General features: G+C 70.7%; 103 protein-coding genes and 2 pseudogenes (1 of these 105 cut by a window edge). 60 read left to right on the top strand and 45 right to left on the bottom strand.

What is annotated here, in order from left to right:
• The 4 genes in view from ACZ5SK_RS13650 to ACZ5SK_RS13635 are tightly spaced (each overlapping or abutting the next) and all read left to right on the top strand, a layout consistent with a single transcriptional unit that may run on beyond the window.
• Positions 1 to 3,370 carry the 3' portion of a DEAD/DEAH box helicase gene (locus ACZ5SK_RS13650; protein ID WP_468576010.1) on the top strand. Its footprint begins 20 nt before the window's first position, so the window shows 3,370 of its 3,390 coding nt (coding positions 21–3,390); its start codon lies off the left edge, out of view; the stop codon is at positions 3,368 to 3,370.
• Positions 3,351 to 4,928, top strand: coding sequence for a hypothetical protein (locus tag ACZ5SK_RS13645; protein ID WP_468576008.1), 1,578 nt, complete (start codon positions 3,351 to 3,353; stop codon positions 4,926 to 4,928). Before ACZ5SK_RS13650 ends, ACZ5SK_RS13645 begins: the two co-directional genes overlap by 20 nt.
• On the top strand, positions 4,928 to 7,270 hold the full coding sequence (locus ACZ5SK_RS13640; protein WP_457495497.1) for an AAA family ATPase: 2,343 nt from the start codon (positions 4,928 to 4,930) through the stop codon (positions 7,268 to 7,270). Before ACZ5SK_RS13645 ends, ACZ5SK_RS13640 begins: the two co-directional genes overlap by 1 nt.
• On the top strand, positions 7,267 to 9,402 hold the full coding sequence (locus ACZ5SK_RS13635; RefSeq protein ID WP_457495496.1) for a hypothetical protein: 2,136 nt from the start codon (positions 7,267 to 7,269) through the stop codon (positions 9,400 to 9,402). The genes ACZ5SK_RS13640 and ACZ5SK_RS13635 overlap by 4 nt, the downstream gene beginning before the upstream one ends.
• 46 nt (positions 9,403 to 9,448) lie before the next feature.
• Here the strand turns inward: ACZ5SK_RS13635 and ACZ5SK_RS13630 are convergent, their stop codons facing one another.
• Positions 9,449 to 9,928, bottom strand: a complete 480-nt coding sequence (locus ACZ5SK_RS13630; protein WP_334578125.1) for an SRPBCC family protein — start codon at positions 9,926 to 9,928, stop codon at positions 9,449 to 9,451.
• A gap of 126 nt (positions 9,929 to 10,054) precedes the next feature.
• On the opposite strand from ACZ5SK_RS13630, the gene ACZ5SK_RS13625 reads away from it, so the two are divergent.
• The 3 genes from ACZ5SK_RS13625 to ACZ5SK_RS13615 all read left to right on the top strand — a co-directional run bounded on the left by ACZ5SK_RS13625 (position 10,055) and on the right by ACZ5SK_RS13615 (position 11,857).
• On the top strand, positions 10,055 to 10,762 hold the full coding sequence (locus ACZ5SK_RS13625) for a TetR/AcrR family transcriptional regulator (protein ID WP_334578124.1): 708 nt from the start codon (positions 10,055 to 10,057) through the stop codon (positions 10,760 to 10,762).
• Between the two features lie 328 nt (positions 10,763 to 11,090).
• Positions 11,091 to 11,321, top strand: a complete 231-nt coding sequence (locus tag ACZ5SK_RS13620) for a hypothetical protein (protein ID WP_334578123.1) — start codon at positions 11,091 to 11,093, stop codon at positions 11,319 to 11,321.
• Positions 11,322 to 11,416: 95 nt separating this feature from the next.
• On the top strand, positions 11,417 to 11,857 hold the full coding sequence (locus tag ACZ5SK_RS13615; protein WP_334578122.1) for a hypothetical protein: 441 nt from the start codon (positions 11,417 to 11,419) through the stop codon (positions 11,855 to 11,857).
• Positions 11,858 to 11,891: 34 nt separating this feature from the next.
• Here ACZ5SK_RS13615 and ACZ5SK_RS13610 read toward each other — a convergent pair whose 3' ends face one another.
• The 5 genes from ACZ5SK_RS13610 to ACZ5SK_RS13590 all read right to left on the bottom strand — a co-directional run bounded on the left by ACZ5SK_RS13610 (position 11,892) and on the right by ACZ5SK_RS13590 (position 14,673).
• The gene (locus tag ACZ5SK_RS13610; protein WP_468418827.1) at positions 11,892 to 12,659 is read right to left on the bottom strand and encodes a serine hydrolase domain-containing protein; all 768 of its coding nucleotides are present in this window, start codon (positions 12,657 to 12,659) and stop codon (positions 11,892 to 11,894) included.
• Positions 12,660 to 13,003: 344 nt separating this feature from the next.
• Positions 13,004 to 13,426 (bottom strand): hypothetical protein, encoded by a 423-nt coding sequence (locus ACZ5SK_RS13605; protein WP_457495492.1) that lies wholly within the window; start codon positions 13,424 to 13,426, stop codon positions 13,004 to 13,006.
• Complete coding sequence (locus tag ACZ5SK_RS13600; RefSeq protein WP_457495491.1) at positions 13,419 to 13,631, bottom strand: DUF397 domain-containing protein; 213 nt, start codon at positions 13,629 to 13,631, stop codon at positions 13,419 to 13,421. The genes ACZ5SK_RS13605 and ACZ5SK_RS13600 overlap by 8 nt, the downstream gene beginning before the upstream one ends.
• Positions 13,628 to 13,810 (bottom strand): DUF397 domain-containing protein, encoded by a 183-nt coding sequence (locus ACZ5SK_RS13595; RefSeq protein WP_361708596.1) that lies wholly within the window; start codon positions 13,808 to 13,810, stop codon positions 13,628 to 13,630. The genes ACZ5SK_RS13600 and ACZ5SK_RS13595 overlap by 4 nt, the downstream gene beginning before the upstream one ends.
• Before the next feature lie 8 nt (positions 13,811 to 13,818).
• The gene (locus ACZ5SK_RS13590) at positions 13,819 to 14,673 is read right to left on the bottom strand and encodes a helix-turn-helix domain-containing protein (protein ID WP_334578118.1); all 855 of its coding nucleotides are present in this window, start codon (positions 14,671 to 14,673) and stop codon (positions 13,819 to 13,821) included.
• A gap of 213 nt (positions 14,674 to 14,886) precedes the next feature.
• On the opposite strand from ACZ5SK_RS13590, the gene ACZ5SK_RS13585 reads away from it, so the two are divergent.
• Together ACZ5SK_RS13585 and ACZ5SK_RS13580 are read left to right on the top strand one after the other, a co-directional pair.
• On the top strand, positions 14,887 to 15,312 hold the full coding sequence (locus tag ACZ5SK_RS13585; RefSeq protein WP_334578117.1) for an ATP-binding protein: 426 nt from the start codon (positions 14,887 to 14,889) through the stop codon (positions 15,310 to 15,312).
• Positions 15,313 to 15,345: 33 nt separating this feature from the next.
• Positions 15,346 to 16,246 (top strand): annotated as a pseudogene (locus ACZ5SK_RS13580) (hypothetical protein).
• Between the two features lie 39 nt (positions 16,247 to 16,285).
• On the opposite strand, the gene ACZ5SK_RS13575 reads toward ACZ5SK_RS13580, so the two are convergent.
• Positions 16,286 to 17,251 (bottom strand): D-2-hydroxyacid dehydrogenase family protein, encoded by a 966-nt coding sequence (locus ACZ5SK_RS13575; RefSeq protein ID WP_361708592.1) that lies wholly within the window; start codon positions 17,249 to 17,251, stop codon positions 16,286 to 16,288.
• A 143-nt stretch (positions 17,252 to 17,394) separates the two neighbouring features.
• On the opposite strand from ACZ5SK_RS13575, the gene ACZ5SK_RS13570 reads away from it, so the two are divergent.
• Positions 17,395 to 18,306 (top strand): glycosyltransferase family 2 protein, encoded by a 912-nt coding sequence (locus ACZ5SK_RS13570; RefSeq protein ID WP_443041248.1) that lies wholly within the window; start codon positions 17,395 to 17,397, stop codon positions 18,304 to 18,306.
• Between the two features lie 406 nt (positions 18,307 to 18,712).
• Positions 18,713 to 21,910: an AfsR/SARP family transcriptional regulator gene (locus ACZ5SK_RS13565; RefSeq protein WP_468576003.1), complete on the top strand. Its 3,198-nt coding sequence runs from the start codon at positions 18,713 to 18,715 to the stop codon at positions 21,908 to 21,910.
• Here ACZ5SK_RS13565 and ACZ5SK_RS13560 read toward each other — a convergent pair whose 3' ends face one another.
• On the bottom strand, positions 21,911 to 23,623 hold the full coding sequence (locus ACZ5SK_RS13560) for a bifunctional 3'-5' exonuclease/DNA polymerase (RefSeq protein ID WP_334578113.1): 1,713 nt from the start codon (positions 23,621 to 23,623) through the stop codon (positions 21,911 to 21,913).
• 35 nt (positions 23,624 to 23,658) lie between these two features.
• The gene (locus ACZ5SK_RS13555; RefSeq protein ID WP_334578112.1) at positions 23,659 to 24,426 is read right to left on the bottom strand and encodes a Clp protease N-terminal domain-containing protein; all 768 of its coding nucleotides are present in this window, start codon (positions 24,424 to 24,426) and stop codon (positions 23,659 to 23,661) included.
• A 169-nt stretch (positions 24,427 to 24,595) separates the two neighbouring features.
• Here ACZ5SK_RS13555 and ACZ5SK_RS13550 point away from each other — a divergent pair, with 169 nt between their 5' ends.
• A complete protein-coding gene (locus ACZ5SK_RS13550) occupies positions 24,596 to 25,774 on the top strand; it encodes a DUF2786 domain-containing protein (RefSeq protein WP_334578111.1) in 1,179 nt (392 codons plus the stop codon).
• A 60-nt stretch (positions 25,775 to 25,834) separates the two neighbouring features.
• Here ACZ5SK_RS13550 and ACZ5SK_RS13545 read toward each other — a convergent pair whose 3' ends face one another.
• The 4 genes from ACZ5SK_RS13545 to rpmB all read right to left on the bottom strand — a co-directional run bounded on the left by ACZ5SK_RS13545 (position 25,835) and on the right by rpmB (position 27,907).
• The gene (locus ACZ5SK_RS13545; RefSeq protein WP_334578110.1) at positions 25,835 to 26,392 is read right to left on the bottom strand and encodes a DUF4232 domain-containing protein; all 558 of its coding nucleotides are present in this window, start codon (positions 26,390 to 26,392) and stop codon (positions 25,835 to 25,837) included.
• Between the two features lie 93 nt (positions 26,393 to 26,485).
• The gene (locus tag ACZ5SK_RS13540) at positions 26,486 to 27,010 is read right to left on the bottom strand and encodes a hypothetical protein (RefSeq protein ID WP_468576001.1); all 525 of its coding nucleotides are present in this window, start codon (positions 27,008 to 27,010) and stop codon (positions 26,486 to 26,488) included.
• 355 nt (positions 27,011 to 27,365) lie between these two features.
• Positions 27,366 to 27,671, bottom strand: a complete 306-nt coding sequence (rpsN, locus tag ACZ5SK_RS13535; protein WP_334578108.1) for a 30S ribosomal protein S14 — start codon at positions 27,669 to 27,671, stop codon at positions 27,366 to 27,368.
• Positions 27,671 to 27,907, bottom strand: coding sequence for a 50S ribosomal protein L28 (gene rpmB, locus ACZ5SK_RS13530; protein WP_334578107.1), 237 nt, complete (start codon positions 27,905 to 27,907; stop codon positions 27,671 to 27,673). Before rpmB ends, rpsN begins: the two co-directional genes overlap by 1 nt.
• Positions 27,908 to 27,981: 74 nt before the next feature.
• Here rpmB and rpmG point away from each other — a divergent pair, with 74 nt between their 5' ends.
• The 5 genes from rpmG to ACZ5SK_RS13505 all read left to right on the top strand — a co-directional run bounded on the left by rpmG (position 27,982) and on the right by ACZ5SK_RS13505 (position 30,982).
• On the top strand, positions 27,982 to 28,146 hold the full coding sequence (gene rpmG / locus ACZ5SK_RS13525; protein WP_334578106.1) for a 50S ribosomal protein L33: 165 nt from the start codon (positions 27,982 to 27,984) through the stop codon (positions 28,144 to 28,146).
• A gap of 9 nt (positions 28,147 to 28,155) precedes the next feature.
• The gene (locus tag ACZ5SK_RS13520; RefSeq protein WP_361708580.1) at positions 28,156 to 28,422 is read left to right on the top strand and encodes a type B 50S ribosomal protein L31; all 267 of its coding nucleotides are present in this window, start codon (positions 28,156 to 28,158) and stop codon (positions 28,420 to 28,422) included.
• Entirely contained in the window at positions 28,419 to 29,567 is a 1,149-nt protein-coding gene (locus tag ACZ5SK_RS13515) for a CobW family GTP-binding protein (RefSeq protein ID WP_457495487.1), read from the top strand. Before ACZ5SK_RS13520 ends, ACZ5SK_RS13515 begins: the two co-directional genes overlap by 4 nt.
• Before the next feature lie 4 nt (positions 29,568 to 29,571).
• Complete coding sequence (gene rpsR / locus ACZ5SK_RS13510) at positions 29,572 to 29,808, top strand: 30S ribosomal protein S18 (RefSeq protein WP_334578103.1); 237 nt, start codon at positions 29,572 to 29,574, stop codon at positions 29,806 to 29,808.
• Positions 29,809 to 30,721: 913 nt separating this feature from the next.
• Positions 30,722 to 30,982 (top strand): DUF397 domain-containing protein, encoded by a 261-nt coding sequence (locus ACZ5SK_RS13505; protein ID WP_079660715.1) that lies wholly within the window; start codon positions 30,722 to 30,724, stop codon positions 30,980 to 30,982.
• A gap of 122 nt (positions 30,983 to 31,104) precedes the next feature.
• Here the strand turns inward: ACZ5SK_RS13505 and ACZ5SK_RS13500 are convergent, their stop codons facing one another.
• Positions 31,105 to 31,587, bottom strand: coding sequence for an ATP-binding protein (locus tag ACZ5SK_RS13500; RefSeq protein WP_334578102.1), 483 nt, complete (start codon positions 31,585 to 31,587; stop codon positions 31,105 to 31,107).
• Between the two features lie 375 nt (positions 31,588 to 31,962).
• Here ACZ5SK_RS13500 and ACZ5SK_RS13495 point away from each other — a divergent pair, with 375 nt between their 5' ends.
• The 3 genes from ACZ5SK_RS13495 (at position 31,963) to ACZ5SK_RS13485 (ending at position 35,076) form a co-directional block, all read left to right on the top strand.
• The gene (locus ACZ5SK_RS13495; protein ID WP_361708632.1) at positions 31,963 to 32,787 is read left to right on the top strand and encodes a helix-turn-helix domain-containing protein; all 825 of its coding nucleotides are present in this window, start codon (positions 31,963 to 31,965) and stop codon (positions 32,785 to 32,787) included.
• Positions 32,788 to 32,911: 124 nt separating this feature from the next.
• The gene (locus ACZ5SK_RS13490) at positions 32,912 to 34,372 is read left to right on the top strand and encodes an aldehyde dehydrogenase family protein (protein WP_334578101.1); all 1,461 of its coding nucleotides are present in this window, start codon (positions 32,912 to 32,914) and stop codon (positions 34,370 to 34,372) included.
• 62 nt (positions 34,373 to 34,434) lie between these two features.
• Positions 34,435 to 35,076 carry a PadR family transcriptional regulator gene (locus ACZ5SK_RS13485; RefSeq protein WP_334578100.1) on the top strand — a complete coding sequence of 214 codons (642 nt, stop codon included), beginning with the start codon at positions 34,435 to 34,437 and terminating at the stop codon, positions 35,074 to 35,076.
• Between the two features lie 88 nt (positions 35,077 to 35,164).
• Here ACZ5SK_RS13485 and ACZ5SK_RS13480 read toward each other — a convergent pair whose 3' ends face one another.
• Together ACZ5SK_RS13480 and ACZ5SK_RS13475 are read right to left on the bottom strand one after the other, a co-directional pair.
• Positions 35,165 to 36,577 (bottom strand): glutamate decarboxylase, encoded by a 1,413-nt coding sequence (locus tag ACZ5SK_RS13480; protein WP_334578099.1) that lies wholly within the window; start codon positions 36,575 to 36,577, stop codon positions 35,165 to 35,167.
• Positions 36,578 to 36,663: 86 nt separating this feature from the next.
• Positions 36,664 to 37,224: pseudogene (locus ACZ5SK_RS13475) on the bottom strand (voltage-gated chloride channel family protein); the annotation flags it as partial.
• A 154-nt stretch (positions 37,225 to 37,378) separates the two neighbouring features.
• On the opposite strand from ACZ5SK_RS13475, the gene ACZ5SK_RS13470 reads away from it, so the two are divergent.
• Positions 37,379 to 38,140 carry a MerR family transcriptional regulator gene (locus ACZ5SK_RS13470; RefSeq protein WP_334578098.1) on the top strand — a complete coding sequence of 254 codons (762 nt, stop codon included), beginning with the start codon at positions 37,379 to 37,381 and terminating at the stop codon, positions 38,138 to 38,140.
• Between the two features lie 50 nt (positions 38,141 to 38,190).
• Here the strand turns inward: ACZ5SK_RS13470 and ACZ5SK_RS13465 are convergent, their stop codons facing one another.
• Positions 38,191 to 38,556, bottom strand: coding sequence for a YbjQ family protein (locus tag ACZ5SK_RS13465; protein WP_361708573.1), 366 nt, complete (start codon positions 38,554 to 38,556; stop codon positions 38,191 to 38,193).
• A gap of 139 nt (positions 38,557 to 38,695) precedes the next feature.
• Between ACZ5SK_RS13465 and ACZ5SK_RS13460 the strand changes: the two genes are divergently transcribed.
• A complete protein-coding gene (locus tag ACZ5SK_RS13460; protein WP_468575997.1) occupies positions 38,696 to 39,658 on the top strand; it encodes a DedA family protein in 963 nt (320 codons plus the stop codon).
• 68 nt (positions 39,659 to 39,726) lie between these two features.
• Here the strand turns inward: ACZ5SK_RS13460 and ACZ5SK_RS13455 are convergent, their stop codons facing one another.
• Complete coding sequence (locus tag ACZ5SK_RS13455; RefSeq protein ID WP_334578095.1) at positions 39,727 to 41,388, bottom strand: threonine/serine exporter family protein; 1,662 nt, start codon at positions 41,386 to 41,388, stop codon at positions 39,727 to 39,729.
• Between the two features lie 114 nt (positions 41,389 to 41,502).
• Positions 41,503 to 41,994: an inorganic diphosphatase gene (locus tag ACZ5SK_RS13450; protein WP_055637912.1), complete on the bottom strand. Its 492-nt coding sequence runs from the start codon at positions 41,992 to 41,994 to the stop codon at positions 41,503 to 41,505.
• Between the two features lie 79 nt (positions 41,995 to 42,073).
• On the opposite strand from ACZ5SK_RS13450, the gene dacB reads away from it, so the two are divergent.
• The 6 genes from dacB (at position 42,074) to folE (ending at position 49,821) form a co-directional block, all read left to right on the top strand.
• On the top strand, positions 42,074 to 43,744 hold the full coding sequence (gene dacB / locus ACZ5SK_RS13445) for a D-alanyl-D-alanine carboxypeptidase/D-alanyl-D-alanine endopeptidase (protein WP_361708566.1): 1,671 nt from the start codon (positions 42,074 to 42,076) through the stop codon (positions 43,742 to 43,744).
• 108 nt (positions 43,745 to 43,852) lie between these two features.
• Positions 43,853 to 44,986, top strand: coding sequence for a zinc-dependent metalloprotease (locus ACZ5SK_RS13440; RefSeq protein ID WP_334578093.1), 1,134 nt, complete (start codon positions 43,853 to 43,855; stop codon positions 44,984 to 44,986).
• A gap of 194 nt (positions 44,987 to 45,180) precedes the next feature.
• Positions 45,181 to 46,203: a tRNA lysidine(34) synthetase TilS gene (tilS, locus tag ACZ5SK_RS13435; RefSeq protein ID WP_334578092.1), complete on the top strand. Its 1,023-nt coding sequence runs from the start codon at positions 45,181 to 45,183 to the stop codon at positions 46,201 to 46,203.
• Between the two features lie 72 nt (positions 46,204 to 46,275).
• Positions 46,276 to 46,836, top strand: a complete 561-nt coding sequence (gene hpt / locus ACZ5SK_RS13430) for a hypoxanthine phosphoribosyltransferase (protein WP_334581228.1) — start codon at positions 46,276 to 46,278, stop codon at positions 46,834 to 46,836.
• Between the two features lie 186 nt (positions 46,837 to 47,022).
• Positions 47,023 to 49,062, top strand: a complete 2,040-nt coding sequence (gene ftsH / locus ACZ5SK_RS13425) for an ATP-dependent zinc metalloprotease FtsH (RefSeq protein ID WP_334578091.1) — start codon at positions 47,023 to 47,025, stop codon at positions 49,060 to 49,062.
• A gap of 153 nt (positions 49,063 to 49,215) precedes the next feature.
• Positions 49,216 to 49,821, top strand: a complete 606-nt coding sequence (folE, locus tag ACZ5SK_RS13420) for a GTP cyclohydrolase I FolE (protein ID WP_334578090.1) — start codon at positions 49,216 to 49,218, stop codon at positions 49,819 to 49,821.
• 45 nt (positions 49,822 to 49,866) lie between these two features.
• Here folE and ACZ5SK_RS13415 read toward each other — a convergent pair whose 3' ends face one another.
• The 6 genes from ACZ5SK_RS13415 to ACZ5SK_RS13390 form a co-directional block, all read right to left on the bottom strand.
• Positions 49,867 to 50,352, bottom strand: a complete 486-nt coding sequence (locus ACZ5SK_RS13415) for a DUF3180 domain-containing protein (RefSeq protein ID WP_334578089.1) — start codon at positions 50,350 to 50,352, stop codon at positions 49,867 to 49,869.
• A gap of 72 nt (positions 50,353 to 50,424) precedes the next feature.
• On the bottom strand, positions 50,425 to 51,036 hold the full coding sequence (gene folK, locus ACZ5SK_RS13410; RefSeq protein WP_334578088.1) for a 2-amino-4-hydroxy-6-hydroxymethyldihydropteridine diphosphokinase: 612 nt from the start codon (positions 51,034 to 51,036) through the stop codon (positions 50,425 to 50,427).
• Complete coding sequence (folB, locus tag ACZ5SK_RS13405; RefSeq protein WP_079660698.1) at positions 51,033 to 51,392, bottom strand: dihydroneopterin aldolase; 360 nt, start codon at positions 51,390 to 51,392, stop codon at positions 51,033 to 51,035. Before folB ends, folK begins: the two co-directional genes overlap by 4 nt.
• Positions 51,393 to 51,639: 247 nt before the next feature.
• The gene (locus ACZ5SK_RS13400) at positions 51,640 to 52,152 is read right to left on the bottom strand and encodes a nuclear transport factor 2 family protein (protein ID WP_334578087.1); all 513 of its coding nucleotides are present in this window, start codon (positions 52,150 to 52,152) and stop codon (positions 51,640 to 51,642) included.
• A complete protein-coding gene (gene folP, locus ACZ5SK_RS13395; protein WP_334578086.1) occupies positions 52,149 to 53,102 on the bottom strand; it encodes a dihydropteroate synthase in 954 nt (317 codons plus the stop codon). Before folP ends, ACZ5SK_RS13400 begins: the two co-directional genes overlap by 4 nt.
• Before the next feature lie 76 nt (positions 53,103 to 53,178).
• Complete coding sequence (locus tag ACZ5SK_RS13390) at positions 53,179 to 54,990, bottom strand: phosphatidylglycerol lysyltransferase domain-containing protein (RefSeq protein ID WP_334578085.1); 1,812 nt, start codon at positions 54,988 to 54,990, stop codon at positions 53,179 to 53,181.
• A gap of 233 nt (positions 54,991 to 55,223) precedes the next feature.
• Between ACZ5SK_RS13390 and ACZ5SK_RS13385 the strand changes: the two genes are divergently transcribed.
• Positions 55,224 to 56,351, top strand: coding sequence for an alpha/beta hydrolase (locus tag ACZ5SK_RS13385; RefSeq protein ID WP_334578084.1), 1,128 nt, complete (start codon positions 55,224 to 55,226; stop codon positions 56,349 to 56,351).
• A 154-nt stretch (positions 56,352 to 56,505) separates the two neighbouring features.
• Positions 56,506 to 58,089: a hypothetical protein gene (locus ACZ5SK_RS13380; RefSeq protein ID WP_468575992.1), complete on the top strand. Its 1,584-nt coding sequence runs from the start codon at positions 56,506 to 56,508 to the stop codon at positions 58,087 to 58,089.
• An 18-nt stretch (positions 58,090 to 58,107) separates the two neighbouring features.
• Here the strand turns inward: ACZ5SK_RS13380 and ACZ5SK_RS13375 are convergent, their stop codons facing one another.
• Complete coding sequence (locus ACZ5SK_RS13375) at positions 58,108 to 59,439, bottom strand: PH domain-containing protein (protein ID WP_468576112.1); 1,332 nt, start codon at positions 59,437 to 59,439, stop codon at positions 58,108 to 58,110.
• 59 nt (positions 59,440 to 59,498) lie between these two features.
• Positions 59,499 to 60,011 carry a PH domain-containing protein gene (locus tag ACZ5SK_RS13370; RefSeq protein WP_468158664.1) on the bottom strand — a complete coding sequence of 171 codons (513 nt, stop codon included), beginning with the start codon at positions 60,009 to 60,011 and terminating at the stop codon, positions 59,499 to 59,501.
• Between the two features lie 32 nt (positions 60,012 to 60,043).
• On the opposite strand from ACZ5SK_RS13370, the gene ACZ5SK_RS13365 reads away from it, so the two are divergent.
• Positions 60,044 to 61,195, top strand: coding sequence for an NADH-quinone oxidoreductase subunit D (locus ACZ5SK_RS13365; protein ID WP_079660690.1), 1,152 nt, complete (start codon positions 60,044 to 60,046; stop codon positions 61,193 to 61,195).
• 3 nt (positions 61,196 to 61,198) lie between these two features.
• On the opposite strand, the gene ACZ5SK_RS13360 is transcribed toward ACZ5SK_RS13365, so the two are convergent.
• Positions 61,199 to 62,233 carry an SAM-dependent methyltransferase gene (locus tag ACZ5SK_RS13360; protein ID WP_468418801.1) on the bottom strand — a complete coding sequence of 345 codons (1,035 nt, stop codon included), beginning with the start codon at positions 62,231 to 62,233 and terminating at the stop codon, positions 61,199 to 61,201.
• Between the two features lie 118 nt (positions 62,234 to 62,351).
• Here ACZ5SK_RS13360 and ACZ5SK_RS13355 point away from each other — a divergent pair, with 118 nt between their 5' ends.
• Both ACZ5SK_RS13355 and ACZ5SK_RS13350 read left to right on the top strand, forming a co-directional pair.
• Positions 62,352 to 63,554: a sensor histidine kinase gene (locus ACZ5SK_RS13355; protein WP_334578080.1), complete on the top strand. Its 1,203-nt coding sequence runs from the start codon at positions 62,352 to 62,354 to the stop codon at positions 63,552 to 63,554.
• A gap of 81 nt (positions 63,555 to 63,635) precedes the next feature.
• On the top strand, positions 63,636 to 64,304 hold the full coding sequence (locus ACZ5SK_RS13350) for a response regulator transcription factor (protein ID WP_334578079.1): 669 nt from the start codon (positions 63,636 to 63,638) through the stop codon (positions 64,302 to 64,304).
• Between the two features lie 76 nt (positions 64,305 to 64,380).
• Here the strand turns inward: ACZ5SK_RS13350 and ACZ5SK_RS13345 are convergent, their stop codons facing one another.
• Positions 64,381 to 65,487 carry a DUF5937 family protein gene (locus ACZ5SK_RS13345; RefSeq protein WP_361708551.1) on the bottom strand — a complete coding sequence of 369 codons (1,107 nt, stop codon included), beginning with the start codon at positions 65,485 to 65,487 and terminating at the stop codon, positions 64,381 to 64,383.
• A gap of 212 nt (positions 65,488 to 65,699) precedes the next feature.
• On the opposite strand from ACZ5SK_RS13345, the gene ACZ5SK_RS13340 reads away from it, so the two are divergent.
• Complete coding sequence (locus ACZ5SK_RS13340) at positions 65,700 to 65,909, top strand: hypothetical protein (protein WP_334578077.1); 210 nt, start codon at positions 65,700 to 65,702, stop codon at positions 65,907 to 65,909.
• Between the two features lie 28 nt (positions 65,910 to 65,937).
• Here the strand turns inward: ACZ5SK_RS13340 and ACZ5SK_RS13335 are convergent, their stop codons facing one another.
• A complete protein-coding gene (locus tag ACZ5SK_RS13335; protein ID WP_457495484.1) occupies positions 65,938 to 67,137 on the bottom strand; it encodes a threonine aldolase family protein in 1,200 nt (399 codons plus the stop codon).
• Between the two features lie 275 nt (positions 67,138 to 67,412).
• Between ACZ5SK_RS13335 and ACZ5SK_RS13330 the strand changes: the two genes are divergently transcribed.
• The 10 genes from ACZ5SK_RS13330 (at position 67,413) to ACZ5SK_RS13285 (ending at position 75,698) form a co-directional block, all read left to right on the top strand.
• Positions 67,413 to 68,378, top strand: coding sequence for a Rossmann-like and DUF2520 domain-containing protein (locus ACZ5SK_RS13330; RefSeq protein ID WP_334578075.1), 966 nt, complete (start codon positions 67,413 to 67,415; stop codon positions 68,376 to 68,378).
• Positions 68,375 to 69,367, top strand: coding sequence for a pantoate--beta-alanine ligase (panC, locus tag ACZ5SK_RS13325; protein WP_334578074.1), 993 nt, complete (start codon positions 68,375 to 68,377; stop codon positions 69,365 to 69,367). Before ACZ5SK_RS13330 ends, panC begins: the two co-directional genes overlap by 4 nt.
• Positions 69,364 to 71,094 (top strand): L-aspartate oxidase, encoded by a 1,731-nt coding sequence (locus tag ACZ5SK_RS13320; protein WP_334578073.1) that lies wholly within the window; start codon positions 69,364 to 69,366, stop codon positions 71,092 to 71,094. Before panC ends, ACZ5SK_RS13320 begins: the two co-directional genes overlap by 4 nt.
• A 5-nt stretch (positions 71,095 to 71,099) precedes the next feature.
• On the top strand, positions 71,100 to 72,086 hold the full coding sequence (gene nadC, locus ACZ5SK_RS13315; RefSeq protein WP_334578072.1) for a carboxylating nicotinate-nucleotide diphosphorylase: 987 nt from the start codon (positions 71,100 to 71,102) through the stop codon (positions 72,084 to 72,086).
• 15 nt (positions 72,087 to 72,101) lie between these two features.
• Positions 72,102 to 72,899: a type III pantothenate kinase gene (locus ACZ5SK_RS13310; RefSeq protein WP_079660679.1), complete on the top strand. Its 798-nt coding sequence runs from the start codon at positions 72,102 to 72,104 to the stop codon at positions 72,897 to 72,899.
• Between the two features lie 119 nt (positions 72,900 to 73,018).
• Positions 73,019 to 73,717, top strand: a complete 699-nt coding sequence (locus ACZ5SK_RS13305) for a hypothetical protein (protein ID WP_361708627.1) — start codon at positions 73,019 to 73,021, stop codon at positions 73,715 to 73,717.
• A gap of 64 nt (positions 73,718 to 73,781) precedes the next feature.
• Positions 73,782 to 73,961, top strand: a complete 180-nt coding sequence (locus tag ACZ5SK_RS13300) for a hypothetical protein (RefSeq protein ID WP_334578071.1) — start codon at positions 73,782 to 73,784, stop codon at positions 73,959 to 73,961.
• 173 nt (positions 73,962 to 74,134) lie between these two features.
• The gene (locus ACZ5SK_RS13295; RefSeq protein ID WP_443041247.1) at positions 74,135 to 74,578 is read left to right on the top strand and encodes a BlaI/MecI/CopY family transcriptional regulator; all 444 of its coding nucleotides are present in this window, start codon (positions 74,135 to 74,137) and stop codon (positions 74,576 to 74,578) included.
• Between the two features lie 10 nt (positions 74,579 to 74,588).
• Positions 74,589 to 75,137, top strand: a complete 549-nt coding sequence (locus ACZ5SK_RS13290; protein WP_334578069.1) for an amino-acid N-acetyltransferase — start codon at positions 74,589 to 74,591, stop codon at positions 75,135 to 75,137.
• Between the two features lie 225 nt (positions 75,138 to 75,362).
• On the top strand, positions 75,363 to 75,698 hold the full coding sequence (locus ACZ5SK_RS13285; RefSeq protein WP_079660675.1) for a histone-like nucleoid-structuring protein Lsr2: 336 nt from the start codon (positions 75,363 to 75,365) through the stop codon (positions 75,696 to 75,698).
• Here the strand turns inward: ACZ5SK_RS13285 and ACZ5SK_RS13280 are convergent.
• Positions 75,677 to 76,447 (bottom strand): SCO3374 family protein, encoded by a 771-nt coding sequence (locus ACZ5SK_RS13280; protein ID WP_361708539.1) that lies wholly within the window; start codon positions 76,445 to 76,447, stop codon positions 75,677 to 75,679. The genes ACZ5SK_RS13285 and ACZ5SK_RS13280 overlap by 22 nt on opposite strands.
• A 430-nt stretch (positions 76,448 to 76,877) precedes the next feature.
• Here ACZ5SK_RS13280 and ACZ5SK_RS13275 point away from each other — a divergent pair, with 430 nt between their 5' ends.
• Positions 76,878 to 79,403, top strand: a complete 2,526-nt coding sequence (locus tag ACZ5SK_RS13275; RefSeq protein ID WP_079660672.1) for an ATP-dependent Clp protease ATP-binding subunit — start codon at positions 76,878 to 76,880, stop codon at positions 79,401 to 79,403.
• A 98-nt stretch (positions 79,404 to 79,501) separates the two neighbouring features.
• Here ACZ5SK_RS13275 and ACZ5SK_RS13270 read toward each other — a convergent pair whose 3' ends face one another.
• Positions 79,502 to 80,143, bottom strand: a complete 642-nt coding sequence (locus ACZ5SK_RS13270) for an HAD family acid phosphatase (protein WP_334578067.1) — start codon at positions 80,141 to 80,143, stop codon at positions 79,502 to 79,504.
• Between the two features lie 537 nt (positions 80,144 to 80,680).
• Between ACZ5SK_RS13270 and ACZ5SK_RS13265 the strand changes: the two genes are divergently transcribed.
• Positions 80,681 to 81,271, top strand: coding sequence for a M23 family metallopeptidase (locus ACZ5SK_RS13265; protein WP_334578066.1), 591 nt, complete (start codon positions 80,681 to 80,683; stop codon positions 81,269 to 81,271).
• 11 nt (positions 81,272 to 81,282) lie between these two features.
• Here the strand turns inward: ACZ5SK_RS13265 and ACZ5SK_RS13260 are convergent, their stop codons facing one another.
• The gene (locus ACZ5SK_RS13260) at positions 81,283 to 81,870 is read right to left on the bottom strand and encodes a TetR/AcrR family transcriptional regulator (protein ID WP_468575987.1); all 588 of its coding nucleotides are present in this window, start codon (positions 81,868 to 81,870) and stop codon (positions 81,283 to 81,285) included.
• A gap of 167 nt (positions 81,871 to 82,037) precedes the next feature.
• On the opposite strand from ACZ5SK_RS13260, the gene ACZ5SK_RS13255 reads away from it, so the two are divergent.
• Positions 82,038 to 83,618, top strand: a complete 1,581-nt coding sequence (locus ACZ5SK_RS13255) for an MDR family MFS transporter (RefSeq protein WP_334578064.1) — start codon at positions 82,038 to 82,040, stop codon at positions 83,616 to 83,618.
• 325 nt (positions 83,619 to 83,943) lie between these two features.
• Here the strand turns inward: ACZ5SK_RS13255 and cseC are convergent, their stop codons facing one another.
• From cseC to ACZ5SK_RS13230, 5 genes are all read right to left on the bottom strand, one after another.
• A complete protein-coding gene (gene cseC / locus ACZ5SK_RS13250; RefSeq protein WP_468158671.1) occupies positions 83,944 to 85,278 on the bottom strand; it encodes a two-component system sensor histidine kinase CseC in 1,335 nt (444 codons plus the stop codon).
• Between the two features lie 28 nt (positions 85,279 to 85,306).
• Complete coding sequence (cseB, locus tag ACZ5SK_RS13245) at positions 85,307 to 86,008, bottom strand: two-component system response regulator CseB (protein WP_319347366.1); 702 nt, start codon at positions 86,006 to 86,008, stop codon at positions 85,307 to 85,309.
• A 277-nt stretch (positions 86,009 to 86,285) separates the two neighbouring features.
• Entirely contained in the window at positions 86,286 to 86,948 is a 663-nt protein-coding gene (locus tag ACZ5SK_RS13240) for a hypothetical protein (RefSeq protein WP_457495481.1), read from the bottom strand.
• The gene (locus ACZ5SK_RS13235) at positions 86,933 to 87,475 is read right to left on the bottom strand and encodes a SigE family RNA polymerase sigma factor (protein ID WP_334578062.1); all 543 of its coding nucleotides are present in this window, start codon (positions 87,473 to 87,475) and stop codon (positions 86,933 to 86,935) included. Before ACZ5SK_RS13235 ends, ACZ5SK_RS13240 begins: the two co-directional genes overlap by 16 nt.
• A gap of 326 nt (positions 87,476 to 87,801) precedes the next feature.
• On the bottom strand, positions 87,802 to 88,734 hold the full coding sequence (locus tag ACZ5SK_RS13230) for an HhH-GPD family protein (RefSeq protein WP_334578061.1): 933 nt from the start codon (positions 88,732 to 88,734) through the stop codon (positions 87,802 to 87,804).
• Between the two features lie 258 nt (positions 88,735 to 88,992).
• On the opposite strand from ACZ5SK_RS13230, the gene ACZ5SK_RS13225 reads away from it, so the two are divergent.
• Complete coding sequence (locus tag ACZ5SK_RS13225) at positions 88,993 to 89,838, top strand: hypothetical protein (RefSeq protein WP_334578060.1); 846 nt, start codon at positions 88,993 to 88,995, stop codon at positions 89,836 to 89,838.
• Between the two features lie 152 nt (positions 89,839 to 89,990).
• Here the strand turns inward: ACZ5SK_RS13225 and disA are convergent, their stop codons facing one another.
• Positions 89,991 to 91,115 carry a DNA integrity scanning diadenylate cyclase DisA gene (disA, locus tag ACZ5SK_RS13220; RefSeq protein ID WP_334578059.1) on the bottom strand — a complete coding sequence of 375 codons (1,125 nt, stop codon included), beginning with the start codon at positions 91,113 to 91,115 and terminating at the stop codon, positions 89,991 to 89,993.
• An 80-nt stretch (positions 91,116 to 91,195) separates the two neighbouring features.
• Entirely contained in the window at positions 91,196 to 92,605 is a 1,410-nt protein-coding gene (gene radA / locus ACZ5SK_RS13215; RefSeq protein ID WP_099936203.1) for a DNA repair protein RadA, read from the bottom strand.
• A 219-nt stretch (positions 92,606 to 92,824) separates the two neighbouring features.
• Here radA and ACZ5SK_RS13210 point away from each other — a divergent pair, with 219 nt between their 5' ends.
• Positions 92,825 to 94,600, top strand: a complete 1,776-nt coding sequence (locus ACZ5SK_RS13210; protein WP_334578058.1) for a hypothetical protein — start codon at positions 92,825 to 92,827, stop codon at positions 94,598 to 94,600.
• A 115-nt stretch (positions 94,601 to 94,715) separates the two neighbouring features.
• On the opposite strand, the gene ACZ5SK_RS13205 is transcribed toward ACZ5SK_RS13210, so the two are convergent.
• Positions 94,716 to 95,564, bottom strand: a complete 849-nt coding sequence (locus tag ACZ5SK_RS13205) for a DUF3109 family protein (RefSeq protein ID WP_443041245.1) — start codon at positions 95,562 to 95,564, stop codon at positions 94,716 to 94,718.
• Positions 95,565 to 95,635: 71 nt separating this feature from the next.
• On the opposite strand from ACZ5SK_RS13205, the gene ACZ5SK_RS13200 reads away from it, so the two are divergent.
• From ACZ5SK_RS13200 to ilvD, 4 genes are all read left to right on the top strand, one after another.
• Positions 95,636 to 96,568, top strand: a complete 933-nt coding sequence (locus ACZ5SK_RS13200) for a Ppx/GppA family phosphatase (RefSeq protein ID WP_334578057.1) — start codon at positions 95,636 to 95,638, stop codon at positions 96,566 to 96,568.
• 124 nt (positions 96,569 to 96,692) lie between these two features.
• Complete coding sequence (locus tag ACZ5SK_RS13195) at positions 96,693 to 97,526, top strand: sugar phosphate isomerase/epimerase family protein (RefSeq protein WP_079660656.1); 834 nt, start codon at positions 96,693 to 96,695, stop codon at positions 97,524 to 97,526.
• A complete protein-coding gene (locus ACZ5SK_RS13190) occupies positions 97,523 to 98,128 on the top strand; it encodes a TetR/AcrR family transcriptional regulator (RefSeq protein ID WP_334578055.1) in 606 nt (201 codons plus the stop codon). Before ACZ5SK_RS13195 ends, ACZ5SK_RS13190 begins: the two co-directional genes overlap by 4 nt.
• Positions 98,129 to 98,262: 134 nt before the next feature.
• Positions 98,263 to 100,116 carry a dihydroxy-acid dehydratase gene (ilvD, locus tag ACZ5SK_RS13185; protein WP_334578054.1) on the top strand — a complete coding sequence of 618 codons (1,854 nt, stop codon included), beginning with the start codon at positions 98,263 to 98,265 and terminating at the stop codon, positions 100,114 to 100,116.
• Positions 100,117 to 100,172: 56 nt separating this feature from the next.
• Here the strand turns inward: ilvD and ACZ5SK_RS13180 are convergent, their stop codons facing one another.
• Entirely contained in the window at positions 100,173 to 102,374 is a 2,202-nt protein-coding gene (locus tag ACZ5SK_RS13180; RefSeq protein ID WP_457495480.1) for a serine/threonine-protein kinase, read from the bottom strand.
• A 180-nt stretch (positions 102,375 to 102,554) separates the two neighbouring features.
• Here ACZ5SK_RS13180 and ACZ5SK_RS13175 point away from each other — a divergent pair, with 180 nt between their 5' ends.
• From ACZ5SK_RS13175 to ACZ5SK_RS13165, 3 genes are all read left to right on the top strand, one after another.
• Positions 102,555 to 102,878, top strand: a complete 324-nt coding sequence (locus ACZ5SK_RS13175; protein ID WP_334578052.1) for an SH3 domain-containing protein — start codon at positions 102,555 to 102,557, stop codon at positions 102,876 to 102,878.
• Between the two features lie 60 nt (positions 102,879 to 102,938).
• The gene (locus tag ACZ5SK_RS13170) at positions 102,939 to 103,496 is read left to right on the top strand and encodes an EamA/RhaT family transporter (protein WP_334578051.1); all 558 of its coding nucleotides are present in this window, start codon (positions 102,939 to 102,941) and stop codon (positions 103,494 to 103,496) included.
• Positions 103,497 to 103,825: 329 nt separating this feature from the next.
• Positions 103,826 to 104,620 (top strand): class I SAM-dependent methyltransferase, encoded by a 795-nt coding sequence (locus tag ACZ5SK_RS13165; protein WP_334578050.1) that lies wholly within the window; start codon positions 103,826 to 103,828, stop codon positions 104,618 to 104,620.
• On the opposite strand, the gene ACZ5SK_RS13160 is transcribed toward ACZ5SK_RS13165, so the two are convergent.
• Complete coding sequence (locus ACZ5SK_RS13160) at positions 104,584 to 106,017, bottom strand: SulP family inorganic anion transporter (RefSeq protein ID WP_361708520.1); 1,434 nt, start codon at positions 106,015 to 106,017, stop codon at positions 104,584 to 104,586. The two genes, ACZ5SK_RS13165 and ACZ5SK_RS13160, sit on opposite strands and share 37 nt — an antisense overlap.
• A 491-nt stretch (positions 106,018 to 106,508) precedes the next feature.
• Between ACZ5SK_RS13160 and ACZ5SK_RS13155 the strand changes: the two genes are divergently transcribed.
• From ACZ5SK_RS13155 to proC, 3 genes are all read left to right on the top strand, one after another.
• Positions 106,509 to 107,330 carry an ABC transporter ATP-binding protein gene (locus ACZ5SK_RS13155; protein ID WP_468575981.1) on the top strand — a complete coding sequence of 274 codons (822 nt, stop codon included), beginning with the start codon at positions 106,509 to 106,511 and terminating at the stop codon, positions 107,328 to 107,330.
• The gene (locus ACZ5SK_RS13150; protein ID WP_334578048.1) at positions 107,327 to 108,127 is read left to right on the top strand and encodes an ABC transporter permease; all 801 of its coding nucleotides are present in this window, start codon (positions 107,327 to 107,329) and stop codon (positions 108,125 to 108,127) included. Before ACZ5SK_RS13155 ends, ACZ5SK_RS13150 begins: the two co-directional genes overlap by 4 nt.
• Positions 108,128 to 108,255: 128 nt before the next feature.
• Entirely contained in the window at positions 108,256 to 109,068 is an 813-nt protein-coding gene (gene proC, locus ACZ5SK_RS13145) for a pyrroline-5-carboxylate reductase (RefSeq protein ID WP_334578047.1), read from the top strand.
• A 92-nt stretch (positions 109,069 to 109,160) separates the two neighbouring features.
• On the opposite strand, the gene ACZ5SK_RS13140 is transcribed toward proC, so the two are convergent.
• A complete protein-coding gene (locus ACZ5SK_RS13140) occupies positions 109,161 to 109,751 on the bottom strand; it encodes a cysteine hydrolase family protein (protein ID WP_334578046.1) in 591 nt (196 codons plus the stop codon).
• A 75-nt stretch (positions 109,752 to 109,826) separates the two neighbouring features.
• Here ACZ5SK_RS13140 and ACZ5SK_RS13135 point away from each other — a divergent pair, with 75 nt between their 5' ends.
• Positions 109,827 to 110,948, top strand: coding sequence for a GlxA family transcriptional regulator (locus ACZ5SK_RS13135; protein ID WP_334578045.1), 1,122 nt, complete (start codon positions 109,827 to 109,829; stop codon positions 110,946 to 110,948).
• On the opposite strand, the gene trpS is transcribed toward ACZ5SK_RS13135, so the two are convergent.
• Positions 110,858 to 111,913: a tryptophan--tRNA ligase gene (trpS, locus tag ACZ5SK_RS13130; protein WP_361708509.1), complete on the bottom strand. Its 1,056-nt coding sequence runs from the start codon at positions 111,911 to 111,913 to the stop codon at positions 110,858 to 110,860. The genes ACZ5SK_RS13135 and trpS overlap by 91 nt on opposite strands.
• Positions 111,914 to 112,489 lie beyond the last annotated feature (576 nt).

Below are 112,489 nucleotides of genomic sequence, written 5' to 3'. Positions count from 1 at the left end.
TCCAGGCGCGGCCACGCTGATCTCCCTGACCTGGCAACTGCGGGCGGCACCGCCGCAGATAACCACCGACGAGACAGAGGCAGTGCTGGGGCGCACCCCCGCCGGCGGCGTCATTGTGGAGATCGGCGGGGTACGAGCGCCCGCGGTCGGTTTCACGGCGGAGGACAGCCGGAGGCTGCAACGACTCCTTGGGGCGGGCCAGGCGAGGGTAGCCATCGTGCTGTACCTTGCTCCCGCCTCGGGGCAGGCGGCTTGGCCCCGTCTGGATCTCAACGTGTACACGTACGACAAGGGGCCGACCGGCACCCCCCTGGCCATCGGCGTGACCGACAAGGAGTTCCAGAGCATCTTCCGCGCCGCCGGCAGACCCCGCCACGACAAACCCGAATGGGCACTGCAGTGGCTGAACGAGCGACTCGTTCTGCCCCCTCTGGCCGGTTCCGCGGCCGGTGCCCCCGGCCGCATCGTGATCTCAGCCGGCCCGAGGGAGAACACCGAGGAACCGGTCGCTTTCCGTATCCACGGCCGAGGCGTGGCGGTCGATGTGAAGACCGTGGGCGACCGCGTGATGCTGAGCCGAGTCGTGCTGCGCGGCCACGACGCCCAGCAGGGACCGCTGAAGCTGATCAACCGCTCGGTCGCCTTCACCGACGAGTCCCAGGCCACTCGTCTGCGTGAGGAGATGAAGCGCCAGCTCGCCAAACTCGCCTCCGGCGAGGGCTTCCTGGCGATGTGGAATACGTACAACCGCAAGGAGAGCTGGTGGATCCATCGGCGGGTCCACGACGACAGATACCTCAAGTACCACCAGGTGGTGCCCCGGCACAACGGCGTCCTTCGCTTCCACGTCACGGAACCCACCGGTTCCGACGACGGCAGGCTGTCCCTGCTCGACCAGGCGCACCGCAGGAACGACGACGAGCCCATGGAACTCGAGGCGTCCATGACCCTGCCGTCCGTCCTGTTGCGCGAACCCGCCGCCGACGGAGAAGAGTGGGCTCTGCTCGACGACGAGCTTCCCCAGGACACGATCAGCGGCGAGGTGCTCAACGCCGACCCCGTCAGGGGAACGATTGACATCCGGCCACGGGCCGTCGAGGCACGGCCGGGCATGCCCATCCAACGGCGCGACCCCGCTCCGGAAGGATTCCTCTACCGATCCTTCCGGGGCAACCGCCGACGATTGATGCGGCGGCGGAAGGCCTTCGACCTCGTCCGAAAGGGCCGCACCACGATTCCCAACCTGCTCGCCCTTCTCGAGGGCGATCCGGCGCCTGCGCCGGTACTGGAGCGCTCCATCGACCCGAAGTCGGAGGCGACCTGGGCCTGCTTCAAGAACGGGCGTCCGACGCAGGCTCAGGAGAGAGCACTGCGCGTCGCTCTCAACACCCCCGACATCGCGATCATTCAAGGTCCTCCGGGCACCGGCAAGACACAGGTGATCGCTGCTTTGCAGACCAGGCTCGCCGAGGCCGGACGGGGGTATGCGCGACTGCGCGGGAGCATGCTCTTGACCAGTTACCAGCACGCCGCCGTCGATGAGCTGGTGGAACGATCGGTGATCTTCGGCCTGCCCGCGAACAAGATCGACCGGGCGGGTCGCGGCACCACCGTGCAGATCGACCGCTGGCAGAAGGAGACAACAGCCCGGCTGACCGAGCGGATCACCGGGAGCGACCAGGGGCCCGGCCTGGTCGCCCTGCGCCGGGCCGCCGCTCTCGCCGCCGGTTATCTGCTCGCGCCGACCGACGCGATGGGGACAGCCGCGATGCTCCGCGAATTGATGGACCTCACCGACGGACTCGTGTCCGGCCGGATCACCGACCGGCTGAGGACCCGTCTCGCAGCCGCGAACATGCCCCCTCCGCTCCTCATCGGATCGGACGAAGAGGAGTTGGCCGTACGGGCGGTGCGGGGCATCCGCGTCTCAGCCGAGTCGTTCGGTGACGACGGCCCGGCCGGCGCCGCGAAAGCGTTGAGAAGACTGCGCGCTCTCACCGACGTGGACCTCTCGGACAGCAGGCTCGACCTCCTGGAGCAGGCGGCGGCATGGAATGAGCCCGGCCCACCCGATTTCCTGGCCGAACTGGCTGCACTGCGTACGGCCCTCTTGGAGCAACTGGCCCGGCCGGTCGGCCCCGCACCGGACCCAGCGGTCGACCCGGAGATGCGCCGCCTGATCGAGGACACCGTGGATGCTCTGGCCGACCGCACGGCCCAGTCGTCGGACGATGGCGTCACGCTGGCGCTGCTGGAATACCGCGAAGCCCTCGACGGCGACCCCGACGCGGTGCACTGGACGCTCAGGGAGTACACCGCCTCGTACGCTGCTACTTGCCAGCAGGTCTCCTCGCCGGCGATGGCCGACGCCAAGGGCGAGTCGCGGGTCGATGATCTCGTCTTCGACACGGTGATTGTGGACGAGGCGGCCAGAGCCAATCCGCTCGACCTGATGATCCCGCTGATCCACGCGGGCCGGAGGATCGTGCTTGTCGGCGACCACAATCAGCTGCCGCAGATGCTGGAGCCGGACGTCGAGCGCGAATTCGAGCCGGTGACACGGGAACTGCTCTCGGAGAGTCTGTTCCAGCGGCTGTTCGAGGGCCTGGCGAAGCCCGGTGTTCCCGTACAGCGTGTGGTCACCCTCGACAGTCAGTTCCGCATGCACCGGGTGCTCGGCGAATTCGTCAGCCGCAATTTCTACCAGGGCGGAGTCAACTCCCCCAGGCCCGACGACCAATTCGTCCACGGCCTGGCCCGTTACGGCACGGCGGTCGCAGCCTGGGTGGACGTCCCGCCGGACGTGGGGCCCGAGTACGGGGACCGCAGCAAGTCACGGCCAGTGGAGGCCGCGGCGGTCGCCGATGAGGTCGCCCGCCTGGTCGACGAGGCACCGGACCTGACGATCGGGGTGATCGCGTTCTACTCCGCCCAGGTCGAGGAGATCTGCCGAAAGCTGGCGGACAAGGGTTTGCTGACCCGGGAGGGCAGGGACTACGAGGTGGCGGAGCGGCTGCGCTACGACAGCGGCGGCCACCGGCTGGACCGGCTGCTCGTAGGCACCGTCGATGCATTCCAGGGCAAAGAGTTCGACATCGTGTTGCTGTCGACCACACGCTGCGGTCCCCGCCAGGAAGTACCGCCCGCCACCACTGATCGTTCGTACAACAGATGGGTCGCGAGGCGATACGGGCATGTGACGCTGCAGAACCGCCTGTGCGTGGCGATGAGCCGCCAGAAGCGGCTCCTCATATCCGTGGGTGCTGCGTCGATGTTCGACGCCGGTTTCGCTCCCAAGGCGCTGGCTCCGCTGGCCGACTTCCTGGACATGTGCCAAAAGGGGGCGCCCTATGGCCACTTCCGCCGCTGACTGGTCCCGGGCCCGGGTACTGAGCTACGACCACCGGGATCCCGGCGACGGCCGACTCTGCGTACTGTGGCCCGCCTGGGCGTATCGCGTCACGGCGCCTGTTTTGCAGCAGCGCGGCCTGGATCTCTTCGAGCGCGTGGTACTCGGACTCTGCCAGGCAGGTGTTCGCCGGCCCGACCGGATGGGTGCCCTGATCGAGCTCGACGCCCGGCTGTGCGCACATATTCTCGACAGGGCCGTCGACGCCGGGCACCTCAACAAGAGACATGAGCTGACGGACCAGGGCCGCCGGGCGCTGCGTACCGGCTCGGCAGCCGACTCACCGGAATGGCAGGTCTGCTACGTCTTCGAGGACCCGTTCTCGGGAGAATTGTGGCCCCGGACGACCGACTCGCTCCGTGAGGCGTATGTGCTTCGCTCACGGCCTGAGGGCGTGGAGTTGCAGCTCGGCACGGCCGGCAAGTCGGACCGTGCGACGGCGCGGCGCGTTCAGCCGCCGGCCCGGCCCGCGCAGCGGCCCAATGCCGCGCGGGTAGTGGCTTCCGCGAGCGAGGATCGTGCCGCCCGTCGTGTCTTCAAGGTCCGCCAGTACGAACGCCGATCCGGACTCGAACCGCTCGCTGCACCCGACGGTCTGACTGGGCCTCGTGGGGCCGGCGGACTGGTCGAAGACATGCCGGAACTCAACCGTGTCGCGTTCCTCGAGGATCCTCAACCGGTGTACCTGCTGGGCTTCCTGGAGGTGTCGGGGAGCAGCGACACCGAGACAGCTGAGGCCTGGACCGCATACGACCCCTTCGGGCTGGGCCCCAGCGACTTTTTCCAGTCGCTGGTCTACCGCTTCGGCCGCGACGACGGCGTGCTCGACGAGGAGATACGAGTCCGGGCGGCCGCGGAGCTGGCCGCCGCCAGTGCCCGATTCCATCAGGCGGACCAGGGTCTACGCGACCTACTGGAGCAGCGTCTGGCTCACGACTTCGGCCCCGAGATCCGCGACGACCGTGACGCTTTCGATCTCATGCTGGAGCTCGATATGGCAGTCGAGTCCGCAGTGCGGGACGAATCGATGGAGCGGGTCGTACACACAGCACTGCGTCTCCATGAAGTGCTCTTCCGCCGGATGATGGTGGCGTATCCGGTGAGCCACGGCACTTTCCAGACCTTCAAGAACTCACCGACACTGCGCCGCGCGATGTTGGAGTCAGCGGCCCAGAGTGCCGGCTTTCACAGCGTGACACAGTTGTACTCCGGGGTCAGAGATGACGAGCTCACCAAGACCTACCGCGACCCGCAACGGGGTTTCGTCAAGGCAATGTTCGCGTTGTCGCTGCTTGCTGCCAAGGAGCAGGCCGGCCACCCGCTGCGCGCCATAGCTGTTCGGCAGCCCGACCTGCCGATCACGCTCACCGTGCTCAACGGCCTGCGCAACCGCGGTGCCCACGCAAGCCGCGACGCCACCAATCCCCACGACGCCCAGTGGTGCCGGGAGGCTGCGGCCAGCGCCGCCCGTGCCCTACTGCAACTGCCTGAACCTCGCACCGAGAGGACCTCCCTCTGATGTCCAGGAACCGCAGCAAGGCTGCCCGACGGACGACGCAGAAGCGTGTCAGCGCGCCCAAGGCGACCCCCGACCAGTCGCTGGCGGAGACGGTCTCGGCGGGCATGGCCTCTGCCGCGGCGGACTTGGGCGTCGAAGCCATCCCACCGGCGCAGCCGGCCGCCTCCCCGCCCAGCGCAGAGGAGCTGGCCGTCCTGTGGCAGCAGGCCACGCAGGTGAGGCAGGCCTACCAGGATGCGGTGAAGGGGCTGGAGCGGCGTGAAGGGGCTGTCACCGCGGGAGAAGAGGAATGCGCACGGCGTCGGGAGCAACTCGGCGAGGAGACGAAAGCACTCGAGACCCGGCGTCGTGAGCTGGCCGAAGCCGAGTCGGGTTTGGAGCAGGGGCAAGAGGCACTGGCGGAGCGCCGTGCTGCGCTCGACGACCGCGACCGCGCCCTGCTCGACCGTGAAGTGGCACTCGCCGCACGGGAAGAGCGGGAGAAGGAACTGATCATCGCCGAGGCCCGCGCGGAGCTGTCGGCAGCACGCGAGCGGTTCGACACCGCCCGCCGTGAATTCGATGAGGAGATCGAGATCCAGCGGTCCCGCCTGCGCGAGGAACTCTTAGCTGAGCGCGACGGGTTGGCGTCGGAGCGTGCGGAACTTACTGACGAGTGGCGGCGACTGCGTCACCAGAAGGTGGAGTTGCAGGCTCGGGAGGAGGATCTGCACGACACCAAGGAACTGTATGCCGAGCGCACCGCTCTCGCGGTGGCGTCCGCTACCGATCAGATCCGCGCCGAAGCCGAACATCAGCGACGGCTCTACGAAGCGGCACGGCAGGATGCTGACCTGCACAGCGAGCGGATCGCCGACTATGAGCGACTCGATCGGGCGTTCGGAAGCCAGAGCCCGGAGGACGTCCTCGCCGAGCTGGAACGGCTGCGCGAGGACAGCGTGGAGCTACGGCGACTCCGGCTCGCGGCGCCCGACGAGTCAGCCCTGCGGCTCGCGGCTCTGGAAGAAGAGACACGTCAGCTTCGCGATCGGTGCACCACATATGCCGCCCACAACGAACGGTTGCAGCGTCAGCTCTCGGCGCACGAGATCACGGCTGTGGAGGTTGAACGCCTGTCGGTGAGCAAGGAGGCGCTGGAGGCGGAGGTACGTGCATACCGTGAGCAAGTCGAGGAGCAGAAGCGCGACTGGCAGGGCCTGGTCGAACGGCGGGAGGGCGAAACCGCTTTCGCTGCGTGCAGCAAGATGGACGATGAGTACGACTCCGCGCCCGGTGACCTTGCCGGAAGCGCGCCTCCGCTGCATGAACTGGTACAGCGCGTGCGGGCGTTCATCAGGCAACAGCACGGCTTGTTCTACGAAATGGCCGACCTGCGTTCGTTCCTCGGCGGTCTCGCCGCTACACAACTGCACTTGCTCGAAGGCATCAGCGGCATCGGCAAAACACAGCTCCCCCAGCGGTTCGCCGAAGCCATCGGCGCGACCGCAAAGGTCGTGTCCGTCGGCGCGGACTGGCGTACACCGCAGGATCTCATGGGCTATTACAACGCTTTCGAGCGCCGCTTCTACGAGTCGGAGTTCACCAAGGCTCTCTACCAGGCGCAGTGTCCACAGTTCGCAGCGCAGCCGTTCTTCATCGTCCTGGACGAGATGAACCTTTCCCATCCCGAGCAGTACTTCAACGATGTGCTGTCCGCGCTGTCACGCGAAGTCTCCCGGGAGACCACGCCTGATCTCGTCCTGATGAGTTCCGCCGTGGATCCGTCTCCCCGGCTGCTGCGTGAGGGCCGACTGCTGCCTGTACCGAAGAGTGTCTTCTTCGTGGGGACTGCCAACCAGGACGAGACGACACTGCTGTTCGCGGACAAGACGTACGACAGGTCACATGTCATCGAGCTTCCCGCCAGGTACGAGCGCTTCACGGTCCCGCCGCAGGACCCCGTTGAGCCACTGAGCTGGAAGGCCCTTGAAACTGCCTTTGACGCCGCTCAGGCTACGCACGAGCGCGACGCCCAGAAGGCCGAGGCATTCCTTGGCACCGCACTCGCTGACCGGATGGCCGACGACTTCCAGATCTCCTGGGGCAGCCGGCTTCCCACGCAGCTCCACCGCTATGTACCCGTGGTCATGGCTTCCGGAGGATCACTGAGCGAAGCCACCGACCAACTCGTGGCCCGAAAGATCCTCCGTAAGTTGCACGGGCGCTACGAAGTCCGGGCGGACCACCTCAAGCAACTGCGGGAAGACCTGGTCTCCGACTGGCCGAAGCTCTCCGCCGACGGCGGCCCCGACCGATCGGTTTCCGTGCTCAACGGCATTCTCCGCAAACTGGGACACGAATGATGGACAGCCTCGATCTGCTGGACCGAGTCTCGGGCCGCCCGGCACCGGCCATGGTCGGACACGCGCTGGTGGGGCAGTACATCTTCCTGCCAGGTCGCCGTTCCGTCGAAGCAGGACACCGGCCTGCAAGGCCTGGCGAGTACTACGTCGCAAGGCGTGAGCATGCGAACGAGGCGGAATCCGATCAGGTGACGATGGAAGCCGTTCTGGCAATCGGCCGAACCGTTGAGAAGCTGACCGGGCGGCAATCCCACCTCGCCGATCTTGTCGATGTTTCCCCGCTGGTGGACGGTACTGCCGCGATGAGGACGCTCAGCCGCCAGCCGCTGGAAGAGGCCATTGAGGAGCATCTGCCCTTTCTGCGCGCGGTCTGCTTCCGTCCCGTGAGTCGACTGCACCCCGTCAATCGCCTGCTACCGGTCCCCAGGGCGCGGCGCATCACGCCGCAGACCGTGACTCGCCTGGCCGCACACAGCGAGGACTGGGCCGCGTTGCGGCCGGACGGCGTGCGTCCGGACCGGGTGCTCAGCCCCGAGCGCGAAGTCAATCTGGACCTGTACGAGAACCGGGTCGCCGCTCATCTCGTCGACCAGCTCTGGCGTTATCTCACCGTCCGCATGGCCCAAATCCGTGATATCAGCGGAATGTTCAGCGATATCGAGCGGTACATCGACGACGTGAACGGACGACCGTGGCAGCAGAGCAGTCTCCGACTCTGGAATCTGCTGGCTGAGCTCGTCGATCAGGAAGACTGGAACGCTCGGGCGATCCTGCGGTTGAAGGAACTCGAGCAACTGCGAAGCGCTGTGTCCGCGTTGCGTCGATCACCGGTATGGCATGGAGTGAACCGGCGTGCAGAGCTGGGCACCTCGCTGCGCACCACGAATCTGCTTGTCGGTGAAGACCGATTCCGCCACGTCGCCGAACTGTGGAATCAGTGGATGGTGACGCGAACGCGCTCCTCATCGGCAGATGATGAATTCCGCCGCAGTCAGGACTGGTGCCGCGGTTTCGAATCCTACGTCGCGGTGCTGCTCCTGCGGGCCTTGGACGAGGTCGGCGGTCAGGCGGTGGATGAGTCGGTGCTGGCCCGGGGCGGGGGGCCGGTGAACTACTCGCACGGCGGATCCGAGGTGCGACTGCGCTGGGGCGGGGACGGCGTGCTGGTCATCGAGCGCGACGAGACCGTCGTGCTGCGAGTGGTGCCGCTCCCACACCCCCTGACAGCGTCCCGCCGGAGGGAGACCACGCTGGCCGAGTTCGCGATGCTCAACGCTCAGTCGCCGACCGAGCCGACGCTCGTGCTCTACCCGAGTGGCAGCGAGGAGCGGCAGGAATTGCCACTGGCTGTACGCCTGCACGCCTTCGAAGCACCCGGCACCCCAGCACCTGACAAGGACGATGCTCCGCTGTGGAAGATCCCCGTGTCACCTCTGGAGATCGATAGCGTGACCCGGCTTGCCCGCGGGCTGCGCTTTGTCCTTGAACAACCTCGCCTGTCGGGTTACCCGTACCCCGTGTCAGTCGGTGGCGGCGTAGACACTGCTTTCGTGTCCGAGATCCCTTGGCTGTCGATGGGACCGACCGGGATCATCGTGACGCGACTGCCAACTGATCACGAGTTGGCCACCGCACGAGCAATGGTTCTGGCGCAGCGTCGGGACACCGCCCGGTTCCTCCAGCGCGGTACGAATGCCGCAGCGGTGGAACAGCTGTGGGAGGGGGTCGAGCGCGCCGTCGCACAGACGATCGCGCTCACCCGGTGCCCCCGCTGCGGTGCCGAGTCCGCAGCCCCGGACCGAGCCCTACAGACATGGGCGGATGGCCACTTCCGGTGTTCGTGCAGCCAGTGTGGCGGAACCTGGGAGGGACGGCGCTGCCGGACGTGCCGCCGCACGTATCCCGTCCTTGAATCCACAGCCGCCGTCAGCGCCGAGAACACTGACGGTGACTATCTCGATCGACAGTTCGCGACCGACCTCTTGGCAGCGCCGTGCTGGACACGAGCCCGAGTCTTCATATGCCCATGGTGCGCTGTCTGCGGAAACGCCACCGGCGATACGAGCTGCGCTCGCTGTACGCAGGGTGGTGCCAAAGCTTCCGGTAAGGAGGGGGCGAACATCCGCAACTGACCGCGCCGGTCCTCGTCCTCAGCTGGTGGCGGGATCAAGGGGAGAGTCAGGTCTTGGGCTTGAGTGTGCTTCCGGGGCGGAGTCTGCCGTCCTCGTCCAGGTCGTTCAGCACGGCGGACAGGCCGACGCGCAGCATCTTCCGGCGGACGTGACCCAGGATCTGGGTCATCAGGAGGCCGCCTGCACCCGTGAAGCCGGTGTGGTCGTAGGTGAAGCGTGTTCCTGTGTCCCGGGGTTCGATGCGGTAGGCGACCTCGGTGCTCTCGCCGGCGCCATGGTCGGTCCACGAGTAACGCAGCAGCCGGGGCTTGTCCACTTCCAGTACGACGCAGTCGACGATGCCGCTCCAGCCGGGCTTGGGCTTGGCGATGAACTGGAACGGGGCGCCGACGGTGGTGGTGAATCCTTCTGGGCGTGCCCCGGCCCCGGTGGCTGTCCATAGCGGTATGAGCCGGGGGTCGGTGACCGCGTGCCAGACCTTGGTAGGGGAGTGGGGGTAGTCGCGGACGATGTGGATGGCGCTCATGGGGCTCCCGAATCGGTCACGGAGAGGTCGCATAGATGTCACGCAAGGTCACGTAGAGATAGAATCTACAGTCACTGAAAATTTACAGTCGCAGTAAATATTCTGCCGCTGCACTACTCTGTCGTCATGAGCACGGTGGACTGGACGGCAGGGCGCCCGCAGACCGCGGCGCCCGGGGCCGAAGGGCTGCGAGAGCAGAAGAAGCGCCTGTTGCGGCAACGCCTGTCCGATACCGCGACCGAGATGTTCCTGGAGCGCGGCTTCGACGCCGTCCGCGTATCGGAGATCGCCCAGGCGTGCGGGGTCTCGGAGAAGACGGTCTTCAACTACTTCCCCACCAAGGAATCGCTCATCCTGGACCAGGGCGAGTCCACGATGGCCGCGCTGCGCGCCGGACTGGCCGACACGGACCACTCCGCGGTCGAAGCGGCGCTGCGGATCCTCTCCGATGAGTTGCGAGCCATGACCTCCTGGATCGCCGCGCAGGACGACTCCAGCCAGGCCGCCGCCATGATCAGGCGCTTCGGCGCACTGACCAGGTCCACGCCCTCACTGAGGGCCTACCACCGGGACATGACCGACCGGCTCGTCACCGCCGCAGCGGAGGCGCTGGCCCAGCGCGCCCGCACCAGCCCGGACGACCCGGAACCGCAGATCGCGGCAACTGCCCTGCTCGGACTGTGGTCCATCCAGTTCCAAAGCCTTGGGAAGCATCTGGACGGCGCCCGCACCCCGACACAGATTCATGAGGCTGTGACCGCCGACGTCCGCCGCGCAGCCAAGGTCATCGACACCGGCCTGACCTCATTCGAAGGCGCCGCTCCGACCCGCTGACGTGCTCGGCCGCGGCTGCCTCCGCGGTTCGTGGATCCGGCAGTCGCACCGACTGGCGACCGACGGTAACGGCGGTGCCCACGGCGCTCGGCATCCAGCGGCGGCAACTGCTCCAGGTGAGCCTGTACCGGCTGCGGCGACAGTGAGCCTGCGGCGGCGTTGGCCTGGCCGATCCGCTGTTTCTTCGCGAGCCCCTCCGCATTCACTTTCTTCGTGACCTCCCCGGCCACGTCGTCCGCGTTGAGAGCCGTCCAGAGTTCCTTCGATTCGTTGAGCGCGACCTTTCTGTCGGCCTGAGAACCTCCATCCGAAGGCGCCGCAGCGGGCCGTGCCGTCGGGTGAAAAGATCAAGGGCCGTGGTTTCGCCAAGGCGTTCGGGGTGGTGGGCGGTGCCGTCAGCGCAGCACAGTTCCCGGTGGATGCCTATAACTACGGATTCGAGGAAGCGACGAAACAGCTCAGTGAATCCCTGACGGACCCGCTGGACGTGGTTCCCGACGGCCAGGGCGCGGGGTGCCTCTTCTTCGGTGACTGCTATGTGGTGAGCCCGATGGCCTGACCGCACCGGACCGCCCACCAGCGGTGCCGCTGGCCGGGAGGAATTCCCGGCCGGCGGTGCGGTTATTATTCAGCGTAATGCGAAGGTGAATGGGTATGCAAGGAATCTCCTCGGATGAACTGGTTACGCAGCTCATGCGACTGCTCCCGGAGGTGAAGCCCCATTTTGAGAAGGCTGCCGAGCGTCACGACCTGCGTGTGTCGCAGGTGACCCACTGGGAACAGGTCAATACCAGCCCAGGGGCGTTCCTGTCCGACGTGCTCGCTTACCCTCTGTTTCAGCCCCTCATGGAATCTCCAGAAATCAATGCAGAGGGAGAGGAATTCCTCAAGCGTTGTTTCGAGTTCATTGAGGCGCTTGAGGAAGATCCCACAGGTTGGCTGGTGGACACGGCCTACTTCACTTTCATAGAATTCTTTCTGGAGAGCAGGGAAGTGTGCGACCGCGCCTTTCGGTACGCCTGGCCGAAGACCCGGGCGAAGATCCTGGCGATGCTGAAAGGCTGGAACGTCCCCGTGGACCCCGCCTGGGAATAGGTGGACCCCGCCCGGGAACAGCCCGCTGCCGGCGTCAGGAGGCGGCGCGGCTCCCCTTGAGCACCTCGATGCCGGCCCGGTCCGTCTCCTCCGGTGCCCCGTTGAGACGGTGGATCAGCACCCAGCGGCCGTCGTCCATCGCCCCGGCGAAGAGCGAGGCGTCGCGCGTCGCGCCGTTGTGCCAGTACAGGGGGCCGGCCGTCTGCCAGGACGGCGCCGGGTCCCCCAACCGGCGTTCCACTGCCAGGCGCACGAGCAGATCGGCCGCCGCGCGTGGAGTGGCCCACAGACCTCCCGCGGGCAGGATCGCACCCCGCATCGTCCACGGCCTGCGGGGCCTTCCGAACAGGCCCGGCGCGGCCAGGAGCCTGTCCGGGTCGGGGCTCGCGGTCACCTCCGCCACATCCAGCGGACGCAGGACGTACTCGGCCACCACCTCCTCGTAGGCGGCGCCGGCAGCGACGGCCAGAGCCTCGCCGAGGAACGCGTAGCCGAGATTGGAGTACTCCTCCTCCTGGCCCGGCGGGCGGGTGGTGAGCGTGTCGAGCCGGCTCAGCAAGTGGTGCACCGCGGCCCGGTCGAACGCCGCGTACGGGTCGCGGCGCGCGACGCGGGGCGGCAGGCGGGGGAGACCGGACGTGTGCCGCGCCAGGTGCAGCAGCGTGATCCCGGTCCCGGCAACCGCGGGCAGCCACCGCTCGACCGGATCGTCGAGCGAGAGGACGCCGGCCGCGGCCATGCGGGTCAGCGCGGTGCCGGTGACGACCTTCGTGAACGAGCCGATCTCGACGAACCGGTCCACGGCATGACCGTCACTGACCTCGGGTAAAGCCGCGCCGCTCAGGACACAGGTGGGGATGCGGCGCACGAGGGAGCCTTTCGACGGATGACGGATGACGGATGACGGATGACGGATGACGGATGACGGATGACGGGCGGCGGGCCGCACTTCCTTTGTGGCAAGCCGAATCCCCGCCAGGTATTCACTGGCGGGGATTCGTCGTGTTCCTCGCCGACCCGCTCGTAAGGAATGCGTGCATCTCGGCGGCAAGGCTGCGCAAGTCCTCGCCTGCGCCGTGCATCGTGGTGGCTTGGTCCGCGAGTTCCTCCTGTCAGCCGACCTGCCACCCGCGTCCCGTGGGTGGATCAGGGCCGAAAGCCCTTCACGTGGACCATGCTCCCGTGCCCGTGTCTGTCCGGTTCCTCGACCTCGAATCCGGCCGAGGTGAGAATCCCCAGAAGAGCGGCCTGCATGTGCGTGAGCACGTCGTTGTGGTGGCGGACGACCGGAGGTGGGTTCGAGTAGTCGATCCCTTGCGCGAAGAGATCGAGAGCGGTACTGCTCAACTCCGCGTCCGTGCACCAGTTCACGTACACGCCGCCCTCGACGAAAGGCGCTACGTGCACGCGTGCCCCCGGCTTCTCCTGCTCACCGCCGCTGAGGTCGCCCCGATGAACGGAAAGCCCGGCTCGGCCCAGTTCCCGGCACACCTCGTCAGCCAGCGCGTTGCGCTCGGCGACGACTTCCGGCGAGGCTTTCGGAGGCAGATCGAACTCGGGTTCAGTCACGGGTCATCGGTTCCGGGGGTTGGGGCCTTGTGCGTATGCCTGCCAGGAGGTGGGCGAGGGCGGCCGAGGTGGTGGTGAGGACCGTGGCCGGGGTGTCGCTTTCGCGGAGGTGGAGGGTGGTGGGGGTGGAGGCGAGTTCGAGGCAGGCATTGCCGTCTCCGCTGCCGGAGAACGAGGACTTCTGCCAGTTGCGGGGAGCGTTCATCGGGCTCGTATGCCTGCCAGGAGGTGGGCGAGGGCGGCCGACGTGGTGGTGAGGATCGTGGCCGGGGTGTCGCTTTCGCGGAGGTGGAGGGTGGTGGGGGTGGAGGCGAGTTCGAGGCAGTTGGAGCCGTCCCCACCACCGGAGAAGGAGGACTTCTGCCAGTTGTCGGGAGCGGCCATCGTTCGCCTCACAGTTCCTTCGTAAGCCTGTGGATGAAGTCACGCGAGCGTCCAGGTTCGAGCGACGCGGCCTCTACCTTACGGAAGAGCGTTCGAAATGAACCAAGTTGGGCTTCGGAGTCGATGAAGGCTGTGCCGTTGGCGGTGACGTCGCGTACGACAGTGTCCAACTTGGTGACTGCGCCGCCGACGTACATCATCTGGGCCCATGCTCCGCCGAAGCTGTCGACGTCGAAGGGGATGACGCGCACGGTGATGTGGTCCGCTTCGGAGAGCTCCAAGACGTGGTTGAGCTGAGCGCGCGCGGCGGCTCGGTCGCCAACCCTGATGCGCAGCGCTGCCTCATGGACGATCGTCTCGTAGGGGATTGGCGTCGGTCCCTCGATGACGCCTCTCCGTCGCATGCGGTGCTGGACCCGCAACTCGGTCTCCGAGTCCGGAAGTTCAGGTACCCGGTACGAGAAGACGCCATGGGCGTAGTTCTCCGTCTGGAGAAGGCCCGGGACGTTGAGGAACTCCACATCGAGTCGGTACGTCGCGTGATGCTCCAACTCGGCGACGTCGAGGAACGGGGTGGGCAACTTGCCCCGGTAGTCCTCCCACCAGCCCCGAGTGCGGTCCGTCGCCATCGCGGCCAGCGCGTCGACCAACTCTTGGTCCTCGCAGGAGTAGTGAGCGGCAAGGCTTCGTAGGCGCTCCTCGCTGACGCCGGCGATACCGGACTCCATCTGGCTCATCTGTGCCGAGTCCGACCCGACCAGGGCGGCCGCTTCGCGTGCCTTGAGCCCTGCTGCTTCGCGCAGTTTCCGCAGCTCAACGCCCAGACGTTCCTGGCGTGCCGTGGGCTGCCGCCTGCGTGGCATCGCTTCCTCCCAAGATCGCAACTGCCCTGGTGCAGTTACTCATTCGAGGTGCAGATTACGCCAGCGACTTGCGACGACCCAAATTTTACCCATACCGTCAGTGATGCGACGTACACGCTGCGGAAGCGCACCGCTCCGTCCTGCCATGGCGGCTGAGGCATGCCACCGCCCGTAATCCCAACACCCCGTCCCGCACCGACTTGGAGCTGCCCCATGCCCGAAACCGCTCCCGCCCCCACCCCCGACCCCTGGGAGTACTCCCTGTACATCCCGACCGACCCCAGAGCCGTCACCGTCTCCCGTCACACCCTCCGCGCGATCCTGACCGTCCACGGCCTCGCCCTCCTCATCGACACCGCCGAACTTCTCACCTCCGAGTTGATCTCCAACGCGGTCCTGCACACCAAGGGCCCCGCCTGTCTGCGCCTGCGCTACCGCGACGGCGTCCTCCAGATCGGCGCATGGGACGCCGACCCCGAACCCCCGGAACCCCCAAGCCGGTTGGAGGAGCTCGGCGATGCCGAAAGCGGCCGGGGCATGGCCCTGGTGCGGGCCTGCTCGGACCTCTGGCACTGGCAGCCACTGTCCCGGATGGGGCATCGCGGCAAGCTCGTGTGGTGCGAACTGAACGCGGCGTAGCTCGTTGATCACGTCGGACAGAAAGGAGAGCCGATGGTCGGCTCGTCACACGAGGCGCTGCACCGGATCTTCCAGAAGGACCCGGCGCTACTCACCCGTGCGCTCCAGCAGGTGTTACAGGTTCCCTTCCCCGAGCCGTACGACTTCGCCGGCATGAACGTCGACCTCACCGAGATCGAGCCCATCGAGCGGCGCGTGGACACGCTGCTGCGGGCCGAGACCGACGAGGGCACGTACCTCCTGGTCGTTGAGTCACAGGGCCAGCCGGACGACAGGAAGCGCGGCAGCTGGCCGTACTACCTCAGTTACCTCTACGAGAAGTACCGCTGCGAGCCCGTCCTCATCGTCGTCACCCAGAGCAGCGCCACCGCCCGCTGGGCGGCACAGCCCATCCACTTCGGAGTGCGTGGTATGCCCTCGCTCACGGTGCGGCCCTTCGTGCTGGGGCCGGACAACGTACCTGTGATCGCCACCGAGCAGGAGGCCATTCAGGACCCACCCCTGGCCGCGCTCTCGGCCATGACACACGGCCGGGGACGGCAGGCTCCCGCCCATACTGGAATCGCTGGCAGCCGCCCTGCGGACCATCGACCGCGACAGTGCCGCGGTCCTCGTGCAGTTCGTCGACTCGTGCCTGGCAAATGACCAGGTCCGGCAGATGTGGAGGGACTTGATGACGGCGATGCAGTACTTCTGGCGACACCCGCTCGCCGAGGAGGTACGGGAAGAAGGCCGAGAAGAAGGCCGAGAAGCAGGCCGTCTCAAGGACCGAGCCGAGATGACTCTCCGCATTCTCGACTTGCGTGGCATCACCGTCCCGGACACCGTCCGAGCCCGCGTCGAGGCGTGCACCGACTTCGACCAGCTCTCCGTCTGGTCCGAGCGTGCAGTCCACGCGACGACAGCGGACGACCTTTGCGACACCGGCGAGTAGACAGTCCTGTTCAACGCCCGCCGTCGCGGGTGCCCGGGTTCACCCCAGCACCCGCACCGGCGCCCCCGCCAGAAACGCCCGGATCCCCTCCGCCGCCTGCCCGAAGTACCGCTCGTAGTTCGCGCGGGACACGTACCCCAGGTGGGGAGTGGCCAGCAGGCGCGGAGCCGTCCGCATCGGATGGTCGGCCGGCAGCGGCTCCACGTCGAAGACGTCGACCCCCGCACCCGCGATACGCCCCTCCCGCAGCGCCGTCAGCAGCGCGTCCTGGTCGACGATCGCCGCGCGAGACGTGTTGACCAGGTACGCCGTCGGCTTCAGCAGGGCCAGTTCGGCGGGGCCGATCAGCCCGCGCGTGCGGTCGCTCAACGCCAGGTGGACGGAGACGAAGTCGCTCTCGGCGAGCAGTTCCTCCTTCGAGGCGGCCAGCCGCACACCGACCCCCTCCGCCCGCTCCTCCGTCAGGTTCTGGCTCCACGCGCTCACCTCCATGCCGAAGGCCGACCCCACGCGAGCGACCGCGCTCCCGATCTTCCCCAGGCCCAGCAGACCGAGTCGCCGCCCGTGCAGGTCCGCGCCGACCGTGGACTGCCAGGGGCCGCCCTCCCGCAGCGCGGTGCTCTCCTCGACCAGCCCGCGCGCGAGGCCCAGCAGCAACGCCCAGGTCAGCTCGACCGGCGGGGTCGACGAGCTCTCCGTGCCGCACACCGTCACGCCGTTCGCGTTCGCCGCCGCGTAGTCGATCACCGAGTTCCGCATGCCGGAGGCGATCAACAGCCGTAGCCGGGGAAGTCGGTTCAGCAGCGACGCCGGGAACGCGACCCGCTCCCGCAGGGTGACGACGCAGTCGAAGTCGGCCAGGGCGGCGACCAGCTCCACCTCCGTCCCGAAGTGCTCGGTGAAGGAGACCACCTCCACCTCCACCTTCTCTCCCGGCACCGACCAGTCGGCGAAGGTCGTCGCGACATTCTGGAAGTCGTCGAGTACGGCACAGCGGAACGGCACGGTGTTTCCTCCAGGAGGGACGGTCCGGTCCGAGACTAAGCAAAATATGGAGGTGCCGGAGCAACGTCCCCACCTGAGGCAACATCTAGGTGAACGACGAGGCCGCGCATGGACGGACGCGGCTCTGTCGAGGGCCGGATGGAGTGAGGGACGTGGTGGAGCCGGTGGAGCCGAGGATCGCCGTTGCCGTGGTCACCATGGGGAACCGGCCCGCCGAGGTCGACGCCCTGCTGGAGTCGGTGGCCAAGCAGGACCTGGCCCCCGCGCGCATCGTGATCGTAGGCAACGGCTGCCGCCTCCCCGAGTTCACGCACCGCCTCTCCCTGCCCGGCGAGGTCACCACGATCGACCTCGACGAGAACCTCGGCTGCCCCGGCGGCCGCAACGTCGCCCTCGCCCGGCTCCGTGAATTCGGGGACGTGGACGTCGTCGTGGAACTGGACGACGACGGGCTGCTCGTCGACGCCGACGTCCTGCGCCGCGTCCGCGACCTGTACGCCGCCGACCCCCGCCTCGGCATCGTCGGCTTCCGCATCGCCGACGAGCACGGCGAGACCCAGCGTCGGCACGTGCCGCGCGCCGGCGACGCCGATCCGATGCGCGGCGGATACGTCACCGGCTTCCTCGGCGGCGGCCACGCCCTGAACATGGCCATGCTCGCCGAGACCGGCGACTGGCCCGCCGAGTTCTTCTTCGCGCACGAGGAGACCGACCTGGCCTGGCGGGCCGTCGACGCCGGCTGGAAGATCCTCTACGCGCCCGAGCTGCTGCTCCAGCACCCCAAGACCTCGCCCGCCCGGCACGCCATCTACCACCGGGTCACCGCCCGCAACCGGGTCTGGCTCGTCCGGCGGAACCTTCCGCTGCCCCTCATCCCCGTCCACCTGGGCGTGTGGATCGCCGTCACCCTGCTGCGCACCCGCTCCGCCGGCGGCCTGAAGGCCTGGTTCGCCGGGTTCGCGGAGGGCGTACGCAAACCTGCGGGCGGGCGGCGGCCCATGAAGTGGCGGACGGTGTGGCAGCTGACCCGACTCGGCCGACCGCCGATCATCTGAGCCACCATCACGGCAACACGGAGTGCGGGGCCCGGTCGTTCACCTCCGACGACCACAGCCCCGCACACCTCCGGACCCGGCCGCGGCGGCGACACTCCCCCGAGTTGCGCGTCGACACGCGCGCGCCGTCGGGCCGGTTCCGATGTTGTGATCACATCAGATCGCGCCAACGAATCGCTAACATGTGGCCAACGGTTCTCCGCGTCGTCGCTGGTCACTTGGCCTGAAGTCGTCGGACGAACACGGGAGTCAGCCGTACCTACAGCAAATTCCCGGGGGACCGTCAGGGACAGGGTGGCGGAATTCCGGCGGCCGGGGGCGGAATTCCGCCAGACCGACGGGGTACCCGCCGCGGAATGCGAGCGACCCGGCACGGGCCGGGCGCGGAAGGGCGACGGGCGGCGTGATGCGGCGGTACGGGCTGCGGTTCGGACTGCTGGGCCCACCGGTCCTGTACATGAACACGCCCGACGCCCCGGCCGCGACTGACACCTCGACGGCTGCTGACGTCCCCACCGCGGACGGTCTCCCGTACGACACCGTCCGCAGCCCCAAAGTGCGTACCCTGCTCGCCGCCCTCCTCCTCGACGCGGGGCGGATCGTCCCCGTCGAGTCGCTCAAGGAGGCGCTGTGGGGCGGCGCACCGCCCGCGTCCGCGCAGGCCTCGCTGCACAACCACGTGACCCGGCTGCGCCGGCTGCTCGACGACCCGGAGCGGCTGCGGGCCGTGCCGCCCGGCTACCAGCTCAGGGTCGAACAGGGCGAGCTCGACGTCCACGTCTTCGAGCGGCACGTCGCCGCGGCGCGCGGCGCGCACGCCGCCCGGAACTGGGAACGGGTCGTGCGGGAGTGCGCGGCGGCGCTCGCGCTGTGGCGGGGCACCCCGCTCAGCGGCCTCCCGGCCGACCTGGGCGGATACGCCTTCGTACGACGTCTGCGGGAGGCCCGGCTGCTCCTGCTGGAGTGGCGCTACGACGCCGAACTGGCCCTGGGCGGCGCCCGGTTCGAGCGCATCGTCCCGGAGCTGACGGCCTTGGCCGCCGAGCATCCGCTGCGCGAGGCGTACCACCGTCAGCTGATGCTCGCCCTGCACCGCACCGGCCGCCAGGCCGAGGCCCTCGCCGTCCACCGCGACCTGCGCACCCGCCTCGTCGAGGAACTCGGCGTCGAACCGGGCCCGGCGGTCCGTGAGGCGCATGCGGAAGTGCTGGCCCCGACGGTCGACGACCGTCCCCCGACCTCGACCTCGACCCCGACCCTGCCCGTGACCCCGTCCGCCGCCTCGATCTCCGCCACGCTCTCCATCCCGTCCGCCGCCTCGCCCCCCGGGTCCAGCCCGGCTGCCCCGTCCGCCGCCTCGCCCCCCGGGTCCAGCCCGGCTGCCCCGTCCGCCGCCTCGCCTCCAGGGGCCGCCCCGGCTGCCCCGCACGTAGGCCCGGCCCAACTCCCGCCGCCCCCCGCCTACTTCACGGGCCGCGACGAGACCCTGCGCCTGCTGCACCGCATCCTCGCGACCACCCCCGGTGACGGCGCCACCCCGACCGTCGTCGTCCTCAGCGGTATGGCCGGAGTAGGCAAGAGCGCCCTCGCCCTGCACCTCGCCCATACCCTGAGGGAACGTTTCTCCAGCGGTCAGCTCTACCTCCATCTGCACGGCGCCACGCCCGGCATGACCCCCCTCACCGCAGGTCAGGCGCTCGCCGCCCTCCTGCGCGACCTCGGCGCCGAGCCCCGGCGCATCCCCGAGCACCCGGACGCCGCCGCCGCGTTGCTGCGCACCCTGCTCGCCCCGACGCGCACGCTTCTCGTTCTGGACGACGCCGCGACCGCCGCCCAGATCCGTCCGCTGCTGCCGGCCGGCCCCCGCTGCGCGGTGATCGTGACCAGTCGCTCGCCGCTGACCGTCCTCGACGGCGCCCACCGCTTCCCGCTCGCTCCGCTGTCGGGCGAGGACAGTGCGGCCCTGCTGCGGGCGGCCTCCGGACCGGGCGAGGGACGTGCCGACCTGGACGCCGGTCACCCCCTCGTCGATCTCACCGGTCGCCTTCCGCTCGCCCTGCGCGTCGTCGCCGCCCGGCTCGCCGCGCGCAGTGCCCTCACCCCGGACGCGCTGGCCGGCCAACTGGCGGCGGCGGAGAGCAGGTTGTCCCACCTGGAGTACGACGATCTCAGCGTCCGCCGTTCCCTCGCCGTCGCCCACGACGCCCTCGCCGCCTCCGGACGCGAGGTCGACCGCGACGCGGCCCGCACCCTCCGCCGTATCGGCGCCCTCGACCTCCCCGCCTACGGCGTCCCCCTGCTGGCCCGCCTCACCGGCGCCGACGAGGCCCGCGCCGAGGCCGCCCTGAACCGTCTCGTCGACGTGGCGCTCCTGGAGGAACAGGCCTACGGCCGCTACACACCGCACGACCTGGTACGGGACTTCGCGCGCGAACTGGCGGAGTCCGAAGCGGGCGAGCCGGACGGCGGCGCCGACGCCGTGGACGCGATGCCGACGGCCCTGCACTGGTACGCCGCCGTGGCCGAACGCGCCCTCGCCGCCATCGTCGAAGGCGGCCCCGACCAGGACGACCGCCGCCGCCCGACCGCCGCACAGCCGCCCGCCCACGCGGCGCACGTCACGGCCGTACCCCCCTTCGCCGGCCCCGAAGAGGCCTTCGCGTGGTGCGACACGGAGTTGCAGAACATCGTCGCGCTGGTGAAGAGCGACGCAGGCGCGAACCCCCTCGTCTCCACCCTCCTTCGTCTCCTCTTCCCCTACCTCCAGCGCCGGGGCCGGGTCGCCGAGATGGAGGTGCTCGGGCTGACCGCGCTGCGGGTCGCGCGACGGCTCGGGGACGAGGCCGCCGAGGCCTACGCCCTGGGCGACCTCGCCGGCCTGCACTTCCTGACCGGCCGACAGCAGGACGCGCTCGCCCTCAACGACCAGGCCCTCGCGATCTGGCGGCGGCTCGACCGGCTCTCCTGGGTCCGGCGCTGCCTCAACAACCGGGGACTGCTGCTGGAGGGCCTCGGACGGTACGAGGAGTCCGGCGCGGCACTGCGCCAGAGCCTCACCTACTCGCGGCAGTTGAACGACCCGCACGGCGAGGCCGTCACCCACAGTCACCTCGGCAATCTGTACGAGCACACCGACCCGAGGGCCGCCATCGAGCAGCACCGGCGTTCCCTCGCGATCGGGGAAGCGATCGGCGCCGTCCTCGTGCAGCACTCGGCGCACTGCAACATCGGCTACGCCCACCTCGCCCTCGGCGAACCCGCCGCCGCGTGGCCGCACTTCGAGGAGAGCCTGCGCATCCTCGGCGGTCTCGGCGACTGGCACGGCGAGTCCCAGACCCGGCTGGGGCTCGTCCGCGCCCTGCGACCGCTGGGCCGCACCGAACGCGCACGGGCGGAGTGCGCCGAACTGCTGCGCCGCGCCGACGCCCGCGGCGACCGCTACACCGGCGGTCTGGCCCGGCACCAGCACGGTCTTCTGCTCCGGGACCAGAGCCGTATCGAGCAGGCGTACGAGGAGTGGCGGGCGGCCCTCGCCGCGCTGGCCGGGACGGACGAGCAGGCCGTCGTAACGGAGCTCAGGGAGCTGCTTGCCGGTGACGCTTGATCACTTCGCGTCGGCATAGCACTCCACCACCGCCGCCGTGAACGGAAACCGCACCGGCGTCTCCCCGAACGTCAGCCGTCCGGCCAGGTCGGACGCCTCCCTGATCGCGGCGACGACCCGCTGCGCCTCCTCCTCGGGACAGTGCACGATCACCTCGTCGTGCTGGAAGAAGACCAGTTCCGCCGCCATCCCCGCGCAGGCCTGGCGCAGTGCGGCGAGCAGCAGCAGCGCCCAGTCTGCGGCGCTGCCCTGCACGACGAAGTTGCGGGCGAAGCGGCCACGCGCGCGTGCGTTGGTCGAGGCGTACCCCGGAACCCACTGCCGGTCGTCGGAGAGCTCCTCCTCTCCGGCAGGGCCACCGGAGTCGACGGGGATGCCCGCCTCCTCCGCCCCGTCGTCGCCCGCCCCGGCCGCCGGCGGGCAGGTCCGCCCCAGCCAGGTGCGCACGAGCCGGCCCTCCTCGCCGGCCTTGGCCGCCTCGTCGACGTACGCCACCGCGCGCGGGAAGCGGCGGCGCAGCGCGGCGAGGTTCTTCAGACCGTCCCCGGAGGTCTGGCCGTAGACCGCGCCGAGGACGGCGAGTTTGGCCTGGGCGCGGTCGCCGGAGAAGGCGCGGTCGGAGACGGACTGGTAGAGGTCGCTCTCCCGGCCCGCGACCTCCATCAGCCCGGGGTCGCGGGAGATCGCCGCCAGCACCCGCGGCTCCATCTGGTCGGCATCGGCCACGACCAGCCGCCAGCCCGGGTCGGCGACCACGGCCCGCCGGATGACCTTGGGGATCTGCAGGGCGCCCCCGCCGTTGGTCACCCAGCGGCCGGTGACCGTGCCATGGGCCAGGAACTCCGGCCTGAACCGCCCGTCCCGCACCCAGTCCTGCAGCCAGGACCAGCCGTGGGCCACCCAGATGCGGTACAGCTTCTTGTACTCGATCAGCGGCTTCACGGCCGGGTGGTCGAGGGACTCGATCTCCCAGCGCCGCGTCGACCTGACCCGGATCCCGGCCTGCCCGAAGGCCTTGACGACGTCGGCGGGCAGGTCGGGCCGCACGCGACGCCCGAAGGCGGCCGACACCTCGTCCGCCAGCTCGGCCAGCCGTCGGGGTTCGCCCCCGCCCGCGTACCGCTCGCCGAGCAAGTCGTGCAGGACCGTGCGGTGCACCTCCGCGCTCCACGGCAGCCCGGCCCGGTTCATCTCGGCGGCCACCAGCATCCCCGCCGACTCGGCCGCCGTCAGCAGCCGCATCCGCGCCGGGTGTTCGGCCCGCTCGTGCCGCCGCTGCTGCTCGGCGTAGACGGCGAGGAGGTCGTCGAGGGGCAGCCGGACGGCGGTGTCCTGCGCCTCGAACAGCGAGGACTGCGCACCGGGCGCGGCGGAGCGCTGCGGCGGATCCGGCGGTACGGGGCCGCCGCGCAGCCGGGCCAGCGCGGCGGCCGCCGAGCGGGGCTCGCCGGAGTGCCCCTCGTGGCCCAGGAGGAGGGTCTCGGCGTCCTCGACGTCGTAGCACCGCTCTACTCGCACCCCCGTGGCGAGCAACCGCGGATACACCTCGGCCGTGGAACGCCAGACCCAGCGGGTGACGTCGGGCCGCTCGCGCACGGCCCGCGCCAGGTCCGCCTCCCGCAGCACCGGACCGGCGGGCAGCCCGCCGGGACCGAGGGGGGCGAGCTCCACGCCACCGTCCTCGGCCGGAGCGAGTGCCCACCGGTCGGCCATGCTGCGAGTGTGGCAGGGGGGTCTGACAACGGCCCTCAGCCGCCGTCCCGCTGCCCCTCCTCCTGCTGCCCCTCCTCCTGCTGCTTGGAGGTGATCAGGGCCAGGACCTTCGCGACGTACCGCTCGGTGCCGGGCTTGTCTACGCCGAGGTCGCTGAGGACGCCCTCGCCGTTCTCGAACTCCAGCAGCGCCAGCAGGATGTGCTCGGTGCCGATGTAGTTGTGGCCGAGGCGGAGCGCCTCGCGGAAGGTGAGTTCCAGGGCCTTCTTGGCGTCGGGGCCGTACGGGATCAGCTCGGGCACCTCTGCGGCGGCCGGGGGGAGCGCGGCGGCCGCGGCCTCGCGGACCGCGTCCAGGGCGACGCCCTGGTCGGCGATGGCCTTCGCCGCGAGGCCCTCCGGCTCGGCGAGCAGCCCGAGGACCAGGTGCGCGGGCAGCCCCTCCGTGTTGCCGGCGGCCTTGGCCTCGTTGTGGGCGGCCATGACCACGTTCCGCGCGCGCGGGGTGTAGCGGGCGAAGCCCTGGCTCGCGTCGAGGTCCGCGGACTCCTTCGGCACGAAGCGCTTCTGCGCGGCCTGCCGGGTGACCCCCATGCTGCGGCCGATGTCCGTCCAGGAGGCGCCCGAACGGCGGGCCTGGTCGACGAAGTGCCCGATGAGGTGGTCCGCCACGTCGCCCAGGTGGTCGGCGGCGATGACCGCGTCCTGGAGCTGGTCGAGCGGCTCGGGGTGGACCTTCTTGATGGCGTCGATGAGGTCGTCCAGACGGACGGATGAGGTGGTGACGGGTTGCGGATTCGTCATGTGTCAACCGTAGGTTGACAGTCGAGGGCTGTCAACCCGAGGTTGTCACCCGTCTGCTCGCCCACTCACCCCCTCCCTCACTCACCCCCTCCCACTCGCTCACCCCCTGCCTCTCGCTCACCCACTCCCGCGCGCGGGACGCGCCGTGCCCCCGTGGCACGATCGACCGGTGAGCAGCACCAGCACCAGTACCGGCGACCACCCGCCCGGCACCGTCGACCGCGCCTTCCAGGCAGCCCTCTACGCCACCGCCGACGCCGCCCTCGACACGGGCGCGTCGCTCCTCGCCGCCGACCCCGCGGCGGACGCCGAACTCGCCCGGCGGGGCGCGGAGTTCGTTGCGGCGCTCTGGCGGCGGGGCTGGCAGCCCGCGGACGTCATGCGGATCGTGCGGCGCGACCTGGACGGCGTCCACGTCATCCTTGCGGCGGAGCTGATACGTGCCCACGCGCGGGACGACCGGCCGCGCGGCGGACGCTGGGCGGCCCAGCTGGCGGACCTGCCCGCAGGCGGCCCGCCGCAGACCGACCGTTTCTCGCATGCCACCGCGGTCCTGGAGCTCTACCGCCTGCTGCTGCGCCTGCCGGCCCTCGAACCCCTCCAGGAGCGGGAGGCCCGCCGAGCTCCCCAAGCCGACCGTGCCCACCGCGGGCAGTCCGGCCGCGACGACCACTCCCGCATGCTCACCCGTATCCGCGCGCTGCTCGCCAAGGCCGAGGCGACAGGCTTTCCGGAGGAGGCGGAGGCGCTCACGGCGAAGGCGCAGGAGCTGATGGCCCGGCACAGTGTCGACGAGGCGCTGCTCGACGCCCAGGCACCCGCCCCGGACGCGCCCGGCGCCTGCCGGATCGGCGTCGAGCCGCCGTACGAGCAGGCCAAGGCGGTGCTACTGGACGCGGTCGCCGACGCCAACCACTGCCGGGCGGTGTGGAACGAACCCTTCGCCTTCTCCACGGTCGTCGGCTTCGAGGCCGATCTGGAGGTGGTGGAGCTGCTCTACACCTCGCTGCTGGTGCAGGCGCAGTCCGCGATGGCGAAGGCGGAGGCGGCCCAGCGGGCGGGCGGCCGCAAGCGGACCAAGACGTTCCGGCAGTCCTTCCTGGCCGCCTACGCCCACCGCATCGGCGCCCGTCTCGGCGAGGTCACCGCCGCCGCCGAGACGCGGGTGGCGGACGACCTGCTGCCGGTCCTCGCCTCTCGCGAGGTCGCGGTGACCGCGGCGACGGACCGGATGTTCCCGGAGACGGTCGCCACCCGCCTGCGCGGCGTCACCGACGAGGCGGGCTGGACCGAGGGCGCGCAGGCGGCGGACCGGGCTCGGGTGCAGTCCCGGCCCCGGCTGCCCTGAGGCTCCCGACCGCCCTGACGCCCCCGCGTGGGTCAGCAGTCGCCGGGTCGGTCGACGGGTTCAGTCGCCGGCCTGCTGGAAGGCGCTGACGGTCGCGTCCGGCACGCCCGCGCTCTTCAGCGCGACATCGCCGTACGACCACGGGAAGGTCTGGGTGGCCGAGGCGCCCGGCAGGCCGTACTTCACGGTCTTGACGGCGAGGCTCTTGTCGCCGCCGCCCTCGCCGCGCACATAGGTGATCGTGAAGGAGGCGGTGCCCTGCGCCGGGAGGGTCAGCGGCTGCGCCTCGGCGGCCGCGTCCTTGGCCACGGTCGCGGAGGCCCCGTCGGCCTGGAGGTCGACCGCGGGGAAGCCGGTCAGGGTGCACTGTTCACCCTTGTTGGTGAACGTGACGGTGACGTTGCCGGTGTCCCCGGCGGCGGGCGCGGCGTTGACGGGGCCGACCTCCTGGCCGAGGTTGTCGGCGGCGCAGGCGGATCCGGCGGCGCCGCCGGAGGAGGCGGAGCCGGACGCCTTGCTCTTCTCGTCGCTGCCGGAGCCGCTGTCGTCCCCGCCTCCGCAGGCGGTGAGGAGCAGGGCCGCGGTGAGAGCGGTGACGGTGATGGGAACGGCGCGCATGAGTGGTCCCTCGGGTTTCGTGACGGTGCTCGAAGGATCATCACGCACGCGCGCGGGGGTTCCGCGCGCGCCCCCGTCCTTGTGACCGCTTCGCTACGGGAGCTGTCCGATGCCCGTCGTCGGCAGCCCCGACGGCCACTGGCCGCCCTCCGCCTTGGTGAACGTCTCCTTGCCGGCCGCGCCCGACCAGGTGACCTTCAGGGAGTTCGCGTCGACGGCGTCGACCATGCCGGTCGTGCGGTCGTCCTTCCCGGTCGTGCACTTGAGGTGGATCATCTCCATGCCCGCCTCCTCACCGGCGGTCCCGCTGCACACGGTCCCGCCGGTCACGAAGAGGGCGGCCTGCTTCCCGGTGATGATCAGGGCGACGGGCTTGCCGTCCGTCGTGGCGAGCCAACTGCCCTCCAGCTTGCCGGAAGCGGAGACGGAGGCGGAGGCCGTGGCGCCGCCCGTGCCGCCGCCGTCCGCGGTCGCCGTGGTCGGCGTGGCCGAGGAGGTGTCGTCGGAGCCGCCGCCGCTGCACGCGGTCAGCGCGAGCGCGCCCGCCAGCGTGACGGCCACGGCCGCGGCCCGCACCGGCCTACGGGACGCGCCCCGCGAGAAGATCGCCGAAGTCACTGCAAGCTCCCAAGCTGTAGCCGGCCGGCCCGGTCGACCCGGTGGCCCGGCCGCTTCCGGTCGCCGACTGGAACGACCGCGGGGACCACAAGAACCATGAGGACCACAAGGACCACCGGTACCGGTATGGACCGCAGCAAGCTACCAGCCAGGCGCTACCGAACACTTGCCCGGTGCTCCACCCTTCAGGGTGGAGGTGTAGGGCATCCTCGCCATAGCGGCCCGGAGGGGCGCGGTACCAGGGTTGGGATCGCCTTGTCGGACAACGGAGTTGTCCGACCTACCACCGGACGGGCGGAAAGTAACGCTTGTGGGCCTGCGACCTGCGGCCTGGGGGTGATCCGGACGGCAGGCGCTACCAGGACGACTTCCGCACCCCCGGCAGATACCCCGCGTGCGCCTGCTCCCGCAGACCCACCCGGGACAGCCCGAACGTCCGGAAGTACCCGCGCGGGCGCCCGTCGACCTGGTCGCGGTTGCGCACGCGCGTGGCGCCGGCGTCGCGCGGCTGGGCGCGCAGCTCCCGCTGTGCCGCCTCCCGTTCCGCGTCGGTCGACGACGGCCGCCGGATGATCTCCTTCAGCTCGGCCCGCCGCGCCGCGTACCGCGCGACGATCTCCTGCCGCCGGCCGTTCTTCGCGATCTTGCTCTTCTTCGCCATCAGATCCGCACCCCCCGCGCGCGGATGCGCGCCACGGCCGCCTCGACGCCGATCGCGTCGACGGTCCTGATCCCCTTCGTGCTCAGCCGCAGCCGTACATACCGGCCCTCGCTCGGCAGCCAGTACCGCTTGGACTGGATGTTCGGGTCGAAGCGGCGCGAGGTGCGCCGGTGGGAGTGGGAGATGCGGTTGCCGAAGCCCGGTTGGGCGCCGGTCAGCATGCAGTGCGCGGACACGGGTGACGTACCTCTCCTCGGGCGATGCCGGAATCCATGGTGCTAATGGAATTCATTTTCAGTAAGATAGCAGCATGACACGCAACGAACTCCGCCCGGTCATCAAGCTCCGGTCCACGGTGGGAACGGGCTTCACCTACGTGACCCGCAAGAACCGCCGCAACGACCCGGACCGCATGACCCTGCGCAAGTACGACCCCGTCGTCGGCCGGCACGTCGACTTCCGAGAGGAGCGCTGAACCACCGCCATGCGCAAGGGAATCCACCCGGCCTACGGTCCCGTCGTCTTCCGCGACCGCGCCGCGAACCACGTCTTCCTCACCCACTCGACGCTGGCGGGCGAGAAGGCGATCGAGAAGACGATCGAGTGGGAGGACGGCAACACCTACCCGGTCGTCGACGTCGAGATCTCGAACATCAGCCACCCCTTCTACACCGGCACCGCCCGCGTCCTGGACACGGCCGGCCGCGTCGAGCGTTTCGAGCGCCGCTACGGGAAGCGGGGCGGCGCGTGAGCCTGTCGGTCGTGATCGTCGGTGGGCTGCACGCCGACGCCCGCCGGGCGGCGGTCGCGCGCCTGCTCGCCGACGTCCCCGGCAGCGTCGTCCTCCACCACGACCTCGCGACGGCCGCGGCGGGCACGGTCGTACGGACGATCAGCGACGCCACCGGCATCCTCGCCGCCGGCGAGGCGCCCCTGGTCGACGACTGTGCCTGCTGCGCCCTGCGCGAGGACCTGGTGCCCGAGCTGCGCCGCCTCGCCGACGACGGCGCCACACACCTCGCGGTCGTCGAACTGTGGGACTCCGTCGAGCCCAAGGCCATGGCCGAGGTGGTCGTGGCCGGCGGCCTCACGGTCACCGGCGTGGTCACCGCCGTCGACCCGGCGCTGCTGCTGCCGTACCTCGGCAACGGCGACGATCTCGCCGACGTCGGCCTCGCCGCGGCCGCCACCGACCGGCGCACCGTCGCCGACACCTTCGCGAGGCAGCTGGAGTACGCCCCCGTCCTGGCGGTCGTCGACTCCGAGGACGCCGACGACGAGGACCGGGAACTGCTGGCCCAACTGCACCCGACCGCCCGCCAGGTCCGTATAGCCTCGGACGGCCGTGCGGATGCACGTTCACCCCTCGCGCGGGCAGTGCTGGCCGGCTTCGACGTCGAATGGGCCGCCGCCGCCCAGCATCCCGCCTGTGCGCTGCTCCCCGCCGAGGCCGACGCGCACGGCGTGAGCACCTTCGTCTGGCACCGGAGGCGGCCGTTCCACCCGGAGCGGCTGTACGCGGCGCTGGAGGACCTGACCTGCGCAGCCGCCCGCAGCCGGGGCCGGTTCTGGCTCGCCGACAAGCCCGACGTGCTGCTCCACTGGGACGCGGCGGGCGGGGCGCTGTGCGTGGAGTCGGCGGGGCCCTGGCTGGCGTCCCTCCCGGACGCGGCCTGGGACATGGTCCCGCCGGTGCGCCGGGCCGCCGCCGCGCTCGACTGGCACCCCGAGCACGGCGACTGCTGTCAGCACCTGGTCTTCACATCCCCCGGCCTCGACCGCGACGGCCTCGCCCGGCTCCTGGAGTCCTGCCTGCTCACGGACGCCGAATACGCCGCCGGCCGGACCGCCTGGAAACAGTTGCCGCCCGCCTTCGACACCCTCCTGGAGGTCTGACCCCATGCCCCGCAAGCCCGACCGCAAGCCCGTCAAGTCCCGCCCCAACCCCCTCGACCAGGCGGGCATCACCTACATCGACTACAAGGACACCGACCTGCTGAGGAAGTTCCTCTCGGACCGGGGCAGGATCCGCGGCCGCCGCATCACCCGCATCACCGCCCAGCAACAACGCCGGCTCTCCCGAGCCGTCAAGAACGCCCGGGAAATGGCCCTCCTGCCGTACAGCACCGCGCGCTGACCCGAACCCGCCGTAGAACAACCCCTCCCGCGCGGCCTCGCGACCCGATGTCGACGCCCCCCGGGCGCAGTCCGCTCCAGCCCGGCCCCGCTCGCCATCCGGTGTCCGATACGCGCCCACCCCGTCCACCCGGCCCTCACCCGCCCGCGTCTTCAGCCGTACTCCCGCCTCCATCCACGCCGTAGACCGCCCTCCTCATTCATATGAGGAAACTCACCTTTGCCGTCTACTCGGCCTGGTCGGCTGCCCCGCCACCTCCCCGGCGACCAGCCGACCTCGTCCTCATGCACCGAGCCGTCCCACCCCCACCCCCGCGGCCGACCTCACCGTCGTACGCGGGGGTGGCGCGCGTCGTCGTCGGGCCTCGCGGCCAGGGGGTGCTCCCGTCCGGCCCGGGGGAGTGAGGCTGTGCGGGCAGGGGCCACAGGGACAGGTGCCCGGGGTTTTCCGGAGGTGGCGGGCGGACGGGGTGCGGCCGCAGGACGGGCCGACGGTCGGCGTCCGGCCCGGCGTGGGATGGCGCGGCCTCACATCCGGAGGTTCCGGGTACGGCGTCGAGCGGACGCCCGGCGTCCGCCGGAACGGTGTCCCTCGGGCGGGTTCCGACGGTGTTCGCCGGCCCTCCGTCGGCGATCCGTTGTCGTGCCGACGGAACACGATGGCCGTGGCGCGCGTCTGTTCCTAGGACACGAGTGGTTCGATCCGGACGACTTTCACGGGGACTCCACGGAGTCCGGCGAATCGAACGAGTTGGGTAAAGCGGGCGTCAAAGCTGTAACCGCACAAGCACCGCGCGTGCACGTGCATCTGCTCATGCGACTGCACGTGAACGGGGTTATGATCCGGGACAGTTGACCACGGCACCAATGGCCACACGGGCCACACGAGCCAGCGCACCACCAGGGAGCGACCTGTGGACCACGACGTTGACGGGGGGCACGACGTGTACAACGGCATGACGGCCACACAGCTGTACGGCGTTGCCTGGCAGAAGAGCCGGCACAGCAACTCGCAGGGTTCCTGCGTGGAGTTCGCGCGTCTGCCGGGCGGCGACGTGGCCGTACGCAACTCGCGTTTTCCGGACGGCCCCGCGCTCGTCTACACGCGGGCCGAGATCGAGGCGATGCTGCTCGGCATCAAGGACGGCGAGTTCGACCACCTGATCGCGAGCTGACGTCCCCGGCTGCCCCGTACGTCGTCGCCGTCACGATCACCGCACCGCCCATATCGGAAATCCCGCCGGAAAACAGTGCACAACGCGCGTAGAACCGCGGCACCAGGGTGCGCCGCGGTTCGTCATGCGGCGGGAGTGTGCAGCCTGAACAGCGCCCAGACGACCTTGCCGCCCAGGCTGCCGGAGAGCGGATGCCAGCCCCAGCTGTCGGCGAACGAGTCGACGAGGAACAGGCCGCGGCCCGACTCCGCCGAGAAGTCCTCGCCCTCACGGGGCAGGGGACTGTCCTGGCTGGGATCGCGCACCGCGCACACGAGCCGCTCGGTCCATCGCATCAGGTGCAGCCGCACGGGCGGATGCAGATCCGTCATGCACGGGCCGTCGTCCGGGGACAGTCCGTGTCTCAGCGCGTTGGTCACCAACTCCGAGACGACCAGACAGACGTCGTCGAAGCGGTCGCCCACGTCCCACTGACCGAGGGTCCTCTTGGTGAACTGGCGGGCTTCGCGCACCGCTTCGAAGCGGGCGGGCAGGGCGCACGAGGCGGCGTTGGACACGGCCGCGGGATCAAGCGGCGGAAGGCCCTGCCGTAACGGCTCGAGCATGGTCGATCCATTCGTCCCCATGCGAGGCACTCCCGGGATTCGCGGTCGTTGCGATGCAGCGGTGGCGCGGGACCATGGTTTCTGATGCGCACTGCGGATGCAAGGGCAGATGCACGTGCACGTGACCGAAATGGACCCGCCCGTACCGCTTCTTGGCCATTTTTTCCGCCAACTTCTCGCTCATCAGAGGCACTTCTCTTGCTTTCCCCTCACTCTTCCCTCGCATCGCTCTGTGCGTATCCTTTGGCTTCTTTCCATCTCTGTAATCAGACGAGTACTGCTCGAAGTGTTTTAGTGGCAGACTGCGGCCCCTAGGACGGGTTGGGGAGGCTGGCGAACGTGAGCGCGGGAGAGCCCGGATCGGTGGTGCGGCGGATGCTGCTCGGCTCGCAACTACGGCGGCTGCGTGAGACGCGAGGCATCACGCGCGAGGCGGCCGGATACTCGATCAGGGCGTCGGAGTCGAAGATCAGCCGCATGGAACTGGGCCGGGTGAGCTTCAAGACCCGGGACGTGGAGGACCTGCTGACGCTGTACGGCATCACGGACCACACCGAGCGCCAGGCCCTCGTCGGACTCGCCCGCGAGGCCAACGTGGCGGGCTGGTGGCACAGTTACTCGGACGTCCTGCCCAACTGGTTCCCCACCTACGTCGGTCTGGAAGGCGCGGCCGCGCTGATCCGGGCGTACGAGGTGCAGTTCGTGCACGGCCTGCTCCAGACCGAAGCGTACGCCCACGCGGTCGTCAGCCGGGGCATGAAGGGCGCGAACGCGGCCGACATCGACCGGCGGGTGGCGCTGCGCCTGGAGCGGCAGAAGTACCTCGTCGCCGAGAACGCCCCCGACGTCCACATCGTCCTCGACGAGGCCGCCCTGCGCCGCCCGTACGGCGACCGCGAGGTGATGCGCGGGCAGCTCCAGCATCTGATCGACTTCTCCGAACGCCCCAACGTGAAGCTTCAGGTGATGCCGTTCAGCTTCGGCGGGCACTCCGGTGAGTCCGGCGCGTTCACGATCCTGAGCTTCCCCGAGTCCGACCTGCAGGACGTCGTCTATCTGGAGCAGCTCACCAGCGCGCTCTATCTGGACAAGCGCGAGGACGTCGCCCAGTACGAACAGGCGCTGAAGGAGCTCCAGCAGGACAGCCCCGGACCGGACGAGAGCCGGGACCTGCTGCGCGGACTGATCCAGCTGTCGTAACGGGCTTCCCCCCCACTCAACGGCCTTCTCCCCCAACTCCCCTGAAACACCCGTACGATGACGTGTGATCAGTACGTGATGCCGAGCGATCACAGCCGATCGCAGCAGGGGATTGAGGGTTCACATGTCGTCCTACTTCACCGACCTGGCCCAGCAGTACATCGACGGTAAGTGGCGTCCGGGGACGGGGTCCTGGGACATCATCACTGTGAACCCCTACAACGGCGAGAAGCTCGCCTCGATCACCATCGCCACCGTCGACGAGGTCGACGAGGCCTACCGCGCCGCCGCCCGCGCCCAGAAGCAGTGGGCCGCGACCAGCCCCTACGCCCGCCGCACGGTCTTCGAGAACGTGCTGCGCCTGGTGGAGGAGCGCGAGCCGGAGATCAGCGCGATCCTCGTCGACGAGGCCGGCGGCACGCTCGGCAAGGCCGCCTTCGAACTTCACCTGGCCAAGGAGTTCCTGCGCGAGTCGATCCAGCTGACGCTGCGCCCCGAGGGCCGCATCCTGCCCTCGCCGATCGACGGCAAGGAGAACCGCGTCTACCGCGAGCCGGTCGGCGTGGTCGGGGTGATCAGCCCCTTCAACGTCCCGTTCCTGCTGTCGCTGAAGTCCGTCGCCCCCGCGCTGGCCCTCGGCAACGGCGTGGTGCTCAAGCCGCACCAGAACACCCCGGTCGCCGGCGGCACCGTCATCGCCAAGCTCTTCGAGGACGCGGGTCTGCCTCCGGGCCTGCTGAACGTCGTCGTGACCGACATCGCCGAGATCGGCGACGCCTTCCTGGAGCACCCGATCCCGCGGGTCATCTCCTTCACCGGCTCCGACAGGGTCGGCCGGCACGTCGCCACCGTCGCCGCCTCGCACTTCAAGCGGTCCGTCATCGAACTCGGCGGCAACAGCGCCTTCGTCGTCCTCGACGACGCCGACCTCGACTACGCGGTCGACGCGGCCGTCTTCAGCCGTTTCGTCCACCAGGGTCAGGTCTGCATGGCCGCCAACCGCATTTTGGTCGACCGCTCCGTCGCCGACGAGTTCACGGAGAAGTTCGTCGCCAAGACGAAGACCCTCAAGGCCGGCGACCCCCGCGACCCGCAGACCATCATCGGCCCGCTGATCAACAGCTCGCAGGCGGAGGCGGTCTCGTCCGTCGTGACGCAGGCGATCGCCGCGGGCGCGAACGCTCTCCTGCACGGCACGACCACCGAAAACGTCGTCGAGCCCTCCGTGCTGGCGGGCCTCCCCACCGACTCCCCCCTGCTCCGGCAGGAGGTCTTCGGCCCGGTCGTCTTCCTCAACACCTTCGACGGCGAGGACGAGGCCGTACGCCTGGTCAACGACACCCCGTACGGCCTGAGCGGCGCGGTCCACACCGCCGACGTCGAGCGGGGCGTCGCCTTCGCCCGGCAGATCGTCACCGGCATGTTCCACGTCAACGACTCCACCGTCCACGACGAGCCGATCGTCCCCTTCGGCGGCGAGAAGAACTCCGGTGTCGGCCGTCTCAACGGCGAGATGACCGTGGAGGCCTTCACCACCACGAAGTGGATCTCCGTCCAGCACGGCCGCAGCGGCTTCCCCTTCTGAACGCGACCGGGGCGGGCACCCGCGCATTGGGGCGCCCGCCGACCACGCCCTAACCTGGGCACATGTCAGCGATCCGTCTTCTCGTGCTGGGCGCCGTGCGTCAGCACGGGCGGGCCCACGGCTACCAGGTGCGCGGCGACCTGGAGTACTGGGGCGCCCATGAGTGGTCCAACGCCAAGCCGGGCTCGATCTACCACGCCCTGAAGCAGATGGCGAAGCAGGGACTGCTGCGCGAGCACGAGACGGCGCCGTCCACCGCGGGCGGCCCGCCGCGCACCGAGTACGAGATCACCGAGGCCGGTACCGAGGAATACCTCAGGCTGGTGCGCGAGGCGCTGACCTCGTACGACCAGAAGATGGACATGAAGACGGCGGCGATCGGCGCCGTGGTCGACCTCCCGCGCGCGGAGGCCGTGTCGCTCCTGAAGGAGCGCATCCGCCGCATCGAGGAGTGGCGCTCCGCCGTCACCGAGCACTATGTCCCCGAGGACGGCCCGGAACAGCTGGGCCACATCGGCGAGATCATGAACCTCTGGGTCCACACGGCCGACACGGACGCCGAGTGGACCCGCGGCCTCATCGCCCGGATCGAGGAGGGGGCGTACACCTTCGCCGGGGAGGGCGAGCCGTTCGTCGGCGTACTGGCGGAGGGCCAGGAGAACCCGTACGCGACGAAGGAGCCGCATCCGGGGGACTCCCGCTGACACCTGCACGAACCGCTGCCGCCGGGGCCGGTGGCGGCCGCCACCGGCACAGCCCAGCGGGTCGATCCAGCCCAGCGGGTCGATCCGCCTAGTGATGGAACCCGGTCGCCACCCCCTTGTCCCGGGTGGACGGCCCCGACTGCCGCCGCAGCTCCGGCAGCAGCCGGGTCAGGTCCTCCACGAACAGGTCGGCGAGGTCCTCCGAGAAGCCGTTTCTGCACACGACCCGCAGGGCGGACAGGTCCTCCCGCTTCGGCGGGAAGGTGTAGGCGGGAACCAGCCAGCCGTTCTCACGCAGCCGCCGGGAGACGTCGAACACGTCGTACGACTCCACGCCCGGCGCCGTCGTGAAGGCGAACACCGGCAGTTGGTCGCCCCGGGTGAGAAGCCGGAAGTCCTCGAGCGCCTCCACCCGGTCGGCGATGCCCCGGGCCACATCCCGCGTGGACTGCTGCACCGCACGGAAGCCCTCGCGGCCCAGCCGCAGCAGCGTGTAGTACTGCGCGACGACCTGCGCGCCCGGCCGGGAGAAGTTGAGCGCGAAGGTCGGCATGTCGCCGCCCAGGTAGTTCACACGGAACACCAGCTCCTCCGGCAGTGCCTCCCTGTCACGCCACAGAGCCCAGCCGACCCCCGGGTACACCAGCCCGTACTTGTGCCCCGAGGTGTTGATGGACGCCACGCGCGGGAGACGGAAGTCCCACACCAGGTCCTCGTCGAGGAAAGGAGCGATCATCGCGCCGGACGCGCCGTCCACATGCACCGGGATGTCGAGCCCGGTCCGCTCCTGGAGGGCGTCCAGGGCCGCGCACAGCTCGGCGATCGGCTCGTAGGACCCGTCGAAGGTGGAGCCGAGGATGCCGACGACCCCGATGGTGTTCTCGTCGCACAGCTCGGCCGCGGCCTGCGGGTCGAGATGGAACCGGTCCCCCTCCATGGGGACCTGACGGGCCTCCACCTCCCAGAAATTGCAGAACTTCTCCCAGCAGACCTGGACGTTGACGCCCATCACGAGGTTCGGCCGGACATCGCGCGCGGGATAGCGATCGGCGTTGCGCTGCGCCCACCTCCGCTTCATCGCCATCCCGGCGAGCATGCACGCCTCGCTCGACCCCGTCGTCGAACATCCCACGGCCGCCGACGGGTCGGGCGCGTTCCACAGGTCGGCGAGCATCGCCACACAGCGCCGCTCCAGCTCGGCGGTGCGCGGATACTCGTCCTTGTCGATCATGTTCTTGTCCCGGCACTCCGCCATCAGCACCCCGGCCTGCGGCTCCATCCACGTGGTGACGAAGGTGGCCAGGTTGAGCCGCGCATTGCCGTCCAGCATCAGCTCGTCGTGCACGAGCTGATACGCCGTCGACGGCGGCATCGGCGCGTCCGGCAGCCGGTGTTTGGGCGGCGCCTCGGTCATACCGCCCAACGGATTCGCCTCGCCGTAGAAGGGGTTGACGGACAGGGGGCGCTCGTCGGGCTTCTTGTGGCCTTCGTGCAGGGGCATGGCTTCTTCTCCTGACTGAGGAGCGACGAGCGCCGGGTGGCGTTCTACCGCTTCATCGGATCGAGGGGTCTGATCGGTTCACGCAGTCACCGCACCGCCGTTCCGACGTCGCGCAACTGCATCTGTGGCCGCCCGTCATCAGCAGCCGGGCCGGCAGCGAGGCGATGCACAGCAGGGCGACGAGGGCATGCGCGGTGAGGCCGAGGGCGACGACCACGAACACGGACGGGAAGATCCGCCCGCCCCAAAAGCCGCAGGACGCGGCGACGAGCAGCGCCGTCGGCTTCACCACCGTCATCGTCACGCACTGTCCGGCCGACCAGCCCTCCGGATCGGCCGCGAGCTCCCCGACCCTCGCCGAGCCCCTTGAAGAGCGTCAGAGGGCCGCCCAGGGCCCCCAGCAGGCCCAGGACGAGTCCGCCGGCCGGCAGCGCCGGCATCGGGTGCCCCAGCCGCACCAGGGTGGTCGTCATCGAGCCGGCCGCGGCGGCGACCAGCGGCGCGAAGACGTCGTCCCACAGCGCCCCCTGGGTCTGCCGCCCCGCCGCCCCGCTCACCAGCAGGAACAGCAGGGTCGCCGGCACGCCGACGACGAGAGCGGGCAGGATCGACGGCAGCAGGACGCCTGCCGGAGTCGCCGGAGCGAAAGGCGTCTGCCGCGCGGTGTCCTGGGCCACGGGCTCACGATAAGCGGGCCCAACGGGACGGACATCTTGAAAAGTGCCACTCGGGGGCGGGGCTTGCACCTCACGTGACGTGAGGACACATCGTGGAGCCCGTACCGAGAAGGGAGCGGGTGAAGTGAGCTACTCCGTAGGACAGGTCGCCGGATTCGCCGGGGTCACGGTGCGCACCCTGCACCACTACGACGACATCGGCCTGCTCGTCCCCGGCGGGCGCAGCCACGCAGGTCACCGGCGCTACGAGGACGCCGACCTCGACCGGCTGCAGCAGATCCTGTTCTACCGCGAGCTCGGCTTCCCGCTCGAGGAGGTCGCGGCCCTGCTCGACGACCCGGCGACCGACCCGCGCGCGCACCTGCGCCGCCAGCACGAACTGCTGACCGCCCGGATCGAGAAGCTGCAGAAGATGGCCGCGGCCGTGGAACACGCCATGGAGGCACGCAAGATGGGCATCAACCTCACCCCCGAAGAGAGGTTCGAGGTCTTCGGCGACAAGGACCCCGAGCAGTACGCCGAGGAGGCGGAGCAGCGCTGGGGCGGCACCGAGGCCTACGCCGAGTCCCAGCGCCGCGCCGCCGGCTACAGCAAGGACGACTGGAAGCGCCTGCAGGCCGAGGTCGACGACTGGAGCGAGCGCTACGCCGGCCTGGTGGCCGCGGGCGAACCGCCCACCGGGGAGACGGCGATGGACATGGCCGAGGAACACCGCCGGCACATCAGCACATGGTTCTACGACTGCCCGCACACGACGCACCTGTGCCTGGGGGAGATGTACGTCTCCGACGAACGCTTCAAGGCGTTCTACGACTCCATGCACCCGGGCCTCGCCGAGCACCTCAAGGAGGCGATCACGGCCAACGCGGCGCGACGGACGTCGTAGGGCGACGCCTCCGTGGTCCTGGTCCGGACCTACTCCCTACTCCCTACTCCCTACTCCTGGACCAGGACCACCGCCGTCCCGTAGGCGCATACCTCGGTGCCCACGTCCGCCGCCTCCGTCACGTCGAAGCGGAACATGAGCACGCCGTTGGCTCCACGCGCGCGTGCCTGCTCGACGAGGCGTTCCATGGCCTGGTTGCGGGTCTGCACGAGGGTCTTGGTCAACCCCTTGAGCTCGCCGCCGATCATCGACTTCAGGCCCGCGCCGATCTGGCTGCCCAGGTGCCGTGAGCGCACGGTCAGTCCGAAGACCTCACCGATGACCTGCTGCACCCGGAACCCGGGTACGTCGTTCGTGGTGACGACCAGTACGTCCGGCTGGGGGCCCTGCCCGCCGCCGTAATCCTCGATGCCCATGGCTCACAGCCTCGTCCCAGTCGGGGCACAGCGCATCCCGGGGGCACCCGTGGAACCTGGGGTGGGCACATTGCGTTGATAGCTTTGTGCGGCCGTACCAAAAACGCCGTACGTCCCCCACCCGTAGGAGCCCGGAACCGTGATGACTCTTGCCCTCGGGCCGAGCTGGCTGGACCCCAACTATCTGCTCGACACCTACAGCATCTGGGGCCTGCTGCTCATCGTCTTCGCGGAGTCGGGTCTGCTGATCGGGTTCTTCCTGCCCGGCGACTCGCTGCTGTTCACCGCCGGCCTGCTGATCACCTCGAACCAGCTGGACTTCCCGCTGTGGGGCGCGATCGCCCTCATCTGCGTCGCCGCGATCCTGGGCGACCAGGCGGGTTACATGTTCGGCAAGAAGGTCGGCCCCTCGCTCTTCAACCGCCCGGACTCCCGCCTCTTCAAGCAGGAGAACGTCAGCAAGGCGCACGAGTTCTTCGAGAAGTACGGCCCGAAGTCCCTGGTCCTGGCCCGCTTCGTGCCCATCGTGCGCACATTCACGCCGATCATCGCCGGCGTCAGCGGCATGAAGTACCGCTCGTTCCTGATCTTCAACGTCATCGGCGGCGTGCTGTGGGGCGCGGGCGTGACGCTGCTCGGCTCCTGGCTCGGCAAGATCGACTTCGTCAAGGCGAACATCGAGGCGATCCTCATCCTGATCGTCCTCGTCTCCGTGATCCCGATCATCATCGAGTTCCTGCGCGCGCGTTCCCAGGCCAAGAAGAACCCCCCGCAGGCCGCCCCCGCCCAGCAGCGGCCCCCGGTCATGGACGACGCGACAACCCAGCTCCGCCGCGTCGAAGAGCCCGCCCCGTACGGCAACCACACGTACGACCAGAACCAGGGCTACCAGGACCAGAGCCGCCAGAACCAGGGCTACCAGAACCCCGGCCATCAGAACCAGGGCCACGCCAACCAGGGCCACCCGAACGACTACTACGGCGGCCAGCAGCAGTACCCGCAACAGCAGCAGTACCCCCAGGACTGGCAGCAGCAGCCCCAGCAGCCCCAGCAGCCCCAGCAGCCCCAGTACCCGTACGACAACCAGAACCAGGGCTACTAGACAGGGCTACCGGAAGCGAGCGTCCCTGAAGGGCGCGGGAAGGGCGCGGGAAGGGTGCGGGGCGGTGCTCAGAACCCCCGCGTCCTCTTGGCGGCCCGCCGTTTCTCCGCGGAGCCGATCCGCAGGAACAGCCGCGACACCTCGGATCCCAGGTTCACGCCGATGGCGATGGCCATGGCGAGCGCCGCGGCCTTGGCGAGCGACACCAGCCCCGCGTCCACCTTGTTCTGCGCGATCGCCAACAGCCCGAAATACGTCGCCGACCCCGGCAGCAGGGGCCCGATCGCGGCGGTCGTGTACGGCAGGGCGGACGCGAACCGGTATCGCGAGAGCAGCTGCCCGAACAGTCCCACCACCCCCGCCGCGACGGCCGTGGAGGCCACCGGCGAGATCTCCCCGGTGTAGTACATCGCGCCGTACACCGACCAGGCCACACCGCCGTTCAGCGTCACGGCCAGCACGGTGGATCGTTCCTGCTGGAGCAGCACCGCGAACGTCAGCGAGAGCAGCATCGACGCCCCGATCTGCCACAGCGGGTGCTTGCCGATGCCCAGGGCCGCGTCGGGGTTGAGATGGGCGCCAAACTGCACGCCGACGTAGAGCATCACCAGCACCCCGGCGACGATGCCCACGAAGAAGTACGTGACCTCCAACAGGCGGGCGGCGGCGGTGATGTAGAAGCCCGTCAGACCGTCCTGGACGCCCGCCACCAGCGCCCGTCCGGGCAGCAGCGCGAACAGCCCACCGGTGACGACCGCGGAGGCCTTCACATCGACGTGACCCAGCGTCAGCGCGATGCCTATCGCGGCCGGCGGCATCGCGGCGACCAGGAACTGGTAGAACTCCGGCAGTCCGCGCCCCGCGCAGAGCCACGCCAGCCGGTCGCCGAGCATCGCGCCGAGCGCGGCCGCGACGAACACGACCACGTCACCGCCGACCAGCACCGAGGCCGCGCCCGCGAGCAGCCCGCTCGCCGAGGTCAGCACCCAGGTCGGATACGGGTGCCGGTTGCGGCGCATCTCCGCGAGCCGCCGGTAGGCCTCCTCCAGGGAGAGGTGGGTCTCCGGGTCGCTCAGATCGTCCACGAGCCGGAAGACGGCCGCCAGGCGCGTGTAGTCGGTGCCTCGGCGGCGCACGGTCCGCGACGCCGTCACCGGGTCCTCCACCAGGGACGGCTGGTACGAGATCGACAGCAGCGTGAAGGTGACGTTCGGCTCGCAGCGGTCGAGCCCGTAGGAGCGGCAGACGGCGAACATCGCGGCCTCCACGTCCTCGGCGCCCTCCCCGCCCGCCAGCAGCAACTCGCCGATGCGCAGCGTCAGGTCGAGCACGCGCGGGACGGCCGGGCCGCCCTCCTCCGCCTTGGGGCCCGGCTCCGGCGCGGGCCGTTCGGCCACCGGCATCCGCAGCATCGTGCGCATCCGGTCCTGCCAGGGCACGTCCTTGGTCAGACTCACCATCGGCACGCCGGCCGCCGGTGTGAACGCGGCCGGGGCCTGTCGGGCGCTGTACGTGCGCGGCAGACTGAACGCCGACCCCTCGGTCTCCCCGGCGGCCTGCTGCCCCACGTCCAGGCCCTGCGGAACGGCGAACTCCGAGGTGGTCTCCGACTCGACCCCGGCCTTCGGGACGGCCAGCCCCGCCGGGATCGCGAACTCCGACGTGATCTCGGGGTCGAAAGCACCCCTGGCCTCGTCCGACTGCGGTTTGCGGTCCTCCGCCTCCGACACTCAGCAACGCTCCCTGAACGACACCTTCCGTGGGCCTCAGTATGCGCACAGACACGCGAGAGGGCCGCACGCGTGCGCGTGCAGCCCTCTACGCACCTCTATGCGGCCGCTGCCTCAGTGACCGCCCTGGTCCTTGAACCGCTTGTAGGACCGCTCGATCTCCGCCTCGGCGTCCGTACGGCCGACCCAGTCGGCGCCCTCCACGGACTTGCCGGGCTCCAGGTCCTTGTAGACCTCGAAGAAGTGCTGGATCTCCAGGCGGTCGAACTCCGACACGTGGTGGATGTCCCGCAGGTGCTCCACGCGCGGGTCGGTCGCCGGGACGCACAGCAGCTTGTCGTCGCCGCCGGCCTCGTCCGTCATCCGGAACATGCCGATCGCGCGGCACCGGATCAGACAGCCCGGGAAGGTGGGCTCGTCCAGGATGACCAGCGCGTCCAGCGGGTCGCCGTCCTCGCCGAGAGTGTTCTCGACGAATCCGTAGTCGGTCGGGTAGGCGGTCGAGGTGAAGAGTCGACGGTCCAGGCGGATCCGACCGGTCTCGTGGTCCACCTCGTACTTGTTCCGCGAACCCTTCGGGATCTCGATCGTGACGTCGAACTCCACCGGTGGCTCCTCCATGATCAGCACATAGTTCTGGTGGTTAAGTGTCCCTCACGCAGCTGTGTGATCGCGAAAGGGGCTGGTGATCGTGCCAGAGCTGAGGCCTTGGCGGGCCGCGAGACCGCATGTGGTGCGGGTCGCGGACGCCGTACGACCGCGTCTGGCGCGGGCCGCAGGGATCGTACGACCCCGCCTCGCGCGCGTGGCCGCCGCCAAGCCGCAGGTCGCACGGCTCACACGGGCGGCGAAGCCGCACCTCGCACGCGTCACGAAGCCGATGACCTCCAGACCGAACGCCAGGTCCTGGCAGTACACCGCGGGTGCGGCGACCGCCGGGCTGGCGCTGGCCGCCGGCGTGGTGACCGCCGCCGGCCCCTGGGACTCCACCGGTCAGCGTACGGCGGAGCGGGACCGGGCGGCCGCCCTCGAACGGACGGGTGGCGCAGATCACGGCCGCCCGAACGATTCGTCCGGTACGTCCGACACGGCGGCCGGTGCGCCGCGGCCCGCCCCCAGTGCCGCCTCCGTCCTCACCGGCCTCGGCGGCACCGTCGGCAGCACCGTGAAGTCGGCCCCGGCCGCCCTCCCCACCGGTCCGGGCCTCGCGAACGTCCTGGCCCCCCTCCTGGACGATCCGGCTCTCGGCGCCCGGCACACCGCCGCGATCGTCGACGTGGCCTCCGGCAGGCAGCTGTACGGCACCGGAGCCGACCAGGCGTTGACCCCGGCGTCCACCACGAAGATCGCCACCGCGGTCGCCGCGCTCTCCGCGATGGGCGCCGAGCACCGCCTCACCACGCGCGCGGCGCTCGAGCCCGACACCAAGGAGCTCGTTCTCGTCGGCGGCGGCGACCCCACGCTCACGGCCCGCCCCGCCGCCGAGGGCTGGGCGAGCCTGCGCACCCTCGCCGTCTCCACCGCCGCCGCCCTGAAGAAGCGCGGCCTCACCCGGGTGACGCTCTCGTACGACACGACCCGGTACGCCGGAACCCAAGTTCACCCCATCGGGGTCAACCCCAACCTCGCCCCCGTCACCGCCCTGTCCGCCGACGAGGGCCGCACCGACGACTCCACCAGCGGCCCGGCGACCCGGGTGAGCGACCCGGCGGCCGACGCGACCCTCAGGTTCGCGGAGTTCCTGAAGGCCGCCGGCATCAGGACCACGGCCCCCGGCCCCTCCAAGGCCACCACGCGCGCGCAGAGCCTCGCCACCGTTTCCTCGCCCCCGCTGTCCGCCCTGGTGGAGCGGATGCTCACCAACAGCGACAACGACATCGCCGAGGCCCTCGCCCGCCAGACCGCCGTCGCGACCGGCGTCCGCGCCGACTTCGACGGCGCCGGCAAGGCCGTCCAGACCCAGCTGAAGAAGCTCGGACTGCCGACGGCCGGCGCCCGCTTCAGGGACGGCAGTGGCCTCAACCGCGAGGACCGGCTCACGGCGAACCTGCTGACCGCCCTCCTGGTCAAGGCGGGCGACCCCGCCCGGCCCGACCTGCGCCCCGTCCTCACCGGCCTCCCGGTCGCCGGCTTCACCGGCACCCTCACCAGCCGCTACGGCGACGGCGCGGCCGGTGTCGTCCGCGCCAAGACCGGCACCCTGACCGGCGTGAACACCCTCGCCGGCACGGTCGTCGACCGGGACGGCCGCCTCCTCGCGTTCGCCCTCCTGACCGCCGACACGACCGACCCGGCGGCCGCCCAGGCGGCGTTGGACCGGGCGGCCACGGCGCTCGCCGGATGCGGCTGCCGCTGAGGGGCACGGCCCACCACCCCCGAGCCGCCCCCGGCCCCGACCCTGACATCTCCCTGACCGGCCGCCTGCGGCCTGCCCCCAACGGCGGCGCTCACGTACGGTTGACGCATGACGAGCATCGGTGGTGCCGCATCTTCGGGGATGGTCGACTGGAATCTCGCGGTGGCGACCGCGACCCGCCTGGTACGGCCGGGACCCGAGGTCAGCCGTGACGAGGCCCGTGCCGTCGTCGCGGAACTGCGCCGACACGCCAAGGCCTCGGAGGAACACGTCCGGGGCTTCACTCGTATGGGCACCGAGGTCATCCACGACACCCCGATCCTCGTCGTCGACCGCCCCGGCTGGGTGCGGGCGAACGTCGCGGGCTTTCGGGAGATCCTCAAACCCCTCCTCGACAAGATGCAGGAGCGGCGCGGCAACACCCCCGGCGGCGCGGTTCTCGGCGCCGTCGGCGGCAAGGTCACCGGCGTCGAACTCGGCATGTTGCTGTCCTTCCTGTCCTCCCGGGTCCTCGGCCAGTACGAGACCTTCGCGCCCGCCACCCGCGAACTGCCCGCGGGCGCGAACGGCGGCGGCCGACTGCTGCTCGTCGCGCCGAACATCGTCCATGTGGAACGCGAACTCGACGTACAGCCCCACGACTTCCGCCTGTGGGTGTGCCTCCACGAGGAGACGCACCGCACCCAGTTCTCCGCCGTGCCGTGGCTGCGCGACCACCTGGAGGGCGAAATCCAGTCGTTCTTGGGCGAGACCGACGTCGACCCCATGACCTTCCTGGAGCGCGTCCGGGAAGCCGCCCAGTCGCTCGCCGGCGGCCGACCGGAGGGCGAGGAGGACGACGGCGGGCGTTCCCTGGTCGAACTCGTGCAGACGCCCGCGCAGCGCGAGATCCTCGCCCGCCTCACCGCTGTGATGTCCCTCCTGGAGGGCCACGCCGACTTCGTCATGGACGGAGTCGGACCGGAAGTCGTGGCGACGGTCGCGGAGATCCGCGAGAAGTTCCAGCAGCGCCGCGCGAAGGGCGCCTCCCGGCTGGACCTCGCGCTGCGCAAACTGCTGGGCCTGGACGCCAAACTCAAGCAGTACCGGGACGGCGAACGCTTCGTCCGGGCCGTCGTCGACCAGGTCGGCATGGACGGCTTCAACCGCGTATGGACCTCCCCGAACACACTTCCGACCAAGGCCGAGATCGCCAAACCGGCGGACTGGGTCGCTCGGGTGCACCGCAAGGCCGAGTCGTGAACCCCGGGCACAGGTGGTGAACCGAATCCGGCCGCCGGCAGGCGAACGCCCCTTCAATCACCCGTCCGAGGGACCGTGAGCCCCCGGTAGGCGTGCAATGCTCGGGGAACGGCCCGGTTCTGTCACCATCTACACACTCTGAGTGACCGATCCTCGGGTTCACCCCCCGAAAACTTCATGAAGGGAACCGGACAATGGGTCCCCATCCTGCGGTCGCGGCGATACGCCTGGCGGTCCGCCGCGTTCTTCACGACATCCTCAATGACCACCCCGCCCCCGAGGCAAGCCCGCACGAGCGCCCGCCGTCGCCGCTCGTGCTCGTGGCGTGCTCCGGCGGCGCCGACTCCATGGCGCTCGCCTCCGCCCTCGCCTTCGAGGCCTCCCGGCTCGGCATCCGCGCCGGCGGCGTCACCGTGGACCACGGCCTGCAGCCCGGCTCCGACCTGCGCGCCGAGGAAGTCGTCCTGCGACTGCGTGAACTCGGCCTCGATCCGGTCGAGTCCACCGCCGTGTCCGTCGGCCGCGCAGGCGGCCCCGAGGCCGCCGCCCGCGACGCGCGCTACACCGCCCTGGACGCCGCGGCCGAACGCCACGGCGCCGCCGCGATCCTCCTCGGCCACACCCGCGACGACCAGGCCGAAACCGTCCTCCTCGGCCTCGCGCGCGGCTCCGGCATCCGCTCCCTGTCCGGCATGGCCGCGGTCTCGGGGGCCGGCGGCCGCTACCGCCGCCCCTTCCTCCAGCTCGACCGGCAGACCGCCCGCAAGGCCTGCATGGTCCAGTCCCTGCCCGTCTGGGACGATCCCCACAACGCCGACCCGGCCTACACCCGCTCCCGGCTGCGCCACGAGGGCCTGCCCGCCCTGGAGAAGGCCCTCGGCAAGGGCGTCGTCGAAGCCCTCGCCCGTACGGCCCAGCTCTCCCGCGACGACGCCGACGCCCTCGACGCCTGGGCCGGCCAGGCCGAGTCCTCCGTACGGGACGCAGCCGGCCTCCTGGAGTGCGCCAAGCTCTACGCGCTGCCGCCCGCGGTACGCCGCCGGATCCTGCGGCGTGCCGCCATCGAGGCGGGCGCCCCGGCCGGTTCCCTCTTCGCCCGGCACATCGAGGAGGTCGACCGGCTGATCACCGGCTGGCGCGGCCAGGGAGTCATCAATCTCCCCGGCAAAGTCGTCGCCCAGCGCCAGGGTGGCAGACTGGTGATTCGGCAAGGCTGAATCCGGGCCCTCCGGCAGGACCGCTTACGTGGTCGTGGGCGGTCCCGGTGGCCGGTGGGACAACCGAAAGTGATGCGGGTGGACGCGAAAGACATGGGCACCGACCTCAAAGAGGTGCTCATCACCAAGGAAGAGATCGACGCGAAGCTGGTCGAGCTGGCCGCGAAGATCGACGCGGAGTACGCGGGCAAGGACCTGCTCATCGTCGGCGTGCTCAAGGGCGCCGTGATGGTCATGGCCGACCTCGCCCGAGCGCTGTCCACCCCCGTCACCATGGACTGGATGGCCGTGTCGTCCTACGGCGCGGGCACCCAGTCCTCCGGTGTGGTGCGGATCCTCAAGGACCTCGACACCGACATCAAGGGCAAGCACGTCCTGATCGTCGAGGACATCATCGACTCGGGCCTGACCCTGTCCTGGCTGCTGTCCAACCTCGGCTCGCGCGAGCCCGCCTCCCTGAAGGTGTGCACGCTGCTGCGCAAGCCCGAGGCCGCCAAGGTCGCCATCGACGTGCAGTGGGTCGGCTTCGACATCCCCAACGAGTTCGTCGTCGGCTACGGTCTCGATTACGCCGAGAAGTACCGCAACCTCCCGTTCGTCGGTACGCTCGCGCCTCACGTCTACGGCGGCTGAACCCGAAGGGCCCAAAGCCCCGTACGAAGATCGGGAACCCCGGCGGCCCTCTCGCCGTTGGAGCATGCAGACGGGTGCGCCAGCCGTCCCGTGCGGCTTCGCGCGACAAAGCTGGGGTACCGTCAGAAGAACTGTCTTATCAAACTCACTATGGCAGGAGGGACGGGGCGACACCGCTCCGTATGGATGGACGTGAAGCGATACTTCCGTGGGCCGGTCATGTGGATCGTGCTGGCCGTCCTTGCCGTGGTCGTGTTGATGCAGGTCGTCGGCTCGTCCGGCGGCTACAAGACGGTGGACACAGGCCAGGTCATTGCAGCGATCAACGACAACAAGGTCGAGTCGGCCAAGCTCACCACCGGTGACGAGCAGACCATCAAGGCCACGCTCAAGGACGGCACAAAGATCGAGGGCAGCTCGAAGATCCAGGCGAGCTATATCGGCGATCAGGGCGTGACCATCGCCAACACGCTGCAGACCAAGTACCAGGACAAGCAGATTCCGGACGGCTACACGGTCTCGCCGACGAAGCAGAACGCCTTCGTCGGGATCCTGCTGTCCCTGCTCCCCTTCGTCCTCATCGTGGTCGTGTTCCTGTTCCTGATGAATCAGATGCAGGGCGGCGGCTCCCGGGTCATGAACTTCGGGAAGTCCAAGGCCAAGCTCATCACCAAGGACACCCCGAAGACGACGTTCGCCGACGTCGCCGGCTCGGACGAGGCCGTCGAGGAACTCCATGAGATCAAGGAGTTCCTCCAGGAACCGGCGAAGTTCCAGGCCGTCGGCGCCAAGATCCCCAAGGGCGTGCTCCTGTACGGGCCTCCCGGCACCGGCAAGACCCTGCTCGCGCGCGCCGTCGCCGGCGAGGCGGGCGTTCCCTTCTACTCGATCTCCGGTTCCGACTTCGTCGAGATGTTCGTCGGTGTCGGTGCCTCCCGAGTCCGTGACCTCTTCGAGCAGGCCAAGGCGAACGCCCCGGCGATCGTCTTCGTCGACGAGATCGACGCGGTCGGCCGCCATCGCGGCGCCGGCCTCGGCGGCGGTCACGACGAGCGCGAGCAGACGCTGAACCAGCTGCTCGTCGAGATGGACGGCTTCGACGTCAAGGGCGGTGTGATCCTCATCGCCGCGACGAACCGGCCCGACATCCTCGACCCGGCCCTTCTGCGCCCCGGCCGCTTCGACCGTCAGATCGCGGTCGACCGCCCGGACATGCAGGGCCGTCTGGAGATCCTGAAGGTTCACCAGAAGGGCAAGCCGGTCGCGCCCGACGTCGACCTGGCCGCCGTCGCCCGCCGCACCCCCGGCTTCACGGGCGCCGATCTCTCCAACGTGCTGAACGAGGCCGCGCTGCTGACGGCCCGCTCGGACCTGAAGCTGATCGACAACCACATGCTGGACGAGGCGATCGACCGTGTGGTCGCGGGCCCGCAGAAGCGGACCCGGATCATGTCGGACAAGGAGAAGAAGATCACCGCGTACCACGAGGGCGGTCACGCCCTGGTCGCGGCGGCTTCGCCGAACTCCGACCCGGTCCACAAGATCACCATCCTGTCCCGCGGCCGTGCCCTCGGCTACACGATGGTGCTCCCGGACGAGGACAAGTACTCCACCACCCGCAACGAGATGCTCGACCAGCTGGCCTACATGCTGGGCGGCCGAGCGGCGGAGGAGCTCGTCTTCCACGACCCGACCACGGGCGCCGCGAACGACATCGAGAAGGCCACGGCGACCGCGCGGGCGATGGTCACCCAGTACGGCATGACCGAGCGTCTGGGCGCCATCAAGTTCGGCGGCGACAACACCGAGCCGTTCCTCGGCCGTGAGATGGCTCACCAGCGCGACTACTCGGAAGAGGTCGCCGCCCTGGTGGACGAGGAAGTCAAGAAGCTCATCGAGAACGCGCACAACGAGGCCTGGGAGATCCTGGTCGAGAACCGCGACGTCCTCGACAACCTGGTGCTTCAACTGCTGGAGAAGGAGACGCTGGGCAAGGAGGAGATCGCCGAGGTCTTCTCGGCCATCGTCAAGCGCCCGGCACGGCCCGCCTGGACCGGCTCCTCGCGGCGCACGCCCTCCACCCGTCCGCCGGTGCTCTCCCCCAAGGAGCTCGCACTGACGAACGGCGCCAACGGCGCGACGCCGGCCATCTCCACCGCCAAGTCCACCGCGGTGGAGTCCAGCCCGGTGGCCGAGCCCGCCCCGGAGGACCGCCCGGAGAGCTGACCCGGCTCCGGGAGCCCCACCAGGCCCGGAATGGATGCCGCGCCCCCCAGGACCTAGCCTGGGGGGCGCGGCATTTCGTATGACCGATTCTCTATGCCCGCAGATGAGGCGCGTGCCCCACACGCGCGAACCCGCACAGGAACGAGGCACCAGATGACCGACCCCGTGACGCTGGACGGTGAAGGCTTCATCGGCGAGTTCGACGAGAAGCGCGCCGAGAACGCCGTACGCGAACTGCTGATCGCGGTCGGCGAGGACCCGGACCGTGAGGGCCTCCGCGAGACGCCGGGACGGGTGGCGCGGGCGTACCGGGAGATATTCGCGGGGCTGTGGCAGCAGCCCGAGGACGTCCTGACCACGACGTTCGACCTCGGGCACGACGAGATGGTGCTCGTGAAGGACATCGAGGTGTTCAGCACCTGTGAACACCATCTGGTGCCGTTCAGAGGCGTCGCCCACGTCGGCTACATCCCCTCCATCAGCGGGAAGATCACCGGTCTGTCGAAGCTGGCCCGCCTCGTGGACGTCTACGCTCGCCGGCCACAGGTGCAGGAACGTCTCACCACGCAGATCGCCGACTCCCTGATGGGGATTCTGGAGCCGCGCGGTGTGATCGTCGTCATCGAGTGCGAGCACATGTGCATGTCCATGCGGGGCATTCGCAAGCCCGGCGCCAAGACCATCACGTCGGCGGTCCGCGGGCAGTTGCGGGACGCGGCGACGCGCAACGAGGCGATGAGCCTGATCATGGCGGACTGACGCCCGTCGGCCACGCCTGCCCCGCCTGCGTTCGCACGCGCGGTGTCACGCCGTCGACGCTGCGCCGTTTTGGTGGTCGTCGTCCTCGGGGAGCCTGCAGACGCGTTCCAGGAACATGGCCGCCGCTATGACCGCGATGCCCGCCAGGACCGAGAAGCCCGCGTAGATGGCCTGATCGCGACGGGCCGGGATGTCGAGGGACTCCAGGAGGAAGACGCCCGTGCCTCCGTACATGCCGGAGACCAGGGCGGCCACCAGGGCGCTGGCCTGACCGAAGACGACAGCGCGGGCCGCCATCAAGGGGTCGACGCCCTTGGCCTCGGGGCGCCGCTCACGCTGGGCCTTGAGACGCCCGCGCAGCGAGAACGCCGTCGCGAGCAGGACCACGGCGATCAGGGCGAGCACGATGGGGGCGGCCAGCGGGACGCTGGGGAGGGTCCCGATCGAGTTCCAGAGGCGGGCGCCCGCCCAGGACAGGATCGCGGCGACGACGAACACGCCGGCCAGCACCCTGATGCGCAGCTCTCTCACGGTGTCCCTTCAGCTCCCCCGAGCCCGCGGGCGCGGACAGCGCGCGGGCAGTGGTCTTCCTGACCTTAACGACTACTCGGGCAGCTGGAGTTCCAGGTCCTTGCGGGCCGCGATGCCCTCGCGGGTGACGGCGTCGAGGAGGTCGGCGACCGCGCCGCGGCCGGGGAGTTGGGCCTCGGGCTCCACGTCGTGCCAGGGGGCGAGGACGAAGGCGCGTTCGTGGGCGCGGGGGTGGGGGAGCGTGAGGCTCGGGTCGTCGTCGACGACGTCGGCGTACGCGACGATGTCGACGTCGAGGGTGCGCGCACCCCAGCGCTCGTCCCGCACCCGGTGGAAGGCCTCCTCGACGGCGTGCGCCCGCTCCAGGAGCGAGGACGGCGGCAGGGTCGTCTTCAGCAGGATCACCGCGTTGAAGTACGACGGCTGGCTGCCGGGCTCGACGCCCCACGGTTCGGTCTCGTACACCGGGGAGACGGCCTTGATGCGGACGCCCGGGGTGTCCTCCAGGGCGTCGATGGCGCCCTGGAGGGTCTCCAGACGGTTGCCGAGGTTGGCGCCGAGGGAGATCACGGCCCGTTGGGGGTTGTGCAGGGTGGTGTCGGCGGCGTCGACCTTCTCGACGACGGAGGCGGGTACCGGCTGTACGGTCGGGTCGCTCTGGCCCTCGGTGAAGAACGCGGTCATGCACGGCTCCGGGTGATGGTGACGGTCACGTCGTCGAAGGGGACGGTGATCGGGGCGTCCGGTTTGTGGACGCAGACCTCGACCTCCTGGACCCCTTCGTGCTTCAGGCAGGCCTGGGCGATGCGCTCGGCGAGCGTCTCGATGAGGTCGACGGGGTCGCCCTGGACGACGGCCACGACCTCCTCCGCCACGATGCCGTAGTGCACGGTCTTCGCCAGGTCGTCGTCGGCGGCGGCCGGTCGGGTGTCCAGGCCCAGGACGAGGTCCACGATGAAGGTCTGGCCCTCCTCGCGTTCCTTGGGGAACACGCCGTGGTACCCGCGGGCCTTCAGGCCGCGCAGCGCGACACGATCCACGCGAATCCTCCTGCAGTCGTCGGTTCGGCCGGTGCGTACCGGGTGCGGGCAACGCCCCGGCCCTCGAACGAATCTACCTGCGAGCACTGACAGACCCTGGCCCCGGCCGCGGTGGCCCGGGTCGGAGCCAGGAGTGTTCACCGGGTGTTTTCCTTGGGACGCCCGGCGGCTCACACGTCGGTAGCCGCGCCTACCCACGGGTTCGTGATTCCAACCACTTCTTGGTCCCTGTGGGTCCTCTACCCGTTCAGGAGGGGGTGTCCTCGTCCTCGGAGTCCTCGGGCTCGTCGTTTTCGGCCAGCACCGGAGAGCCGTGGTGCGACCACAGCTTCCAGCCGTCGGACGTGCGGCGGAACACGTTCGTGGCGACCACCAGCTGACCGACGAGCGGCCCGAGCTCCTCGCCGGCCTCCGGCGCGGGGCCGCCGCTGAGGATGTTCTCGGTACAGGTCACGACCGCGGTGTCGCCGGTGACGGAGACATGCACATCGGTGAGGAAGAACTGGATGTAGTCGGTGTTCGCCATGATCAGCGCGTACGACCTGAGGACCTCGCCGCGGCCGGTCAGCACGGGCCAGCCGGGGTGCACGCAGGAGATCACGCCGACGTCCGCCGGGTCGTGGTAGGTCTCGTCCACGCCCAGGTCGGCCGGGGTGAGCCAGAGCGAGGACACCCCTTCGAAGTCGCCCTGTTCCAGTGCTTCGTAGAAGGCGGTGTTGGCGGCCTCGACCTGCTCGACATCGGTGTGGGGGGCGCTCACCGGGCTCCTTCTGCGCCGTGCGGGCCGTGCGGACGGTGTGCGCCGGGGTGCGCGTCCTGAGTGTTGTGCGTGCCGGGCGTGTCGCCTGCCTCGCGCGCCTCCTCCACGGCGCGTGCGACCCGTACCGCGTCCGCCGTCGCGCGTACCTCGTGCACGCGGACCGCCCAGGCGCCGGCCTGTGCGACGAGGGCGGAGACGGCGGCCGTGGCGGCGTCGCGCTCGCGCGCGGGCGGCGGCGCGCTTCCGGGGCCGGCGAGGACGCGGCCGAGGAAGCGCTTGCGGGAGGCGGCGACGAGCAGCGGATGGCCGAGGGACCGCAGGCGGTCGAGGTGGGCCAGCAGCGAGAGGTCGTGGTCGGCCTCCTTGGAGAAGCCGAGGCCCGGGTCGACGACGATGCGGTCCGGGGGGATGCCGCCCGCCAGGACGGCGTCCACGCGCGCGTGCAGTTCGTCCATGACGTCGGCGACGACGTCGGCGTAGACGCCCTTGACGTTGCCGCCCTCCAGGAAGCCGCGCCAGTGCATGACGACAAAGGGCGCGCCCGCGTCCGCCACGGCCGGGATCATCGCCGGGTCGGCGAGGCCGCCGCTGACGTCGTTGACGAGGGCGGCGCCGGCCGCGAGGGCCTGGGCGGCGACGGAGGCGCGCATCGTGTCGACGGAGACGACGACGCCCTCGGAGGCGAGACCGCGGACGACGGGAACGACCCGGCGCAGCTCCTCGGCCTCGTCGACGCGGGTGGCGCCGGGGCGGGTGGACTCGCCGCCGACGTCGACCAGGTCCGCGCCCTCGGCGACGAGTTGGAGGCCGTGCTTGACGGCGGCCGTCGTGTCGAACCAGCGGCCGCCGTCGGAGAAGGAGTCGGGGGTCACGTTGACGACTCCCATGACCGCGCAGCGGTCCCAATCCGGAAGGCCGTCGACGCGCCCGCGTCCGCTCTGCTTGCTCATACGTTCAGCGTAGGCCCAGGAAGGGCCCGGACCGCGGTGCGGCCCGGGCCCGGGTCCCGTTACCTCCATCGTGCGGCTATGCCGCCCGTACGTCTCTCTCCGCCATCGTGTGCGCACACGCGCGTGCCGCGGTGGAGCGGCGGCGCAGGAAGCGCGGCAGGGGGAGGGCGAGGTTGACGAAGCCTTCGGCCTGCATGGCGGCGAAGCCGATGCGGGGGAGGTCGCCGGAGGCCCGGTAGACGACGAAGCGGGGTTCCCAGCGGGGCTGGAACTTGGCGTTGAACTTGTACAGGGACTCGATCTGGAACCAGCGGGAGAGGAAGACCAGCAGGCCGCGCCAGGCGCGCAGGACGGGTCCGGCGCCGATCTTCTCGCCACGGGCGAGGGCCGAGCGGAACATCGCGAAGTTCAGCGAGACGCGGGTGATGTCGAACTTGGGGGCGGCCTGGAGGGCGGCGACGATGAGGAGTTCGTTCATGCCGGGGTCGGCGGAGCGGTCGCGGCGCATCAGGTCCAGAGAGGCGCCGTCGGGGCCCCAGGGCACGAAGTGCAGGATCGCCTTGAGGTCGCCGTACTCGCCGGGGGTCTCGTCGGCCTTGTGGGCGGTGGCGATGAGGCAGTCGCCGTCGCCCGGGTCGCCGATGCGGCCGAGGGCCATGGAGAAGCCGCGTTCGGTGTCGGTGCCGCGCCAGTCCTCGGCGGCGCGGCGGACGCGCTCGAGTTCGGCTTCGCCGAGGTCACCCACGCGCCGTACGCGGGTCTCGTAACCGGCGCGTTCGATGCGCTTGACCATCTGGCGCACGTTGCGCATCGCGCGGCCGGCGAGGGAGAAATCCGCGACGTCCACCACCGCCTCGTCGCCCAGTTCGAGGGCGTCCAGGCCGGTCTCTCGGGTCCAGACCTCGCCGCCGGTCTCGGAGCAGCCCATGACGGCCGGGGTCCAGGAGTGGGCCTTGGCCTCGTCCATGAAGCGCTCGATGGCGCCGGGCCAGGCCTCGACGTCGCCGATGGGGTCGCCGCTGGCGAGCATCACGCCGGAGACGACGCGGTAGGTGACGGCGGCCTTGCCGCTGGGGGAGAAGACGACGGCCTTGTCGCGGCGCAGGGCGAAGTGGCCGAGGGAGTCGCGGCGGCCGTGCTTGGCGAGGAGCGCCCTGAGGCGGGACTCGTCCTCCTCGGTGAGGCGTGCGGCGGGGTGTTCGGGACGGAACGCGAGGTAGATCGTCGTCACCGCGGTGATCCAGCCCAGGGCGCCCAGCGAGAAGGCGACGGTCCAGGAGGTGTTGCCCTGGTAGTCGACCGGGCCCTCGAAGCCGAAGAGGCCGTACAGGACGTGCGTAATGCGATCGGCCAGGCTCGGGTCGCCGATCATGCGGTTGGGGTGGACGCTGACGATGACCAGTCCCAGACCGAGGGAACCGGCTCCCATGAGGACGAAGTTGGCCAGCGCGCGCCAGCGGCTGCGCGGATCGGGCAGCGCCGCGAACTGGTCGCGATGCAGCAGCAGCGGCACCAGGAGCGCGACCGAGATGAGCGCGCCCACGATCGAGTGCCGGTACACGAACTGTGCGACCGCGCCCGCCGGAAGCAGCACCACCGCCGCACGCCAGGCGCGCCGCTTGCTGCGCTTGAGGCCGTGGGCGAGCAGCAGCAGCAGGACGCCGGCGCTCAGCGACAGCGCGGCCACGAAGGGCCCGAAGGAGCCGGGCAGCACCTCCGCGAAGGTGTGCATACGGCTGTGCCGGAACCGCGGGAAGACACCCGCGGCGACGTCCAGCAGACCCACGAGGGCACACGCTCTGCCGACGAGGGCAGGTACGGACTCGGGGCGCGGACCTCGCACTATCTGCCGCACCCGGCTTGATCGGTGCGGAACCCCGCCCGACATTTCCCCATCTTCCGTGACAGACATCGCATCCCGTAGTTCCGCGAGAGACCTTGAACCCGGTGCCGATTCGGGCATCCGGCGACATTGCGCCCTCTAGGACGGTGTCTAGGGCTGAGAGGTTCACTCGTTTCCTCAAAGCCACTGAAAAGGCCAAGGAAAGTCTGGGACAAGCCCTCGCGAAGGAGTCGGGGGGACGGGCGTGTTCCCCGACGGAGAGCAGGCAGGAAACCATCGTGGGTCTCACGAGCAACAAAGTGCTGCTGTTGTCAGTGCTGTTCGCCCTCTCGCTGTTCGTCGGCACGGTGTGGCTGTGGCCGCGCCTGGCCCGGCGCAGCTGGCGGGCCGTCAGCGGGCGCGTCGGCCTGCTGCTCGCCACCCAGTTGGCGCTGTTCGCGTCGGTCGGGCTCTCCGCCAACCAGGCCTTCGGCTTCTACGCCAGCTGGGCGGACCTCTTCGGCAAGGAGACCGACCAGGGCGTGGTCGTCGACCATGCGGCGGACGGGGGCCCCGCGGGGCCGCTGCAGGTCGTCGACACGCGACGCGTGGACGGCGGGGGCAGCGGGCGGCCGCAGCTGGGCGGGCAGGTCCAGAAGGTCGCCGTCAACGGGAGGACGACGCACATAGCCACGACCGCGTACGTGTATCTGCCGCCGGAGTACTTCGACCCGGCGTACCGCACGCGTACGTTCCCCGCGGCCGTCATCCTGACGGGATACCCCGGTACGGCGGAGGCGCTCGTCAACAAGTTGCACTACCCGAGCACCGCGCGGGAGCTCGCCAAGGACGGGCGTATGCAGCCGATGATCCTGGTGATGCTGCGGCCGACGGTCGCGCCGCCGCGGGACACGGAGTGTGTGGACATCCCGGGCGGCCCGCAGACCGAGTCGTTCTTCGCGAAGGACCTGCCGGACGCCGTGACGGCCCACTACCGGGTGGGCAAGAAGCCCGGCAACTGGGGGATCATCGGCGACTCCACGGGCGGCTACTGCGCCCTGAAGCTGGCGATGCACCACCCGGAGGTCTACGCGGCCGGTGTGGGCCTTTCGGCGTACTACAAGGCGCCGATCGACCCGACCACGGGTGATCTCTTCCACGGGAACAAGACGCTGCGCAACGAGGCGGATTTGCTCTGGTATCTGAAGAACCGTTCCGCTCCGAATACCTCCCTGCTGGTCACCACCAGCAAGGTTGGAGAATCCAACTACAAGGCAACCATGAAGTTCATAGCGCTGGCGAAGGGTACGGGCAAAACCCGGATCTCGTCGATCGTCCTGGACAGCGGCGGGCACAACTTCAACACCTGGCGGCGGGAGATCCCGCCGGTGCTGCAGTGGATCAGCGGGCGGCTGGGCGACCGGTGACAGCGCCCTTCGGCGGCTCCGACCGGAAATGATCTTGCTTCCCGTCGAATTCGTCGGCAGCGCTGTTTGCTGATGTCCTGTGAAGACTTCGGTATGGCTGTGTTTTTGCGGGGCGGGGCGCCAACATTCGCCTACGCGCGGTAAGTTTCTGGCCATGCCACGTGGACGTCACCGCCATTCCCCACCTTTGCACAGGCTGCTGCCTCCCTCGGCGATCGCAAGCGTCTCCCTTCTCTGCGCCCTAGGCCCCTGGGTGTTCACGGAGCCGACGGTGCTCCGGGGTCTGGCCGCGGCCGCCGCGGCGACGGCGATCGTCGGGGCGGTCGTGATGCGCCGCTGGGACATGCAGGCGGGCAAGCAGGTCGCCGACCTCACGCGCGCGCGTGCCGGTGACGAATGGCGCTACGAGGAACGCGTCGCCGAACTGGAGAGCGACCTCGACGAATCGCGTGAGCTGCGCGTCAAGCTGGAACAGCGGCTGCGGTCCAAGCGCGCCGAACTGGCCGGCCTGCGCAACGAGCACGCCGCGCTGCTGCGCCGCTACGCCACCGCGGAGACCGAGCGCGCCAGCGCCCTGGAGGGCCGCCGCCTGCTCGAGATAGAAGCGGCTCCCTCGCCCGCACTGCCTGCCGCGCGCACGGCGCAGGACGCCGAGCCGACCGGCACTCCCGGTCCGCGGGACCTCGAGGCCCCCGAGCGCGAGGACGCAGTCGAGACGGACACCGAGGCACAGGAGGCCGAGAAGGCCGAGGAGACCCCGGAGGCGGTCGAGTCCGTCGAGTCGGCGGAGTCCGGGCAGGCGGCGGAGTCGGGGGAGTCAGGGGAGTCGGCCGAGGAGGAGCCGAAGGCCCCGGCGGTCTTCTCCCCCGAGGGATCGAAGCTGTTCCTGCGGGCGCAGGTGGCGCTGGCCCGCTTCGACACAGACTCCGCCAAGCCCGCGAAGAGCGAGGACCACGCCGAGGAGGAGCCCGCGCGGACGACTTCCGTGGAGGTCACCGCCGGCGGTGGCGAGGCGGAGGCCGCGCAGGAGGACGAAGCGCAGGGGAAGCCCGAGGCGGCCGACGAGCACGCGCGCGCGGTCGCCCCCCACACGGCTGACGAGGCCATCGCCGCTCCGCGGAACGAGGTCGCGAAGAGCGACGAGGCGAAGCTGGACGCCCCGGAAGAGACCTCTGCCGAGGCGCATGAAGCAAACGAGGCGCATGAAGCAAACGAGGCGCATGAGGCGAACGAGGCGCATGAGGCGCATGAGGCGGACGACGCGGCCGGTGCGGTCGGCGTGATCCGCGCGGAGAACGCGGACGAGGCGGAGCCCGCGCGGCCCGAGCCGTCGCCGGCCCCCGCCCCGGCCGCCCCTGCGCCCGCCGCCGAGGTCGGCTCCGCGCTCGTCCGCCGTCCCGCCGCTCCCGTGCAGCGCCCCTCCGGCCACTTCGCCGTGCCGACCGCCGTGGCCGTCGTACCGGCCACGCAGCCCGTACGGCGTCCGACGGCCGAGGGCGGGTTCGACTTCTTCGGCACGAAGAGCGCGTCGTCGTCCGACACGCTGGAGTCGGTGCAGAACGAGGACCTCGCCGACGTCGTCGGCCAGGAGGCCCTCGCGCTGCACAAGGCCGAGTCCGAGGCGGAGTTCAAGCCGGTCGACGAGGCGTCGCGCGGTGTGGGCCAGGTGATCGACCTGACCGCCCACGACGAGACCGAGGTGATCGACCTCCAGGGGCTGCGCAGCGCCGTCTCCTGACGCCGCTGTCGTGCAGTCCTAAGCCATCCACCGGTCGGGCCGGGCGTCCAGGCGCCCGGTCCGTGATCGTTCGGCCTGGCCGCGGAGCAGCTCCGCGGCCTCCTGTGCGTCTCGCAGGCGGGCTGTGACGGTCTTGCCGGCTCCCGTGTCCACGTGGACGTCCGCGAGGCGCCACAGGCGCTGCCAGGGCCCTTGCGTCAGCCGCACGCTCTGCACCTTGGCGTGCGGCACGAGCGTCAGGCTGCGGCGCAGCAGTCCGTGCCGGGCGGCGAACACGCTGTCCGTGACGGCGATCCCGTAGCCCCGCCACCACACCGGCGCACACCGCCCGGCCCGCCGCGGCGGGCGCGACAGCGAGTCCTCGGCCGGGACGCTCACCCCGGGCAGCACGCGCGCGACGACGGCCTCCGCGGCCTCGCGCGGGGCGACCGGCACGAGCACGGAGTTGGCCGAGCCCGCCACATGCAGCTCGACGCGCACCCAGCCGAGCCGCCGCCACAGCAGCGGCCGGACGATCCGCACGCTCTGTACGCGTCCGGGCGGAACGGTCTCGTGCGTACGGTCCAGCAGCCCGTGGTCGATCCGCAGCCCGTCCGGGGACTCGCCCACGGTCCAGTCGTACTCGCCGACGAACCGTCCCACGCTGCTCGCGCCCGCCGCGCCGAGCAGCGGCACGCCGGTCGCGAGGACCGTCCACACGCTGTGGGTGGCCAGCCACAGCACCGGCGGCACGACGAGCGCGGCGGCCAGCGCGCCCCAGGTCGCACCGGTCAGCAGCAGGGAGATCGCCAGCTTGCGCGCCGGGACGCGCAACAGCTCGCGCGCGGGCGCCTCGCCCACTTCGTGCGCCGACTCGGGGGCGAAACCGGCCGCCCGCGCGAGCAGCTCCGCCCGCAGCGTGCGGGCCTCTTCCTCGCTCAGGAAGGCGAGTTCGTCCTTCTTCTCGGCGCCGACCACGTCGAGCCGGAGCTTCGCGACGCCCGCGATCCGTGCCAGCAGCGGCTGGCTGACGTCGATCGCCTGGATGCGTTCCAGCCGGATGTGCGCGGTGCGCCGGAACAGCAGGCCGGTCCGTATGCGCAGTTCGCTGTCCGTCACCGCGAAGTGGGTGAACCACCAGGTCAGAAAGCCGTAGAGGGAGGCGGCGGGGACGATGACGGCGAGCGCGATCAGCAGGGCCGTGGTGGTGAGCCGGGTCAGCTGCTCCTGCGCCTGGTTCGGGTCGTGCACCGCCCATCCGACGAGGACCGCGATCGGCGCCCACGCCCGCCGGAACGGCGTGACGGGGTGCAGCCTGCGCTCGGTGACGGGCCGCTGCGGGCGAGCGCCGGGTGCGGGCCCGTCCGGTATGCCGTACGCGTTCGCCTCGTCGGGCGGGTGCGGGGCGTCGTCCTCGACGCCCGGCGTCGTCACAGTCCCGCCGATCGGGCCTCGCCGAGCTCGGTGAGCCGGTCGCGCAGCCGCTCCGCCTCGGCCGGGTCCAGGCCCGGGATGGTCGCGTCGGTCGCGGCGGCCGCGGTGTGCAGCTGGACGCTGGCCAGCCCGAAGTGCCGCTCGACGGGACCCGAGGTGACCTCCACGAGCTGCATGCGTCCGTAGGGCACGACGGTCTCCTCACGCCACAGCACACCCCGGCTGATCAGCAGGTCGTCGGCCCGCTCGGCGTACCGCCAGGAGCGCCAGTTGCGGCCGAGCAGCACCCACCCCCAGCCGACGCCGGCCAGCGGCAGCACCGCGAACGCCGCCCACGCGGGGCCGGCGAACAGGCCGAGCGGCAGCCCGATGCCGACGGCCGCCAGCCCCAGCCACACCACCAGCAACAGTCGTCGCATCCGCAGCAGCCCCGACGGCAGTCCGGTCCACACGGGTCCGGCCGATCCGCTGTCCGTCGTCTCCAGGCCCCCAGGGCTCCCCGTTTCCATGCGGCCAGCGTACGTAGGGGAGACTGTGATGCATGACTCCTACGACGGAGACCACGGTCGGGATCGGCGGTGCCGCGGAGAGCACCGACATGGTGCTCAACATCGGTCCCCAGCACCCCTCCACGCACGGTGTGCTGCGGCTGCGGCTCGTGCTGGACGGCGAGCGCATCCGGCACGCGGAGCCGGTGATCGGTTACATGCACCGTGGTGCGGAGAAGCTGTTCGAGGCCCGCGACTACCGCCAGATCGTCATGCTCGCCAACCGTCACGACTGGCTGTCGGCGTTCTCGAACGAGCTGGGTGTGGTCCTCGCGGTGGAGCGGATGCTCGGCATGGAGGTGCCCCCGCGCGCGGTGTGGACCCGCACGCTGCTCGCCGAGCTGAACCGGGTGCTGAACCACCTGATGTTCCTGGGGTCGTATCCGCTGGAACTGGGCGGCATCACACCGGTCTTCTACGCCTTCCGCGAGCGCGAGGTGCTCCAGAACGTCATGGAGGAGGTCTCCGGCGGGCGCATGCACTACATGTTCAACCGCGTCGGCGGCCTCAAGGAGGACATCCCGGCCGGCTGGTCCACACGCGCGCGCGGCGCCGTCGCCGCGGTGCGTTCCCGCATGGACGTCTTCGACGACCTCGTGCTCGGCAACGAGATCTTCCGGGGGCGCACGCGGGACGTGGGCGTCCTCGCGCCGGAGCACGTGCACGCGTATGGCGTGAGCGGGCCCATCGCGCGGGCCTCGGGCGTCGACTTCGACCTGCGCCGCGACGAGCCCTATCTCGCGTACGGGGAGCTGCAGGACACCCTGAAGGTGGTGCACCGGACCGAGGGCGACTGCCTCGCGCGCTTCGAGTGCCTCCTGGAGCAGACGCACAACGCGCTCGACCTCGCGGACGCCTGCCTCGACCGGCTCGCCGACCTGCCGCCCGGCCCGATCAACCAGCGGCTCCCGAAGGTCCTCAAGGCGCCCGAGGGGCACACGTACGCGTGGACCGAGAACCCCCTCGGCATCAACGGCTACTACCTCGTCAGCAAGGGCGAGAAGACCCCGTACCGGCTGAAGCTGCGCTCGGCGTCGTACAACAACATCCAGGCGCTCACCGAACTGCTGCCGGGCACGTTGGTCGCGGACATGGTGGCGATCCTGGGGTCGATGTTCTTCGTGGTCGGGGACATCGACAAGTAGGGATCACACCGCAGTGGCGAGCGGGTCCGGAATTCCAACCGGCTGGAGGAGCCACCCGAAGTCGCCCAGGCCGCCCGTCGCGGTGAGCTCGGCGGCCTCTCCGGCGCTCGTGAGGGCGCGCACGTAGGCCGCGGGGTCGGTGGAGGCGAGCGCGAGCGGGGGGCGTGCGCCGGTCACACCCAGGGTGTGCAGCGCCGTGCGTTGGGTGAGCAGGCGGGCGCGGGAACCCCTTTCGCCCGCCTCCGCGCACGCGTCCAGCGCGACGTGGGCCGTGATGTCGCAGGACCCGTCCGGCACGGGCGCCGTCTCACGGCCCTCCCGGAAGCCGGTGAGCGTCCCGAACGGGGGGCGTGCGTGCGCCGAGTGCGCATAGTCCACGGCCACCGCGAGCCCCCGTACGACGGAGCCGACGGCGGACGCCCACGCGGTGTCCCGCGGCAGTCCGATCTCCGCGCGGAGCCCTTCCTCGCGCGGCGACGGCCACGGCCACCAGCGGTCGAGCCATTCCGCCTCCGCGCCGGAGACCGGCTCCCCGAGGCGTTCGACCCCGTCGCCCCGGACGAGCACCAGCCGCGCCACCCCCGCGGCGTCGACCTCCGCGACCTCCACGGGTACGTTGTCCAGCCACTCGTTGGCGAACAACAGCCCGGTGACCTGTCGTGGGGGCTCGGGCAGCCACTCGATCCGGTGAGCGAGGCCCTCGGGGCGGCCGGCGACTTCGACGGCGTACGCGCGCGTGCGCGCCGCCACGTCGGCGGGGAGCGCGGCGAGCACCGCGGTGACCAGTTCGCCCCGGCCGGCGGCCATGTCGACGAAGTCGAGCGAGGCGGGACGGCCCAGCGCCTCGTCGACCCGGCACAGCAGCCGGGCCACGGCCCCGGCGAACAGCGGCGAGGCGTGCACGGACGTGCGGAAGTGCCCGGCCGGACCCTCGGGCCGCCGGTAGAAGCCGCCCGTCGTGTCCGTGCCGTACAGCGCGGTCTGCGTCGCCGCCCGCCAGCCGCGCCACGCGCCCGGATCGGTCACCTCGTCCACCATCCGGTCAGACTAGGCGTACAGGTGATCACGGCATCCACCTTGCGGAGTACGCGCGCCCGGATCGGATCGGCCCTCCGGTTGACCCCTGCACGCATCGGCCTTCCCTACGCTGGGTTACGTGCAGCGCCTCTATGACTTCCTCCGCAGACACCCGACCTGGGTCGACGGCTTCTGGGCCCTCGTCGTGTTCGGGATCTCCGCGGCTGCCGGAACCGCGGGACAAGACCGCGGCGGCACCGACTCCATGGCGCTGCTGGTGCCGGTCGTGTTTCTGTTGTGCCTGGTCATCGCGTTGCGTCGGCGTATGCCCGAGCAGATGCTCGTGCTTGCCGCGGCGCTCGGACTGGCTCAGCTGGTGCTGAACGTCGGGGTCACGGCGGCCGACTCCGCCCTGCTGGTGATCGTCTACACGGTCGCCGCGATCGGCGCCCGCTGGGCCTCCCGCCTCTCCCTGGTCATGGCGCTGAGCGCGGCCACCCTGGCGCAGGTGCGCTGGCCGCACGAGAACGCCGGCGTGCCGGGCCAGTTCGCGGTCATCGTCTTCCAGACGGTGCCGTTCGCCCTCGCCTGGGTGCTGGGCGACTCCATTCGCACCCGTCGCGCGTACTTCGCGCAACTGGAGGAGCGCGCCGCCCGGCTGGAGAAGGAGCGCGCGGCACAGGCGAAGGTCGCGGTCGCCGCCGAGCGCGCCCGCATCGCGCGCGAGCTGCACGATGTCGTCGCCCACAACGTGTCGGTGATGGTGGTGCAGGCCGACGGCGCCGCCTATGTCCTCGACGCGGCGCCCGACCAGGCGAAGAAGGCCCTGGAGACGATCTCCTCCACCGGCCGCCAGGCCCTCGCCGAGATGCGCCGCCTGCTGGGCGTGCTGCGCACCGGCGAGCACCAGGAGGGCGGCGAGTACGTGCCGCAGCCGGACGTCGAGCAGATCGAGGATCTCGTCGAGCAGTGCCGCGGTTCGGGTCTGCCGGTGGACTTCAAGGTCGAGGGCACTGCGCGGCCCCTGCCCAGCGGCGTGGAGCTGACGGCGTACCGCATCGTGCAGGAGGCGCTGACGAACACGCGCAAGCACGGCGGACCGAACGCGGGCGCGAGCGTGCGCCTGGTCTACTTCGACGACGGCCTCGGCCTGCTCGTCGAGGACGACGGCAAGGGCGCCCCGCACGAGCTGTACGAGGAGGGCGGCGCCGACGGCGCGGGCCATGGCCTGATCGGCATGCGCGAGCGGGTCGGCATGGTGGGCGGCACCCTGGACGCGGGCCCGAGGCCCGGCGGAGGATTCCGCATCAGCGCTCTGCTCCCGCTCAAACCCGCGCATTGACGCCGATGCGCGCCCCCTGTTGACACCTGTCACGCCCCCACCCTCGCGCCCATCCAGCGAAGACCCACGGAAGAGGACCTCATGACCATCCGCGTGATGCTCGTCGACGACCAGGTGCTGCTGCGCACCGGGTTCCGGATGGTGCTCGCCGCCCAGCCGGACATGGAGGTCGTGGCGGAGGCGGGCGACGGGGTCGAGGCCCTGCAGGTGGTGCGGTCCACGGAGGTGGACGTCGTGCTGATGGACGTCCGTATGCCGAAGCTGGACGGCGTGGAGGCCACCCGGCGCATCTGCGCGGAGCCCGACCCGCCGAAGGTGCTGATCCTGACCACCTTCGACCTGGACGAGTACGCGTTCTCGGGGCTGAAGGCCGGTGCCTCGGGGTTCATGCTGAAGGACGTGCCGCCGGGCGAGCTCCTCACCGCCATCCGCTCCGTGCACAGCGGTGACGCGGTGGTCGCCCCGTCCACCACCCGCCGGCTCCTCGACCGGTTCGCGCCGATGCTGCCCAGCGCCGGCAAGGAACCCCGGCACAAGGGGCTGGAGCGGCTCACGGAGCGGGAGCGCGAGGTGATGGTGCTGGTCGCCCAGGGGCTGTCCAACGGGGAGATCGCGGCCCGGCTGGTGCTGTCCGAGGCGACCGTCAAGACCCATGTGGGCCGCATCCTCACCAAGCTGGGGCTGCGCGACCGGGTCCAGGTGGTGGTCCTGGCGTATGAGACGGGGCTCGTCCGCGCGGGCGGCCACTGACCCCCCCGGCTGACGGCCTCAGCTGTCACGCCCCCAACTGTCACGGCCCAGCTGCCCCGAGCCCACCTGGACAGGCCTAGCGGAGTATCCCCTCCAGGAAGTCGCTGCCCAGCCGGGCCACCACGGTCACGTCGAGCTGGTGCAGCACATACCGGCCGCGCCGGCGCGTGGTGAGCAGGCCCGCCTTCTTCAGGACACCGAGGTGCCGGGATATCTCGGGGGCCGTCACACCGTGGACCTGGGCCAGCTCGGTCGTGGTGTAGGCGCTGCGGGCCAGCTGGCGGCAGATCCGCATCCGGACCGGGTGGGACAGCGCGGTCAGCCGCAGCGTCAGCTGCTCCACCGACGGCGGTGACGCCAGCTCCGGCGAACCGACCGGGTAGTGGATCACCGGCTGCCAGCCGTACCGGTGCAGCACCGCCAGGTGCGGCCAGCCGAGACTCGTCGGCACCAGCAACAGGCCCCCGTCGCCTGTGGCGCAGCGGCCGTCGACCAGTTTGTCGACGACGATCCGCGCGGCCTGCTCATCCAGTGTCACGGCCGGGGACACCGCGGTGAGCGCTTCCGCCAGGCCCTTGCGGCGCAGCAGATCCGTCTTGTGGCGGGTGTCCGCGGCGAGAGTGTGACTCACGCGGGCCCAGACATCGGCGAAGAACGTCTCTTCGCAGTCCTCCAGGAACTCCCTCAGCCAGGCACGCACGCGTGGCGGGTCATCGAGCACCCGCCGGGTGAACCGCACCTGGCGCGGTCCGCGCGAGGCGGCCAGTTCGAAGGTGCGGCTCTGCAGTGCGGGGTCGGAGAGGACGCTGGGGCTCGGCAGGTCGTACCCGGGCGCGCAGGTGAACTCCAGGGCGAGGTCCACGAACTCGTCGTCCGTCAGTTTGTCCAGGAGGTCGAGTTCCTCGGCGAGCGTGGCTCCGGGGAGCGTGCTGCGGCCCGGGATGCCCGCGTAGGGCAGGAAGAGGTCCGAGAACGTCGTCCGCCACAGGAAGTCGGCCTCGCACATCCGGTCGGCCAGCCGTGGGTCGAGCCGGGCGGTGACGCCGGTGACCCAGCCCTGCAGACCGGGGTGGTGCCCCGGCTCGGACAGTGCGTGCAGCGCCTGACCGAGCTCGGCCAGGGGCGAAGGAACGACGGCGACCCTCTCCGGCCGCAGCCCCGCGATGTCGATGTTCACGCCCATGCCCTCATGGTGCACCCCGCCACTGACAACGGGTTCCCGATTGACGGCCGCCGTCAATCGACGCGACGCGGGGCGCGGGCCGGGCGCAGCCTGAGGACACCGGGGGCCGCCGCGGAGCCTTCCGGATTCCCCTTCCACGTCCCGACACGTCCTGAAGACCGGACACGTCCTGAAGACCGGACACGTCCTGAAGACCTGAAGAGGCATCGGCCATGAGCATCACGCAGCAGTACGCCCTCGACGCCTACCGCGCCCGGCAGCACGGCGAGCCCCCCGTCCCGGCACCCGGAGCCCACGACTGGCAGGTGATGCGCGAACTGCGCGACCACCAGCAGTTCCGCGCGGTCCTCGCGGGCCGTCCCGCGCGCGGGAGGCTGCGGCGGGCCCTGGCCCGCCGACTGCGCCCGCGCCCTGCCTGCTGACCCCGCCTGACCTCCTACCTGCCGCCCCCTACCCGCTGACCCTCTGTTTGCGGGTCTCCTCGGCCACGCTTGCCACCCGGTCCATGAAGTCCGCGACCGCCGCCTTCACGTCGTCCGCCGTCCATGTGAGGCCGGCGGCGCGGACGGGGACCTCGGTGAGGGACAGCCCCGGGCCGCCGCGCTCCCAGGCGGTGGCGAAGAGCATCGTCTTCGTCTCCTCGGCCTGGAGCGCCGCCGCTTCGGCGAGCACGTCCGCCTCGTACGGCAGCCAGACCTGGAACTCGTGGGTGTGCGGCGCCTCGGGGTGCACGCGGGCCCACGGCACACCGGCCTCGGCGAACCCCTCACGCAGTGCGGCGGCCACCACGCGCGCGTGGGCCACGTATTCCGGCAGCCGGGGCAGTTCCCTCTCCAGGCCGATGAGGGCGGACAGGGCGGTGGGGAACTGCTGGAAGATCATTCCGCCGTAGCGGTGCCGCCAGGTCTTCGCCTCCTCCACCAGCGACTTCGGGCCGGCGAGCGCGGCGCCGCCGAAGCCGTCGAGGGACTTGTAGAACGACACATAGACGCTGTCCGCCAGGTCCGCTATCTCGTGCAGGGGGCGGCCGAAGTGGTGGGTCGTCTCCCACAGGCGCGCGCCGTCGAAGTGCACCACCGCGTCGCGTTCGCGCGCCGCCTCGACGACATCGGTGAGCTCCTCCCAGGACGGCAGTACGAAACCGGCGTCCCTGAGGGGCAGTTCCAGCATCAGCGCTCCGAAGGGCTCCTCGAAGGCGCGGACCTCCTCGGCCGTGGGCAGGCGGGGCTCGCGGGTCACCTGGACCGTGCGCAGCTCGCTGACGGTGCTGAACGCGCCCCGCTCCCATACCTCGGGATGACTCAGCGCGTGCAGCGCGACCGTGGGGTTGCCGGTGCGGCCCGCCCAGCAGCGCAGGGCGATCTGCTGGGCCATCGTGCCGGTCGGGAAGAACGCCGCGGCCTCCGTCCCCAGCAGCCCGGCGACCCGCCTCTCAAGGGCCTCCACGACCCCGTCGCCATAGATGTCCGCGGGTTCGTCCAGGTCGTAGACGTGTGCGGCCTCCTGTAGCAGGGCCAGCCGATCCCGCAGCGGGCTCCGGAAGCCGCCGCGCGACAGGACGCGTTCCGCCTCCCGGAAGGCGACCGCCCGCCGCTCCCGCAGGCGCTGCCGCGCCGTCTTCTCGTCGTCGTGCTCTGCCGTGTTCGCCATGCCCCGGATGATGCCGTGCGGCGGCTCGCGTCGGCACGCGCATTTACGGCCCCCGGCCCCGCACCGGCAAGCAGCCGGGGAGGCAGCGGGGAAACAATGGGGAAGCGGGTGGGAAGCCAGTGGGAGGCCGGTGGGAGGCCGGCGGGAGGCGGGTGGGAGGCGGGTGGGAAAGCCCACAGCCTGTGGACAACCGGACGCCCCTCGAACCGATCGCGTTAACATGACGAGAAATCGTCCGGTACCCGGAGCGGACTGGAACGGAAGGCCGTCGTCGCGTGAGTACAGCCCAGCAGCCAGACCCCAGGGACCGCCCCGCGCGGCTCGCCGTGGGCGTGGTCGGCGCCGGCCGGGTGGGTCCCGCCCTGGCCGCGTCCCTCCAGCTCGCCGGGCACCGCCCGGTCGCCGTCTCCGGCGTCTCCGACGCCTCCAGGCGGCGCGCCGCCCTCCTGTTGCCCGACGTGCCCCTCGTCCCGCCCGCCGAGGTCCTCCAGCGCTCCGACCTGGTGCTGCTGACCGTCCCCGACGACACCCTGCCCGGCCTCGTGGAGGGCCTCGCCGAGACCGGCGCCGTACGTCCGGGCCAGCTGCTCGTGCACACCTCCGGGCGGTACGGCACGAAGGTCCTCGACCCCGCCCTGCGCGCGGGCGCGCTGCCGCTCGCGCTGCACCCGGCGATGACGTTCACCGGCACGCCCGTGGACGTCCAGCGCCTGGCCGGCTGCTCCTTCGGCGTCACGGCGCCCGACGAGCTGCGGCTGGCCGCGGAGGCCCTCGTGATCGAGATGGGCGGCGAGCCGGAGTGGATCGCCGAGGAACGTCGGCCGCTCTACCACGCGGCCCTCGCCCTGGGCGCCAACCACCTGGTCACCCTGGTCGCCCAGTCCATGGAGCTGCTGCGCGCGGCCGGCGTCGACGCCCCCGACCGGATGCTCGGCCCGCTCCTCGGCGCCGCCCTCGACAACGCGCTGCGCTCCGGCGACGGGGCGCTCACCGGCCCCGTCGCGCGCGGGGACGCGGGCACGGTCGCCGCGCACGTCGCGGAGCTGCGCGAGCACGCCCCGCAGACCGTCGCCGGCTACCTCGCGATGGCCCGCGCGACCGCAGACCGCGCACTCGCCCACGGGCTCCTCAAGCCCGAACTCGCCCAGGACCTCCTCGGCGTGCTCGCCGAGGGCGCCCACGGCACTCCCGGCAGCCCCGGAACTCCCGGCCCGCACGGCACCGAAGGAGACGCCGGATGACCACCACCCTGCTGCGCACCGCCGACGAACTGCACGCACGCACGCGTGGCGGCCGCCGGGCCGTCGTGATGACCATGGGCGCCCTGCACGAGGGCCACGCCACCCTCGTGCGCACCGCCCGCGAGCTCGCCGGGCCGGACGGCGAGGTCGTCGTCACGGTCTTCGTCAACCCGCTGCAGTTCGGCGCGGGCGAAGACCTCGACCGCTATCCGCGCACCCTGGACGCCGACGTCAAGATCGCCGAGCAGGCCGGAGCGGACGTCGTGTTCGCCCCTGCCGTGGACGAGGTCTACCCGGGTGGCGAGCCCCAGGTCCGCATCACGGCGGGCCCCATGGGGGAGCGCCTGGAGGGCAGTTCGCGCCCCGGGCACTTCGACGGCATGCTCACCGTCGTCGCCAAGCTGCTGCACCTCACCCGGCCCGACGTGGCCCTGTTCGGACAGAAGGACGCCCAGCAGCTCGCCCTGATCCGTCGCATGGTGCGGGACCTGAACTTCGGTGTGGAGATCGTCGCCGTACCCACCGTGCGCGAGGACGACGGGCTGGCCCTGTCCAGCCGCAACCGCTATCTGTCCGCCAAGGAGCGGCGCACCGCGCTCGCGCTCTCCCAGGCCCTCTTCGCGGGCGGTGACCGGCACGCCGCGCAGGAGGCGCTGCGGGCACGCGCGCGTGAGGTGCCCGCCACGCAGGCGCGTGCCGAGGCGCTCAGCGCCATAGGGGAGTCCCGCGCGGCCGCCGACGCGCACGCCGTCGCCAAGGCAACGCCCGGCAACCCCGCGGCCGTCCGCGCGGCCGCCCGCATGGTCCTCGACGACGCCGCCCGGCTCGACCCGCCGCTGCAACTGGACTACCTCGCGCTCGTCGACCCGTCCGACTTCACCGAGATCGAGGACGACTTCACCGGCGAGGCAGTCCTCGCCGTCGCCGCCCGGGTCGGCACGACCCGGCTGATCGACAACCTCCCCCTCACCTTCGGAGCCGCCTCGTGACCAGCACAGGCATACGACTGCACGCGCCCGCGCCCGGGTGGAGCATCGCCGCGGACGTCGTCGTCGTCGGCTCCGGCGTCGCCGGCCTGACCGCGGCCCTGCGCTGCGAGGCCGCCGGCCTGAAGACGGTCGTCGTCACCAAGGCCCGCCTCGACGACGGCTCCACCCGCTGGGCGCAGGGCGGCATAGCAGCGGCCCTGGGCGAGGGCGACACGCCGGAACAGCACCTGGACGACACGTTGGTGGCGGGCGCGGGCCTGTGCGACGAGGACGCCGTACGGATCCTCGTCACCGAAGGCCCCGACGCCGTGCGCCGGCTGATCGAGACCGGCGCCCACTTCGACGAGTCCGAGGAAGGCGGCCTGGAGCTCACCCGCGAGGGCGGCCACCACCGCCGCCGTATCGCGCACGCGGGCGGCGACGCGACCGGCGCGGAGATCTCCCGCGCGCTCGTCGAAGCGGTACGCGCGCGTGGCTTGCGCACGATCGAGAACGCGCTCGTCCTGGACCTGCTCACGGACGCCGACGGCCGCACCGCGGGCGTCACCCTGCACGTCATGGGCGAGGGGCAGCACGACGGCGTGGGCGCCGTGCACGCGCCCGCGGTCGTCCTGGCGACCGGCGGCATGGGGCAGGTGTTCTCCGCCACCACCAACCCGTCGGTGTCCACAGGCGACGGCGTGGCGCTGGCCCTGCGCGCGGGCGCGGAGGTCTCCGACCTGGAGTTCGTCCAGTTCCATCCGACCGTGCTGTTCCTCGGCGCCGACGCGGAGGGCCAGCAGCCCCTCGTCTCGGAGGCCGTGCGCGGTGAGGGCGCCCACCTGGTGGACGCGGACGGCGTGCGCTTCATGGTCGGACAGCACGAGCTCGCCGAGCTCGCGCCCCGCGACATCGTCGCCAAGGGCATCATGCGCCGTATGCAGGAGCAGGACGCCGAGCACATGTTCCTCGACGCCCGGCACTTCGGCGCCGACATGTGGGAGCACCGCTTCCCGACGATCCTCGCCGCCTGCCGGGCGCACGGCATCGACCCGGTCACCGAGCCCGTCCCGGTCGCCCCGGCCGCCCACTACGCCTCCGGAGGCGTGCGCACCGACTCCCACGGCCGCACGACCGTGCCGGGCCTGTACGCGTGCGGTGAGGTCGCCTGCACCGGCGTCCACGGCGCGAACCGGCTCGCGTCGAACTCGCTCCTCGAGGGCCTCGTCTACGCCGAGCGCATCGTCGCCGACATCGCCGCGAGCCGGGCGGACGACGGCCTCCACGCGCGCGTGCCGGCGCCCGTCGAGCGCCCGGAGAAGCCCGCGCACCCGCTGCTGGCCCCCGAGGCCCGGTTCGCCATCCAGCGGATCATGACCGACGGCGCGGGCGTCCTGCGCTCCGCCCAGTCCTTGGAGAGGGCCGCCGACCACCTTCACAGGCTGCACAGCGAGGCCCGCGACGCCCTCGACGAGAACGGCAAGACGGCCGAGCCCGGCGTCGACACCTGGGAGGCCACCAACCTCCTGTGCGTCGCGCGCGTCCTGGTCGCCGCCGCCCGGCAGCGCGAGGAGACCCGCGGCTGCCACTGGCGTGAGGACCACGCCGACCGCGACGACGCGAACTGGCGCCGTCACATCGTCGTCCGGCTGAATCCGGACCGCACGCTCGCCGTACACACCACCGATACCGCAGACTTCCCCCCGACCCGGCAGCACCAGCCGGAGCACCGTCCCCAGGAGCAGTGACAGAAGTGAGCACCCCCGACCTTCCCCTCGCCCAGAGCGGCGGCTGCGGCGACGGCTGTGCCTGTGGCGCCGACGCCGGGTTCGCCGACGAGGAATACCTGGAGTGCGGGCTCGACCCCGCGCTCGCCCAGCTCCTGGCCGACGCCGGACTCGACCCCGTCGAGGTCGAGGACATCGCCAACGTCGCCATCCAGGAGGACCTGGACCACGGTGTCGACGTGACGACGGTCGCGACCATCCCCGAGGACGCGGTCGCCACCGCCGACTTCACCGCGCGCGAGGCAGGCGTGGTCGCGGGCCTCAGGATCGCCGAGGCGGTCGTGTCGGTCGTCTGCTCGGACGAGTTCGAGGTCGAGCGGCACGTCGAGGACGGCGACCGGGTGGAGGCCGGCCAGCAGCTGCTGTCGGTCACCACGCGCACGCGTGACCTCCTCACCGCCGAGCGCAGCGCGCTCAACCTGCTGTGCCGCCTGTCCGGCATCGCGACCGCCACGCGCGCGTGGGCGGATGTCCTGGAGGGCACCAAGGCACGCGTGCGTGACACCCGGAAGACGACGCCGGGCCTGCGCGCCCTGGAGAAGTTCGCCGTCCGCTGCGGCGGAGGCGTCAACCACCGCATGTCGCTGTCGGACGCGGCCCTGGTCAAGGACAACCACGTGGTCGCCGCCGGCGGCGTGGCCCGCGCCTTCGAGGCCGTACGAGAGGCCTTCCCGGACGTGCCGATCGAGGTCGAGGTCGACACCCTGCACCAGCTGCGCGAGGTCGTCGACGCCGGCGCGGATCTGATCCTGCTGGACAACTTCACGCCCGGCGAGTGCGCCGAGGCCGTCGGCATCGTGGGCGGACGAGCCCTGCTGGAGGCGTCGGGCCGGCTCACCCTGGAGAACGCCAAGGCGTACGCCGACACCGGCGTCGACTTCCTCGCCGTGGGCGCCCTGACGCACTCCTCGCCGATCCTGGACATCGGTCTGGATCTGCGAGCGGCCGAGTAGGAACGGGGAACGGCCATGCTGCTGACGATCGACGTGGGCAACACGCACACCGTGCTCGGCCTGTTCGACGGTGAGGACATCGTCGAGCACTGGCGGATCTCCACCGACGCCCGCCGCACCGCGGACGAACTCGCCGTACTCCTGCAGGGCCTGATGGGCATGCACCCGCTCCTCGGGGACGATCTGGGCGACGGCATCGACGGGATCGCGATCTGCGCCACCGTGCCCTCCGTGCTGCACGAGCTGCGCGAGGTGACGCGGCGCTACTACGGCGACGTCCCCGCGGTGCTCGTCGAGCCCGGCGTGAAGACGGGCGTGCCGATCCTTTTCGACAACCCCAAGGAGGTCGGCGCCGACCGCATCATCAACGCGGTCGCGGCCAACGAGCTCTACGGCGGCCCGGCGATCGTCGTCGACTTCGGAACGGCGACGACGTTCGACGCGGTCTCCGCGCGCGGGGAGTACGTCGGCGGCGTCATCGCCCCGGGCATCGAGATCTCCGTCGAGGCCCTCGGCGTCAAGGCCGCACAGCTGCGCAAGATCGAGCTGGCCAGACCCCGGAGCGTGATCGGCAAGAACACGGTCGAGGCGATGCAGTCCGGCATCGTCTACGGGTTCGCCGGCCAGGTCGACGGAGTGGTGACCCGGATGGCCCGGGAGCTGGCGGACGACCCGGACGACGTGACGGTGATCGCCACGGGCGGGCTGGCGCCGACGGTCCTCGGCGAGTCCTCGGTGATCGACGAACACGAGCCGTGGCTGACGCTGATCGGGCTGCGCCTGGTGTACGAGCGCAACGTCTCGCGTATGTAAGCCACCACCAGGGCGGATTCCGTCGGATTGGGGCGCGCCACACCCGCCGTTTATATCGAATTTGTCTGATTAGCGCGTATCGTCACGGCATGCCCACGCCCTACGGATCCCGCGGCGGCATGGCGTTCGGCGCGGAGGAGCTGCGTGTGCTCCGCCGCGCCCTCGCCCTCGCCCTCCACCCCGGCCCCGTCTCCGCCGAGGACGTCCAGGACTGCCATCGCCTCGCCGAGTCCCTCGACGAGGCGATGCGCGAGGCCGCCCGGTTGCGGGCCTTCCTGGTGGCCGACCTCGCCCGGTACCGCGCCGCCCTCCCCGGCACCGCAGCCGGCTACCTCACGCTCCTGGAGGAGGTCCTGGCCACCGGCTACCGCCCCGACGTCGACGACCTCGCCGCGCTCCGCGCCCTGCGCGGCAACCCCACGGCCGCCGTCCTCCTGGACCGCTGCCAGACGCTCGCCGAACAGGACGTACGCGCCCGCCTGGCCCGCCGTACGGCCCGCAGGCTCTCTGTGCCCGCTCCCGCCGTCCCGGCGTCCCGTACGCGCCTCCTGGCCCTTCCCGGGGGCCGCTCCGCCGAAGGCTGCGCCCGCCTTTCCGCGGTGGCTGAGGACGCGGGCGAGCGTCCGGGCGAGGAACCCAGGAAGAAACCCGCCGAGAAGCCGGCGCCACCCGCGCCCGCCCCCGGCCCCCGTCCCGCCGGGCCGTCCGACCCGAAGCCCGCCCGCCGGCCCATCCCGACGCCGGGCGAGGTCTTCCCGCGCCGCAAGCCGACCCCGCCGCCCGCCACCCCTGACCAGCAGCGGCTGGCCGCAGGCTGAGACGAGGGCCGTCGCCGGGCGACCCCGCCCGGATGTCCCGTTCCTCCCTGGCTACCCTGGATCCATGGACTACGTCTCCGCGCTCGTGCCCCCCGTCGTCATGGCCGTGTTCTTCATCGGTGTGATCAGGGTGATCGTGAAGACCCAGGGCGGGGCCAACAAGGCCAAGGAGGACGCGGTCGTCGACGCCGCCCTCGCGCGCGCGGAGAGCACCCACCAGGCCTCCGCGAGCCCCGACGCCTGACCGGGTCACGACGCTTCCGCGGCCATCCTGGGCGTGCGGCTCCTTTCGGGGCCTGCACGCCCTTTTTGTTCCTGTTTGCCGATGAAAGTGCACGTCCGGCACGCGATCGGCGAGATCTCCCACTATTGTTCTGAGCTGTGCCTCGCCCATTGGGAGAACTCGAAGACGCGGTCATGACGCGGGTGTGGAAGTGGAACCGCCCGGTGACCGTTCGAGAAGTCCTGGAAGACCTTCAGCAGGAACGGTCCATCGCGTACACCACCGTGATGACCGTTTTGGACAATCTCCATCAGAAGGGCTGGGTGCGCCGTGAAGCGGAAGGCCGGGCCTATCGATATGAGGCGGTCTCCACCCGCGCCGCCTACGCTGCCGCCCTGATGAACGACGCGTGGGCGCAGAGCGACAACCCGGCAGCCGCTCTCGTCGCCTTCTTCGGGATGATGAGCGACGAACAGCGACATGCGCTGCGCGACGCCGTACGCATGGTCCAAGGTCCCGAAACCGCCGAACCCGCAACCGGGGAGAGTGCCGGGAGCACAGGGAGTACGGCAACTACGGCAAGTACCGCGACTACGGGGGAGAACCCCGCCTCGGCAACGGAGGCCGACGGGCGATAGCGTCCGGCCCATGTCCGCAGAGAGTCCCTCCGCCGAGAACCCCGAAGTCAACGCTAAAGCCATCACCGTCCGGCGGGCCCGGACCGGCGATGTCCCCGCCGTCCGCCGTCTCCTTGACGCCTACGTCCGCGGCGGCATCCTGCTCGACAAAGCGACGGTGACGCTTTACGAGGACATCCAGGAGTTCTGGGTGGCCGAACGCGACGACAACGCCGAGGTGGTCGGCTGCGGCGCCCTGCACGTCATGTGGGAAGACCTGGCGGAAGTCCGCACTCTCGCGGTGAAGCCCGGACTCAAGGGCGCCGGCGTCGGTCACCAGTTGTTGGAGAAGTTGCTCCACACCGCACGCTGGCTCGGGGTTCGCCGCGTTTTCTGCCTGACCTTCGAAGTCGACTTCTTCGGCAAGCACGGCTTCGTGGAGATCGGCGAGACGCCGGTCGACACCGATGTCTACGCGGAGCTGTTGCGTTCCTATGACGAGGGCGTCGCGGAGTTCCTCGGACTCGAACGAGTGAAACCGAACACCTTGGGCAACAGCCGGATGCTTCTGCATCTGTGATCGTGGCCGTCCATTCCGCCCGACCCGCCTAGCCGGGGTTCCCTATGTCCGAAACGCGCATGTTTCCGGTCCGGGGCGGGCTGCCGGTCTCTGTCAGGGGTTTGTGTTTTCCCAGGAAAAGCGGTTTGCTTTCCGACGTACTGCAGTACTGCATATAACAGGGCGCGGCTAAACGGCGGACGCCGCGGACCCCCGTCCCTCACGTTTTCGATGAAAGGAAATCCGGTGGCACAGAAGGTTCAGGTCCTTCTTGTCGACGACCTCGACGGCGGCGAGGCGGACGAGACCGTGACGTTCGCGCTGGACGGCAAGACGTACGAGATCGATCTCACGACTACCAATGCGGACAAGCTGCGTGGACTTCTGGAGCCCTACGTGAAGGGCGGCCGTCGTACCGGTGGCCGTGCTTCGGGTGGGCGTGGAAAGGCGCGCGCCACTTCCGGCGGCAGCCAGGACACCGCTCAGATCCGTGCGTGGGCGAAGGAGAACGGTTACGAGGTCAATGACCGTGGCCGCGTTCCCGCGTCCATTCGCGAGGCCTACGAGAAGGCCAACGGCTGAGCGCTCGCGCGCCGCAGCCGGACACGGTGACAATGCGTCGCCAGCGAGTCCACCAGCCGTACGAGATCGGGGGCGCCCCCACCGCCCCCCATGGCCGACATCGTCGGCAGCGAGGCCTCGACCTCGCGCCCTGCCACGGGGGGCCGCAGCCACACGGCGGCCCCCTGCACCGGCTCGGAGCTGTCCAAGCCCGTGAGAGGCCCCATGGCGCGGCCCGGAACACGGCTCGACGCAAGGCCCTGACCGAGGCCCTTGTCGCAGTCAGGATCGTGGCCCTGATCGAGGCCCGGATCGCGGCTCATGTCCCGGCCGCCCGCATGCCGGCCCGGGTTCTGGTCGGGCGGCGACGGCGCCTCGATGCGACCGCCCGCGCCGATCGCCGTCAGGTCCAGGGGCAGTGCGCCCCACTCCAGCCACCGCAGGATCCCCGGCACCTCCTCCGCGCCGCCCGCTGCCACGAGCAGCCGCAGCCGGTCGCCCCGCGCGGCCACCGGCGAGCCCGGCGCCAGGCGCCGCAGCGCCGCGAGGCCCGCCTCGGCCGGTACGTCCAGGACGTCGAAGCGCTCGCCCACCAAAAGTCGTACCGGGTCCCCGGGCACGGTCGCCCAGCCCAGTTCGTTCTCGTACCAGCCGCGGATCCGGTCCGCCCGATCGTCCGGACCGTCCGGATCGAGCGGCCGTCGAGGGAGGGGAACCGTGAGGAGTGCAGAGGCGGCCGAGCCGGCAGCCGGGGGGACTGAGCCAACCATGCCAAGCGCAACCGCCAAAAAGGCTCCCAAGTTACGCTGGGTGTTCCCATGGCTGCGTCGTGTGTCGACAATCGGGGCGGCTGGGAGTGTCGGGAGGCGCAAGGTTGTTCGCCCATAGCGGAGGGAACCGGTGCCCGCGGCATGGAGTGTCAGTCCCAGCGGGTAAGACATCCCTAGTGGGAGGGGGCGACACGCAGGAAAGGCCGTCTCACGTTCGCCATCGGCGTACTGGCGAGTGGGGTAACTGCCTGGCCTGCGGGAACATCGTCTCGCACCATCGGGTTGGAGCAGATGTCGGCGTTCGGGGTCAGGAGGCCATCGACGGTGTCGGCAGTTGGAATGAGCGGTCCCCGCTTGCGGGACTAAGCTGCGGAAGGACAGGGAGGGGAAGTTCCCCCCACTGCCTGACCGCTCTGAGGAGCGATTAACGATGTTCGAGAGGTTCACCGACCGCGCGCGGCGGGTTGTCGTCCTGGCTCAGGAAGAAGCCCGGATGCTCAACCACAACTACATCGGCACCGAGCACATCCTCCTGGGCCTGATCCACGAGGGTGAGGGTGTCGCCGCCAAGGCCCTTGAGAGCCTCGGGATTTCGCTCGAGGCGGTCCGCCAGCAGGTGGAGGAGATCATCGGCCAGGGCCAGCAGGCCCCGTCCGGGCACATCCCCTTCACCCCCCGTGCCAAGAAGGTCCTGGAGCTGTCGCTCCGCGAGGCCCTTCAGCTGGGCCACAACTACATCGGCACGGAGCACATCCTGCTCGGCCTGATCCGCGAGGGCGAGGGCGTCGCCGCCCAGGTCCTCGTCAAGCTGGGCGCAGATCTCAACCGGGTGCGGCAGCAGGTCATCCAGCTGCTCTCCGGCTACCAGGGCAAGGAGACCGCCACTGCCGGCGGGCCTGCCGAGGGCACGCCCTCGACGTCCCTGGTCCTCGACCAGTTCGGCCGGAACCTCACCCAGGCCGCTCGTGAGTCCAAGCTCGACCCGGTCATCGGGCGCGAGAAGGAGATCGAGCGGGTCATGCAGGTGCTGTCCCGCCGTACCAAGAACAACCCGGTCCTGATCGGTGAGCCCGGCGTCGGCAAGACCGCCGTCGTCGAGGGCCTCGCCCAGGCCATCGTCAAGGGCGAGGTGCCCGAGACCCTCAAGGACAAGCACCTCTACACCCTGGACCTCGGCGCGCTGGTCGCCGGTTCCCGCTACCGCGGTGACTTCGAGGAGCGCCTGAAGAAGGTCCTCAAGGAGATCCGCACCCGCGGCGACATCATCCTGTTCATCGACGAGCTGCACACGCTGGTCGGTGCGGGTGCCGCCGAGGGCGCCATCGACGCCGCTTCGATCCTGAAGCCGATGCTGGCCCGCGGTGAGCTGCAGACCATCGGCGCCACCACGCTGGACGAGTACCGCAAGCACCTGGAGAAGGACGCGGCCCTCGAGCGCCGCTTCCAGCCCATCCAGGTCGCGGAGCCGTCCCTGCCGCACACGATCGAGATCCTCAAGGGTCTGCGTGACCGGTACGAGGCCCACCACCGCGTCTCCATCACCGACGAGGCGCTGGTCCAGGCCGCCACCCTGGCCGACCGCTACATCTCGGACCGCTTCCTGCCGGACAAGGCGATCGACCTGATCGACGAGGCCGGTTCCCGGATGCGCATCCGCCGGATGACCGCGCCGCCGGACCTGCGCGAGTTCGACGAGAAGATCGCGGGCGTGCGCCGCGACAAGGAGTCCGCGATCGACTCGCAGGACTTCGAGAAGGCCGCCTCCCTCCGCGACAAGGAGAAGCAGCTCCTGGCCGCCAAGGCCAAGCGGGAGAAGGAATGGAAGGCCGGCGACATGGACGTCGTCGCCGAGGTCGACGGCGAGCTGATCGCCGAGGTCCTCGCGACCGCCACCGGCATCCCGGTCTTCAAGCTGACCGAGGAGGAGTCCTCGCGTCTGCTGCGCATGGAGGACGAGCTCCACAAGCGGGTCATCGGGCAGGTCGACGCCGTCAAGGCGCTGTCGAAGGCGATCCGTCGTACGCGTGCCGGCCTCAAGGACCCGAAGCGTCCGGGTGGTTCGTTCATCTTCGCCGGCCCGTCCGGTGTCGGTAAGACCGAACTCTCCAAGGCGCTCGCCGAGTTCCTCTTCGGTGACGAGGACGCGCTGATCTCCCTCGACATGTCGGAGTTCAGCGAGAAGCACACGGTGTCGCGTCTCTTCGGTTCCCCGCCCGGATACGTGGGTTACGAAGAGGGCGGCCAGCTGACCGAGAAGGTCCGCCGCAAGCCGTTCTCCGTCGTCCTTTTCGACGAGGTCGAGAAGGCCCACCCGGACATCTTCAACTCGCTGCTGCAGATCCTGGAGGACGGTCGTCTGACCGACTCCCAGGGCCGGGTCGTGGACTTCAAGAACACGGTCATCATCATGACGACCAACCTCGGCACCCGGGACATCTCCAAGGGCTTCAACCTGGGCTTCGCGGCCTCGGGCGACAAGAAGTCCAACTACGAGCGCATGAAGAACAAGGTCTCGGACGAGCTCAAGCAGCACTTCCGCCCCGAGTTCCTCAACCGCGTCGACGACGTGGTGGTCTTCCCGCAGCTGACGCAGGAGGACATCCTGCGGATCGTCGACCTGATGATCGGCAAGGTCGACGAGCGCCTCAAGGACCGGGACATGGGCATCGAGCTCTCCCAGTCCGCCAAGGAGCTGCTGTCCAAGAAGGGTTACGACCCGGTGCTGGGTGCGCGTCCGCTGCGTCGCACCATCCAGCGCGAGATCGAGGACACGCTCTCGGAGAAGATCCTCTTCGGTGAGCTGCGCCCCGGTCACATCGTGGTCGTGGACACGGAGGGCGAGGGTGAGACCAAGACCTTCACCTTCCGCGGCGAGGAGAAGTCGGCCCTGCCCGACGTCCCCCCGATCGAGCAGGCGGCCGGCGGCGCCGGACCGAACCTGAGCAAGGACGCGTGACCCTCCGGGGTTGACCCTCCGGGGTTGAGCCTCCGTCCGAGCTGACAAGAGGGGCCGGTGCTGAAAGGCACCGGCCCCTCTTGCATGTCCGCGACGGGTTACGACAGCTGCCCGTCGTAGTCCGGCAGCTTGTACGTCGTCTCGGCGTGGCCGCCGGAGAGGTCGGTGGCGCTGTTGCCGATGTTGGCGATGATCGTGTAGCCCTTGCTCTCGATGTTCACGCGCTGGGCGGTCTTGTAGGCGGCGACGTCCTTGAAGAGGTCGAGGAAGCCGCGCACGTAGAGCCCGGAGACCTGGTAGCCGACGTACTTGAGGTTGTAGTCGGTCACCCCGGAGATGATGCCCGGGCGGGCGGTGACGAAGAACAGGGAGACGCCGTGCTCCTGGGCGTACTTGGCGACGTCGAGGACCGGCTTGTTGGCCGGCTGCGGGTAGCTGAAGCCGAAGTCGGTCTCCAGGGTCGTGTTGTCGATGTCGAAGACGACCGCCTGCTTCTCGCCCGGCTTGACGGCGGCGATGCGCTGCTTCAGCGCCGGCAGGGCCTTGTCCATCACGGCCTGGCAGTCCTGCTGCCAGGTGGCGTAGTCGACGTCCTCCGCGGCGGCCGCGGAGGCGGTGGCGAGGGTGGAGGTGCCGGTGGCCGTCGCGGCCTGGGCGCCGACCGGGACGGCCATCGCGGTGACCGCGGCCGTCGCTGCGGCGGTCATGGCTATGCGGCGCGTCCAGGTGCCTCTGGTCATGTGTGGGGTCCTCTCGCGTCCTTGCGTGCCGGTGTCGTGGGCATGCTCATCGTTGGGGGTGGCCTGAGGGGAACCAGCGGGTTACTGGACGGTAGTGGTCGATGAGAGGCCGGTCACAGACTCTTGTCTGCGATCGTGACCGGGGTCACAAGTGGCCTGCGGGGCAGGGGAGTAGTCGCCGTCACATTCAGAAGTCCCTTGAGGCGGGCGGCCGGTGACATGCCGCACAGGCGAATAGGGCCCTACTAGCCCGGATAGTCGCCATAAATGCATAGAAAAGGGACATTGAGCCTGGAGTCCTGACCCCTGCTCCCGCCCCGCTCCCACCCCTACTTTGGCCGCCGGCGGGGATCGGTGCCGAAAATGTCGGGAAGGGGCGATCTGTCAATAAGTGGGAAGTCTTGATGTGAAGTACTAGCTTCCGTCGTAGATCACACGTTTGGGCGTATGTGGGCCCCCGGGTTACCAAGGGATGGCCACTCCGGCAGAGCTTCGTGCCGGGTGGTTTCCTCTGTCCCCGTTCCCATGAGGTCTTCGATGTTCCAGCACGTCACGTTCCGTTCTTCCCGTACGTCCCTGCTCCGCACCCGCGTGGCCGTCGGGGCCGCCGCCGTCGGCGCCTCGGTCGTGCTCGGAACCGGAGTGGCGTCCGCCGCTGCCCCTGCCGCCGCGCCCGCCGCGCCCGCCGCCAAGAAGGCCGTCTCCGCCGCCTCCTGGATCGACCCGGTGAAGAAATACACGCTGACCGCGAGCTTCGCCCAGGCCGGCGCCATGTGGCAGGCCACCCACAGCGGTCAGGACTTCGCCGTGCCGAGCGGCACCAAGGTGATGGCCGCGCACGGCGGCACCGTGGTCAAGGCCGGCGGCAACGGCGCCGGTGACGGCCCTGCCTACGGCAACGCCATCGTGATCAAGCACGCCAACGGCGTCTACTCGCAGTACGCCCATCTCTCGCAGATCGACGTGAAGATCGGCCAGATCGTCAAGACGGGCCAGAAGATCGCGCTGTCCGGCAACACCGGCAACACCAGCGGTCCGCACCTGCACTTCGAGATCCGTACGACCGCGAACTACGGCTCGGCGATCGACCCCGTCGCGTTCCTGCACGCCAAGGGCGTGAAGGTCTGACGCCGACGTGATCAGGCGCCCTGGTGCGCCTGCGTCACCAGATCGATGGCGACCTCGAGGACGGCTTCCCGCTTGTCCTCGGGGTCGCCTTCGAGGTCCTGCAGGAAGAACATGCCGGCGTGCAGCGTGAAGATGGCGCTCACGCAGCGGACCTGGTCGGTCAGGGGAGCGTCCGGGTCGATGATGATGTCGCGCAGGCTGCGCGTGCGGTCCTTGAACGATTCGCCGATCTGGAGTTCCCGCACCGTCGCCTGGTTCTCCTGCATGAAGCGGAAGAGCGGGGTCGCCTCGGAGAGGGCCTGGCTGTAGCGGCGGACGAGCTCCTGCTTGGTCTCCAGGGTGTGCGGCTGGTCCCTGCCCCACTCGATCAGGTCTTCGATCGGCTTCGTCAGATCCCCGAAGATGCTGACGATGATCTCTTCCTTGGTCTTGAAGTGGTAGTACAAGGCAGCCTTGGTGACCTCCAGGCGCTCCGCGATCTCGCGGAGGGAGGTCTTCTCGTAGCCCTGCTCGGCGAAGAGTTCGAGTGCCACGTCCTGGATGCGCTGTCGGGTATTGCCCCGGCGCTGCTGCTTTGTGCCGTCCATGGTGACGTCCATCCTCGTACTCCTTGAGCTCCCGCGGACACTTACTTGCCGCCCGGCTAGTTGGAGGCGGGAACTTACTTGACGCCCGGCTAATGACAGGTCTACCTTCCCAGTGTAGTGAACTAGCCGGGCGGCAAGTAAGTGGCCGGTCGGGGGGAGTACCCAGGGGAGTGGGGAAGATGGCGGACACAAAGACAGCGGAGACCGGGGCGGAGAAACCGCCGAGGAGCGTGCGGGTCGTCCTGCTCGCGCTGATGATCACGATGATGCTCGCGATGCTCGACAACATGATCGTGGGCACCGCGATGCCGACGATCGTCGGCGAACTGGGCGGGCTCGAACACCTTTCCTGGGTGGTGACCGCGTACACCCTCGCGACCGCCGCCTCCACCCCGATCTGGGGCAAGCTCGGCGACATGTACGGCCGCAAGGGCGTCTTCATGTCGTCGATCGTGCTCTTCCTGGTCGGATCCGCGCTCAGCGGCATGGCCCAGAACATGGGCGAGCTCATCGGCTTCCGCGCGATCCAGGGCCTCGGCGCGGGCGGTCTGATGGTCGGCGTCATGGCGATCATCGGCGACCTGATCCCGCCGCGCGAGCGCGGCAAGTACCAGGGCATGATGGCCGGAGTCATGGCGCTCGCGATGATCGGCGGCCCGCTCGTCGGCGGCACCATCACCGACAACTGGGGCTGGCGCTGGTCCTTCTACATCAACCTGCCGCTCGGCGCGGTGTCGCTGGCTCTCATCAGCACCGTCCTGCACCTGCCGAAGAAGCGGTCGAAGGCGGGCATCGACTACCTCGGTGTCGTGCTGCTGACCGTCGGCATCACCTCCATCGTCCTCGTCACCACCTGGGGCGGCTCGGAGTACGCCTGGACGTCCGCGCGGATCATGGAGCTCATCGGCATCGGCGTCGCCTCGCTCATCGGGTTCGTGTACTGGCAGACCAGGGCCGCCGAGCCGATCGTGCCGCTGCACATCTTCCGCAGTCGCAACTTCACCCTGATGTCGATCATCGGCTTCATCACCGGTTTCGTGATGTTCGGCGCGACCCTCTTCCTGCCGCTGTACCAGCAGTCCGTGCAGGGCGCTTCCGCGACCAACTCGGGGCTGCTGCTCCTGCCGATGCTCGGCGCCATGCTGGTCACCTCGATGGTGGCGGGCCGGGTGACCACGAACAGCGGCAAGTACAAGGTCTTCCCGGTCGTCGGCAGCGTCCTCATGGTCATCGGCCTGTACCTGCTGTCCACGATGGACACCGGGACCAGCCGCCTCACCTCCGGTGTCTTCATGGCCGTCGTCGGACTCGGCATGGGCTGCCTGATGCAGATCACGATGCTGGTCGCGCAGAACAGCGTCGAGATGAAGGACATGGGCGTCGCGTCCTCGTCCACCACGCTCTTCCGTACCCTCGGCTCCTCCTTCGGCGTCGCGATCATGGGCGCGCTGTTCAACAACCGGGTCCAGGACGTCATGTCCGAGCGGGCCGGCGCACTGGGCTCGAAGGTCACCGAGCAGTCCGCGCAGCTGGACGCGGCCAGCCTGGCCAAGCTGCCCGCGGTGGCCCGGGAGGCCTACCAGCACGCGGTGTCGGCCGGCACCCACTCGGCGTTCCTGCTGGGGGCCGTGGTGGCGGTGGTCGCGCTGGTCGCGGCGGTGTTCGTGAAGGAGGTTCCGCTGAAGGGGGCGGGGCCGCAGAAGACGGACGAGGCGAGCGGCGGTGCGGCGCCCGCGCCGCCCACCATGGTCGAGGTCTGACCTCGCCCTGAACGAAGGCCCCCCGGCGGTGTCCGCCCCGGGGGGCCTTCCTGCGCGTCTGAACGGGCACCGCTCTCGCGGACTTGGTCGGAACCCGGGGGGCCTTCCATCGACGGTCGCTGCCTCAAGGGGGGCATGGCGGCTACTCCCGCTACCCCTTTCGGCCGTGTCTTCAAGGAGGCTTACGGCCAGACGCCCGGCCAGTCCCTCGTGCACGGCCGTGTCGAGCGGGCCGAGGAGACACTCCGCCGTAGGAGCGGCCGTACGGCATCGAGGCGCTCCGCTCGCCGACCCGGCGCACCGGTCGCAGCTCGCACGGCCGCCCTCACGGCATCATCGGATAGCTTCCCGTGTTCGTCGGCGCGTGCTCGGGCAGCCACAAAACGGCGACGGCGCCCTCGGACGGCATGCGCTCGGGTGCTCCCGCGGGCCGTACGTTGCGGAAGGTCAGCCGGGCGCCCAAGACACGGGCCTGGCCCGCCGCGATGGTCAGGCCGAGCCCGTGGCCGTGCCCGGCGCGGTCGGTGCTGCCGGTGCGGAAGCGGCTCGGCCCCTCGGCCAGCAGGTCCGCGGGGAAGCCGGGGCCGTGGTCGCGGACCCGGATGACCCGGCCCTCGACGGTGACCTGGATCGGCGGCTTGCCGTGCCGGGCGGCGTTGGCGAGCAGATTGAACAGGACCCGCTCCAGGCGGCGTGGATCGGTCGTGACCATCGACTCGTGCACCACCCGCACCTCGATGTCCGGGTCCTTGGCCGCCACCCGCCGGGCCACGAACTCGCCCAGCACGATGTCCTGCAGCTCGGCCCGCTCCGAGGCGCCGTCGAGACGGGCCACCTCCAGCACATCCTCGACGAGGGTGCGCATGGCCTTCGCCCGGTCCAGGACCAGCTCCGTCGGCCGGCCGGGCGGCAGCAGCTCGGCGGCCGTCAGCAGTCCCGTCACCGGGGTGCGCAGTTCGTGCGCGATGTCGGCGGTGACCCTGCGCTCGGCCTCCAGCCGTTCCTGGAGCGTGTCCGCCATGGCGTCGACCGCACTCGCCAGGTCGTCGGTCTCGTCGCGCACGACCCCGCCGATGGCGTCTCGTACACGGACGTCCGACTCTCCCTTGGCGACCTGGTTCGCCGCGGCCGCCGCCTTGCGCAGCCGGCGCGAGAGCTGCCCGCCGATGAGGACGCCGAGCGCGCTGCCGCCGAGGACGACCGCGATCGAGCCGATCACCAGAGCCTGGTCGAGGTCGTTGAGGATGTCCGTGCTGCGGTCGGTGAACCCGGTGTGCAGGGACAGCACATGCCCGTCCTTGACCGGCACGGCCGCCCAGATGTCCGGCACACCGCCCGCGCGGTCGGAGACGAACGTGGCCCGGCGGCCGTCCCGGACCTTCTCCTCCAACGCCGGCGGCAGGTTCGAGTCGTCGATCTTGATGTTGGGGAAGTTCGGCCGCCCCGACGCCTCGTAGTTGCGCTGGGCGAGCTGGACGCGCTCGTCGGCGAGGTCGCGCGCGTTGTCCAGCATGGACACGCGTGCGGCGTTGTGCACGACCAGGCTCAGCGTGATCGCCACCAGCGCGCCGACCAGCGCGATCGCCGCGCTCAGCTTCCACCGCAGACCCGTACGGATGCCCATGCGCTCCGCACGGGCCGGAACCAGGTGCCGGATCATCCCCCGCATACTCCCGCCCCTGCCCCGCTCAGGCCTTCAGCTTGTAGCCGAAGCCGCGGACCGTCTCGATACGGTCCTGTCCGATCTTCGTTCGCAGCCGCTGCACATGGACGTCGACCACCCGGGTGTCGCCGCCCCAGCCGTAGTCCCACACCCGCTCCAGCAGTTTGTCGCGCGAGAGGACCGTGCCCGGAGCGGATGAGAACTCCAGCAGCAGGCGCATCTCGGTCGGGGTCAGCGCCACCGGCTGTCCGGCCCGGCGCACCTCCATGCCGTCCGTGTCGACCTCCAGGTCGCCGAAGGTCAGCACGCCACCGGCGGCGGAGGCGGCGGGCTCGGTGCGGTCGCCGCCGCCCGCGTGGCCGAAGCGGCGCAGCACGGCGCGGATCCGGGCGACCAGCACGGCGCCGTCGAAGGGCTTGGTCACATAGTCGTCGGCGCCGGCCTCCAGGCCGAGGACGACGTCGATGGAGTCGGCGCGCGCCGACAGCATGATCACCGGCACGGTGGACTCGTCCCGGATGCGCCGGCACAGGCTCACGCCGTCCAGGCCGGGCACCATGACGTCCAAGAGCGCGATGTCGGGGCGGTCGGCACGGAACGCCTCCAGACCCGACAGGCCGTCGGGCATCGCGGTGACCGCGAAGCCGTCCCGCTCCAGGGCGAGCTGGGTGGCTTCGCGGATGACGTCGTCGTCCTCGACGAACAGGACGTGTGTCTGGTCTGCCATCCCGGTGCTCTCAGTTCTCGTATGAGTATGCGATGCGTATGCGTTGTGGTGCGCGGGCCGGCCGTCAGTCTGAGGCCCGTCAGTCCGTGTGCTGCCAGTCTGCGGTCCGTCAAGCTGTCGGTGTCCTGTCGAGGGTGCCCCATGAATGGACGCCCGTAGCGCGACGAGCGTTCATTTTTCGTGGCGCCCGCCTCGCCCGACAACCATTGATCGGAACGAGCGGCCCGATCGGTTCACGCTGCCGGAAGATTTTTTCGGCCGGCCGATCCCGGGCAGGTCAGCCGACCTTCGACGCCATCGCCGTCGGTTCTCCGTCGCCGACGCCGCTGTAGTCGTTGTGCCAGCTGAACTCCTTCATGAAGCGGCCCGCGGCCCAGCGGTAGGTGATCACGTTCTCGCCGGACGGGCTGGAGACCGGGTCGCCCTTCTCGTACACCTGCTTGCTCACCACGAGGTCGCCCCGGTCGATCTCCGCGTAGACCGGGGGATCCTCGGCCTTGAACACGTTCTCATAGCCGTCGTCGCTCTCCCGGTACACGTACGAGCCGACGCCGACGGCGTCGCCGCAGGTGACGACGTTGACGATGAGGTCGTCGCCGGAGCCGCCGGTGAGGTTGCCGTAGGAGACGTCGACCGGGTACTCGTCGCCGACGCAGGGCTTCAGCTCACGCTTGACCTCCGCCGAGACCGCGGGGTCGTCCTTGATGAGCTGAACCGCGTCCGCCCGGTCGGGGGTGGCGGTGGGGGCGGCGGAGGGCGGGGCCTTGGCGCCCGCCACGGCGTCGGCGTGGGCCGGGCCCTCGTCACGGGCACCGGTGCCGCCGGTGGCGCAGGCGGAGACGAAAAGGGCGAGGGCGGCGAGCACGGACATCGCCGTGATCGCCGCCTGGATGGTGCCTCGGGCCGGTGTGGGCCCGGCCTCGGTCAGGCCGCCGCGCAACGCTCCCGCTCCTCACGCTCCAGCGCGCGTGCGTCCAGATCGCGGGCTTCCAGCTCCTCGCGGAGCCGGGCGAGCGCTCGGTGCAGCGTGCTCTTGACCGTTCCCGTCGACATGCCGAGGGCGGCGGCCGTCTCCTCCGTGGACATCTGCTCCCAGTGTCGCAGCACGACGACGCTGCGCTGCTTGGGAGCGAGCACCTTCATCGCGTCCATCAGCAGGGCGCGGTCCGCGTGCTGCTGGGTGGAGTCGTCCACACAGGCGTCCGGGAGCTGCTCGGTGGGGACCTCCTCGAGTTTGCGGGCCCGCCACCACTCCGTCCGCGTGTTGATCATGACCCGGCGCAGGTAGGCGTCCGCGAGCCGCTTGTCCGCGATGCCGTCCCAGCGGCCGTACGTCCGGGCGAGGGCGGTCTGGAGGAGGTCCTGCGCGTCGACCGGGTCCGGGACCAGCCGGCGGGCGCTGCGCAGCAGCGCGTCCTGCCGGGTGCGGACATACTCCTCGAACTCGAGCACCTCGCCCTGCGTCATGGTCAACCGCCTCCGATTCCCCGTTCCGGCGGACTGTCCGCCGCCGGTTCACTGCTTCTGGTCTGTAGCCCGCCGTGTCCCTGCCGACTACGCAACTGAAGCTACGGAGGTGTTGTCACGGCGCTGTGCGGAGCAGCCTTCGGCTAGCCCTCAGCTGTCCGTCGGTTGTGTAACGGCGAGGGGTTCGGGGTAAAGGGGCGAGGTGAATGATGTGGATATGGGTCGATTTATCCGGCGGTTGGGTGTGACAAAGGCTTGTCGTCGGCCGTGACGAAGCCGCTTGTCTGTGAAATGACCGTGTGTCAGACCTCTGTGCGAAACCCGTGTCAGGTCAGCGGCAGGCGGTACAGCCCGCCCGGGAGCGGCTCCACCAGTCCGTCCGCGACGAGGCCGTCGAGTGCGCGCGCGCGTTGCACCGGCTCGTGCCACACCCGGTCGAGCGCCGACTGCGGCACGGGCACGTGCGCGGCGCGCAGGACGGCGAGCAGCTTGCCCCTGACCTGACGGTCGGTGCCCGCGTACGTCTGGCCGCGGCGCGGAGGGCCGTCGTGCTCCGGCTTGCCCGCGAGCCGCCAGGCGCACTGCGCCGCGATCGGGCAGCGCACGCAGGTCTCGTTCTTCGCCGTGCAGACGAGCGCCCCGAGCTCCATGGACGCGGCGGCCCAGCGCGCGGCCGTCGGCTCGTCGTCGGGCAGCAGGGCGCGGGCCAGCTTGCGCTCGGCGGCCGTCGTGGCGTTGGGCGGGTACTGCACGCCCGTGACGGCCCGCGCGAAGACCCGGCGGACGTTGGTGTCCAGGACGGCGTGCCGCTGCCCGTACGCGAAGGAGGCGACGGCCGCGGCCGTGTACTCGCCGATGCCGGGCAGCGCGAGCAGCTGCGCGTGGTCCGACGGCACGTCGCCGCCGTGCCGTTCCGTTATCGCCACCGCGGCGCCGTGCAGCCGCAGGGCGCGGCGCGGGTAGCCGAGCCGCCCCCACGCGCGTACGGCCTCGCCGGGCGCGTCGGCGGCCAGGTCGGCGGGGCGCGGCCAGCGGGCGAGCCACTGCTCGTAGACCGGCAGGACGCGGCTGACCGGCGTCTGCTGGAGCATGAACTCGCTGATCATCACACCCCACGCACCGGCCTCGGGGCGCCGCCAGGGCAGGTCGCGGGCGTTGTCGTCGAACCAGTCGATCACCGGGGAGTGCAGGTCCGCTCCGGGGGCGTCGGCGTCGGCGCGGGCGGGGCTGCTGTGCGGGGGCTTCGTGGGCGCAGTCATGGCCCTTCCGATCCTGCCATGCGTACCGGGGCACGCGCGCGTACCGCCACTCGCCCGGCCCGGGCGCCGGGAGTGCGGCACGCGCGCGTGCCAAGCCATGGCCAGAGGTGTGACGGGTGCGATCGCCAAGGGGAGCCGGGCGCACGGGCCGAAGTCGGGTGAGGGGGCTGTGGTTTCCGGGATGATGATCCGGAAAAGTTGTCGTCGCGGCGGCGGGTGGGGCCAGCGAACGCGTCGATCTCTCGTACAGTTTGCGCCGTGGGATCTCTGCGCAATCCGGTCGGGCCGCTTCCCTCCTCCATCTACTGGCGTCGGAGGGTCGTACTGCTGTCTGTGTTCGCCCTGTTGGCGCTGCTGATCCTGTGGGTGGTCACGTCGGGCGGTGGCGGCGGCAAGAACGGCGCCGACGGGGGCGGCGGCAAGAATCCCGCGTCCTCCATCACGCCGGGGCCCTCCGGATCCGGGCCTGCGATCAGTCAAAACCCGGGCGGGCGCGACGAGTCGAGCGAAGGCACCACCAGCGGGACCGGCTCGGGGTCGAGCGCGGGCTCCGGAGGCGGCGCCGGCTCCGGTGGCTCGGACGGCGGCTCGGCGGGCTCCGGCGCCAACGACGACGGCGCCAACGGCGACGGCTCCAACGGCAGCGGCGGGGCCGGCGGCGGCAGCAGTACGGCGACGACGCTGCCGGCCGGGACGACACTGCCCAACTGCACGGCCGGAGTGGTCACGTTGAGCCTGCGCAGCGTCCAGAACGTGTACTCGCCGGATCGGACGCCCACGTTCCAGCTGATCGCGAAGAACAGCTCGGGGAGCGACTGCAAGGTCGACCTCGGCCCGAAGACCGCGGTGTTGACGATCACCAAGGCGGGCGCCGACGACGACTACTGGTCCTCCGCGGACTGCCCCAAGGCGTCCGGGAGCCTGCTGTACCGGGTGCCGGCCGGGGACAGCTTCACCTACACCCTGAAGTGGGACCGCAAGCCGAGCGCTCCGGAGTGCGCGACGCCTCCGGCGGGCACGGCCGGAGCGGGGACGTACCTGGTGGAGGCCAAGGCTCCGGGGTTCGCGAAGGCACAGACGTCGTTCGTGCTGAAGGCCGACTAGAGCAGACGACGACAGCAGACGACGACAGCTGACGGCTACGGCACGGCCGGAGTGGACGATCAGACATACAGCTAGGACATACAGCTAGGACATACGGCTAGGGCTACGGCTACAGCAGGCGGCTGGAGCGTCCGGCCGGCTGGACCGACCTACTAGACGTACCGCTCCAGGATCGACGACTCCGCCAGGCGTGACAGGCCCTCGCGGACGCTGCGCGCCCTCGCCTCGCCCACGCCGTCCACCGTCTGGAGGTCGTCGACGCTGGCGGCGAGGAGCTTCTGCAGGCCGCCGAAGTACTCCACCAGGCGGTCGATGATCGCGCCGGGCAGGCGCGGCACCTTCGCCAGGAGCCGGAAACCGCGCGGGGAGACCGCCGAGTCGAGGGCCTCGGGGGAGCCGGTGTAGCCCAACGCGCGGGCCACCGTGGACATTTCGAGGAGCTCGGCGTGGGTGAGCGCGTCCAGCTCGTACAGCGCCTCGTCGACCGTGCGGGAGCGCTTGGCGGTGGGCTCGGGCACGTAGTCCCGGACCACCAGCTCGCGCTCCGGCTCCACGCCCGCGATCAATTCGTCGAGCTGGAGGGCGAGCAGACGCCCGTCCGTGCCCAGTTCGACCACGTATTCGGCGATTTCGGTGGCGATGCGACGGACCATCTCCAGGCGCTGGGCCACCGCGGAGACGTCCCGGACCGTCACCAGGTCCTCGATCTCCAGCGCTGACAACGTTCCCGCGACCTCGTCCAGCCGGAGCTTGTAGCGCTCCAGGGTCGCCAGGGCCTGGTTCGCGCGGGACAGGATCGCCGCGGAGTCCTCCAGGACGCGGCGCTGTCCGTCGACGTACAGCGCGATCAGGCGCATGGACTGGGAGACCGAGACGACCGGGAAGCCGACCTGCTTGCTGACCCGGTCCGCCGTGCGGTGCCGGGTGCCCGTCTCCTCCGTGGGGATGGTGGGGTCCGGCACCAGCTGGACGCCGGCCCGGAGGATCTTCGACAGATCGGAGGAGACCACGATGCCGCCGTCGAGCTTGCACAGCTCACGCAGGCGCGTCGCCGCGAACTCCACGTCCAGGACGAAGCCGCCGGTGCACATCGCCTCGACCGTCTTGTCGGAGCCCAGCACGATGAGTCCGCCGGTGTTGCCGCGCAGCACCCGTTCCAGGCCGTCGCGCAGGGCCGTGCCGGGGGCGACCGCGCTCAGCGCGGCGCGCATCAGGCCGTCGGCACCGGAACTCCCACCGGACTTTCCGGGAGCTGCCGCCCGGTCGTTGGCTGCCACTGCACTCCTCCGGTCACAGGGTCTGGGGGTTCCCGTTTCGCGCACTCGTTTCGTACGGACGGGCGAGACCAGGGCAAAGTCTACCGGCGGTCCTCCGCCTCCCGTGGGGCCTCTCGGCGACGTGAGCGCGGCAGGACCCGCAGAGCGTCCCCCATGTCGGCGACTTCGAGGACCTTCATACCCGCCGGGATCTTGCCGGGATCGCTCGGCACGAGCGCGTGCGTGAAGCCCAGACGGTGGGCCTCCGCGAGTCTGCGCTGCACGCCCGTGACCCGTCTGACCTCGCCCGCGAGGCCCACCTCGCCGATCGCGACGAGGTTCTTGGGCAGCGGGGTGTCGCTGGCGGCGGAGGCCAGGGCGAGGGCGATCGCGAGGTCGGCCGCGGGCTCCGAGAGCTTCACTCCGCCGACCGTCGCCGAGTAGATGTCCCGCTTGCCGAGCGCGCTGATCCGGCCCCGCTGCTCCAGGACGGCCAGCATCATCGAGACCCGGGACGTCTCCAGACCGGACGTCGTACGGCGGGGCGAGGGGATCTGGGAGTCGACGGTGAGGGCCTGCACTTCGGCGACCAGGGGGCGACGGCCCTCCAGGGTGACCGTCAGACATGTCCCCGGGACCGGTTCGTCACGCCGGGTCAGGAAGAGCCCGCTGGGGTCGGCCAGGCCCGTGATGCCCTCGTCGTGCAGTTCGAAGCAGCCGACCTCGTCGGTGGCGCCGTAGCGGTTCTTGACGCCCCGCACCAGACGCAGGCGCGCGTGCCGGTCGCCCTCGAAGCTCAGCACGACGTCCACGAGGTGTTCGAGGAGGCGGGGACCGGCGATCGAGCCGTCCTTCGTGACATGGCCCACCAGGAGCGTGGACATGCCGCGTTCCTTGGAGGCGCGGATCAGGGCGCCCGCGACCTCGCGGACCTGGGCCATGCCACCGGGCGCCCCGTCGATCTCCGGGGAGGCCACGGTCTGCACGGAGTCCATGACCAGCAGGGACGGCTTCACCGCGTCCAGGTGGCCCAGGACCGCCGCCAGGTCCGTCTCGGCGGCGAGGTAGAGGTGGTCGTCGATGGCGCCGATGCGGTCGGCGCGCAGGCGGACCTGGGAGGCCGACTCCTCACCGGTCACATACAGGGTGCGGTGTTCGTCGCTCGCCGACTTGGCCGCCACGTCCAGCAGGAGGGTCGACTTGCCGACGCCCGGCTCGCCGGCCAGCAGCACGACCGCGCCGGGCACGAGACCGCCGCCGAGGACGCGGTCCAGCTCGGGCACGCCGGTGGGGCGGGCGGTGGCCTGACGGCCGTCGACCTCGCCGATGGGCACGGCGGAGGTGGTGACGCGGCCCGGCGCCGTCGTACGGACCGCGGGCGCGCCGTACTCCTCGACCGTCCCCCAGGCCTGGCACTCGGGGCACCGGCCGAGCCACTTGGCCGTCTGCCAGCCGCATTCGGTGCAGCGGTAGGACGGACGGTCCTTGGTGGTCTTCGTACGGGCAGCCATGGGGGAACCGTAGCCGCCGCCACTGACAGCCGGACGCGCCTGTGGACAACCGGCCTCCCCGGGCGTCCGTAATCTGCCGAATTGGCCACGTCCTGTCACGAACGAGCGACGGTACCTCTCTTGGCTGTCCCCTTATGAGGGATCGTTTCACCCGTACGGATTAAAAGGACTCAAGGGACAAGAAGACCTAGTTCCGCGCCGCCTACGGTCGCACGGGTGATGAGCAGCAGCCCGGAAATCTCGACCCGCACGACCGGCGCGCACCGGGCGCACCGCGAGGCGCGCGACGCCGCTGCGGCGCGCACGCTCGCGCAGTGGCCGCCCGCGCGCTACGAGCCGTACCTGGACGGCCTGTTCACCTACTGCCTGTCCGTTCTGTGCGACCACGACGCGGCCACCGCAGCCCTCGGTGACGTCCTCACGTTCGCCGAGCGGCGCGGCCAGCGTGGTCCGACCGCCGCCGGCGACCGCCGGGCCTGGCTGTACGCGCTGGCCCGCTGGGCCTGCCTGCGCAAGCTCACCGAGGCCAAGCAGAAACGTCAGGGCACGCACGCGGCGGCCCGCAACGGCACCCGCCGGCCGCCGGGCGCCAAGCCCGCCGCAGCACCTGCCCCCGCCTCCTCCGCCGATCCCGCCGACCCGGCCGATCCCGCCGATCCCGACGAGGACCAGGAGCAACGGCAGCGGGAACTCGCCCTGCTGGCCTGGCCGGAGGCGGCCGGCACCACTCCCGAGCAGCGTGAGGCGCTCGAACTCGCGGTACGCCACCACCTGGCCGCCCACGAGATCGCCGCGGTCCTCGGCAAGGACCTCGCCGCGGCCCGCGAGCTGCTCTCCGCCGCCGCCTGCGAGGTCGAGCGCACGCGCGCGGCGCTCGCCGTCGTCGAGACCGGCAGCTGTCCCGGTGTGTCCCGCCTCACAGGCGAGAACCAGGTCGTGCTCAGCGCCGCCCTGCGCCGTGAACTCGTCCGGCACGTCGACGACTGCCCGCGCTGCCGTCGCGTCGCCGAACGCGCCGTCCCCGGCCGTTGGCCCGGCGCCGGTGTCACACCCGCCGAGCTGCCCGTCCTGGAGGCGCCGCGCGCACGGCTGCACGTCGCCCTGGCGCACCTTCCGCGCGCGCGGGGCACCGCCGCGCCGCGCTACGACCGGCGCGGGTTCCCGATGGACCCCAAGGACCGCGCCGCCCGTCGGGAGCGCCTACGCGCGCGTGCCGTCACGACGACCGTGGTCGCCACCGTCGTCGCCGCGCCGGTGCTCGCCCTGTGGGCGGCCTACCGGAGCACGCCGACGGGGGACGCCGAGGGCCGCTCCGTCAGCGCCGGCGAGGCGCACGGCCCCGAGGGCCTCGCCGGTGAGACGGCCGGCGGCTACGAGAACGCCGGAAACGCCAGCACGCGCCCCGGCACCGGCTCCCCCAAGGGCGACGGACCGGACGTCTCCGTGGAGGTCATCAGCGTCACGGGACTCGGCCGGAGCGCCTCCGGCCGGCTCTCCGTGAGGGCGGCCACCAGAGGCGACATCACCCTCGTCACCCTCACCGCACCCCCGGACGGCGACGGCCCGGTCCGCTGGTCGGCGGCCACACCGGCCCCCTGGCTCTATCTGAGCCGCTCCACGGGCGCCCTGAGGCCCGGCGAGTCGGTGACGATCAAGGTGTACGTCGACCCCCTGCGGGAGCCCCCCGGGCGCTGGCACGCGCGCGTGGCGATCGCCCCGGCGGGCGCCGTCGTCTCCATCGAGGGCTACGGCACGGCCCCCGGCCCCCCGAACCCCGGCGACGGCCCGGACCCGCGTCCCGGCGACCCGCCCGCGTCGTCGGACCCGCAACCGACCCCCACACCCCCGCCTTCCCCGGACCCCACGCCAGCCGACCCGCCCTCGTCCCCCACCCCGGACCCCACCCCGACCCCCACTGCCCCGACCCCGTCCGCCCCGGAATCCTCGCCACCGCCACCCGCCGACCCCAGCACCCCGGCCCCGTCGGCTTCGTAGCCGTAGCCGTAGCCGTAGCCGTAGCCGCAGCCGCAGCCGCAGCCGTAGTCGCAGGCGTCCCGGCCGGTGGGCCGTGCCCGAGCCGGGTGGTCCCTCGAAGCGATCCGCAAGGACCTCAGGCGGTCGGGTCCGCCGGATGCGGCGCCAGGAGCGGCAGCTGCGAGGCCAGGCGCTCCTCGCACAGCTCGGCCAGACGGTCGTAGCCGGCCTTGCCCATCAGTTCGGTCAGCTCCGGGCGGTAGGAGACGTACACCGGGTCGCCCGCGCCGTGCGCCGAGGTCGCCGACGTGCACCACCAGTGCAGGTCGTGGCCGCCCGGACCCCAGCCCCGCCGGTCGTACTCGCCGATCGACACCTGCAGCACGCGTGTGTCGTCGGGCCGGTCGATCCAGTCGTAGGTGCGCCGCACGGGAAGCTGCCAGCAGACGTCCGGCTTGGTCTCCAGCGGCTCGCGGCCCTCCTTGACGGCCAGGATGTGCAGCGAGCAGCCCGCGCCGCCCGCGAAGCCCGGCCGGTTCTGGAAGATGCACGAGCCGTTGAACGGGCGGGTCTGGCGGGAGCCCTCGTCGTCCTCCGAGACCCAGCCGCCCCGGGTGCCCTCGTCGTGGTGCTGCCAGATCTCGGGCGTGAGCCTCGCCACATGCTCGGCGACGCGCTTCTCGTCGTCCTCGTCGGAGAAGTGGGCGCCCAGCGTGCAGCACCCGTCGTCCGCGCGGCCCGCCTGGATGCCCTGACAGCCGCTGCCGAAGATGCAGTTCCAGCGAGAGGTCAGCCATGTCAGATCGCAGCGGAAGACCTGCTCGTCGTCCGCCGGATCAGGGAACTCCACCCATGCCCGCGCGAAGTCGAGACCCTTCTCGTCCGCTGCCAGGGCCTTCTTGGACTTCTTCGGTGACTTCAGCGGCTTCGCCTGCGAAGAACCGCCGGTGGATTTGTCAGCTTTTGCCTTGTTCGTCTTTGGCACTCGTCCAGGGTAAGTCGCCGGGAGTCGCTTCGGGGACGGCCCACGGCCCTGCGGGCAGTAGCGTTCCCTACATGAGACTCGGTGTCCTCGACGTGGGATCGAACACGGTGCATCTGCTGGTGGTGGACGCACACCCGGGCGCGTGCCCCCTGCCCGCGCACTCGCACAAGGCGGACCTACGCCTTGCCCAACTCCTCGACGGGGACGGCGCGATCGGCCCCGAGGGCGTCGACAAACTGATCAGGGTCGTCCACGAGTCGCTCCAGGCCGCCGAGGACAAGGGCGTCGAGGACCTGCTGCCGTTCGCGACCTCCGCCGTGCGCGAGGCCAGCAACGCCGACGACGTCCTCGCGCGCGTGCAGGCCGAGACGGGCGTCGAGCTGCAGGTTCTCTCCGGCGCCGAGGAGGCCCGGCTCACCTTTCTCGCCGCCCGCCGCTGGTTCGGCTGGTCGGCCGGAAAACTGCTGGTCCTGGACATCGGCGGCGGCTCCCTGGAGATCGCCTACGGCATCGACGAGGAGCCCGACGCGGCCGTCTCGCTGCCGCTCGGCGCCGGCCGGCTCACCGCGGGCTGGCTGCCCGGCGATCCGCCCGACCCCGAGGACATACGGTCCCTTCGGCGGCACGCCCGCGCGCAGATCGCCCGCACGGTGGGGGAGTTCAGCCGGTTCGGCACCCCCGACCACGTCGTCGCCACGTCGAAGACGTTCCGGCAGCTCGCCCGCATCGCCGGCGCCGCCCGCTCGGCCGACGGCCCGTACACCCAGCGCCAGCTCAAGCGCGAGTCCCTGGAGGCCTGGGTGCCCCGCCTGGCCGCGATGACCACGGCCCAGCGCGCAGCCCTCCCGGGTGTCTCGGAAGGCCGCGCCAACCAGCTCCTCGCGGGCGCGCTGGTCGCCGAAGGCGCGATGGATCTCTTCGGCGTCGAGACGCTGGAGATATGCCCGTGGGCCCTCAGGGAGGGCGTCATTCTGCGCAGACTCGATCACATGGGTTCGCTTTAGTCACGTATAGGGGCACGAGCAGGTGCGCGAGCCATCACCCTCCACGCGTACCTGCCGTGGCGTACCCCACAACGGCGAGCAGGCACCCCGCACCGGAGCAACAGCACCCCGTAACCTGTCCCCCATGGCAGAGCCAGTCGTGCGGATCCCGGATGCGAAGATCGCCCTGTCGACTGCCTCGGTCTATCCGGAGTCGACGGCGACGGCCTTCGAGATCGCCGCACGCCTCGGGTACGACGGCGTCGAGGTCATGGTGTGGAACGACCCCGTCAGCCAGGACATCGACGCGCTGCGCCGGCTCAGCGACTACCACCGGATCCCGATCCTCGCCGTCCACGCCCCCTGCCTGCTCATCACGCAGCGGGTGTGGTCGACGGACCCGTGGACCAAGCTCCAGCGGGCCCGCGCGGCGGCGGAGAAGCTCGGCGCGAGCACGGTCGTCGTCCATCCGCCGTTCCGCTGGCAGCGCCAGTACGCGCGCGACTTCGTCACGGGCATCTGGCGGATGGCCGACGAGACGGACGTACGGTTCGCCGTCGAGAACATGTACCCGTGGCGCTACCGCGACCGCGAGATGCTCGCGTACGCGCCGGACTGGGACGTCACGAAGGACGACTACCGGCACTTCACGATCGACCTCAGCCATGCCTCGACGGCCCGCGCGGACGCGATGCAGATGATCGATCGCATGGCCGACCGCCTGGGCCATGTCCACCTCGCCGACGGAAACGGGTCGGCGAAGGACGAGCACCTCGTCCCCGGCCGCGGCTCCCAACCCTGCGCCGAGCTGCTGGAGCGGCTCGCGCTGACCGGCTTCGACGGCCACGTCGTCATCGAGGTCAACACCCGGCGCGCGATGTCCGGCGCCGAACGTGAGGCCGACCTCGCGGAGGCCCTGGCCTTCACCCGTCTGCACCTGGCCTCGGCCACGTCCACCCCCTCGGCGCCCCGCCGATGACCGGCGTCGGCGCCCGCAGACGCGGCCGCCCCCCTGGTACGGAGTCGGCGGACACCCGCGACCGCATCCTGACGGCCGCCCGCGAGGAGTTCTCCGAGCGGGGCTACGACAAGACGTCCGTCCGCGGCATCGCGAAGGCGGCCGGGGTGGACGCGGCGCTGGTGCACCACTACTTCGGCACCAAGGAGCAGGTCTTCGAGGCGGCCGTCGAGGTCGCCTTCGCACCCGCGCTGAGCGCGCCGGAAGCTGTCGCCGACGGCCCGTTGGACCAGGTCGGGGAGCGGTTCGCCCGCTTCGTCTTCGGCGTGTGGGAGAACCCCACCACCCGCAAGCCGCTGCTGGCGATCCTCCGCTCCGCCGTGAACAACGACACCGCGGCCGCCGTCTTCCGCCGTCTGGTCGCCTCACAGCTGCTGCGCCGGATCGCCGCCCAGCTCGACCTGCCGGACGCCGAACTGCGCGCCGAACTGGCGGCGGCACAGCTGGTGGGCTGCGCCATGATGCGGTACGTGGTCAAGCTGGAGCCGCTGGCCTCGGCGGACCTGGAACAGATCATCGCGCGCGTGGCGCCCGTCGTACAAGGACACCTCACGGCCCCCTGAGCACGCCGGGTCATACCTGAGGACGAGACTTGCGTCCCGCATTCCGGACGCCTCGTCCCGCCCCCTGGATGACCGGCGTACGCTCATTAGCAGTCAGAAGTCTCTGATCGCAGTCTCTGAAGGAGCGAGCGACGATGCCCGAGCTGAGGTCCCGCACAGTCACCCACGGTCGCAACATGGCGGGCGCACGCGCCCTTATGCGCGCCTCCGGTGTACCCGGTGCGGACATCGGCCGGAAGCCGATCATCGCGGTGGCGAACAGCTTCACCGAGTTCGTGCCCGGGCACACGCACCTCCAGCCGGTCGGCCGGATCGTCAGCGAGGCGATCACCGAGGCCGGCGGCATCCCGCGTGAGTTCAACACCATCGCGGTCGACGACGGCATCGCGATGGGCCACGGCGGCATGCTGTACAGCCTCCCCTCCCGCGACCTGATCGCGGACTCGGTCGAGTACATGGTCGAGGCGCACTGCGCGGACGCGCTGATCTGCATCTCCAACTGCGACAAGATCACCCCGGGGATGCTGAACGCGGCCCTGCGGCTGAACATCCCGACCGTCTTCGTCTCCGGCGGCCCGATGGAGTCCGGCCGCGCCACGCTCGTCGACGGCACGGTCCGCACGCTCGACCTGGTCGACGCGATCTCCGACGCCGTCAACGACAAGATCTCCGACGAGGACATCCTCCGTATCGAGGAGAACGCCTGTCCGACCTGCGGCAGCTGTTCCGGCATGTTCACCGCCAACTCGATGAACTGCCTGACCGAGGCCATCGGCCTCTCCCTCCCCGGCAACGGCTCGGTCCTGGCCACCCACACGGCTCGCAAGCAGCTGTACGTCGACGCCGCGCGCACGGTCATGGACATCACCCGTCGCTACTACGAGCAGGACGACGAGACGGTCCTGCCGCGCAATGTGGCGACCTTCGCGGCCTTCCAGAACGCGATGGCACTCGACATCGCGATGGGCGGCTCCACCAACACGATCCTGCACCTCCTCGCCGCCGCCCAGGAGGCGGGCGTCCCGTTCGGTCTGGAGGAGATCAACGAGGTCTCGCGCCGCGTGCCCTGCCTCGCGAAGGTCGCGCCGAACGTCGCGAAGGACCGCACGTACTACATGGAGGACGTGCACCGCGCCGGCGGCATCCCCGCCCTCCTCGGCGAACTGCACCGCGCGGGCCTGCTCAACGAGGACGTGCACGCCGTCCACAGCCCGTCCCTGGGGGACTGGCTGAAGACGTGGGACGTCCGCGCCGGCTCGCCGTCCCCCGAGGCCCTGGAACTCTGGCACGCGGCCCCCGGCTGCGTCCGCTCCGCCGAGGCCTTCTCCCAGTCCGAGCGCTGGGAGGCGCTGGACGAGGACGCCGAGGGCGGCTGCATCCGCTCCGCCGAGCACGCCTACAGCAAGGACGGCGGCCTCGCCGTCCTGCGCGGCAACCTCGCCGTCGACGGCTGCGTCGTCAAGACGGCCGGCGTGGACGAGTCGATCTGGACCTTCGAGGGCCCGGCCGTCGTCTGCGAGTCGCAGGAGGAGGCCGTCGAGAAGATCCTCAACAAGCAGGTGACACACGGCGACGTCGTCGTCATCCGCTACGAGGGCCCCAAGGGCGGCCCGGGCATGCAGGAGATGCTCTACCCGACGTCCTTCCTCAAGGGCCGCGGCCTCGGCAAGACCTGCGCCCTGATCACCGACGGCCGCTTCTCCGGCGGAACCTCGGGCCTGTCGATCGGCCACGCCTCCCCCGAGGCGGCCTCCGGCGGCACCATCGCCCTCGTCGAGGACGGCGACCGCATCCGCATCGACATCCCGAACCGCACCATCGAGCTCCTCGTCGACGACGCCGAGCTGGCGCGCCGCGAGGCCGCCCTCGACGGCGTGTACGCCCCGAAGAACCGCGAGCGCAAGGTGTCCGCCGCCCTGCGCGCCTACGCCGCGATGGCGACGAGCGCCGACAAGGGCGCCGTGCGGGACGTGTCGAAGCTGGGCTGACGCCCATCAGTGCGTGACCGGGGGCCGCTTCCCAGGGAGGCGGCCCCCGGCGCGTCTCACCAGTCCGCCGGATCCCGCCCGTCGACCGCGAACACGGTCCCGTCGGGAGCGCCGGCGTAGACGCGGCCGTCGACCGCCTCGGGTGCGGGCAGCGCCGTCACCACTTCGTCGGAGTTCGCGCCGAGCCGCAGCTCCGTCTGCCCGACGAGCTTCCCCCGGTCGGCGTCCACGGCGAGGAGACGTCCGTCGGGGGCGCTGAAGTACACGTGCTCGCCGTCGGCGGACGGCACCGAACCGCGGCTCACGGCCGTCTGCAGGGACCACACCTGCTTCCCCGCCACCGTGTCGACGGCCACCAGTGTCCCGTCGAAGCCCAGCAGGTAGACCCGGTCGCCCTGCACGGCCGCGCGCGCCTGCTGCAACTGCAGCGGCACGCCCAGCCTCACCCGCAGCGACACCTTGTCCGCCGGGTAGTAGCGGACCACGGCGTCGACCGACCCGTACGCGTCGCCCTGCGACAGCAGCACCAGGCTGTCGCCCACGGTGCCCACCAGCGTCAGCGCGCCGCTGAGCCGCTCCTCCCACTTCACCTGCCCGGTCGCGGGATCCACGGCCGTGATCCGGGTGCGCCCGTCGCCCGAGCCCGACGTGCTGGACACATACGCCAGCGGATCCTTGGGGAACGACAGGAAGTACGGCTCGCCCAGCCCCGGGATCCGCCGGCTCCACGCCGTCCTCCCCGTCGCCGCGTCCACGCCGGTCACCTTGCCGTCGGCGGCAGTCAGCAGCAGGGTGCCGCCGACGGTGCGGACACCCCGGTACGCCGACACGTTCCGCTGCCAGCGCGTGGCGCCCGACGCCGGATCGAGCGCCTCCACCCGCTTGCCCGAGTGCGTGACCACCAGCGCGAGCCCGCCCGCGAGCACCGGCGCCTCGCCCGGCCGGTCGTCCTCGGCGAGCGCGTGCCGCCACAGCACCCGGCCGCCGGACGCGTCCAGCGCGGACACCAGCCCCGACTGCGCGCACAGCAGCCGCTTCGCGTCGTACGCGCACTGCGGCATGCCGCCCGTGCCGGTCCCGGCGCCCGTCTCCCCGCCCGCGCCGCCATGCGCCGGGCGCGCGCTCCAGGGAGCGAAGGCTGCCGACTCGGCCCCCGACGCGCCCGCCGTGCCCCGCGCGTCCCGGCCCGTGCCGTCGTCGCCGAGCAGCTGCGCGGCGGCCAGCCCACCACCCGAGAGGACGACGACCAGGGCGCCGGCCGCCAGAGCGACCCGCCTGCGCCGACGCTTCACGCCCGCTGGCCCCACCTTCGACCCGGGCTGCGGATCCGCCTGGTCCGCCGAACCCGCCGAACCCGCCGAACCCGCCGGGCCCGTCTGGGGCTCGTCCAGCGCCCGCTGCGACGGTATGAACGCCTGCGTGTCCCACGAGGCCGCCTCCGACCGCAGTTCCCGCATCAACTCGTCCGGCGTGGGCCGGTCCTCGGGCTCCTTGGCGAGACACCGCGTCACCAGCGGCGCGAGATTCGCCGGTACGCCGGTCAGGTCCGGCTCGTCGTGGACGACCTGGTAGGCGACGACATACGGGCTGTCGGAGTCGAACGGCCCGCGTCCCGTCGCCGCGTGCACCATCACGGAGCCGAGCGCGAAGATGTCGGCGGCCGGCCCGACCTCCCGCGGCCGCCGGAACTGCTCCGGCGCCATGAACGGCGGAGTGCCGATCAACTTGCCCGTCTCGGTCCGCAGTTCGCTGTCCTTCGGCCGCGAGATCCCGAAGTCGATGACTTTCGGACCGTCCTCGGCGAGCAGCACGTTGCTCGGCTTCAGATCGCGGTGCACCACCCCGACCCGGTGGATGTCGCGCAGCGCCTCCGCGAGCCCCGCCATCAGCCGCCGCAACTCTCCCGGGCCCATGGGCCCGTTCCGCTTCACCTGCTCGGCGAGCGTCGAGCCGGGAATGAACAGAGTGGCCATCCAGGGCCGTTCGGCCTCCGGGTCGGCGTCCACGACGGGCGCGGTGAACGCCCCGCTGACCCGCCGGGCGGCCGCCACCTCCTGCCGAAAACGCCCCCTGAACTCGGGATCCCGGGCGAACTGGGCATGGACGACCTTCACCGCGACCTTCATCCCGGAGGTGCTCCGGGCCAGGTGCACCACGCCCATGCCGCCGGAGCCCAGGCGCTCCTCAAGGCGGTAGTGACCGGCGTACCGCGGAAGTTCCGCTTCCGCGCCCGCCCCGGTGTTGCGCTGTGGCGTCATGGACCACCCCCGTGCTGTTCGTCCGCGCGCGCGACGCACGGAGCCTAGTCGATGACTCGTACGGGACAGAGGCGGCTTGCTAGCCTTCGCGTACGAATTGCGCACATGTGTTTCATGGCGTGTTTTAGGGGAATCAACGTGGCCCCATGGCAGTCATGGGGTCCAACGGGGGAGGTTTTCATGTCTGTTGACCGCGTGGAAGAGGTGGACGAGGCCGAGAGCGCCGATGCGGCGGCGGCCGTCACGACGGCGGCTCTCACCTACTACCCGATCGCCCCGGGCGTCCGGCTGAACGTGCGCAGCGGCCCCGGCACCAGCTACCCGGTCGTCAAGGTCCTGAACGAGGGCACGAAGGTCCCGATCTTCTGCCAGACCCCGGGCACCACGGTGAGCGGCCCGTACGGCTCGACGAACATCTGGGACAACATCGCCGACAGCCAGTTCGTCTCGGACGCGTACGTCAGGACGGGCAGCGACGGCTACATAGCCCCGCGCTGCGCCTGATCCCGGCCTCCGGGCAACCCGCCCGGGGAGCCCGCCCCCGTCCGGAGCCATAATCGTCCCGTGAGCGACGAAAACGGCACCCCGGACACGGCGGCGGGCTCCCCGGGCATCCCGGGCAGTCCCGCCGAGCAGACAGGTCAGGCCGGCGCGGGCCCCCGTCCGGAGCCGCTGCGCTTCTTCGGCACCACGTGGGTGGACCACGACCCCGGCCTCCAGGGTTACGCGGCCCGCCGCATCGCCGTGGCCGTCGGCGCCCTCGTCGCCGTGACCGTCTCCTGCCTCGTCCTGCGCTTCGCCTACGAGGGCATCGCGATCGCCGACCTCGGCGGCTTCGTGACGCTCCTGATCGTCGTGATGTTCGCGGTCTGCAGCGCGCTCGCCTTCCGCCACACCTGGGACGGCTTCTCCCGGCGCCCCGACCCCGACCGCCAGGCCTCCCTGCGCGGCCTGCTGGCCATCGGCTTCGTCGGCTCACTGCTCGCCTATTTCTTCCGCACCCTCACCGAGGCGCCCGGCGAGAAACTCCACCGCGAGGAGTACGACACGGCCCGCCAACAGCACAAACGCCGCACCTCCCGCCGCACAGGCAACCCATCGAAGAAGCGCCGCCACCCCTGACGCCAAACCGCCTCGGAGACGGTGAGGGAGGCGGCGGGGGAGGCGGTCGCGGAGGCCAGGGGCGAGGCGGTCCTGGAGGCGGTCTGGGAGACGGCTTGAGGAAGCCCCCTGCTTCACCCGGCCATGTGACTCCGCTGCTTCACCCCGGCCACGCCACCCTGCCGCTTCACCCCGGCCACGCCACCCTGCCGCTTCACCCCGGCCACGCCACCCTGCCGCTTCACCCCGGCCACGCCATCCCCCTCCCCCCGCCACGCCACCTCGCCGCGCCCTGCCACCACCGCCGTCCGGGTCTTCCCCGACCCCCTCCCACCGGCCACCATGACCCCATGACGTCGTCCTCCTACTCCCCCTCCCCTGCCCCCTCCCACGTCACCCGAGCCCACTCCTTCAACTCGGCCGCGGCCCAGTACGCCGCCAACCGCCCCTCCTACCCGACCGCCCTCCTGGACGCGATCGAGGACCTCGCAGGACACCCCCTGAGCGGGGCGCGGGTCGCGGACATCGGCGCCGGCACCGGCATAGCGACGGCCCTCCTGCACGCCCGCGGCGCGGACGTCATCGCCGTCGAACCCGGGGACGGCATGGCCGCGCAGTTCCGCCGTGCTCTCCCCGACGTGCCGATCGTCCGGGGCGACGGCAACCACCTTCCGCTGGCCGACGCCTGCGTCGACTTCCTGACCTACGCCCAGTCCTGGCACTGGACCGACCCGGCCCACTCGGTCCCGGAGGCCCTGCGCGTCTTGCGCCCGGGCGGCGCGCTGGCGCTGTGGTGGAACACCAGCGCCGTGGACATACCGTGGATCGACGCTCAGGCCCACCGCATGGAGCGCCGCTTCGGCGTCGACCACGTCGTGCAGAGGAACGGCGACGGCAGCCGCGCCGCCCGCACCGACCCGTCCGGCCGGCTCGACTTCGCCCACCGCACGGTCCGCTGGAGCCGCCGTGTCCCCCTCGATCTCCACCTGGCCAACATCAGCAGCCACTCGATCTTCCTGACCCACGGCGAGGAGAGCACGGCCGCCTTCCTCGCCGAAGAACGCCGCCACCTCCTCGCCGCGTTCCCGGACGGCACCGTAGAGGAGACCTACGACGTCGAACTGCTGCTCGCGACCAGACCCTGACCGCGCGCGGCGGCCCACCCCTCCAGGGCCGCCGCACACGCGTGGTCCACATGCCGCAGCCCGCCCAATTCCAGCCGCACCTCACGGTCGTGCGGCAGCGCCTCCAACGCGTCCAGCAGCTTCGGCAGCCGCAGAAACGTCGCGTGCCCCAGCACCCGTACGACGAGCCCGGCGTCGCCCCGGTCCTCCGTCTCAACGTGCACGTGGCTGATCTCCCAGGCCGTCTTCGCCACGGCCAGTGCCAGCCCGACCAACACCCCCTCGAACAGGTTCCCCACGACGATCGCCCCCGCCGTGACCCCGAGCACGACGACCTCCCCCCGATGCCCGCGCCACAGCTTCCGCACCTCCCGCACGGGCACGAGCTTGCAGCCGGCGTGCACCAGCAGCCCCGCCAGCGCCCCGACCGGAATCAGCCCCAGCACCCCGGGCACGACGGCCGCGAACAGCAGCAGCCACACCCCGTGCAGCACCCGCGATGCCTTCGTCCGCGCACCCGCCCGCACGTTCGCCGCACTGCGCACGATGACCGCCGTCAGCGGCAGCGCGCCCAGCACCCCGCACACCGCGTTGCCCGCGCCCTGCGCCATCAACTCCCGGTCGTAGTCCGTCCGCCGGCCGTCGTGCAGCCGGTCCACCGCCGCCGCGCTGAACAACGACTCCGCCGACGCGATCAGCGCGAACGCCACGACCGTCCCGATCACCCCCACTTCCGTCAGCCGTCCGAAATCCGCCGCCTCCGGCACCCGTACGGCATCCAGCAGACCCTGCACCCGGACCCGCCGCACATCCAGGTCGAACACCCAAGTGACGCCCGCCGCCAGAGCTACCGCGACCAACGGTGCGGGAACCAGCCGCGCACCGCCGCGCCACCGCCCCCACACCACCAGCACGACCATGGTGGCACCCCCCACTGACAACGCCACCGGATCCACCCGCCCGGGCAGCGACACCAGCCCGGCGAGCTTCCCGAGGCCGCCCTCCGGCGTTCCCGCGTCCCCGAGGGCGTACACCTGCCCGGCGACCAGCACCAGCCCGATCCCGGCGAGCATCCCGTGCACGACGGCCACGGACACGGCCCGGAACCACCGCCCGAGCCGCAGCGCGCCCAGCCCGAGCTGCACCAGCCCGGCGGCCAGCACGAGTACCCCGAGCGCCTGAACGCCGTACCGCTGCACGGCTTCGTGGACGAGCACGGTGAGCCCTGCCGCCGGCCCGCTCACCTGCAGGCTGCTGCCGGGCAGCACCCCGACGACCAGCCCGCCGACGATGCCGGTGACCAGCCCCAGCTCGGCAGGCAGGCCGGAGGCCATGGCGACGCCCACACACAGGGGGAGCGCGACGAGAAAGACGACGAGAGAAGCGAACAGATCGGCTTTGCGAACACCACGGCGCAACACGGCGGCACCTCCGGTAGGGAACGGGAGATGCGTGGGCGCGCCGCACCGGGGGAGGGCGCGACGACGACCATGCGCGGACGCGGACGCGGATGCGGCCGGGACCGAGGCCCCGCCCGCGCAACGCGCATGAATTCCATTATCGGTTGACACGATCGCCAGGACGACGGGTTCCTGTGCCGACCCGGTGAACACGGAAGCGGATGAACAGGAACCTCCGCTTCCAATCCCACCGCCACGCGCCTGCGCCACCGCGCACCCCCCACCGCGCACCCCCCACCGCGCACCCCCCCACCGCGCACCCCCCACCGCGCACCCCCCACCGCGCACCCCCCACCGTGCACCCCCCAACCGCTCGCTCGCCATCGCACGCGCCCCGCAACCGCTCGCTCGCCATCGCACGCGCCCCGCAACCGCTCGCCCGCCATCGCACGCACCCCCACCCACCGGACCGCTTGACGACTGACGGCGCCACGAGGATTATTCATCACATGATGAATTCTAGGATCGAGTCACCTGGCCCGCCCGAGCCGCCGGACCTGCCCGACACGCCCCCTGCCGTCGTCGCCGAACACCTCACCGTGGTCCGCGGCCCGCGCACGGTCCTCCACTCCCTCGACTTCACCGTCCCCCGAGGCCAGATCACCGGCCTGCTGGGCCCCTCCGGCTGCGGCAAGTCGACCCTCATGCGCGCGATCGTCGGCACCCAGGCCAAGGTCACCGGCACCCTCGACGTCCTGGGCCGCCCCGCAGGCCACCCCACCCTCCGCACCCGCATCGGCTACGTCACCCAGGCCCCCTCCGTCTACGACGACCTGACGATCCGCCAGAACCTGGACTACTTCGCCGCGATCCTCGACCCCGGCCGGGGCGCGGCGGACCGACGCCACAAGAACGTCACCCGAGCCATCGCCGACGTGGACCTCACCACCCACGCCCACGCCCTCGCCGGCAACCTCTCCGGCGGCCAGCGCAGCCGCGTCTCCCTGGCCGTCGCCCTCCTGGGCACCCCCGAACTCCTCGTCCTCGACGAACCGACGGTCGGCCTCGACCCCGTCCTCCGCCGCGACCTGTGGAACCTCTTCCACGACATCGCGGCGACCCGGGGCGCCACCCTCCTCATCTCCTCCCACGTCATGGACGAGGCCGAGCGCTGCCACCGCCTGCTCCTCATGCGCGAGGGCGAAATCCTCGCCGACGCCGCCCCCGACGCTCTGCGCACCCGTACCGGCACGGACACCGTCGAGTCGGCCTTTCTGCACCTGGTGGACGAAGCGGCCGCGGCCGGCCGCGCCAAGGAGTCAGCACGATGACCACAACGACCACGACAACCACGACGACAACGACGACCGCCCCCACGCCGACCGGCATCCTGAACGTCTCCCGCACCACCGCCACCGCGGCCCGCGTCCTGCGCCAACTGCGCCACGACCCCCGTACGATTGCGCTGCTGATCCTCATCCCCTGCGTGATGCTGTTCCTGCTCCGCTACGTCTTCGACGGAAGCCCGCGCACCTTCGACAGCATCGGCGCGTCCCTCCTCGGGATCTTCCCCCTGATCACGATGTTCCTGGTGACCTCCATCGCCACCCTGCGCGAACGCACCTCGGGCACCCTCGAACGCCTCCTCGCCATGCCCCTCGGCAAAGGCGACCTGATCGCCGGCTACGCCCTCGCCTTCGGCGCCCTCGCGATCGTCCAGTCGGCCCTGGCCACCGCCCTGGCGGTCTGGTTCCTCGACCTGGACGTCACCGGCAGCCCCTGGCTCCTCCTCCTGGTCGCCCTCCTCGACGCCCTGCTCGGCACGGCCCTCGGCCTCTTCGTCTCGGCCTTCGCGGCCACCGAGTTCCAGGCGGTCCAGTTCATGCCGGCGGTGATCTTCCCCCAACTCCTCCTCTGCGGCCTCTTCACCCCCAGGGACGCCATGCACCCCGCCCTGGAAGCCCTCTCCGACGCCCTCCCCATGTCCTACGCCGTGGACGGCATGAACGAGGTCCTCACCCACACCGACATGACAGCGACCTTCCTACGAGACGTCCTGATCGTGGCGGGCTGCGCCCTGCTGGTCCTGGGCCTGGGCGCGGCAACGCTGCGACGCCGGACAGCGTGACCAGCGAAACCAACGAACGGGCGGCGGGGCCGAAAAACCGAAGTCCGCCCACCGGACACCAGCCCCCCACCCCCACCCCCGATGCGAGGATGATCCCGGACGACGCAACCCCCGGAGGACCCTCAGCCATGACCCAGAAAGTCGCAGTCCTCGGCACCGGCAAAATCGGCGAAGCTCTCCTCAGCGGCATGATCCGAGGCGGCTGGCTCCCCGCCGACCTCCTCGTCACCGCCCGCCGCCCGGAACGAGCCGAAGAACTCCGTACCCGCTACGGAGTCGCCCCGGTCACCAACGCCGAGGCCGCCAAGACCGCGGACACCCTGATCCTCACGGTCAAACCGCAGGACATGGGCGCCCTCCTCGACGAACTCGCCCCGCACGTCCCCGCCGAACGTCTGGTCATCAGCGGAGCCGCCGGCATCACCACCGCCTCCATCGAGGAGCGCCTCGCCACGGGCACCCCGGTCGTCCGCGTCATGACGAACACCCCCGCCCTGGTCGACGAGGCGATGTCCGTCATCTCCGCCGGTACCCACGCCACCGTCGATCACCTCGCCCACGCCGAGGAGATCTTCGGCTCCGTCGGCAAGACCCTCCGCGTCCCGGAGTCCCAGCAGGACGCCTGCACGGCCCTCTCCGGCTCCGGCCCCGCGTACTTCTTCTACCTGGTCGAAGCCATGACGGACGCCGGCATCCTCCTCGGCCTGCCCCGCGACAAGGCCCATGACCTCATCGTCCAGTCCGCGATCGGCGCCGCCACGATGCTCCGCGACAGCGGCGAACACCCGGTCAAGCTCCGCGAGAACGTCACGTCTCCCGCGGGCACGACCATCAGCGCCATCCGCGAACTCGAGAACCACGGCGTACGAGCCGCCCTCATCGCCGCCCTCGAAGCCGCCCGCGACCGCAGCCGCGAACTGGCCTCAGGCAAGAAGGACTGACGGAAGACCTGCCAGCAGCACCGGCAGCGGCACCGACACCAGAACCGCCCTGCCCCCGCCCCCGCCCCCGCCGAACGAACAAGCGGGGGTGGTCACCGGCCTGAAGCGGCCCCCACGATCTCCTTCGTGGTCACCACTCGCGCGAACCCGCCCCCGTGCAGCGACACCGCCGAGGCCTGCGCGAGCTCCTCCGCGGTCCGCCGCCACCCGAACGGCCCCTCCAGGTCGAAGGTGTGCGTCGCGTCGTACGCGAGCACGACCTCGTACCCCAGGTTCCCGCCCATCCGCGCGGTCGTCTCCACGCACATGTTGGTCTGGATCCCCGCCACCACGAGCTGCGAGATCCCCTCCGCCCTCAGCCACGAGCCCAGATCCGGCGTCCCGAGGAACGCCGAGTTCACGGTCTTCGTGATGAACAGCTCCGGCCCCGCCCCCTTCCCGCGCCGCTCCTGCACGTACGCCTTGAGATCGTTCCCCTCGTACCCCGGCCGCAGCGGCGACTGTGGATTGGGGGAGTCATGCCGCACGAAGACGACCGGCCGCCCCGTCTCCTGCCACAGTTCGATGAGCACGGCGATGTTGTCATCGGCCCCCGGGTTGTTCCGCGGCCCCCAGTAGTCCAGCTCCTCGAAGCCCTTCTGTACGTCGATGACCACCAGCGCTGCGTTCTCTGCGATGTCCATGCCCCCGATCCTGCCGCCGCGAGCACCCTCGCTCCAGAAGCACCAAAGTCATCGATCGATGGTTTACTGCCACCCATGCAGAACGCCGTGAAGACCACGGAACCCACGGAAGCCACAGAAACCACGGAACCCACGGAAGCCACACGGGCCACGCGGCATGGAGAGGCCACGGGCGGCACCTACCGCGTCGCCCTGGTCGCCTTCCCCGGCATCCGCGCCTTCGACGTCTCCGTCGTCACCGAGGTCTGGGGCAACGACCGCACCGACCGCGGCGTTCCCGCTTTCGACCTGCACCGCGTCGCCGCCGACACCACCACCCCCATCCCCATGCGCGGCGGCCTGGCTCTCCTCCCGGACCGCGCCCTCACCTGGCTCTCCCGAGCCGACCTGATCCTCGTCCCCGGTCTGGACGACTACCTCACCCCCGCACCCGCCCCCGTCCTGGAGGCACTGCGCCGCGCCCACGCCCGCGGCACCACCCTCGCCGCCCTCTGCGGCGGAGCCTTCACCCTCGCCCAGGCCGGCCTCCTCGACGGCCGTCGAGCGATCACCCACTGGAACCTGATCGACCTCCTGCGCACGCACCACCCCCGGATCACCGTCGTCCCCGACGCCCTCTTCATCGAGGACGACAACATCTGGACCGCCGCCGGCACGGCAGCCGGCATCGACCTCTGCCTCCACCTGGTCCGCCGCTCCCACGGAGCCGAAACGGCCGCGACCATCGCCCGCGCCATGGTCACCGCCCCCTTCCGCACTGGCACCCAGGCCCAGTTCATCGAACACCCCACTCCCCGCGCGGACCGGGACGCCGACACCCTCGCCGCCGTACGCGAACACGCCCTTCGTCATCTGCACGAACCACTCACCGTCGCCGAGTTGGCGGGGCACGCCGGCATGTCCCCGCGCAGCTTCGCCCGTCACTTCACGGCGGCGACCGGTGTCACCCCCCTCCGCTGGCTTCTCGACCAGCGCATCGCCGCGGCCCAGAAACTCCTCGAACGCACCGACCTCCCCATGCCCGAGGTCGCCCGGCGCGCAGGCTTCGGCAGCGAGGTCACCATGCGCCAGCACTTCGCATCACGCCTCGCCACCAGCCCCCGCGCCTACCGGGCCGCGTTCAGCACCCCGCTCGCCACCGACGCCGACTCGCCGGCGGGCTCCGTCACGGGCGCAAGCAACCCGATCGCGCGATAAGCGGTATCCACGACCGGTCGGGCCATCCCGCGAGCCTTCTCCGCACCATCCCGCAGCACCCCCTCCACATACACAGGATCAGCGCACAACTCCTTGTGCCTGACCTGCACGGGCTTCAGCACCTCGACGACCGCGTCCGCGGTGTCCTTCTTCAAAGCGCCGTACGACTCATAAACGCCCGCCAGGATCTCCGGGTTCCCACCCGTGCAAGCGGCGAGGATCTCCAGCAGATTCGCGACCCCGGGCCGCCCCTCACGGTCGTACACGACCTCCCGCCCACTGTCGGTGACAGCCCGCATGACCTTCTTACGCACCACCTCGGGCTCGTCCAGCAGATAGACGATCCCGGGCCCGAAGTCGTCGCTCTTGCCCATCTTCGACGCGGGCTCCTGCAGGTTCGTCACCCGTGCCGCGACCGCCGGATGCGTGGCCTTCGGGACGACGAACGTGTGCCCGTACCGCTGGTTGAACCGCACCGCCAGATCCCGCGCCAGCTCCACATGCTGCGTCTGGTCGTCTCCCACCGGAACCTCGTCGGTCCCATAGGCCAGGATGTCGGCCGCCATCAACACGGGATACGTCAGCAACGACAGCCGCACGCTCCCGCCGCGCTCCCGCTCCCGCGCGGCCTTCTCCTTGTACTGGATCATCCGCCGCATCTCGCCGTCCGTGGCCACGCACTCCAGCAGATACGAGAGCCGCGCGTGCTCGTCCACATGACTCTGTACGAACACGGTGCACAGCTGTGGATCCAGTCCCGCCGCCAGCAGCAGCGTCGCGGCCTGCCGACTCAGCCGACGTACCCGCGCCGGGTCGTGCTCCACGGTCAGCGCGTGCAGATCCACGACGCAGAACAACGAGTCCGCCCGGTGCTGGTCGACCTCGGCCCACTGCCGCAGTGCTCCCAGGTAGTTCCCCAGCGTCAGGTGCCCGGTCGGCTTGATCCCGCTGAAGACTCGCTTCATCTCTCCACCTCCTGGTCGAGGCCGCCGTCCCGGTCGGCCGGCCCCCTGGAACTTGGTGGGAGAAACAAGAACGGCCGCCGAAGCGGCGGCCGTTGAGCGCATACGTGAACACGGCCGCCGTCAGGCGGCCCACCACAGCTGGGTGCACGTACGCGTAGTCATGTCCGTCAGCGTACGCCTCAGGGGTGCCTCCAGGACACGAGTTGACACAGTCACGTACGGATACGTAGTGTTCTCCGAGTTGTCCGACGTGAGCGCCGACTCCGGTCGGTCCCCGGACAGCCATTCCGCAGGTACCAACCACTTCTCGACACGCAGTCGATACGGCTGCCGTCGCGTCATTGGCGTGCGTATTCGCGAAACGAGGAATCCGCGTTCGAAAGGACGCAGCCCCCGATTGGCTTCGGGAGCAGGGAATCCGCTAAAGTCTCACTCGTCGGAACGGCCCAACAGCCGCGAAGACAAGCCCCCTCTGACTGGTAATCAGGACCGAAAGGATCTGATAGAGTCGGAACCGCCGGAAAGGGAAACCGCGGAACGAAAAACGCGGAGAACCTGGAAAGCACCGAGGAAATC

This window comes from Streptomyces sp. NPDC031474 (genome assembly GCF_055581185.1).
The sequence above is the reverse complement of the archived record's forward strand: the minus strand, read 5'-3'. Positions and strand labels throughout refer to the sequence as shown.

Excerpts from the sequence above, each read along its gene's own strand:
- ACZ5SK_RS13645 (WP_468576008.1), top strand. The coding sequence starts at position 3,351 with ATGGCCACTTCCGCCGCTGACTGGTCCCGGGCCCGGGTACTGAGCTAC.
- ACZ5SK_RS13640 (WP_457495497.1), top strand. The coding sequence starts at position 4,928 with ATGTCCAGGAACCGCAGCAAGGCTGCCCGACGGACGACGCAGAAGCGT.
- ACZ5SK_RS13635 (WP_457495496.1), top strand. The coding sequence starts at position 7,267 with ATGATGGACAGCCTCGATCTGCTGGACCGAGTCTCGGGCCGCCCGGCA.
- ACZ5SK_RS13630 (WP_334578125.1), bottom strand. The coding sequence starts at position 9,928 with ATGAGCGCCATCCACATCGTCCGCGACTACCCCCACTCCCCTACCAAG.
- ACZ5SK_RS13625 (WP_334578124.1), top strand. The coding sequence starts at position 10,055 with ATGAGCACGGTGGACTGGACGGCAGGGCGCCCGCAGACCGCGGCGCCC.
- ACZ5SK_RS13615 (WP_334578122.1), top strand. The coding sequence starts at position 11,417 with ATGCAAGGAATCTCCTCGGATGAACTGGTTACGCAGCTCATGCGACTG.
- ACZ5SK_RS13600 (WP_457495491.1), bottom strand. The coding sequence starts at position 13,631 with ATGAACGCTCCCCGCAACTGGCAGAAGTCCTCGTTCTCCGGCAGCGGA.
- ACZ5SK_RS13595 (WP_361708596.1), bottom strand. The coding sequence starts at position 13,810 with ATGGCCGCTCCCGACAACTGGCAGAAGTCCTCCTTCTCCGGTGGTGGG.
- ACZ5SK_RS13590 (WP_334578118.1), bottom strand. The coding sequence starts at position 14,673 with ATGCCACGCAGGCGGCAGCCCACGGCACGCCAGGAACGTCTGGGCGTT.
- ACZ5SK_RS13585 (WP_334578117.1), top strand. The coding sequence starts at position 14,887 with ATGCCCGAAACCGCTCCCGCCCCCACCCCCGACCCCTGGGAGTACTCC.
- ACZ5SK_RS13565 (WP_468576003.1), top strand. The coding sequence starts at position 18,713 with ATGCGGCGGTACGGGCTGCGGTTCGGACTGCTGGGCCCACCGGTCCTG.
- ACZ5SK_RS13560 (WP_334578113.1), bottom strand. The coding sequence starts at position 23,623 with ATGGCCGACCGGTGGGCACTCGCTCCGGCCGAGGACGGTGGCGTGGAG.
- ACZ5SK_RS13555 (WP_334578112.1), bottom strand. The coding sequence starts at position 24,426 with ATGACGAATCCGCAACCCGTCACCACCTCATCCGTCCGTCTGGACGAC.
- ACZ5SK_RS13545 (WP_334578110.1), bottom strand. The coding sequence starts at position 26,392 with ATGCGCGCCGTTCCCATCACCGTCACCGCTCTCACCGCGGCCCTGCTC.
- rpsN (WP_334578108.1), bottom strand. The coding sequence starts at position 27,671 with ATGGCGAAGAAGAGCAAGATCGCGAAGAACGGCCGGCGGCAGGAGATC.
- rpmG (WP_334578106.1), top strand. The coding sequence starts at position 27,982 with ATGACACGCAACGAACTCCGCCCGGTCATCAAGCTCCGGTCCACGGTG.
- ACZ5SK_RS13520 (WP_361708580.1), top strand. The coding sequence starts at position 28,156 with ATGCGCAAGGGAATCCACCCGGCCTACGGTCCCGTCGTCTTCCGCGAC.
- rpsR (WP_334578103.1), top strand. The coding sequence starts at position 29,572 with ATGCCCCGCAAGCCCGACCGCAAGCCCGTCAAGTCCCGCCCCAACCCC.
- ACZ5SK_RS13500 (WP_334578102.1), bottom strand. The coding sequence starts at position 31,587 with ATGCTCGAGCCGTTACGGCAGGGCCTTCCGCCGCTTGATCCCGCGGCC.
- ACZ5SK_RS13495 (WP_361708632.1), top strand. The coding sequence starts at position 31,963 with ATGCTGCTCGGCTCGCAACTACGGCGGCTGCGTGAGACGCGAGGCATC.
- ACZ5SK_RS13490 (WP_334578101.1), top strand. The coding sequence starts at position 32,912 with ATGTCGTCCTACTTCACCGACCTGGCCCAGCAGTACATCGACGGTAAG.
- ACZ5SK_RS13485 (WP_334578100.1), top strand. The coding sequence starts at position 34,435 with ATGTCAGCGATCCGTCTTCTCGTGCTGGGCGCCGTGCGTCAGCACGGG.
- ACZ5SK_RS13480 (WP_334578099.1), bottom strand. The coding sequence starts at position 36,577 with ATGCCCCTGCACGAAGGCCACAAGAAGCCCGACGAGCGCCCCCTGTCC.
- ACZ5SK_RS13465 (WP_361708573.1), bottom strand. The coding sequence starts at position 38,556 with ATGGGCATCGAGGATTACGGCGGCGGGCAGGGCCCCCAGCCGGACGTA.
- ACZ5SK_RS13440 (WP_334578093.1), top strand. The coding sequence starts at position 43,853 with ATGACGAGCATCGGTGGTGCCGCATCTTCGGGGATGGTCGACTGGAAT.
- tilS (WP_334578092.1), top strand. The coding sequence starts at position 45,181 with ATGGGTCCCCATCCTGCGGTCGCGGCGATACGCCTGGCGGTCCGCCGC.
- hpt (WP_334581228.1), top strand. The coding sequence starts at position 46,276 with ATGCGGGTGGACGCGAAAGACATGGGCACCGACCTCAAAGAGGTGCTC.
- ftsH (WP_334578091.1), top strand. The coding sequence starts at position 47,023 with ATGGACGTGAAGCGATACTTCCGTGGGCCGGTCATGTGGATCGTGCTG.
- folE (WP_334578090.1), top strand. The coding sequence starts at position 49,216 with ATGACCGACCCCGTGACGCTGGACGGTGAAGGCTTCATCGGCGAGTTC.
- folK (WP_334578088.1), bottom strand. The coding sequence starts at position 51,036 with ATGACCGCGTTCTTCACCGAGGGCCAGAGCGACCCGACCGTACAGCCG.
- folP (WP_334578086.1), bottom strand. The coding sequence starts at position 53,102 with ATGAGCAAGCAGAGCGGACGCGGGCGCGTCGACGGCCTTCCGGATTGG.
- ACZ5SK_RS13390 (WP_334578085.1), bottom strand. The coding sequence starts at position 54,990 with ATGTCGGGCGGGGTTCCGCACCGATCAAGCCGGGTGCGGCAGATAGTG.
- ACZ5SK_RS13380 (WP_468575992.1), top strand. The coding sequence starts at position 56,506 with ATGCCACGTGGACGTCACCGCCATTCCCCACCTTTGCACAGGCTGCTG.
- ACZ5SK_RS13370 (WP_468158664.1), bottom strand. The coding sequence starts at position 60,011 with ATGGAAACGGGGAGCCCTGGGGGCCTGGAGACGACGGACAGCGGATCG.
- ACZ5SK_RS13365 (WP_079660690.1), top strand. The coding sequence starts at position 60,044 with ATGACTCCTACGACGGAGACCACGGTCGGGATCGGCGGTGCCGCGGAG.
- ACZ5SK_RS13360 (WP_468418801.1), bottom strand. The coding sequence starts at position 62,233 with ATGGTGGACGAGGTGACCGATCCGGGCGCGTGGCGCGGCTGGCGGGCG.
- ACZ5SK_RS13350 (WP_334578079.1), top strand. The coding sequence starts at position 63,636 with ATGACCATCCGCGTGATGCTCGTCGACGACCAGGTGCTGCTGCGCACC.
- ACZ5SK_RS13345 (WP_361708551.1), bottom strand. The coding sequence starts at position 65,487 with ATGGGCGTGAACATCGACATCGCGGGGCTGCGGCCGGAGAGGGTCGCC.
- ACZ5SK_RS13340 (WP_334578077.1), top strand. The coding sequence starts at position 65,700 with ATGAGCATCACGCAGCAGTACGCCCTCGACGCCTACCGCGCCCGGCAG.
- ACZ5SK_RS13335 (WP_457495484.1), bottom strand. The coding sequence starts at position 67,137 with ATGGCGAACACGGCAGAGCACGACGACGAGAAGACGGCGCGGCAGCGC.
- panC (WP_334578074.1), top strand. The coding sequence starts at position 68,375 with ATGACCACCACCCTGCTGCGCACCGCCGACGAACTGCACGCACGCACG.
- ACZ5SK_RS13310 (WP_079660679.1), top strand. The coding sequence starts at position 72,102 with ATGCTGCTGACGATCGACGTGGGCAACACGCACACCGTGCTCGGCCTG.
- ACZ5SK_RS13305 (WP_361708627.1), top strand. The coding sequence starts at position 73,019 with ATGGCGTTCGGCGCGGAGGAGCTGCGTGTGCTCCGCCGCGCCCTCGCC.
- ACZ5SK_RS13300 (WP_334578071.1), top strand. The coding sequence starts at position 73,782 with ATGGACTACGTCTCCGCGCTCGTGCCCCCCGTCGTCATGGCCGTGTTC.
- ACZ5SK_RS13295 (WP_443041247.1), top strand. The coding sequence starts at position 74,135 with ATGACGCGGGTGTGGAAGTGGAACCGCCCGGTGACCGTTCGAGAAGTC.
- ACZ5SK_RS13290 (WP_334578069.1), top strand. The coding sequence starts at position 74,589 with ATGTCCGCAGAGAGTCCCTCCGCCGAGAACCCCGAAGTCAACGCTAAA.
- ACZ5SK_RS13280 (WP_361708539.1), bottom strand. The coding sequence starts at position 76,447 with ATGGTTGGCTCAGTCCCCCCGGCTGCCGGCTCGGCCGCCTCTGCACTC.
- ACZ5SK_RS13275 (WP_079660672.1), top strand. The coding sequence starts at position 76,878 with ATGTTCGAGAGGTTCACCGACCGCGCGCGGCGGGTTGTCGTCCTGGCT.
- ACZ5SK_RS13270 (WP_334578067.1), bottom strand. The coding sequence starts at position 80,143 with ATGACCAGAGGCACCTGGACGCGCCGCATAGCCATGACCGCCGCAGCG.
- ACZ5SK_RS13265 (WP_334578066.1), top strand. The coding sequence starts at position 80,681 with ATGTTCCAGCACGTCACGTTCCGTTCTTCCCGTACGTCCCTGCTCCGC.
- ACZ5SK_RS13260 (WP_468575987.1), bottom strand. The coding sequence starts at position 81,870 with ATGGACGTCACCATGGACGGCACAAAGCAGCAGCGCCGGGGCAATACC.
- ACZ5SK_RS13255 (WP_334578064.1), top strand. The coding sequence starts at position 82,038 with ATGGCGGACACAAAGACAGCGGAGACCGGGGCGGAGAAACCGCCGAGG.
- cseC (WP_468158671.1), bottom strand. The coding sequence starts at position 85,278 with ATGATCCGGCACCTGGTTCCGGCCCGTGCGGAGCGCATGGGCATCCGT.
- cseB (WP_319347366.1), bottom strand. The coding sequence starts at position 86,008 with ATGGCAGACCAGACACACGTCCTGTTCGTCGAGGACGACGACGTCATC.
- ACZ5SK_RS13235 (WP_334578062.1), bottom strand. The coding sequence starts at position 87,475 with ATGACGCAGGGCGAGGTGCTCGAGTTCGAGGAGTATGTCCGCACCCGG.
- ACZ5SK_RS13230 (WP_334578061.1), bottom strand. The coding sequence starts at position 88,734 with ATGACTGCGCCCACGAAGCCCCCGCACAGCAGCCCCGCCCGCGCCGAC.
- radA (WP_099936203.1), bottom strand. The coding sequence starts at position 92,605 with ATGGCTGCCCGTACGAAGACCACCAAGGACCGTCCGTCCTACCGCTGC.
- ACZ5SK_RS13210 (WP_334578058.1), top strand. The coding sequence starts at position 92,825 with ATGAGCAGCAGCCCGGAAATCTCGACCCGCACGACCGGCGCGCACCGG.
- ACZ5SK_RS13200 (WP_334578057.1), top strand. The coding sequence starts at position 95,636 with ATGAGACTCGGTGTCCTCGACGTGGGATCGAACACGGTGCATCTGCTG.
- ACZ5SK_RS13195 (WP_079660656.1), top strand. The coding sequence starts at position 96,693 with ATGGCAGAGCCAGTCGTGCGGATCCCGGATGCGAAGATCGCCCTGTCG.
- ACZ5SK_RS13190 (WP_334578055.1), top strand. The coding sequence starts at position 97,523 with ATGACCGGCGTCGGCGCCCGCAGACGCGGCCGCCCCCCTGGTACGGAG.
- ilvD (WP_334578054.1), top strand. The coding sequence starts at position 98,263 with ATGCCCGAGCTGAGGTCCCGCACAGTCACCCACGGTCGCAACATGGCG.
- ACZ5SK_RS13180 (WP_457495480.1), bottom strand. The coding sequence starts at position 102,374 with ATGACGCCACAGCGCAACACCGGGGCGGGCGCGGAAGCGGAACTTCCG.
- ACZ5SK_RS13175 (WP_334578052.1), top strand. The coding sequence starts at position 102,555 with ATGTCTGTTGACCGCGTGGAAGAGGTGGACGAGGCCGAGAGCGCCGAT.
- ACZ5SK_RS13165 (WP_334578050.1), top strand. The coding sequence starts at position 103,826 with ATGACGTCGTCCTCCTACTCCCCCTCCCCTGCCCCCTCCCACGTCACC.
- ACZ5SK_RS13155 (WP_468575981.1), top strand. The coding sequence starts at position 106,509 with ATGATGAATTCTAGGATCGAGTCACCTGGCCCGCCCGAGCCGCCGGAC.
- ACZ5SK_RS13150 (WP_334578048.1), top strand. The coding sequence starts at position 107,327 with ATGACCACAACGACCACGACAACCACGACGACAACGACGACCGCCCCC.
- proC (WP_334578047.1), top strand. The coding sequence starts at position 108,256 with ATGACCCAGAAAGTCGCAGTCCTCGGCACCGGCAAAATCGGCGAAGCT.
- ACZ5SK_RS13140 (WP_334578046.1), bottom strand. The coding sequence starts at position 109,751 with ATGGACATCGCAGAGAACGCAGCGCTGGTGGTCATCGACGTACAGAAG.
- ACZ5SK_RS13135 (WP_334578045.1), top strand. The coding sequence starts at position 109,827 with ATGCAGAACGCCGTGAAGACCACGGAACCCACGGAAGCCACAGAAACC.
- trpS (WP_361708509.1), bottom strand. The coding sequence starts at position 111,913 with ATGAAGCGAGTCTTCAGCGGGATCAAGCCGACCGGGCACCTGACGCTG.